This is a genomic window from Kitasatospora sp. NPDC088742 (assembly GCF_055584905.1).
In genome coordinates this window covers 1-95,183 of record NZ_JBVJLD010000029.1, presented here as the reverse complement: position 1 = coordinate 95,183, position 95,183 = coordinate 1, and the positions used below count along the sequence as shown (strand labels likewise).

At 73.3% G+C, this 95,183-nt stretch carries 90 protein-coding genes, 5 tRNA genes and 1 pseudogene; 47 read left to right on the top strand and 49 right to left on the bottom strand.

From position 1 onward, the window contains the following. Positions 1–2 precede the first annotated feature (2 nt). A pseudogene (locus ACZ6ZR_RS22790) lies at positions 3–782 on the top strand (ADP-ribosylglycohydrolase family protein); the annotation flags it as partial. Positions 783–1,150: 368 nt separating this feature from the next. Then, complete coding sequence (locus ACZ6ZR_RS22785; protein WP_465645029.1) at positions 1,151–1,801, top strand: MOSC domain-containing protein; 651 nt, start codon at positions 1,151–1,153, stop codon at positions 1,799–1,801. Between the two features lie 20 nt (positions 1,802–1,821). Here the strand turns inward: ACZ6ZR_RS22785 and ACZ6ZR_RS22780 are convergent, their stop codons facing one another. Continuing rightward, positions 1,822–2,541: a GNAT family N-acetyltransferase gene (locus tag ACZ6ZR_RS22780; RefSeq protein WP_465645027.1), complete on the bottom strand. Its 720-nt coding sequence runs from the start codon at positions 2,539–2,541 to the stop codon at positions 1,822–1,824. Between the two features lie 648 nt (positions 2,542–3,189). Between ACZ6ZR_RS22780 and ACZ6ZR_RS22775 the strand changes: the two genes are divergently transcribed. Both ACZ6ZR_RS22775 and ACZ6ZR_RS22770 read left to right on the top strand, forming a co-directional pair. Beyond that, positions 3,190–4,134, top strand: coding sequence for a proteasome assembly chaperone family protein (locus tag ACZ6ZR_RS22775; RefSeq protein ID WP_465645025.1), 945 nt, complete (start codon positions 3,190–3,192; stop codon positions 4,132–4,134). 4 nt (positions 4,135–4,138) lie between these two features. After that, positions 4,139–5,029: an SGNH/GDSL hydrolase family protein gene (locus ACZ6ZR_RS22770; protein WP_465645023.1), complete on the top strand. Its 891-nt coding sequence runs from the start codon at positions 4,139–4,141 to the stop codon at positions 5,027–5,029. A gap of 84 nt (positions 5,030–5,113) precedes the next feature. Here ACZ6ZR_RS22770 and nirD read toward each other — a convergent pair whose 3' ends face one another. The 4 genes from nirD to ACZ6ZR_RS22750 all read right to left on the bottom strand — a co-directional run bounded on the left by nirD (position 5,114) and on the right by ACZ6ZR_RS22750 (position 9,639). Beyond that, positions 5,114–5,461: a nitrite reductase small subunit NirD gene (gene nirD, locus ACZ6ZR_RS22765; protein WP_465645021.1), complete on the bottom strand. Its 348-nt coding sequence runs from the start codon at positions 5,459–5,461 to the stop codon at positions 5,114–5,116. After that, the gene (nirB, locus tag ACZ6ZR_RS22760) at positions 5,458–8,055 is read right to left on the bottom strand and encodes a nitrite reductase large subunit NirB (RefSeq protein ID WP_465645019.1); all 2,598 of its coding nucleotides are present in this window, start codon (positions 8,053–8,055) and stop codon (positions 5,458–5,460) included. The genes nirD and nirB overlap by 4 nt, the downstream gene beginning before the upstream one ends. Before the next feature lie 151 nt (positions 8,056–8,206). Further along, positions 8,207–8,587 (bottom strand): hypothetical protein, encoded by a 381-nt coding sequence (locus tag ACZ6ZR_RS22755; RefSeq protein WP_465645017.1) that lies wholly within the window; start codon positions 8,585–8,587, stop codon positions 8,207–8,209. Between the two features lie 80 nt (positions 8,588–8,667). After that, entirely contained in the window at positions 8,668–9,639 is a 972-nt protein-coding gene (locus ACZ6ZR_RS22750) for a GlxA family transcriptional regulator (RefSeq protein ID WP_465645015.1), read from the bottom strand. A 120-nt stretch (positions 9,640–9,759) separates the two neighbouring features. Between ACZ6ZR_RS22750 and ACZ6ZR_RS22745 the strand changes: the two genes are divergently transcribed. The 8 genes from ACZ6ZR_RS22745 to ACZ6ZR_RS22710 all read left to right on the top strand — a co-directional run bounded on the left by ACZ6ZR_RS22745 (position 9,760) and on the right by ACZ6ZR_RS22710 (position 17,798). Next, positions 9,760–10,698, top strand: coding sequence for an NADP-dependent oxidoreductase (locus ACZ6ZR_RS22745; RefSeq protein WP_465645013.1), 939 nt, complete (start codon positions 9,760–9,762; stop codon positions 10,696–10,698). 10 nt (positions 10,699–10,708) lie between these two features. Beyond that, the gene (locus ACZ6ZR_RS22740; RefSeq protein ID WP_465645011.1) at positions 10,709–11,335 is read left to right on the top strand and encodes a hypothetical protein; all 627 of its coding nucleotides are present in this window, start codon (positions 10,709–10,711) and stop codon (positions 11,333–11,335) included. Between the two features lie 34 nt (positions 11,336–11,369). Further along, complete coding sequence (locus ACZ6ZR_RS22735) at positions 11,370–12,086, top strand: alpha/beta fold hydrolase (RefSeq protein WP_465645009.1); 717 nt, start codon at positions 11,370–11,372, stop codon at positions 12,084–12,086. A gap of 67 nt (positions 12,087–12,153) precedes the next feature. Then, complete coding sequence (locus ACZ6ZR_RS22730) at positions 12,154–12,909, top strand: sirohydrochlorin chelatase (RefSeq protein ID WP_465645007.1); 756 nt, start codon at positions 12,154–12,156, stop codon at positions 12,907–12,909. Between the two features lie 97 nt (positions 12,910–13,006). Continuing rightward, on the top strand, positions 13,007–14,287 hold the full coding sequence (locus tag ACZ6ZR_RS22725; RefSeq protein WP_465645006.1) for a deoxyguanosinetriphosphate triphosphohydrolase: 1,281 nt from the start codon (positions 13,007–13,009) through the stop codon (positions 14,285–14,287). A 9-nt stretch (positions 14,288–14,296) separates the two neighbouring features. Beyond that, positions 14,297–16,210 carry a DNA primase gene (dnaG, locus tag ACZ6ZR_RS22720; RefSeq protein WP_465645004.1) on the top strand — a complete coding sequence of 638 codons (1,914 nt, stop codon included), beginning with the start codon at positions 14,297–14,299 and terminating at the stop codon, positions 16,208–16,210. A 39-nt stretch (positions 16,211–16,249) separates the two neighbouring features. Further along, positions 16,250–17,344: an RNA polymerase sigma factor gene (locus tag ACZ6ZR_RS22715; RefSeq protein WP_465645059.1), complete on the top strand. Its 1,095-nt coding sequence runs from the start codon at positions 16,250–16,252 to the stop codon at positions 17,342–17,344. A gap of 100 nt (positions 17,345–17,444) precedes the next feature. Continuing rightward, positions 17,445–17,798: a nuclear transport factor 2 family protein gene (locus ACZ6ZR_RS22710; protein ID WP_465645002.1), complete on the top strand. Its 354-nt coding sequence runs from the start codon at positions 17,445–17,447 to the stop codon at positions 17,796–17,798. Here the strand turns inward: ACZ6ZR_RS22710 and ACZ6ZR_RS22705 are convergent. Then, positions 17,753–18,724, bottom strand: coding sequence for a glycoside hydrolase family 16 protein (locus ACZ6ZR_RS22705; protein WP_465645000.1), 972 nt, complete (start codon positions 18,722–18,724; stop codon positions 17,753–17,755). The genes ACZ6ZR_RS22710 and ACZ6ZR_RS22705 overlap by 46 nt on opposite strands. A 234-nt stretch (positions 18,725–18,958) precedes the next feature. Here ACZ6ZR_RS22705 and ACZ6ZR_RS22700 point away from each other — a divergent pair, with 234 nt between their 5' ends. Both ACZ6ZR_RS22700 and ACZ6ZR_RS22695 read left to right on the top strand, forming a co-directional pair. Continuing rightward, a complete protein-coding gene (locus tag ACZ6ZR_RS22700) occupies positions 18,959–19,414 on the top strand; it encodes a hypothetical protein (protein ID WP_465644998.1) in 456 nt (151 codons plus the stop codon). A 31-nt stretch (positions 19,415–19,445) separates the two neighbouring features. Then, complete coding sequence (locus ACZ6ZR_RS22695; protein ID WP_465644996.1) at positions 19,446–21,596, top strand: bifunctional polysaccharide deacetylase/glycosyltransferase family 2 protein; 2,151 nt, start codon at positions 19,446–19,448, stop codon at positions 21,594–21,596. 48 nt (positions 21,597–21,644) lie between these two features. Here ACZ6ZR_RS22695 and ACZ6ZR_RS22690 read toward each other — a convergent pair whose 3' ends face one another. Together ACZ6ZR_RS22690 and ACZ6ZR_RS22685 are read right to left on the bottom strand one after the other, a co-directional pair. Beyond that, positions 21,645–23,081, bottom strand: a complete 1,437-nt coding sequence (locus ACZ6ZR_RS22690; protein WP_465644994.1) for an FGGY family carbohydrate kinase — start codon at positions 23,079–23,081, stop codon at positions 21,645–21,647. A 147-nt stretch (positions 23,082–23,228) separates the two neighbouring features. After that, positions 23,229–23,528 (bottom strand): hypothetical protein, encoded by a 300-nt coding sequence (locus tag ACZ6ZR_RS22685; protein WP_345287736.1) that lies wholly within the window; start codon positions 23,526–23,528, stop codon positions 23,229–23,231. A 253-nt stretch (positions 23,529–23,781) separates the two neighbouring features. Here ACZ6ZR_RS22685 and ACZ6ZR_RS22680 point away from each other — a divergent pair. After that, a tRNA-Asn gene (locus ACZ6ZR_RS22680) sits at positions 23,782–23,854 on the top strand. A gap of 39 nt (positions 23,855–23,893) precedes the next feature. Beyond that, a tRNA-Asn gene (locus ACZ6ZR_RS22675) sits at positions 23,894–23,966 on the top strand. A 98-nt stretch (positions 23,967–24,064) separates the two neighbouring features. On the opposite strand, the gene ACZ6ZR_RS22670 is transcribed toward ACZ6ZR_RS22675, so the two are convergent. Both ACZ6ZR_RS22670 and ACZ6ZR_RS22665 read right to left on the bottom strand, forming a co-directional pair. Next, on the bottom strand, positions 24,065–24,859 hold the full coding sequence (locus ACZ6ZR_RS22670; RefSeq protein WP_465644991.1) for a trypsin-like serine peptidase: 795 nt from the start codon (positions 24,857–24,859) through the stop codon (positions 24,065–24,067). A 119-nt stretch (positions 24,860–24,978) separates the two neighbouring features. Next, positions 24,979–25,839, bottom strand: coding sequence for a trypsin-like serine peptidase (locus ACZ6ZR_RS22665; RefSeq protein WP_465644989.1), 861 nt, complete (start codon positions 25,837–25,839; stop codon positions 24,979–24,981). A gap of 222 nt (positions 25,840–26,061) precedes the next feature. On the opposite strand from ACZ6ZR_RS22665, the gene ACZ6ZR_RS22660 reads away from it, so the two are divergent. From ACZ6ZR_RS22660 to ACZ6ZR_RS22635, 6 genes are all read left to right on the top strand, one after another. Continuing rightward, a tRNA-Ile gene (locus ACZ6ZR_RS22660) sits at positions 26,062–26,135 on the top strand. A 188-nt stretch (positions 26,136–26,323) separates the two neighbouring features. Further along, positions 26,324–26,956 carry a hypothetical protein gene (locus ACZ6ZR_RS22655; RefSeq protein WP_465644987.1) on the top strand — a complete coding sequence of 211 codons (633 nt, stop codon included), beginning with the start codon at positions 26,324–26,326 and terminating at the stop codon, positions 26,954–26,956. Positions 26,957–27,033: 77 nt separating this feature from the next. Next, positions 27,034–27,109: transfer RNA gene (locus ACZ6ZR_RS22650), tRNA-Ser, on the top strand. Next, positions 27,109–29,376 carry a hypothetical protein gene (locus tag ACZ6ZR_RS22645; protein WP_465644986.1) on the top strand — a complete coding sequence of 756 codons (2,268 nt, stop codon included), beginning with the start codon at positions 27,109–27,111 and terminating at the stop codon, positions 29,374–29,376. The genes ACZ6ZR_RS22650 and ACZ6ZR_RS22645 overlap by 1 nt, the downstream gene beginning before the upstream one ends. 32 nt (positions 29,377–29,408) lie before the next feature. After that, entirely contained in the window at positions 29,409–30,290 is an 882-nt protein-coding gene (locus tag ACZ6ZR_RS22640; RefSeq protein WP_465644984.1) for a 1-aminocyclopropane-1-carboxylate deaminase/D-cysteine desulfhydrase, read from the top strand. An 85-nt stretch (positions 30,291–30,375) separates the two neighbouring features. Next, a complete protein-coding gene (locus ACZ6ZR_RS22635; RefSeq protein WP_465644982.1) occupies positions 30,376–30,957 on the top strand; it encodes a Uma2 family endonuclease in 582 nt (193 codons plus the stop codon). Positions 30,958–30,972: 15 nt separating this feature from the next. Here ACZ6ZR_RS22635 and ACZ6ZR_RS22630 read toward each other — a convergent pair whose 3' ends face one another. Continuing rightward, on the bottom strand, positions 30,973–32,481 hold the full coding sequence (locus ACZ6ZR_RS22630; RefSeq protein WP_465644980.1) for an LCP family protein: 1,509 nt from the start codon (positions 32,479–32,481) through the stop codon (positions 30,973–30,975). A 208-nt stretch (positions 32,482–32,689) separates the two neighbouring features. Next, positions 32,690–33,151, bottom strand: coding sequence for a MarR family winged helix-turn-helix transcriptional regulator (locus ACZ6ZR_RS22625; RefSeq protein WP_465644978.1), 462 nt, complete (start codon positions 33,149–33,151; stop codon positions 32,690–32,692). Positions 33,152–33,244: 93 nt separating this feature from the next. On the opposite strand from ACZ6ZR_RS22625, the gene ACZ6ZR_RS22620 reads away from it, so the two are divergent. Continuing rightward, positions 33,245–34,282 (top strand): NADP-dependent oxidoreductase, encoded by a 1,038-nt coding sequence (locus ACZ6ZR_RS22620; protein WP_465644976.1) that lies wholly within the window; start codon positions 33,245–33,247, stop codon positions 34,280–34,282. Positions 34,283–34,686: 404 nt separating this feature from the next. Then, the gene (locus ACZ6ZR_RS22615; RefSeq protein WP_465644974.1) at positions 34,687–35,181 is read left to right on the top strand and encodes a DUF3145 domain-containing protein; all 495 of its coding nucleotides are present in this window, start codon (positions 34,687–34,689) and stop codon (positions 35,179–35,181) included. A 111-nt stretch (positions 35,182–35,292) separates the two neighbouring features. Here ACZ6ZR_RS22615 and ACZ6ZR_RS22610 read toward each other — a convergent pair whose 3' ends face one another. The 5 genes from ACZ6ZR_RS22610 to ACZ6ZR_RS22590 form a co-directional block, all read right to left on the bottom strand. After that, positions 35,293–36,558: a beta-ketoacyl-[acyl-carrier-protein] synthase family protein gene (locus tag ACZ6ZR_RS22610; protein WP_465644972.1), complete on the bottom strand. Its 1,266-nt coding sequence runs from the start codon at positions 36,556–36,558 to the stop codon at positions 35,293–35,295. A 114-nt stretch (positions 36,559–36,672) separates the two neighbouring features. Continuing rightward, positions 36,673–36,921: an acyl carrier protein gene (locus tag ACZ6ZR_RS22605; protein WP_465644970.1), complete on the bottom strand. Its 249-nt coding sequence runs from the start codon at positions 36,919–36,921 to the stop codon at positions 36,673–36,675. 82 nt (positions 36,922–37,003) lie between these two features. Continuing rightward, complete coding sequence (locus tag ACZ6ZR_RS22600) at positions 37,004–38,035, bottom strand: beta-ketoacyl-ACP synthase III (RefSeq protein ID WP_465644968.1); 1,032 nt, start codon at positions 38,033–38,035, stop codon at positions 37,004–37,006. Next, complete coding sequence (locus ACZ6ZR_RS22595) at positions 38,032–38,970, bottom strand: ACP S-malonyltransferase (RefSeq protein ID WP_465644966.1); 939 nt, start codon at positions 38,968–38,970, stop codon at positions 38,032–38,034. The genes ACZ6ZR_RS22600 and ACZ6ZR_RS22595 overlap by 4 nt, the downstream gene beginning before the upstream one ends. A 90-nt stretch (positions 38,971–39,060) precedes the next feature. Further along, the gene (locus ACZ6ZR_RS22590) at positions 39,061–40,257 is read right to left on the bottom strand and encodes a PucR family transcriptional regulator (protein WP_465645058.1); all 1,197 of its coding nucleotides are present in this window, start codon (positions 40,255–40,257) and stop codon (positions 39,061–39,063) included. 179 nt (positions 40,258–40,436) lie between these two features. On the opposite strand from ACZ6ZR_RS22590, the gene ACZ6ZR_RS22585 reads away from it, so the two are divergent. Genes ACZ6ZR_RS22585 through ACZ6ZR_RS22575 form a run of 3 tightly spaced genes read left to right on the top strand, consistent with a single transcriptional unit; the run spans position 40,437 to position 43,149 of the window. Then, positions 40,437–41,216 carry a pirin family protein gene (locus ACZ6ZR_RS22585; RefSeq protein WP_465644964.1) on the top strand — a complete coding sequence of 260 codons (780 nt, stop codon included), beginning with the start codon at positions 40,437–40,439 and terminating at the stop codon, positions 41,214–41,216. Between the two features lie 59 nt (positions 41,217–41,275). Continuing rightward, positions 41,276–42,493: a sensor histidine kinase gene (locus ACZ6ZR_RS22580; RefSeq protein ID WP_465644962.1), complete on the top strand. Its 1,218-nt coding sequence runs from the start codon at positions 41,276–41,278 to the stop codon at positions 42,491–42,493. Continuing rightward, entirely contained in the window at positions 42,490–43,149 is a 660-nt protein-coding gene (locus ACZ6ZR_RS22575) for a response regulator transcription factor (protein ID WP_465644960.1), read from the top strand. The genes ACZ6ZR_RS22580 and ACZ6ZR_RS22575 overlap by 4 nt, the downstream gene beginning before the upstream one ends. A gap of 7 nt (positions 43,150–43,156) precedes the next feature. On the opposite strand, the gene ACZ6ZR_RS22570 is transcribed toward ACZ6ZR_RS22575, so the two are convergent. After that, the gene (locus ACZ6ZR_RS22570; protein WP_465644958.1) at positions 43,157–43,660 is read right to left on the bottom strand and encodes a hypothetical protein; all 504 of its coding nucleotides are present in this window, start codon (positions 43,658–43,660) and stop codon (positions 43,157–43,159) included. After that, positions 43,657–44,484 carry a serine hydrolase domain-containing protein gene (locus tag ACZ6ZR_RS22565; protein ID WP_465644956.1) on the bottom strand — a complete coding sequence of 276 codons (828 nt, stop codon included), beginning with the start codon at positions 44,482–44,484 and terminating at the stop codon, positions 43,657–43,659. Before ACZ6ZR_RS22565 ends, ACZ6ZR_RS22570 begins: the two co-directional genes overlap by 4 nt. A 107-nt stretch (positions 44,485–44,591) precedes the next feature. On the opposite strand from ACZ6ZR_RS22565, the gene ACZ6ZR_RS22560 reads away from it, so the two are divergent. The 3 genes from ACZ6ZR_RS22560 (at position 44,592) to ACZ6ZR_RS22550 (ending at position 46,697) form a co-directional block, all read left to right on the top strand. Continuing rightward, positions 44,592–45,098: a MerR family transcriptional regulator gene (locus ACZ6ZR_RS22560; protein WP_465644954.1), complete on the top strand. Its 507-nt coding sequence runs from the start codon at positions 44,592–44,594 to the stop codon at positions 45,096–45,098. Next, complete coding sequence (locus ACZ6ZR_RS22555; RefSeq protein ID WP_465644952.1) at positions 45,044–46,060, top strand: aldo/keto reductase; 1,017 nt, start codon at positions 45,044–45,046, stop codon at positions 46,058–46,060. Before ACZ6ZR_RS22560 ends, ACZ6ZR_RS22555 begins: the two co-directional genes overlap by 55 nt. A gap of 64 nt (positions 46,061–46,124) precedes the next feature. Next, positions 46,125–46,697: a dihydrofolate reductase family protein gene (locus tag ACZ6ZR_RS22550; RefSeq protein ID WP_465644950.1), complete on the top strand. Its 573-nt coding sequence runs from the start codon at positions 46,125–46,127 to the stop codon at positions 46,695–46,697. Between the two features lie 14 nt (positions 46,698–46,711). Here ACZ6ZR_RS22550 and ACZ6ZR_RS22545 read toward each other — a convergent pair whose 3' ends face one another. Together ACZ6ZR_RS22545 and ACZ6ZR_RS22540 are read right to left on the bottom strand one after the other, a co-directional pair. Next, entirely contained in the window at positions 46,712–47,329 is a 618-nt protein-coding gene (locus tag ACZ6ZR_RS22545; protein WP_465644948.1) for an RICIN domain-containing protein, read from the bottom strand. Between the two features lie 266 nt (positions 47,330–47,595). Then, on the bottom strand, positions 47,596–48,786 hold the full coding sequence (locus tag ACZ6ZR_RS22540) for a type III PLP-dependent enzyme (protein WP_465644946.1): 1,191 nt from the start codon (positions 48,784–48,786) through the stop codon (positions 47,596–47,598). Between the two features lie 351 nt (positions 48,787–49,137). Between ACZ6ZR_RS22540 and ACZ6ZR_RS22535 the strand changes: the two genes are divergently transcribed. Next, positions 49,138–50,034: a DUF4232 domain-containing protein gene (locus ACZ6ZR_RS22535; RefSeq protein WP_465644944.1), complete on the top strand. Its 897-nt coding sequence runs from the start codon at positions 49,138–49,140 to the stop codon at positions 50,032–50,034. Positions 50,035–50,049: 15 nt separating this feature from the next. Here the strand turns inward: ACZ6ZR_RS22535 and ACZ6ZR_RS22530 are convergent, their stop codons facing one another. From ACZ6ZR_RS22530 to ACZ6ZR_RS22500, 7 genes are all read right to left on the bottom strand, one after another. Continuing rightward, on the bottom strand, positions 50,050–50,961 hold the full coding sequence (locus ACZ6ZR_RS22530; RefSeq protein ID WP_465644941.1) for a DJ-1/PfpI family protein: 912 nt from the start codon (positions 50,959–50,961) through the stop codon (positions 50,050–50,052). A 217-nt stretch (positions 50,962–51,178) separates the two neighbouring features. After that, positions 51,179–51,613 carry an RICIN domain-containing protein gene (locus ACZ6ZR_RS22525; RefSeq protein WP_465644939.1) on the bottom strand — a complete coding sequence of 145 codons (435 nt, stop codon included), beginning with the start codon at positions 51,611–51,613 and terminating at the stop codon, positions 51,179–51,181. Positions 51,614–51,689: 76 nt separating this feature from the next. Then, positions 51,690–52,862, bottom strand: a complete 1,173-nt coding sequence (locus ACZ6ZR_RS22520) for an alpha/beta hydrolase (RefSeq protein WP_465644937.1) — start codon at positions 52,860–52,862, stop codon at positions 51,690–51,692. A gap of 160 nt (positions 52,863–53,022) precedes the next feature. Beyond that, complete coding sequence (locus ACZ6ZR_RS22515; protein ID WP_465644935.1) at positions 53,023–53,385, bottom strand: MmcQ/YjbR family DNA-binding protein; 363 nt, start codon at positions 53,383–53,385, stop codon at positions 53,023–53,025. Between the two features lie 70 nt (positions 53,386–53,455). Beyond that, positions 53,456–54,670 carry an acyltransferase family protein gene (locus tag ACZ6ZR_RS22510; protein ID WP_465644933.1) on the bottom strand — a complete coding sequence of 405 codons (1,215 nt, stop codon included), beginning with the start codon at positions 54,668–54,670 and terminating at the stop codon, positions 53,456–53,458. A 55-nt stretch (positions 54,671–54,725) separates the two neighbouring features. Beyond that, entirely contained in the window at positions 54,726–55,892 is a 1,167-nt protein-coding gene (locus ACZ6ZR_RS22505; protein WP_465644931.1) for an alpha/beta hydrolase, read from the bottom strand. Between the two features lie 203 nt (positions 55,893–56,095). Continuing rightward, positions 56,096–56,737, bottom strand: coding sequence for an NAD(P)-dependent oxidoreductase (locus ACZ6ZR_RS22500; protein WP_465644929.1), 642 nt, complete (start codon positions 56,735–56,737; stop codon positions 56,096–56,098). Between the two features lie 99 nt (positions 56,738–56,836). On the opposite strand from ACZ6ZR_RS22500, the gene ACZ6ZR_RS22495 reads away from it, so the two are divergent. Then, positions 56,837–57,181 carry a winged helix-turn-helix transcriptional regulator gene (locus ACZ6ZR_RS22495; protein WP_465644927.1) on the top strand — a complete coding sequence of 115 codons (345 nt, stop codon included), beginning with the start codon at positions 56,837–56,839 and terminating at the stop codon, positions 57,179–57,181. Here ACZ6ZR_RS22495 and ACZ6ZR_RS22490 read toward each other — a convergent pair. Both ACZ6ZR_RS22490 and ACZ6ZR_RS22485 read right to left on the bottom strand, forming a co-directional pair. Next, positions 57,175–57,849 carry a response regulator gene (locus tag ACZ6ZR_RS22490; protein WP_465644925.1) on the bottom strand — a complete coding sequence of 225 codons (675 nt, stop codon included), beginning with the start codon at positions 57,847–57,849 and terminating at the stop codon, positions 57,175–57,177. The genes ACZ6ZR_RS22495 and ACZ6ZR_RS22490 overlap by 7 nt on opposite strands. Continuing rightward, complete coding sequence (locus ACZ6ZR_RS22485) at positions 57,846–58,766, bottom strand: sensor histidine kinase (RefSeq protein WP_465644923.1); 921 nt, start codon at positions 58,764–58,766, stop codon at positions 57,846–57,848. Before ACZ6ZR_RS22485 ends, ACZ6ZR_RS22490 begins: the two co-directional genes overlap by 4 nt. A gap of 40 nt (positions 58,767–58,806) precedes the next feature. Here ACZ6ZR_RS22485 and ACZ6ZR_RS22480 point away from each other — a divergent pair, with 40 nt between their 5' ends. Next, positions 58,807–58,938, top strand: a complete 132-nt coding sequence (locus ACZ6ZR_RS22480) for a hypothetical protein (RefSeq protein ID WP_465644921.1) — start codon at positions 58,807–58,809, stop codon at positions 58,936–58,938. Between the two features lie 305 nt (positions 58,939–59,243). On the opposite strand, the gene ACZ6ZR_RS22475 is transcribed toward ACZ6ZR_RS22480, so the two are convergent. Genes ACZ6ZR_RS22475 through ACZ6ZR_RS22450 form a run of 6 tightly spaced genes read right to left on the bottom strand, consistent with a single transcriptional unit; the run spans position 59,244 to position 66,740 of the window. Then, complete coding sequence (locus ACZ6ZR_RS22475) at positions 59,244–61,985, bottom strand: TIR-like protein FxsC (protein ID WP_465644919.1); 2,742 nt, start codon at positions 61,983–61,985, stop codon at positions 59,244–59,246. A 35-nt stretch (positions 61,986–62,020) separates the two neighbouring features. Beyond that, positions 62,021–62,992, bottom strand: coding sequence for an AAA family ATPase (locus tag ACZ6ZR_RS22470; RefSeq protein WP_465644917.1), 972 nt, complete (start codon positions 62,990–62,992; stop codon positions 62,021–62,023). After that, on the bottom strand, positions 62,989–65,235 hold the full coding sequence (locus tag ACZ6ZR_RS22465) for a VMAP-C domain-containing protein (RefSeq protein ID WP_465644915.1): 2,247 nt from the start codon (positions 65,233–65,235) through the stop codon (positions 62,989–62,991). The genes ACZ6ZR_RS22470 and ACZ6ZR_RS22465 overlap by 4 nt, the downstream gene beginning before the upstream one ends. A 6-nt stretch (positions 65,236–65,241) precedes the next feature. Beyond that, complete coding sequence (locus tag ACZ6ZR_RS22460) at positions 65,242–65,658, bottom strand: CU044_2847 family protein (protein WP_465644913.1); 417 nt, start codon at positions 65,656–65,658, stop codon at positions 65,242–65,244. Positions 65,659–65,713: 55 nt separating this feature from the next. Continuing rightward, positions 65,714–65,914 carry a DUF397 domain-containing protein gene (locus ACZ6ZR_RS22455; RefSeq protein WP_465644911.1) on the bottom strand — a complete coding sequence of 67 codons (201 nt, stop codon included), beginning with the start codon at positions 65,912–65,914 and terminating at the stop codon, positions 65,714–65,716. Next, complete coding sequence (locus tag ACZ6ZR_RS22450; RefSeq protein ID WP_465644909.1) at positions 65,904–66,740, bottom strand: helix-turn-helix domain-containing protein; 837 nt, start codon at positions 66,738–66,740, stop codon at positions 65,904–65,906. The genes ACZ6ZR_RS22455 and ACZ6ZR_RS22450 overlap by 11 nt, the downstream gene beginning before the upstream one ends. A gap of 93 nt (positions 66,741–66,833) precedes the next feature. On the opposite strand from ACZ6ZR_RS22450, the gene ACZ6ZR_RS22445 reads away from it, so the two are divergent. Together ACZ6ZR_RS22445 and ACZ6ZR_RS22440 are read left to right on the top strand one after the other, a co-directional pair. Then, a complete protein-coding gene (locus tag ACZ6ZR_RS22445) occupies positions 66,834–67,031 on the top strand; it encodes a hypothetical protein (protein WP_465644907.1) in 198 nt (65 codons plus the stop codon). After that, on the top strand, positions 67,028–67,321 hold the full coding sequence (locus ACZ6ZR_RS22440; protein WP_465644905.1) for a hypothetical protein: 294 nt from the start codon (positions 67,028–67,030) through the stop codon (positions 67,319–67,321). The genes ACZ6ZR_RS22445 and ACZ6ZR_RS22440 overlap by 4 nt, the downstream gene beginning before the upstream one ends. A 7-nt stretch (positions 67,322–67,328) precedes the next feature. Here ACZ6ZR_RS22440 and ACZ6ZR_RS22435 read toward each other — a convergent pair whose 3' ends face one another. Next, positions 67,329–67,760 (bottom strand): nucleoside deaminase, encoded by a 432-nt coding sequence (locus ACZ6ZR_RS22435; protein WP_465644903.1) that lies wholly within the window; start codon positions 67,758–67,760, stop codon positions 67,329–67,331. A 14-nt stretch (positions 67,761–67,774) separates the two neighbouring features. Beyond that, complete coding sequence (locus ACZ6ZR_RS22430) at positions 67,775–68,572, bottom strand: LLM class flavin-dependent oxidoreductase (protein WP_465644901.1); 798 nt, start codon at positions 68,570–68,572, stop codon at positions 67,775–67,777. A 94-nt stretch (positions 68,573–68,666) separates the two neighbouring features. Between ACZ6ZR_RS22430 and ACZ6ZR_RS22425 the strand changes: the two genes are divergently transcribed. After that, a complete protein-coding gene (locus tag ACZ6ZR_RS22425) occupies positions 68,667–69,131 on the top strand; it encodes an Lrp/AsnC family transcriptional regulator (protein ID WP_465644899.1) in 465 nt (154 codons plus the stop codon). A 219-nt stretch (positions 69,132–69,350) separates the two neighbouring features. On the opposite strand, the gene ACZ6ZR_RS22420 is transcribed toward ACZ6ZR_RS22425, so the two are convergent. Beyond that, the gene (locus ACZ6ZR_RS22420; protein WP_465644897.1) at positions 69,351–70,019 is read right to left on the bottom strand and encodes a TetR/AcrR family transcriptional regulator; all 669 of its coding nucleotides are present in this window, start codon (positions 70,017–70,019) and stop codon (positions 69,351–69,353) included. Between the two features lie 232 nt (positions 70,020–70,251). On the opposite strand from ACZ6ZR_RS22420, the gene ACZ6ZR_RS22415 reads away from it, so the two are divergent. Further along, entirely contained in the window at positions 70,252–71,868 is a 1,617-nt protein-coding gene (locus tag ACZ6ZR_RS22415; protein WP_465644895.1) for an MFS transporter, read from the top strand. 91 nt (positions 71,869–71,959) lie between these two features. Here ACZ6ZR_RS22415 and ACZ6ZR_RS22410 read toward each other — a convergent pair whose 3' ends face one another. Together ACZ6ZR_RS22410 and aceE are read right to left on the bottom strand one after the other, a co-directional pair. Continuing rightward, a complete protein-coding gene (locus ACZ6ZR_RS22410) occupies positions 71,960–73,411 on the bottom strand; it encodes an outer membrane protein assembly factor BamB family protein (protein ID WP_465644893.1) in 1,452 nt (483 codons plus the stop codon). A gap of 149 nt (positions 73,412–73,560) precedes the next feature. Further along, a complete protein-coding gene (gene aceE, locus ACZ6ZR_RS22405; protein ID WP_465644891.1) occupies positions 73,561–76,311 on the bottom strand; it encodes a pyruvate dehydrogenase (acetyl-transferring), homodimeric type in 2,751 nt (916 codons plus the stop codon). A gap of 529 nt (positions 76,312–76,840) precedes the next feature. Between aceE and ACZ6ZR_RS22400 the strand changes: the two genes are divergently transcribed. From ACZ6ZR_RS22400 to ACZ6ZR_RS22380, 5 genes are all read left to right on the top strand, one after another. Continuing rightward, the gene (locus ACZ6ZR_RS22400) at positions 76,841–77,278 is read left to right on the top strand and encodes a DUF3052 domain-containing protein (protein ID WP_465644889.1); all 438 of its coding nucleotides are present in this window, start codon (positions 76,841–76,843) and stop codon (positions 77,276–77,278) included. A gap of 238 nt (positions 77,279–77,516) precedes the next feature. Further along, a complete protein-coding gene (locus ACZ6ZR_RS22395) occupies positions 77,517–77,975 on the top strand; it encodes a peroxiredoxin (protein ID WP_465644887.1) in 459 nt (152 codons plus the stop codon). Between the two features lie 142 nt (positions 77,976–78,117). Continuing rightward, the gene (locus ACZ6ZR_RS22390) at positions 78,118–78,693 is read left to right on the top strand and encodes a TerD family protein (RefSeq protein ID WP_465644885.1); all 576 of its coding nucleotides are present in this window, start codon (positions 78,118–78,120) and stop codon (positions 78,691–78,693) included. Positions 78,694–78,947: 254 nt separating this feature from the next. After that, positions 78,948–79,523, top strand: a complete 576-nt coding sequence (locus ACZ6ZR_RS22385; RefSeq protein ID WP_465644883.1) for a TerD family protein — start codon at positions 78,948–78,950, stop codon at positions 79,521–79,523. 45 nt (positions 79,524–79,568) lie between these two features. After that, positions 79,569–80,651 (top strand): DUF475 domain-containing protein, encoded by a 1,083-nt coding sequence (locus tag ACZ6ZR_RS22380; protein WP_465644881.1) that lies wholly within the window; start codon positions 79,569–79,571, stop codon positions 80,649–80,651. 73 nt (positions 80,652–80,724) lie between these two features. Here the strand turns inward: ACZ6ZR_RS22380 and ACZ6ZR_RS22375 are convergent, their stop codons facing one another. Further along, positions 80,725–81,801, bottom strand: a complete 1,077-nt coding sequence (locus ACZ6ZR_RS22375; RefSeq protein ID WP_465644879.1) for a DUF2637 domain-containing protein — start codon at positions 81,799–81,801, stop codon at positions 80,725–80,727. A gap of 223 nt (positions 81,802–82,024) precedes the next feature. Between ACZ6ZR_RS22375 and ACZ6ZR_RS22370 the strand changes: the two genes are divergently transcribed. Then, complete coding sequence (locus ACZ6ZR_RS22370; protein ID WP_465644877.1) at positions 82,025–82,765, top strand: TerD family protein; 741 nt, start codon at positions 82,025–82,027, stop codon at positions 82,763–82,765. Positions 82,766–82,801: 36 nt separating this feature from the next. Here the strand turns inward: ACZ6ZR_RS22370 and ACZ6ZR_RS22365 are convergent, their stop codons facing one another. Then, complete coding sequence (locus ACZ6ZR_RS22365) at positions 82,802–83,572, bottom strand: TerD family protein (protein ID WP_465644875.1); 771 nt, start codon at positions 83,570–83,572, stop codon at positions 82,802–82,804. Positions 83,573–83,908: 336 nt separating this feature from the next. Here ACZ6ZR_RS22365 and ACZ6ZR_RS22360 point away from each other — a divergent pair, with 336 nt between their 5' ends. From ACZ6ZR_RS22360 to ACZ6ZR_RS22350, 3 genes are read left to right on the top strand one after another with little or no spacing between them, the layout of a single operon-like run. Next, complete coding sequence (locus tag ACZ6ZR_RS22360) at positions 83,909–85,081, top strand: HpcH/HpaI aldolase/citrate lyase family protein (RefSeq protein ID WP_465644873.1); 1,173 nt, start codon at positions 83,909–83,911, stop codon at positions 85,079–85,081. A 41-nt stretch (positions 85,082–85,122) separates the two neighbouring features. Beyond that, complete coding sequence (locus ACZ6ZR_RS22355; protein ID WP_465644871.1) at positions 85,123–87,621, top strand: phosphoribosyltransferase; 2,499 nt, start codon at positions 85,123–85,125, stop codon at positions 87,619–87,621. 11 nt (positions 87,622–87,632) lie between these two features. Further along, a complete protein-coding gene (locus ACZ6ZR_RS22350) occupies positions 87,633–88,541 on the top strand; it encodes an HAD family hydrolase (protein WP_465644869.1) in 909 nt (302 codons plus the stop codon). A gap of 27 nt (positions 88,542–88,568) precedes the next feature. Here the strand turns inward: ACZ6ZR_RS22350 and ACZ6ZR_RS22345 are convergent, their stop codons facing one another. From ACZ6ZR_RS22345 to ACZ6ZR_RS22320, 6 genes are all read right to left on the bottom strand, one after another. Continuing rightward, on the bottom strand, positions 88,569–88,787 hold the full coding sequence (locus ACZ6ZR_RS22345) for a zinc ribbon domain-containing protein (protein ID WP_396292648.1): 219 nt from the start codon (positions 88,785–88,787) through the stop codon (positions 88,569–88,571). Positions 88,788–88,853: 66 nt separating this feature from the next. Then, positions 88,854–91,430 carry a class IV lanthionine synthetase LanL gene (gene lanL / locus ACZ6ZR_RS22340; protein WP_465644867.1) on the bottom strand — a complete coding sequence of 859 codons (2,577 nt, stop codon included), beginning with the start codon at positions 91,428–91,430 and terminating at the stop codon, positions 88,854–88,856. Positions 91,431–91,432: 2 nt separating this feature from the next. Beyond that, positions 91,433–91,600: an SflA family class IV lanthipeptide gene (locus tag ACZ6ZR_RS22335; protein WP_465644865.1), complete on the bottom strand. Its 168-nt coding sequence runs from the start codon at positions 91,598–91,600 to the stop codon at positions 91,433–91,435. A 198-nt stretch (positions 91,601–91,798) separates the two neighbouring features. Continuing rightward, a complete protein-coding gene (locus tag ACZ6ZR_RS22330; protein WP_465644863.1) occupies positions 91,799–92,662 on the bottom strand; it encodes a PIG-L family deacetylase in 864 nt (287 codons plus the stop codon). A gap of 138 nt (positions 92,663–92,800) precedes the next feature. Beyond that, positions 92,801–93,274 (bottom strand): DUF4442 domain-containing protein, encoded by a 474-nt coding sequence (locus tag ACZ6ZR_RS22325; protein WP_465644861.1) that lies wholly within the window; start codon positions 93,272–93,274, stop codon positions 92,801–92,803. Positions 93,275–93,336: 62 nt separating this feature from the next. Further along, on the bottom strand, positions 93,337–94,578 hold the full coding sequence (locus ACZ6ZR_RS22320; protein WP_465644859.1) for a hypothetical protein: 1,242 nt from the start codon (positions 94,576–94,578) through the stop codon (positions 93,337–93,339). A 172-nt stretch (positions 94,579–94,750) separates the two neighbouring features. Between ACZ6ZR_RS22320 and ACZ6ZR_RS22315 the strand changes: the two genes are divergently transcribed. Continuing rightward, positions 94,751–94,822, top strand: a tRNA-Val gene (locus ACZ6ZR_RS22315). Positions 94,823–95,183: the final 361 nt, after the last annotated feature.

Sequence of the window (95,183 nt, the reverse complement as noted above, 5' to 3'; positions counted from 1 at the left end):
ACCTGACCCGACGTCAACTCCCGCCCGGCCCCTGGCCGTGGACGGACGACACCGAGATGGCCTGCTCGGTGCACGCGGCCCTGAGCGAGCGGGGTGAGGTCGACACCTTCGACCTCACCCACGCCTTCGCCCACCGCCACGACTTCGACCGCGGCTACGGGCCTGCCGCCAACCGCCTGCTCCGCCTCGTCCGCGAGGGCGGTGACGCCCGGCGGTTGGCCGCCGCGCTCTTCGACGGCCAGGGCTCGTACGGCAACGGCGCCGCGATGCGGGTGGCCCCGCTGGGCGCCGCGTACGCGGAGGATCCGGCGCGGGCGGTGGAGCCCGCCGCCGCTACGGCCGTGATCACCCACACCCACCCGCAGGCCGTGGCCGGGGCGGTGGCCGTCGCGGTGGCGGCCGCGTACGCCGTGCGGGCCCGGACCGAGCCGACCACGCCGGAGGGTCTGCTCGGCGACGTGCTGGCGCTCACCCCGGACGGGGCGGTGCGGCGCGGGATCGCCGAGGCCGTGACGCTGCTGGGGGAGGCCGACCACCGGACGGCCGCCCGGCTGCTCGGCAACGGCAGGCTGGTGAGCGCCGCCGACACCGTCCCGTTCGCCCTCTGGGCCGCCGCCCGCAACCTCGGTGACTACCCGGCAGCCCTCTGGGAGACCGTCTCGGCCGGTGGGGACGTGGACACCACCGCCGCCATCGTCGGCGGCGTGGTGGCCGCGCACACCGGGGCGGCGGGCATCCCGGCCGCCTGGCTGGCCGCCGCCGAGCCCCTGCCGGACTGGGCCACCCCCGAGCCGGGCGGCGTGGCCGGCCCGCGCGGGCGGGCGATGCTGCGGCCGGAGCCGGTCGCCTTCCCGGAGCTGGAGTGGACGGCGGAGGACTGGCGGCGCGTCAGGTCCCGCGAGCAGCGGCCCGGTGACTGGTACCGCTACACCCGGGACGGCGTGCTGCACCTGGTGAGGGAGGGGGACGCTCTCTTCGCCGTGCTGGTGCGGCCGGTGCGCGGCGGTGGCTTCCGGCCGGTGGCGGCGATGGTGGAGACGGACCCGGGCCGGGCCGTCCTCAGGGACCCGGCCGGGGTGCTGGCCGGGGTGCTGCCGGCGCTCTGAAACGGGGGTGCGGGCGCGCGGGAGGGGGTCGTACGCTGCGCCACATGGCTCATCTACGCTCCCTCAACCTCGCCCGCCCGCGCCCCAACCCGGCCAAGCCGGAGGCGGGCAGCACCGGAATCGACAAGCGCCCCACCGGCCTCGCGGTGCTGGTCACCGCCCCCGGTGAGGGCGGCTCCGGCCTGTCCGGGGACGCGATCTTCGACACCGCCCACCACGGCGGCGCCGTCCAGGCCGTCTACGCCTACGCCGGGGAGACCCTGGACGCCTGGGCCGCCGAGCTCGGCCGGGAGCTCCCCGACGGCTGCTTCGGCGAGAACCTGACCACCAGCGGACTGGAGGTCGACGGCGCCCTGATCGGCGAGCGCTGGCGGGTCGGCGAGCGGCTGCTGCTGGAGGTGACGGTGCCCCGGATCCCCTGCTCCACCTTCGCCGACTGGCTGGAGGAGCAGGGCTGGGTGAAGCGCTTCACCCAGCGCGCGCTGCCCGGGGCCTACCTGCGGGTGCTGGAGCCCGGCGAGATCCGGGCCGGGGACGCCGTCACGGTGGAGCACCGCCCGGCGCACGACCTGACCGTGGCCGAGACCTTCCGCGCGCTGACCACCGAACCGGCGCTGCTGCCCCGGCTGGTGGGCGTCGAGGAGCTCCCCGCCAAGACCCGCGACCGGGTCCGCGCCCGGCTCGCGGGGCGCTGACCCCGCGAGCCGACGGGCCGTCAGGCCGAGAGCAGCGTCGTGCCGGCGCCGAGGCACTCCTGCGGGAGTGCCCGGTCCGGCGCGCTCGGCGAGGTGGCGGCGGCGATCCGGAGCTCGATGATGTCCCGCACGGCGGGCCACTCCTCGTCCAGGATCGAGTAGAAGGCGGTCGAGCGGACCACGCCGTCCAGGCCGCGCGAGTGGGCGCGCCGCACGCCCTCGCAGGTGGCGCCGAGGCGTTCGATCGCTGTGCGCGAGCGCAGGTTCCGGGCGTCCGCCCGGAGCGAGATCCGCTGCACGCTCCAGTGTTCGAAGGCGTGACGGAGCATCAGCAGCTTGGCCTCGGTGTTGATCCCGGTGCCCTGCGCCTTGGCGGACAGCCAGGTGGCACCGATCTCGGCGGCGTCCGGCACGGCGTGCAGCGGATCGCCGACCGGCACGCCCGGGGTGGGCGGCCAGACCACCGGGCCCTGCCAGTAGTCGAGCTCCTGGAAGCGGGTCGAGCCCACCACCCGGTTGTCCGCCACCGCGACGGTCGCGAACGGCACCGAGCGGCCCGCCGCCTGGTCGGCCAGGGCGCGCGCGATGTACTCCCGGGCGGCTTCGAGGCCGTGCGGGACGGGTGTGAAGGCGTAGGTCGTACGGTCCTCGGCGCCGGCCTCGGCAAGGGCCGCGGCGTGGTGCTCGGCGAGGGGCTCCAGCCGCACGGTGCGGCCGATGAGGGTGACGGGTACGGGCACGGAACCTTCGGTCCTTCGGCTGTCGTAGGAGCCCGGGCACCGTGGTGCGGCACTCGGGCGGGACGTTTCGCCCCGGAAAGCCGGGCCCGTCGGTCACTTCTGCGTAGCCGGGAACGCCGGCGGTCGTGAGTGCAGGGGTGGCGACGGCCCGTGTCCGGGCAGCGCGGTGCCGGAACGGACTCGGATCAACGGACCGGTCCGGCGGGGATGAGCGAGGGGACAGTGTGCGTCCGCGAGATGGCCGAAAGAGTTGAGAGTGCGCGAAGAGAAACAGGCGGCCAAGTGAAGGCAAGGTGCAGTGGGGGTGTCTGCCCGCAGCGTATCCGGGCCGGACCGACGGCGTGACAGACGACCGTGGCGACGACGCGGCGATGCGAGGCAGCGAGAGGACGATACCCGCCCGGAGGCAATGCGTCACTTCACGGCGCGTCATCCGTGGCGCGTGCTGTCAGGTCGCCCGCCGTACTCCATCCGACGGGCCGTCCGGCACGCCCCCCACCTGCGGTTTCCTGCCGGGATGCGATGATTCTGGCGCGTTCGCCCAGCACGGGGGCCGGGGGGTCGGCAGAGTGGGAATGCCGGGGCTGCCGGGTGTGCTGGACTGAGCGGGTAGACGGATACGACGACACGAACGGGGTTGGGTGCGCGGTGCGGGATCCCAAGGAGCTGTACACGCTGGAGCAGCAGGGCGTGGACGCGCTGGCCGCCGCCGGTGCCGCCATCGGCCCGGACGGTGTCGGGCTGGTGCTGCTGTACCACTTCGAGGGCTTCATGGACGCCGGTGAGGCCGGCGGCCAGGTGGTCACCCACCTGCTGGAGCAGGGCTCCCCGCAGGTGGTCGCCCGCTTCGACCACGACCGCCTGGTGGACTACCGGGCGCGCCGCCCCGCGATGACCTTCGACCGCGAGAAGTGGACCGACTACGACCCGCCGGAGCTGCTGCTCCAGCTGGTCCACGACTCCGTCGGCACCCCCTTCCTGCTGTTCACCGGCCCGGAGCCGGACACCGAGTGGGAGCTCTTCGCCGCTGCCGTCCGGGAGTTGGCGGTCCGCTTCGAGGTGCGCCTGGCGGTCGACTTCCACGGCATCCCGATGGGCGTGCCGCACACCCGCCCGGTCGGCCTCACCCCGCACGGGAACAGGCTGGACCTGGCCGCCGGGTACCCCAAGTGGTTCGACCAGGCCCAGGTCCCGGGCAGCGCCCAGGCGCTGGTGGAGTACCGGCTGGCCGAGTCCGGGCAGGAGGTGCTCGGCTTCGCGGTGCACGTGCCGCACTACGTGGCCCGCTCGCCCTACCCGGCGGCGGCCGTGCTGATCCTGGAGGCGGTGCAGTCCGCCACCGGCCTGGTGCTCCCCGGCACCGAGCTGCGGGACCGGGTCGGTGAGGTCTACGCCGACATCGAGGAGCAGCTCTCCCAGGGGGACGGCGAACTCGCCGCGGCCATCCGGGGGATGGAGAGCCAGTACGACGCGGTGGCCGGGGCGGAGGGCCGGGACAGCCTGCTCGCCGAGGCGGCCGAGCTGCCCTCGGCGGACGAACTCGGCCGCCGGTTCGAGGAGTTCCTCGCCGAGCACGAGCGCGGCGGGGAGTAGCGGCTTGCGGCGCAGCCGGCCCGGGGCACTGGCGGCCCCCGTACTGCTCGTCCCGGTCCTGCTCACCGGATGCACGGCGGGCGGGGCCGGCGCCTCCTCGGCCGAGGGCACCCCGGCCGCCCCGGTGGGGCGGTACGTGGCGATGGGGGACTCGTACACCTCGGGCCTGGGCGTGCCGCCGCAGGGCGGTGACCCGGCCGGGTGCTTCCGCTCCGGGGTCAACTACCCGGCGCTGGTGGCGAAGGAGCTGGGGGCGGCCGAGTTCGCCGACGTCAGCTGCAGCTCGGCCCGGACACCGGACCTGACGGCCCCGCAGAAGGTGAAGGGCGGGGTCAACCCGGCGCAGTTCGACGCGCTCTCGCCCGGGACGCGGCTGGTCACCCTGGGGATCGGGGCCAACGACGCCGGGTTCATGGAGGTGCTGACCCGCTGCGGCCTGGCCAGCTTCACCGGCCGGGGCTGCCGGGCCGAGTTCACCGCCAAGGGCGGGGCGGACGAGGTCTCCGGGCGGATCGCGGCGGCCGGCGAGAAGGTCGGCACGGCACTGGCCGAGCTGAAGCGGCGGGCGCCGCAGGCCCGGGTGCTGGTGGTCGGGTACCCGGAGCTGTTCCCGGCCGATCCGGCCCGCTGCGCGCAGACCCTGCCCGGGGTGACGGCCGCCGACGTGGCGTACCTCACCGAGAAGCAGCGGGAGCTGGCGGGCGAGCTGCGCCGCCGCACCGAGGCGGGCGGGGCCGCCTACGTCCCCACCACGGCCCCGGGGCGCGACATGTGCGCGGGGCCGGCGGCCCGCTGGGTGGAGCCGCTGGATCCGGCCGACGGGCTCTCTCCGCTCCACCCGAACGCGGCGGGCGAGCGGGGCATGGCCGACGCGGTGCTCGCCGCCGTGCGCTGAGCCCGCGCGAGGCTTCGGTGAGCAAGAGAGCCGGTGGCCGCAGATCAGGGCTGTGACTGCGGCCACCGGGGTCTTGACGGCGGGTCAGGCGACCCGGGTGGGGTGGACGGTGACGGTGACGGTGTCGTCGTCCAGGCACTCGCCGGTGGCGAGGTCGAAGCGCTGCTTGAGGAGCGGCGAGGCGACGTAGACCCTGCCCTCCGGGGTGGAGCCCAGCAGGCCTCGGGAGAGCACGTAGGCGCCGGTGAACGGGTCCCGGTTGGCCAGGGCGTAGACCCGGCCCTGACGGTCCGTGAAGACGGCGGCCTGGCTGCCGTCGGGGAGCAGGACGGCGACGCCGCGGCCGGCGGTGAGGGCGGCCCGGTCGCAGACCGGGAACCAGCCGTCGGGGGTCTGCAGTTCGACCCGGGCGGTGGCGAGGGCGGTGGTCATCGGACCTCCAGCAGGTCGGCGGAGAGCTTGGCGAGCAGCTGCTCCGGGGTGGCGAGGATCTCCAGGTCGGGCTTGACCTGGTCGCGCTCGGCGGTGAACCGGACGCTCGGGTCGGGCACACCGGGGGCGTTCACGAAGGAGACGAAGCGGGAGAGCCGCTCCGGGTCGGCCAGGGTGGCGGCCCACTCGTCCTGGTAGTCGGCGACGTGATGGGCCATCAGCGCCTCCAGGTCGGCCGCGATGCCGAGCGAGTCGTGCACCACCACGTCGCGGACGTGGTCGAGGCCGCCCTCGATCCGGTCCAGCCAGGTGGAGGTGCGCTCCAGCCGGTCGGCGGTGCGGATGTAGAACATCAGGAAGCGGTCGACGTAGCGGATCAGGGTCTCGTCGTCGAGGTCCTGGGCCAGCAGGTCGGCGTGCCGGGGGATCGCGCCGCCGTTGCCGCCGACGTAGAGGTTCCACCCGTTGGCGGTGGCGATCACGCCGAAGTCCTTGGCCTGTGCCTCGGCGCACTCGCGGGCGCAGCCGGAGACCCCGGACTTGAACTTGTGCGGGGAGCGCAGGCCCCGGTAGCGCAGCTCCAGCTGGATCGCCATGCCGACCGAGTCCTGCACGCCGTAGCGGCACCAGGTGGAGCCCACGCAGGACTTCACGGTGCGCAGGGACTTCCCGTACGCGTGGCCGGACTCGAAGCCGGCCGCCACCAGGCGGTGCCAGATCTCGGGGAGCTGGTCCACCCGGGCGCCGAACATGTCGATCCGCTGACCGCCGGTGATCTTGGTGTAGAGCCCGAAGTCCCGGGCCACCTCGCCGATCACGATCAGCTTCTCGGGGGTGATCTCGCCGCCGGGGACGCGCGGGACGATCGAGTAGGAGCCGTTCTTCTGGAGGTTGGCCAGGAAGTGGTCGTTGGTGTCCTGGAGGGCGGCCTGCTCGCCGTCCAGCACGTAGCCGGAGGCGGCCAGCTCGGGGGCCAGGGTGGCGATGATGGAGGCCACCGTGGGCTTGCAGACCTCGCAGCCCTCGGCGTCCGTCAGGCGGCCGTGCTCGGCCAGCAGCTGACGGTGGGTCGGGATCCGCTTGACCCGGACGATCTCGTACAGCTCGGCGCGGGTGTGGGCGAAGCAGGGGCACAGGCCCTTGTCGACCACCACGCCGGCGGCCTCCAGCTCGTCGTTGAGCAGGTTGCCGAGCAGCTTGACGCAGGAGCCGCAGCCGGTGCCCGCCTTGGTGCACTTCTTCACCTCGGGGACGGTGGTGCACTGGTGGTCCGTCACCGCGGCCCGGACGGTGCCCTTGGTGACGTTGTGACAGCTGCAGACCACCGCGTCGTCGGGCAGTGCGGAGCTGCCGAGCGAGACCGCGGCGCCCGCGCCGGCCGGGAGGACCAGCGACTCGGCCGGGACGGGCAGCGGGTTGCCGGTGCCGGCCAGCGGGCGGAGCGAGGAGTAGGCCTCGGCGTCGCCGACCAGGATGCCGCCGAGCAGGGCGCCCTCGGAGGTGACCACCAGCTTCTTGTAGATGCCGGAGCGGGCGTCGGAGTAGACCACGTCCAGCGCGCCGGGGGTGGTGCCGAAGGCGTCGCCGAAGCTGGCCACGTCCACCCCGAGCAGCTTGAGCTTGGTGGAGAGGTCGGCGCCGGTGAACTCCTTCGCGGCCTGCCCGGCCAGCTGGTGCGCCACGCTGGTGGCCATCTCGTAGCCGGGGGCGACCAGGCCGTAGACCCGGCCGTCCACCGCGAGGGCGCACTCGCCGATCGCGTAGACCCGCTCGTCGGAGGTGCGGCAGAGGGCGTCCACCGCGATGCCGCCGCGCTCACCGACCGTCAGGCCGCAGTCCCTGGCCAGCTGGTCGCGGGGGCGGATGCCGGCCGAGAAGACCACCAGGTCGGTGGCGATCGACGAGCCGTCGGTGAAGGTCATCCCGTTGGCGGCGCCGTCGGCGGACAGGATGGCGCTGGTGCCGACGCCGGTGTGCACGACGACGCCCATGTCCTCGACGGTGCGGCGCAGTGCCTCGCCGCCGCCCTCGTCCACCTGGACGGGCATCAGGCGCGGGGCGAACTCCACCACGTGGGTCTCCAGGCCCAGGCCCTTGAGCGCCCCGGCCGCCTCCAGGCCGAGCAGCCCGCCGCCGACCACCGCGCCGACCTTGGCGCCGGCCGCGTAGGCCTCGATGGCGTGCAGGTCCTCGATGGTGCGGTAGACGAAGCAGCCCTCGGAGTCCTTGCCCTCCACCGGCGGGACGAAGGGGTAGGAGCCGGTGGCCAGCACCAGGGTGTCGTAGGCGACGGTGTGCCCGGCGGCGGTGGTGACGGTCCGTCCGGCGCGGTCGACCGCGGTGACGGGGGAGTCCAGGTGGACCTCGAAGCCGTGGGTGTCGAGGAAGCCGGGCTCGCCGAGCAGGAGGTCCTCCGGGGTCTTCCCGGAGAAGTACGAGGTGAGGGCGACGCGGTCGTAGGCGTGCCGGGGCTCCTCGGCGAGCACGACGACCCGGAAGCGGTCGGCGGCGCCGTTGTCGGCCAGGGCTTCCAGGAAGCGGTGGCCGACCATGCCGTATCCGACCAGGACGACGGTCGGCTTGGTGGTGGTCATCGGTGGGTCCCTCCGTGGTTCGTGCCCTGCGAGCTCTGGGTCCGAGCTTGATTCGCGGGTGTTTCCCGGTGGGAGCAGCGCTGTTTCACGGCCGGAACTTCGGTCTCAGCGGCGGTGGAGGGGCGGTGTGAGCCCCGGCCGGTGGCCGGGGTCAGCGAGTCCGGGACGGCAGGCCCAGTGCGTCGAAGAGCTGAAGCGCCTCGAAGCGCCAGAACGGCGGCACGTCGAACCGCAGCGGCGCGGGCTGCCCGGGGAACTGCAGCACGAAGGTGGGGGAGAGCAGCCCGGCCCGGGCCTCCAGCAGGACGGCCCGGGCCTGCCCGCGGGGGACCAGTTGGACGGCCGCCCCCGGGATGCGGCTGAGGGCCCCGGCCCGGTGGAGCAGCAGGTGGTGCTCGGTGAGCGCCAGGAAGTGCGAGCCGCGCATCAGCGGGGCGCTGACCAGCAGGCCCGGCCCCTGCCGGGCGTAGGTGCCGGCCTCCAACTCCTCGCCCGGAAGGGCCTCCAGGACCCGCTCGCGGAGCTCCGCCATGAGCCGCATGTTGTACTCGGTCTGAGACCGCATCCGTTCCCGCCCCCCGTCACCGGCCCCTGGGCGGGGCCCGCAGCAGGCTACTGCGTGGCCGCCGGGGTCCGGAAGGCGTGGCGGTAGGCGAGGGGGGCGACGCCGATGGTGGCGGCCAGGTGTTGGCGGAGGGAGACGGCGGTGCCGAAGCCGGCCAGGTGGGCGACCTGGTCGACCGGGAGTCCGGTGGTCTCCAGCAGGCGGCGGGCGTGGTCCACCCGCTGCTGGATCAGCCACTGGCCCGGCGGCAGGCCGGTCTCGTCCTTGAAGCGGCGGCAGAAGGTGCGCACGCTCATCCGGGCGTGCGCGGCCAACTCGGCCAGCGGGAGCGGCCGGTCGAGGTGGGCCAGGGCCCAGACCCTGGTCGCGGCCGTGGTGGCGGCCTCCGGTTCGGGCATCGGCCGCTCGATGTACTGGGCCTGCCCGCCCTCCCGCCAGGGCGGCACCACGCAGAGCCGGGCCACCCGGTTGGCCACCTCGCTGCCGTGGTCGCGCCGGATCAGGTGGAGGCAGAGGTCGATCCCGGCCGCCGAACCGGCGGCGGTGAGCACCTGCCCGCCGTCCACGAAGAGCACGTTGGCGTCCACCCGCACCTGGGGGAAGGCCCGCTGGAATTCGTCGGCCTCGTTCCAGTGGGTGGTCGCGGGGAGGTCGTCCAGCAGCCCGGCGGCGGCCAGCACGTAGGCGGCGGTGCAGATCGACACGATCCGTGCCCCGGGCCGCAGCAGCTTCAGTGCCTGCGCCAACTCCCGTGGCAGCCAGTCCTGTTCGGCAGGGCTCTCGCAGGGGGTGAAGGGCGGGATGACCAGGGTGTCAGCGGTCCGGATCGCCTCGGCGCCGTGCGGCACCCCCACCGTGAAGTCGGCATCGGTGCGCACCGGCCCGCCGTCCAGCGAGCAGGTCACCACCTCGTAGAGCGGGGTGCCGTCGGGGGCCGCGGCCACGCCGAAGATGCGGTTGGGGATGGAGAGTTCGAAGGGGTAGACGCCGTCCAGGGCGAGGGTGACCACACGGTGCATGGCGAGATCCTTTCAGATATCGGCAATCTTGCCACTCGTCCGGCGCGGCCGGCTGCGGGATCTTGGTGTCAGGCGGCCGGACGGTCCGCCGAACACCCCTTCCGAGCAGGAGAGATGACGATGCGTGCGATCAGCCAGGACGAGTTCGGCGGCCCCGAGGTGCTCAAGCTGGTGGCGGCCGAGCGGCCGGAGCCCGGTGTGGCGGAGGTGCTGGTGCGGGTGCGGGCCACCTCGGTCAACCCGACCGACATCTGGCACCGGAGCAGCGGCGGGCTGGGCGGCCGGATCGTGCCGCTGGGCTGGGACGTCTCCGGCGTGGTCGAGGCGGTCGGCATCGGCGTCACCACGCTGGCCGTCGGCGACGAGGTCTTCGGGATGCCGCGCCACCCCGCCCCGGCCGGGACGTACGCCGAGTACGTCACCGCCCCCGCCCGCCACCTGGTGCGCAAGCCGGACGCGCTGACGCACGTTCAGGCGGCGGCCGTGCCGCTGGTCGGCATGACGGCCTGGCAGGCGCTGGTGGACACCGCCGCCGTGGAGCCCGGGCAGCGGGTGCTGGTGCACGCGGCGGCGGGCGGGGTCGGCCACCTCGCGGTGCAGATCGCCAAGGCCCGCGGCGCGTACGTGATCGGCACCGCCCGGGCCGCCAAGCACGAGTTCCTGCGCGGCCTCGGCGCGGACGAGGTGGTGGACTACACCGCCGTCGACTTCGAGACGGTGGTGGAGCCGGTGGACGTGGTGGTCGACCCGGTCGGCGGCGAGTACGGGCCGCGCTCGCTCAAGGTGCTGCGGCCGGGCGGCATCCTGGTCTCGCTGGCCTCCCCGGCCGAGCAGTACCTGGCCGAGCAGGCCGCCGCGCTCGGCCTGCGGGCCGGCTTCATGGCCGTCGAGGCGGACCAGGCCGGACTGCGGGAGCTGGCCGCGCTGGCCGGGGCGGGGCTGCTGCGGCCCTCGGTGAGCGCTGAACTCCCGCTGGAGCGCGTCGCGGAGGCGCACGAGCTCAGCCAGAGCGGGCGGACCTCCGGCAAGATCGTCCTGACCGTCGGCGCCCGGCCGTAGCCTGCACGGCATGACGACGACGCTCGACGGACTGGACGACATCCCCTGGGCGGGCCTGCGGGTGCCCGGCCCGGGCTTCGACGCCGGGAACATCCCGGCCGCCCTCCGGGCGATGGCCGCGGGGGAGGAGGGCAGCACGGACATCTGGGGCGCCGCGCTGGACGTCGCGCACGAGTACTTCGGCGGCCGCGGCGACCGGTACTCCGAGGCGGCCGAGTACGTCGTCCCGTTCCTCACCGCGCTCTGCGCCCCGTCCACGGGTTCGTCCGCCGGTTTGTTCACCGCCGAAGCCGCCGCCGAGGCGGCCGACCTGCTCCGGGAGATCGCCCTGGCGGAGCCCGACGAGTCGGAGGCGGCGGCGGGGAACGCCGGGATGCTGGAGCGCGTCAGGGCCGCCCTGCTGGCGGGGCGCCCGGCGTACTACGCGCTGCTCGACCACCCCGAGCCGGCGGTGCGGCGGGCCGGCCTGGAGCTGGTCTACGCCGTCGACTGCGGAGCACCGCACCACGCCGCCGCGCTCGAACGGGCCTGGCGGACCGAGACCGACGAGGAGACCCGCGGGACGCTGCGGCACCACCGCGAAGCCCTCGCGGCGGAGGCCGACGACCCGATGTTCGGCGCGAACGCGCCGCTCTAGACCGACCCGACCCCTCATCAGGAGTGTTCTCCGCATGACCACCTACGTCCTCGTCCCCGGTGCCTGGCACGGTGCCTGGACCTTCGAGCCGCTGGCCCGCGCGCTGCGCGCGGCCGGGCACCACGCCTACCCCGTCACCCTCACCGGTGTCGGCAGCCGCCGTCACCTGCTCAACGCCTCGGTCAACCTGGACACCCACATCGCCGACGTGGCCAACCTGATCGAGGAGGAGCAGCTGGAGGAGGTGGTGCTGGTCGGCCACAGCTACGGCGGCATGGTGATCACCGGCGCGGCCGACCAGGTGCCGGAGCGGATCTCCGGCCTGGTGTACCTCGACGGGCTGCTCCCCGCCGACGGGGACTCCTGCTGGTCCCTGGTCACCGACAACGAGCGCGAGTGGTACCTCGGCGGCGTCGGCGCCGACGGGCTGACCAGCGCCCCGCTCCCGTTCTTCGACCCCCGCGCCACCCCGCACCCGCTCGCCTCCCTGCTCCAGGCCGTCCGCCTGGAAGGGGACCTGGACCGCTTCCGGACCCGCGACTACGTCTACGCCACCGGCTGGCCCACCCCGTCCCCGTTCGCCCCCACCTACGAGCGCCTCACCGCCGACCCGCAGTGGCGCACCCACGCGGTCGACTCGGGCCACAACCTGATGCGGGACGCTCCGGACGCCCTGCTGGAGATCCTGCTGACGGCGGGTCAGGGCGGCGCCCTTGGGCCGGTGGGTCACGGCCGGGGCGGCGCGCTGTGAGCTCCGGTTAACGACGGGTTGATCCGGGAGGGCCCGGGGTGAAACAGGTGCCGGGCAGGCTGGGCCCATGACGACGACCTCCACCACCGGCCCGGCCGCCGTCCGGGTGCTGCACGCCGCCCGCCGCCCGGCCCTGGTGCTGGCGGCCCACGGCTCGCGGGATCCGGAGACGCTGGCCGAGATCCACCGGCTGGCCGCGCTGCTGCGTGCCCGCCGGCCCGAACTCGACGTCCGACCGGCCCACTTGGGACTGAACGCGCCGCTGCTGCCCGAGGTGCTCGACCGGCTGCGCGGGCCGGCCGTCCTGGTGCCGCTGCTGCTCAGCCGGGGGTACCACGTCAAGGTGGACCTGCCCGCGCTGCTGGCGTCCGCGCCGCAGGTGACCGGGGTGGTGACGGCTCCGCTGGGGCCGGACGCGCGGCTCACGGAGGTGCTCGACGCCCGGCTGCGGGAGGCCGGCTGGGGCCCGGAGGGGGACGCGGTGGTGCTCGCCTCGGCCGGTTCCCGGGATCCGGACGCCGCCACCGACACCGAGGCCCAGGCGGCCCTGCTCGCCGCCCGGCTCGGTGTCCCGGTCCGGGTCGGCACCGTCGCCGCGGGCGGCCCGAGCGTGACCGAGGCGGTCGCCCGCCTCACCGCCGAGGGACACCAACGGATCGCGGTCGCCTCGTACTTCACCGCCCCGGGCGACTTCGCCCGCCTCGCCGCGGCAGCGGCCCCGTGGATCACCTCGGCCCCGCTGGGCGCCCACCCGGGCATGGCCGAGCTGGTGCTGGCGCGGTACCAGTCGGTGGTCCGGGCCGCGGTGGCCGTCGGACGGTGAGGACCGCCCGGCGCCGGGCGGCGTCCGCCCGTCGTTCGGTGCGCGTTCTTGTGTGGTGCTGAGGGAATGTCGGCTGTCCGGCGTACGGTACTTCCATATGGACGACACCGCGTACGACCCCGCAGCCGAAGCCCGTTGGGTGCCCGAGCCGGACAAGCGGCCGGGCCGGACGGCGTTCCAGCGAGACCGGGCGCGGGTGCTGCACTCCGCAGCGCTGCGCCGGCTGGCCGGCACCACCCAGGTGGTGGCCCCGATGCGCAGTGACTTCCCGCGGACCAGGCTCACCCACTCGCTCGAATGTGCCCAGGTGGGGCGGGAGTTGGGCGCGGCCCTCGGGTGCGACCCGGATCTGGTGGAGACGGGCTGCCTGGCCCACGACATCGGCCACCCGCCGTTCGGCCACACCGGCGAGGAGGCGCTCGACCAGGCCGCCCGCAGCTGCGGCGGCTTCGAGGGGAACGCGCAGTCGCTCCGCATCCTGACCCGCCTGGAGCCCAAGCGCTTCGCCCCGCTCGGTGAGCCCGTCTCCGTGCTGGCCCCCCGCCCGGGCCACGGCGTCGGCCTCAACCTCACCCGGGCCGCGCTGGACGCCGCCACCAAGTACCCCTGGCCGCACGGCGCCCACCCCACCGACCCGGGCTCCACCAAGTTCGGCGTCTACGCCGACGACCTCCCGGTCTTCCGCTGGCTGCGCACCGGTGCGCCCGAGCTGCGCAAGTGCTTCGAGGCCACCGTGATGGACTGGTCCGACGACGTGGCGTACTCCACCCACGACGTGGAGGACGGCATCCAGGCCGGGCACGTCGACCCGGCCGCGCTGCGCTCCGCCGAGGAGCGGTCCGAGCTGTTCAAGATCGCCGACCGGTACGCCGAGGCGGAGCCCGAGGAGTTCGGCGCCGCGCTGGACAGGCTGCTGGCCGAGGAGTGGTGGCCGCGCGGCTACGACGGTTCGGCCCGGGCCAGGGCCGGGCTCAAGGACCTCACCAGCCAGCTGATCGGCCGGTTCTGCCTGGCCGCCGAGCAGGCCACCCGGGCCCGCTACGGCCCGGGCCGGCTCACCCGCTACGCCGCCGAGCTGGTGGTCCCTCAGGAGGTCCGGGTCGAGGTCGCGGTGCTCAAGGCCGTCGCCGTCCGGTACGTGATGCAGCGTGACGAGCAGGCCCAGCTCCGCGCCCGCCAGCGGATCGTGATCGCCGAGCTGGCCGACACCCTGGCCCGCACCGCCCCGTACGGGCTGGACCCGGTCTTCGCCGCCCTGTACGAGGAGGCCGAGGACGACCGGGCCGCCCTGCGCGCGGTGATCGACCAGATCGCCACCCTCACCGACGCCTCGGCCCTCGCCCTGCACTCCCGCCTGGCCGAGTCGAAGGCGACGTAGACTTCCGGGGTGGCAGGCCGGATCAGGGATGAAGACGTACAGCGGGTGCGCGAGGCGCTGCCCATCGACGCGGTCGTCAACGACTACGTCCAGCTGACCAACGGGGGCGGCAGCCAGCTCAAGGGCGTCTGCCCGTTCCACGACGAGAAGTCCGCCTCCTTCTACGTACACCCGGGCAAGGGCGTGTTCCACTGCTTCGGCTGTGGCGAGAGCGGCGACACGATCACCTTCCTGATGAAGATCGAGCACTTCTCGTTCGCCGAGGCCGTCGAGCGGATGGCCGCCCAGGCCGGGATCACACTGCGGTACGAGGAGGGCGGCTACTCGCCCCGCCAGCAGCAGGGCGAGCGCACCCGCCTGGTCGAGGCGCACAAGGTGGCCGCCGCCTGGTACCAGGAGCAACTGGAGTCGCCGGAGGCCGAGATCGGCCGCAGTTTCCTGGCCGAGCGCGGCTTCGACGCCGAGGCCGCCAAGCACTTCGGGGTCGGCTACGCCCCGGTCGGCTGGGAGCACCTGGTCCGCTACCTGCGCGGCAAGGGCTTCTCCGACAAGGAGATCCTGCTCGGCGGCCTGGCCTCGCAGGGCCAGCGCGGCGGCCTGATCGACCGCTTCCGGGGCCGGCTGGTCTGGCCGATCCGGGACAGCGGCGGCGAGGTGATCGGCTTCGGCGCCCGGCGGCTGCGCGAGGACGACAACGGGCCGAAGTACCTGAACACCCCCGAGACGCCGATCTACAAGAAGTCCAACGTGCTCTACGGCATCGACCTGGCGAAGAAGGAGATCGCCAAGTCCGGCCGGGCGGTGGTGGTTGAGGGCTACACCGATGTGATGGCCTGTCACCTGGCGGGCGTCACCTCGGCGGTGGCCACCTGCGGCACCGCGTTCGCCGAGGACCACATCAAGATCATCCGCCGGCTGCTGATGGACACCTCCACCTACCGGGGGGAGACGGTCTTCACCTTCGACGGCGACGCCGCCGGCCAGAAGGCCGCGCTGCGGGCCTTCGAGGACGACCAGAAGTTCGCCGCCCGCACCTCGATCGCCATCACCCCGGGCGGCATGGACCCGTGCGAACTCCGCCTGGCCAAGGGCGACGAGGCGGTCCGCGAGCTGATCGACAATCCGGTGCCGCTCTTCGAGTTCGCGCTCCGCTCGGCCGTCGACCGGCACCGGGTGGACAGCCCCGAGGGGCGGGCCGCGGCGCTGGAGGAGGCCTCGGCGATCATCACCAAGATCAAGGACCGCTCGATCCAGCACGAGTACGCCGTCCGGCTGGCCGGCATGCTGGGCATCCTCGACGAGCAGTTCGTGATCCGGCGGATCTCCCAACTCGCCCGCTGGCAGCGGGAGAACCAGCAGAACGGGAACCGCCAGCTGCGCCGCCCCGGCACCCCGGCCGCCGCATCCGTCCCGGACCGGCCGGCCCGCCCCGCCTACCGCTTGGACCCGCGCGACCCGGCCCAGTTCGTGGAGCGCGAGCTGCTCAAGCTCGCCCTCCAGCACCCGGACCTGGTCAGCCCGGCCTTCGACAACTACGGCGACGACGAGTTCACCACCCCGCCGTACACCGCCGTCCGGCAGGCCATCAGGGTCGCCGGCGGCGCGGCCTACGGGGCCACCCTGTCGGACTTCACCGCGGTCGTCCGGGAGGCCTGTCCCGACGACCAAGTGCGCTCCCTGGTCACCGAGTTGACGGTGGAGCCGATCCGCACCCGGCGGGCCGCCGACACCATCTACGCGGGGGAGTTCCTGGTCAAGCTCCGCCTCCAGGCGGTGGACCGCCGGATCACTGAGGTTCGCAGCCACCTCCAGCGGCTCGACCGCCGCGGCACCCCGGAGGAGCTCAACGCCGTGCAGAGCGAGCTGTTCGCCCTCCAGCAGTACAAGGACCGGCTGAAGACCCTCGGCGCCGCCGGCCTCTGACGGCACCCGGGGCACTGCGGAGTGACCTGAGTCACAGTCATCCGAATCCCCGGGCGCCGACCTGGGTATCCCAACCCTTGTGGCACGGCCTCCCCCACGGCCGTGCACCGCCGAGGGAGGACGCCCGTGGAGCTCTCCGCTGCGCAACCGGCCGTCGAGGTGGCGGAGTTCGCCGAAGTGGCGGATGCCAGGCCCGTGCCCGCCGCCGCGCTGGACGAGGCCGCCGGGCCGGCCGCCGACCTGCTGCGGCAGTACCTGCGCGAGATCGGCCGGATCCGGCTGCTCACCGCCGTCGAGGAGGTCGAGCTGGCCCGCCAGATCGAGGCCGGCCTCTTCGCCGAACAGGCGCTGCAGCAGGGCGGGTTGGACGAGCGGCTGACCGTCGAGCTGGCCGTCCTGGTACGGCTCGGCCGCCGCGCCAAGCGCCGCCTGATCGAGGCCAACCTCCGCCTGGTGGTCTCGGTCGCCAAGCGGTACGTCGGCCGGGGCCTCACCCTGCTCGACCTGGTCCAGGAGGGGAACCTCGGGCTGATCCGCGCAGTCGAGAAGTTCGACTACGCGCGCGGCTACAAGTTCTCCACCTACGCCACCTGGTGGATCCGGCAGGCGATGAGCCGGGCGCTGGCCGACCAGGCCCGCACCATCCGGGTGCCTGTGCACGTGGTCGAGCTGATCAACCGGGTGATCAGGGTGCAGCGCACCATGCTCCAGGAGCGCGGTACGGTGCCCAGCGCGGCCGAGGTGGGCGCGGCGCTGGAGCTGACCGAGGCCCGGGTGCTGGAGATCCTGCGGCTGGCCCAGGAGCCGGTCTCGCTGCACACCCCCGTCGGCGAGGAGGACGAGGTGGCCCTCGGCGACCTGATCGAGGACGCCGACGCCGCCTCACCCGTCGAGACCGCCGCCTTCCTCCTGCTGCGCCAGCACCTCGTCGCCGTCCTGGACACCCTCGGCGAGCGCGAGCGCCAGGTCGTCCGGCTCCGCTACGGCCTGGACGACGGGCACCCCCGCACCCTGGAGGAGATCGGCCACCTCTTCGGCGTCACCCGCGAGCGCATCCGCCAGATCGAGGCCAAGACCCTCAGCCGGCTGCGCGCCCACGCCTTCACCGCCCAGCTCCGCGCCTACCTGGACTGAGCCTTACCCCGGAGGTGATCGCGCGGAGCGCCGGACGCCGGACAGAATGACGGCAACGCCGCACCAGCCCGGTCGCGGCACCGAGGCAGGGAGACCCGCCATGCCGTCAACTTCCTTCCCCGGCACCCGAGTCGTGGCCGAGGAGCTGCTGCGCCGGATCGGCGCGGGCGACCCCGAGCGGATCGCGGAGCTCTACGCCGAGCGCGGCGACTGGAAGCTCTCGTGGCCCGCCGCCGAGCACGGCCGACCCGCCAGGCCGTGGATCCGGCGCCGCGCCACCGGCCGCCCCTACCGGGCCCGCTCCGCCCTGCACCTCACCGTGGAGGCGGGTCTGATCATCCGTCACCACGTCTACGAGGACAGCCTCGCGGTGGCCGCCGCGTTCGAGGGCGAACTGCCCGGGCAGCCTCAGGACTTGGGCAGGGTGTCCACGAAGTCGGTGCCGGCGGCGTAGAAGCCGTCCACGGTCTTCTGGACGTCCGCGTAGGAGACGGCCGCGGCGTCCTTGTAGTAGAACCAGTTGACCTTCAGGTCCCAGGCGCGCTGTCCGCCGAGCGAGGGCAGCAGGTCGACGAACCAGTTGCTGAAGTGGACGTTCATCTTCTCGCGCGGCACGTAGTTCCCGGTGCTGGTGAACAGCTCCTTGCCGTCCATGGAGTACGTGGCCTTCCCGTTCACGGCGGTGACCATCATGAGGTGCCAGCCCTCGAGCCGCTGCTTGTGCGGCTTGGTGACGCGGTCCACCGGGTCGGCCTTGAACCAGCTGGTGGTGTCGAGCTGAGGGCCCGGGTTGCCCCAGCCGCCGTTCGGCATGTACTCGAAGTCGAGCTCGCTGTAGTTCGGAGAGTCGTCGGAGGAGGAGATCGGGAAGTAGGACTGGACGACGTGGTCACCGTTCTTGCCGGCGGCCGGCTTGTCGCTCAGGTAGATCCTGGCGGCGAAGGTGCCGTTGAAGAGCTTGGCGGTGGTGGTCTGGACCTCGACCTGCTTGGTGCCCTTCGCGGTGCCGTCGGTGGTGGCCCGCAGCTGGAGGGTCCGGCCGCCCTGGGCGGTGGTGTCGGCGGGGAAGCTCGCGCCGGCCTCCGACCAGGTGTCCTTGACCCCCGGGCCGCCCTCGCCGGTGCGGACCTCCCAGCCGTGCGCGGTGAGCGCGGGATCGGCGGGGCCGGTGTAGCGGAAGCTGTCGAAGAGGGTTCCCGGAGGGCCGGTCGGGGTCGGCGTGGCAGCGGCCGAGGAGCCGCCCTTCGCCGTCGTGGCGGGGCCGCCGCCGGAGGCACCGGAGACCGGACCGCCGGAGCAGGCGGCGAGCGTGCCCAGCAGGACCGGCAGGGCGAGGAGACTCCACCCGCGGTGACGGCGGGGGCGGCGGGGCTGACTCACGCGGGCTCCTCGGGGCGTACCGATCGCACGCGCGTGCCGATCGGGTGGGAGGCCACATCCTAACGGGGTACGAAGGGCCCGCTCGAACACGTCGGCGGGCATTGCGATCCGGTTACAGCCCCCTCTCGGAACAGGTCAAATCGCCCCATCGCGGCCAATTCGCTCTGAGGGTTGCACTAGCGTTCGCCTTAGGCTCCGGTGGTCTACGTACCCTGCACTGAAAGGCGTGGCAAGGTGCGCCCAGTCGTCACCCCCGTCGAAGGCGAATCAATCCGGCCGTCGCAGCCCGACGTACCCTCGTCGAACCTCGAAGAGGTCGACCCCGCACCGGTGTTCGTCTCCCAGTCGGGTCGGCGAGGCCGGTTGCTGCGCGGTCTCGGCTGGCCCGTCTCGGTGGTCGGCGCGATCCTCGCGGTCGTCATGGCCGGCACCATGGTCGGCATCCAGGCCGACGCCCCGGCGATGGGGATACCCGCTCAGCCGGCGGCTCAGCCGGTCGAACCCGTGACGACGCCCACCCCCGCGCCGTCACCCACCCCGTCGCCGAAGCCGTCGACGTCGACCTCCAAGGCGCCCTCGCGCCCCGCGACCCCCGCGGGCAAGCAGACGGCGAAGCCGACCGGAACGACCGGCACCACCGGTGCACCGCACGGCGTCACGCCGTCCGCCCGGTCGACGAAGCACCCCTGAACCGCAGCACCGCCCATCTCCAGGAGCACCATTGTCCCGCCACCAGCGCCGCCGGCAGTCTTCGCGCAGGCCGCGCCGACTGGCCGCGCCACCACTGCGCTTCTTCATGCCGCTCTCCCTGCTGGCATGCCTGCTCGCGCTGCTCGTGCTGCGCGGCCTGGCCACCAACGAGGTGTTCCACGACGCCCGGGTCGCCGACTCGGCCGACAAGGAGACCGTGCCGGAGGAGCTGCTCAAGGGCGGCCCGGTCATCGACGCGCGCGGTGAGCACAACGACGACCCGGTGAGCTACCGCATCCCGGACCGCACCGTGGTGCTGAGCTTCGACGACGGCCCGGACGAGGAGTGGACCCCGAAGGTCCTGGACGTGCTGGAGTCCCGTGGCGTGCGTGCGGACTTCTTCGTGACCGGCGGCATGACGGCCCGTCATCCGGAGCTGATCCGCCGGATCGTGGACGAGGGGCACGAGATCGGGCTGCACAGCTTCACCCACCCGGACTTCGCCTTCCAGTCGCACGCCCGGATCACCTGGGAGATGGCCCAGACCCAGCTGGCCCTGGCCGGGGCGGCGGGGGTGCACAGCTCGCTGTTCCGCCCGCCGTACTCGTCCAACTCGGCGGCACTCGACGACTGGACCTACCCGGTGATCAAGTACCTGGGCGCCCGGGGCTACGTCACCGCCTTCATCGACCACGACACCGACGACTGGAAGCGGCCGGGGGTGGACGCCATCGTCAAGGAGGCGATGCCCACGACGCCCGGCGCCGGCGAGCTGATCCTGCTGCACGACTCCGGCGGTGACCGCTCCCAGACCGTCGAGGCGCTCGGCATCCTGATCGACAAGCTGAAGGCCGACGGCTACCGCTTCACCACCATCTCCGAGGCGCTCGGCGCGTCCAGCGCCACCACGCCGGTGACCGGCTTCCGGCTGTGGGCGGGCAAGGGCTACGTCTGGGCCACCCAGCTGGCCGTGCACACCCTGCCGACGCTCATCGCGCTGCTCGCCGTGGTCGGCTTCCTGAACTTCGGCCGGTTCGCCCTGATGCTGGTGCTGGCCCCGATCCACGCCCGCCGTTCCAAGCGGCAGGACCTCTGGGGCGAGCCCGTCACCCGCCCGGTCACCGTCCTGGTGCCCGCGTACAACGAGCGCGAGTGCATCGCCCACACCCTCAACTCGCTGGCCGCGAGCGACTACCCGATCGAGGTCATCGTCATCGACGACGGCTCCTCGGACGGCACCGCGGACATCGTGGAGGAGATGGCGATGCCGTTCGTCCGCCTGATCCGCAAGGTCAACGGCGGCAAGCCCAGCGCGCTGAACGCCGGCATCGCGGCCGCCTCGCACGACATCGTCGTGATGATGGACGGCGACACCGTCTTCGAGCCCTCCACGGTGCGCGAGTTGGTCCAGCCCTTCGCGGACCCCTCGATCGGCGCGGTCTCGGGCAACGCCAAGGTCGGCAACCGGGACACCCTGATCGGCTCCTGGCAGCACATCGAGTACGTCCTCGGCCACAACCTGGACCGCCGGATGTACGACATGCTCGGCATCATCCCGACCATCCCCGGCGCGGTCGGCGCCTTCCGCAAGGAGGCCCTGGACGCGGTCGGCGGGATGAGCGACGACACCCTCGCCGAGGACACCGACATCACCATGGCGGTGCTGTGCGAGGGCTGGCGGGTGGTCTACGCCGAGCGCGCCCGCGCCTGGACCGAGGCCCCCGCGAGCATCCAGCAGCTCTGGTCCCAGCGGTACCGGTGGAGCTACGGCTCGATGCAGGCGATGTGGAAGCACCGCCGAGCCGTCACCGCCAAGGGGCCGGCCGGGCGGTTCGGCCGCCGGGGCCTGCCGCTGGTCGTGATGTTCGGCGTGGTCGCCCCGCTGCTGGCGCCACTGGTCGACATCTTCCTGATCTACGGCGTGCTGTTCGCGGACGCGGCGACGACCATCACCAGCTTCGCCGGCTTCCTGGGCATCCAGGCCGTGCTCTCCTGGTACGCCTTCAAGCTCGACCGCGAGAAGCCCTGGCACCTGATCAGCCTGCCGACCCAGCAGCTGGTGTACCGGCAGCTGATGTACATCGTCCTGCTGCAGTCGGCGATCACCGCGGTGACCGGCGGCCGCCTGCGCTGGCAGAAGCTCCGCCGCACCGGCGAGGTCTCCGCCCCGGTGGAGGCCTGACAGCGGGTCGACGGCGGTGCGGTCGCCGCCGACGGCCCTGACGGCCGCTCAGTCCTCGGCCAGCTCCGGGTGGATCTGGTCGCGGATGGTGCGGTACTGCTGGCGGACCGCGTTGCCGACGGCGAGGTCGTGCTCGTGGTCGGCGACCAGTGTGACGGCGTCGGGAAGCTCCCACTCCGGCGGCTCGGAGGTGCCGGCCAGGGCCCAGGCGGCCTGGCGGGCGGCGCCCCGGGCGGCGTGGTCACCGGCGGCCGGTATCACCACGGGCAGGCCGAAGAGCAGCGGTGCGATCTCCTTGACGGCGGGGAGGCGGCCGACCGCGCCGAGCAGGAAGATCCGGCGCAGCTCCACCCCGTGCCCGCGCAGCACGTCCAGGGCGTCGGCCACGTTGCAGAGCATGCCCTCGACGGCCGCCCGGGCCAGATGCTGCGGGGCCATCGACTCGGCCCGCAGGCCGGTCAGGGTGCCGGCCGCGGCGGGGAGCTTCGGGGTGCGCTCGCCGTCCAGGTAGGGCAGCAGGACCAGCCCGTAGGAGCCGGCGGTGGACCGCAGGGCCAGCTCGCTCAGGCCGGTGAGGTCGGTGCCGAGCAGGCCGGCGGTGGAGCGCAGCACCTGGGCCGCGTTCAGGGTGCCGACCATCGGCAGGTGGCGGCCGGTGGCGTCGGCGAAGGAGGAGACCGCGCCCGTGACGTCCACCACGGCCTGGTCGTGCACCGCGAAGATGGTCCCGTTGCCGCCGAGCGAGACCACGGCGTCGCCGGGCTGGAGGCCGAGGCCGAGCGCGGCGGCCATGTTGTCGCCGGTGCCGGCCGAGATCAGCAGGCCCTCGGGGGTGTGCCCGGCGGGCTCGGCCGGGCCCAACACGTCCGGCACGCGCAGCTGGTGACCGAGCGCCAGCTCGATCAGGTCCTGCCGGTACTCGCCGCTGACGGGGGACCAGTAGCCGGTGCCGGAGGCGTCGCCCCGGTCGGTGGTGCGGCGCTTGGGGTGGCCGAGCAGCTGCCAGACCAGCCAGTCGTGCGGCAGCAGCACCTCGGCGATCCGCTTGGCCGAGGCCGGCTCGTGCTCGGCCAGCCAGCGCAGCTTGGCCACCGTGTAGGTCGGCGCCGGGACGGAGCCGATCGCCCGCACCCAGGCCTCGGGGCCGCCGAGCGCGTCGATCAGCTGCGCGGCGGCCCCGGCGGACCGGGGGTCGTTCCAGAGCAGCGCCGGCCGCACCAGCACGCCGCCCGCGTCCAGGCCGATCAGGCCGTGCTGCTGGGCGGAGACGCCGATCGCCCGGACGCCCTCCAGCAGGCCGCCGGTGGCCGCCTCGCCGAGCGAGTGCAGCCAGAGCTGGGGATCGATCTCGGTGGCCCGGGGGTCGCTGCCCTCGGGCGTCGGGTGCGGCGCCTTGCCGTCGCGCAGCACGGCGCCGGTCTCGGCGTCGCACGCGACGATCCGGGTGCGAGTGGTGGAGCTGTCGATGCCCGCGACGATGGCCATGTCGAGATCATGCCTCAGCCCGGCAGCCTTACACCGCCGCCCACCCGAAGTGTTGCCCGTTCGGCACGCGGAGCGGACTCCTCCGGGACCGCCGGTGATGCGGGCGGTGCGGCCGGTGCGTGCCGGGCCGTGCGTGTCGGACGGGCTCTAGGGGCGGTAGGTGCCCCAGCTGTCGTCCTGCCCCGCCGCACGGCTGCCGCTCAGGTACGGAACCCGGTCGGTGATCGCGTTCGGCAGGTGGTCGCCGACCCGGCCGGCGACGGCGCCGGCGGCCTTCCCGGCCACCGCTCCGGCCTGCTGCCGGGCCTTGCCCGCCACGTCCTGCACCTTGGGGTTCTGCGCGACCTGCCGGGCCGCTCCCGCCAGCTGCTCGTACCGCTCCCGGCCGGCCTTCGAACCGAGGACGTAACCGACCCCTACTCCCACCACGAACGTCAGCTTCCACATGACCGGTCTCCACCCTTCCTTGCGGACCCTGCCGCGTTGCCCTACCCGCCCCGCCCCGCGGCGAACCGTGGGACCAGCATCCCCGCAGGCCCCCGCCCCTGCCCACCGGGCACGCCGAACGGACGGCGATCGGAGCCCCGCGTACCTCCCCGGGGAAAGCGATTGGCGGACCACCCCCCTGAGTGCGCTAATGTATGACCCGCAGCCGACGCCGCGGACCGGAAGATCCTTCCGGAGCGAGGCGGGAGCTCGGTCCCCCATAGCTCAATTGGCAGAGCAGCCGACTGTTAATCGGCAGGTTATTGGTTCGAGTCCAATTGGGGGAGCCCGGAAGGGTCGTCAGGCCGTTCCGTACCCAACTGCAGTCCCCCATAGCTCAATTGGCAGAGCAGCCGACTGTTAATCGGCAGGTTATTGGTTCGAGTCCAATTGGGGGAGCTTCACCGGTAGTCACGGTGAGATGCGCAGAGCGAGGGCCCTTCGGACATCCGAGGGGCCTTCGTGTTTCCCGGGTCCGGCGCGGGCCGTAGCCCGGCTCAGGCCGCGCTGGTCGCCCGCCGGTAGAGCTCGGACACCCGGTGGTCGAAGGTGATGCTGTACGAGGTCCGCTCGGTGGCCCCGCCCTCCTGGTAGCCGCCGACCACGCCGACCACCTCCCCGGCCTCGGTGAGCCAGGGGCTGCCGCTGGTGCCGTCGGTGTAGCCGTGGCAGTCGAAGCTCTCCTGGGTGGGGCTCTGCTCGCCGGTCCGGTTGCTGCAGGTGATCGGCTCCTCGGCGTCCATCGGGTAGCCGGTGACGGTGACCGCCAGCCCGAAGCCCCGGTCGGTGCCGAGCGGGAAGCCGCCGAGCACGTCCTCGATCCGCCGGCCGCCGACCTCGCCGACGGTGAGGAACGCCACGTCGTACTCCGGGTCGGCCTGCTCCGACCAGGCCGGCGCCAGCGTCACCTGCTCCACCGGCCAACTGCCGTGCGGCAGCGCCCCGTTGCGGAAGCCGGGGGCGAACACCAGATCGTCCCGGCGGCCGAAGAGCGGGCTCTCAACGCAGTGCGCGGCCGTCACCAGCAGGCTCCGGGACGGGCTGCTCACCACGCTGGCGGTGCAGCCCCGGTCACCGTCCGGGCCGCCGGCGAACAGGGTGCCGATCCGGTCCGCCGAGGCGCCCGCCGGGGCGGCGTGGGCGGACGGGGCGCCGTCGTGGCCGCCCGGGGCGGCGGCGCCCGGGACGCAGCCGACGGCCAGCATCGAGGTCAGGACGGCCGTGGCGGTCGCCGTGAGGCGCGCTGCGCGACCGGTGGCGGAGGCCGGGGCAGGTCGGCGTACACGCGCCATCGGGGTCCGTCCTCGGCTGCCGGTGATCCACGGGGGTCGTGAAGATCGACTGCTGCCAGGTCTACCAGCCGGGCCCGCCGCCGCGCCAGCCCCGTCCGTGGGCGGGCGGCCGGCGGGCCTCAGCCCGTCGCGCGGGCGTACAGCGCCTGCACCCGGTCCCCGAAGTAGCTGCTGTACGAGGTGTCCGGGGTGTCCCCGCCCTCCTGGTAGCCGCCGATCACGCCGACCACCGTGCCCGTCCGGGTCTGCGGGTCGAAGTCGGTGACCCAGGGGCTGCCGCTGGTGCCACCGGTGTAGTCGGGGCAGTCGATCCGCAGCTGGGTCGCGCTCTGCTGGGCGGTCTGGTTGGCGCAGGTGATCGGCACCTCGCCGCTGCTCGGGTAGCCGGTCACCTTGACCGGCAGCACGTAGCCCCGGTTGGTCCCCAACTTGTTCGCACCGAGCACCTGTTGGACCTGCTGGCCGTTCTGCGGCAGCACCACCGCGAAGGCCACGTCCACGTCCGGGTCGGCGCTGTCCGCCCAGGCCTGGTCCACCGTGATCGAGGCCAGCTGCCAGACCCCGCTCGGGGTGTCGCCCTCCCGGTAGCCCGGTACGAAGACCAGGTCGCCGCGCTGGCCGACCCTGGGGTCGTAGACGCAGTGCGCGGCGGTCGCGATCAGGTTCAGCCCGGCGCTGTCCACCACGCTGGCGGTGCAGAAGTGGTCGCCGTCCGAGTTGTGGGTGAACACCGCGCCGACCAGGGCGTTGAGGGGGGAGGGCTTGGCCGTCCGCGTGGTGCCGGCGTGCTTGGCGATGGCGGCCTTGATCCGGTCCTTGGACCAGCCGTGCGCGGCCGCCGCCGAACTCGCCTGAGCCGCCGTCAGCGGACTCCGACTCGCACTGCCGGACGCCGCTGACGGCCCGCCGCCCGCCGTGCTCCCGCAGCCGACCGCCACCAGCCCCAACGCCACCACCCCGGCCACCCACGCGCCGCGCACCCGCCACCACCGCCCTCGGACCTGGCCGATCACCGGCCTCCAGTCTTCGCGGACGCCGCACCCCCTGCCACGCCGGATCACCCGGACGGGGTCTCGTGCACCCGCACACCCGGATGCACCCCCGGCGAGCACCGCGCCGAAGTGACCGGCTATGCTGCGGATGACGGCCCTGACGGGCCGTCTGCTGCTGCCCCGCCACCACGGCGAACGGCACGGCGAACCGGGGCGGTAGCTCAGCCGGTTAGAGCAGGGGACTCATAATCCCTTGGTCGTGGGTTCGAGTCCCACCCGCCCCACTCACCTCTCCGCGCCCCGTGACCACACCGGAACCCCTCGCGCGAGGCAGCCTCCCAGAACTCTAGGCCCAGCCCACCCCCACCGGGCCCCACCCGGCCCGAATTTCACCCGATCGGTCGCGATGCCCCGTACCCCCGGGGGCTCGGCGGAGATGCGGGGAGTCCAACCGCCTTGGAACATCGCACCCATGAGCGACAGTCAGCCGAATCCGGGGCCCGGGGACTCCCCGACGGGCCAGCCCGGTCAGCCGCAGCCCGGTCAGCCCGGTCAGCCGCAGCCAGGAGCCCAGTGGGGCCCGCCGCCTCCACCGCAGACGCAGCAGTACGGGCAGCAGCAGCCGTACGCCCAGCCCGCCCAGCCGTACGGGGCGCCCCCGCCCCCGCCGTACGGCTACCAGCAGGCTCCACCGGGCTATCCGCCGCCGAAGAAGCGCCGCAAGTGGCCCTGGGTGGTGCTGGGTGTGGTCATCCTGCTCTGCGGTGGCTGTGTCGCCGTGGTGGCGATGGTGGGCAACGAGATCGACAAGGAGGTCAACAAGACCGTCAAGGTGACGTACGAGGTCACCGGCGATGCCAAGGGCTCCACCATCACCTACTCGACCTGGAACGACAGCAACCTCTCCAGCAACACGGAGAGCGCGGCGAACCTGCCGTGGCGCAAGGAGGTCGACACCAAGGGCTTCGTCAAGGGCGGTTCGCTGACCGTCACCACGGGCGCCGGCGGTGGCTCGGCCACCTGCTCCGTCACCGTGGACGGCGAGACCCCGAAGACTGCCACGGCCAACGGCCCCTTCGCCTCGGCGGTCTGCACCGGGTTCTGAGGGTGACGGCCGGCGGTTCGGCGGGATCGAAAAGGCGTTGTCCGGGCGCCGGGGTGCTGCGTAGCGTTGCGGGCCAGCGACGTGTAGCTCAGCAGTCAGAGCGCCGGACTTGAGATCCGGAGGGCGCGGGGGCGGGACCCGCCACGTCGGCCATGGACAAGAACGCTGATCAGCAGCGCCTCACGGGCACCGTCACCGTCTCCGCCGGCTACGCGCACGGGCAGTTGGCCCGGGCCTTCGTCACCGCGCTCTCGCACCCGGACGCCGCTACCCGCGAGCGGGCCGAGGGCCGTCTGGACCGCTGGCGTGCCACGCTGGCCGGGATGAAGGACGGCAGCCTGCGGATCGGCAGCCGTACGCCGGTGGCCGGGCTGCCGGCCTGGGTCACGCCCGAGGTGCTGCGCGGTGGGTTCGCCACCGGCCGGGCCGCCGCCGAGGGGCCGCTCCAGCCGTACGAGGTGGCGGCCTGCCGGGTGGCGGGCATTCCGTCGGACCGCGCCGAACTGTTCGCGCACTCGCTCACCGAGGCCGGGCTGGTCCGGCTCTGGGAGTTGCTGGACGGCGGCCGCTACCGGGTGACCGTGCCGGAGGAGGCCGCGCTGCTCACGGTGGCCTGGCTGGTCCGGGCCGGGGAGCAGCGGGCGGCGGTCCAACTGGTGGGCGTGCTGGCCCCGTTCGCGCACCGGCTGCGGTTCACCCCGCCGGCCGGGGAGGTGTCGGGAGCCGAGCCGGACGCCGTCCACCTGCGGACGGTGTCCGACGCGGTGGCGGCGCTGGTCGGCCGCGGCCCGAACCGGGCGGTGGAGACCCAGCGGGAGGCGCTGACGGTCTGGCTGCCGCTCTCCGACGAGCTGCTCTCGCACTGGCTGGAGGCGACCGGGCCGAGCGGCGTGCTCGCCGGCGACCCGGGGCCCGAGTGGCAGGCGCGCGGGGCCGAACTCCTGCTCCGCTACCGGACCTTGGCCGCCGCACACCCGCTCTGCGGGAAGCACCGGAACCCGCGCGAGAACCTCGGTGCCCTCCGCACCGCGCTCGAAATCAGCGTCGGCGGTGAGGAGTTGCCGCCGCGTCAGGCCGGGCTGCTGCGACTCGCGGTCACCTCGATGGTGGCGTGCCGGGGCCTGCCCGGCTCGGAGCGGCACCGCGAGCTGCGCCGGATCCAGACCGGCCAGGCCGCGCTGCCCTCGCACCACCAGCTCGCCGGGCTGCTGGCCGGGCGGCTCGCCGCGCTGCCGCAGGAGGAGGGGCTGGCCGGTCCGGAGGCGGTGCTGACCGCCGCGGCGGAGGGCGAGGCGGACGGCGTCCCGGCCGGTACGGCCCTGCCGGAGGTGCTGCGCCGGCCGGTGCTGGCCGCCACCAGCGCACCCGTGGAGACCCTGGTCGAGCGCGGCCTGGTGCCCTCGGCGGAGGTACTGGCCGAGCTGGCACCGCAGTTGGCCGCCGCGGCCGAGGCCACCGCCTACCCGGACCGCACCCTCGGCGCGCTGGCCGCCGCCCACCACCGGGCCTTCGCCGGACGGCGCTCGCTGCTGCTGCTCGACCACCAGCACCAGGTGCGGGCCGGTGAACTCCCCTGGGTCCAGGCGGTCGGGCCGCACCGCACGGCGGGGGAGGGCGCGGCCGAACTCGCCACGCTGCGGCGCCTGGCGGCCCTGGCGGTCACCACGTTCCCGGGCACCATCCTGCCGAACCCGCTGGTGAGCGAGCTGGCCGCACTGGCCCGGCGGGCCGCCCCGGGCACTCCGTTCGTGGAGGAGCTCGCGGCGGACATCTTCATGGGGACCTTCACCCCGAAGTACCTGGAGGCCGCCAGGATCGCCGGCGGGCTGCTCCAAGGCACGCTCTACGAGCGGTACTTCGGCATCGACTACGCCGCCGTGCGCGCCCTGCCCGAGCAGGAGCGCGGACACCGCCGCACCGTCGTCTCGGCCGGCTTCTCCAAGCTCTGCGCCACCCGGGCCGGCAAGGAGGGCCGGGCGGGCGGGTCGGTGGCCGCCAACGGCACGGTGATCGAGCAGGCCCAGATCCTCACCACCCACAACCTGGCCACGCTGGCGGGCCCGCTCTCCGTGACCCCGGGCGAGGCCTGGGACGTGCTGGCCTGGCGCGCGTACGTCACCGCCCGTCAGCTGGTCGCCCTGGCCGAGCGCCAGCCGCGCCCGCTGGCCACGGTGAAGAACGCCGCCTTCGCCTGGCGGCAGCTGGTCTTCCACCTCTCCCTCTGCACCCCGCAGGCCCGGGACGCCGTGATCGACCGGATCACGGCCGACCATCCGGCCCGGCTCGCACCGGCGGTGGCCGGCCTGGTGCTGACCGCCGCCGGCGGACGGTTCGGCGAGGACGGCACGGCGGAGCGCGGGCGCGCCCGGCGGCTGCTCGGCTGGACGGTCGGGCCGCACTGGCTGCTGAACCGCCCCTGAACCGCCCCTGACCAGCCGCGTACGCTGGGCGGATGCTGCTGCCCGCCGACCTGCCGACCCCGCTCCAGGTGCTGGACGACCCGGACTTCGCCCGGGCCGGGGTCGAGCTGCGGCTCAAGCGTGACGACCTGGCGCACCCGACCGTGCCGGGCAACAAGTGGCGCAAGCTCGCGCCGAACCTGGCGCATGCGGTGGAGACCGGCGCGCACGGGCTGCTGACGTACGGCGGGGCGTACTCCACCCACCTGCGGGCGGTGGCCGCCGCGGCGCGGGCGCTCGGGCTGGCGAGCATCGGCGTGGTGCGCGGCGAGGAGCTGGAACGGGCGCCGCGGAACTGGTCGTTGCGGGCGGCGGAGGCGGACGGGATGGAGCTGCGCTTCGTCTCCCGCGCCGACTACCGCCGCCTGCTGACCGACCGTCAGTCCCCGGGCGACGGCTGGCTGGTGCTGCCCGAGGGGGGCTCCAACGCGCTCGCGGTGCGGGGCGCCGCCGCGATCCCGGGCGAGCTCACCGACCTCGGGCCGGCCGACCTCCTCGTCTGCCCGGTCGGCACCGGCGGCACCCTCGCGGGCATCGCGGCCGGCCTGCCGGACGGCGCCCGCGCCCTCGGCGTCGCCGTTCTGCGCGGCGAGGGCTACCTGGAGGACGAAGTCCGCACCCTCCACCAGGCCGCCTACGGAAGGCAGTTCACCAACTGGAGCATCGACCACACCCACCACGGCGGCGGCTACGGCCGCGTCCCGGCCGAACTCGCTTCCTTCGCGGATGAGTTCGAGCAGCGACACGGCCTGCGCCCCGAGCTCCGCTACGTGGCCAAGACCCTCCGGGCCGTCCACCGCCGCGCCACCACCGGCCGCTTCCCACGGGGCACCCGCGTCACCGTCGTGGTCACCGGCTTCCCTGACCCGGTATGAACAACCGCGCCCGCCGGATTGCCTCGGAGAAGCGCGACTACCGTCGGAGGCAGCATCATCCGCTCGGCCTCGGAGGAGGCAGGACATGACCGCGATCTCGGACCGCCCGCGGCTGCTGCCTGAGGAGTTCGAGGAGGTGGCCCGCATGGTCGCCCGGACGACGGAGGGCGTGCGGCTGGAGCTGATCGACGGAAAGCTGAGGGCCAAGCCGGTGCCTGACGGGGACCACGGCCGGATCATCCAGTGGCTCATGCGGATCTGCCTGCAGAGCAGGCCGGATCCCTGGCTGCACGACCAGGGTCTGAAGATCCAGGGCTGTCGAGCGGGCCACGCCGGGCCGGACGGCGCACTCGCCTCGGCCGACGCGTTCACCGGCCAGGGCGAGTGGGCGGACGCCGGCGACGTGCTGATGACCGTCGAGGTGACCTCCTACGACTCCGACACCGACCAGCGGGGCCGGGTGGAGAAGCCCCGGGCGTACGCCGAGACCCGCATTCCGGTCTACCTGCTGATCGACCGTGACTCCTGCCAGGTCACCGTGCACAGCCGCCCCGACGGCAGCCGCTACACCCAGCTCGGCGTGGTCCCGTTCGGTACCGAGGTGGAGCTGCCCGCTCCCGTGGGGATCGTGCTGGACACCGAGCCGCTGAAGGCCTGGGTGCGCTGAGCCCCCGACGGACCGTCAGCCGCCGTCGCCGTAGGTGAGGTTGGAGCAGAGGTCGGCGTCGGCGGTGCGGGTGTTGTCGGTGATGCCGGAGGGGATGCCGGTGGGGGTGGCCGTGGGGGAGGCGGTGGCCGACGGGGTGGTGGTGGGGTCGGGGGCCTGGTCGCGGCCGAGGGTGAGGGTGAGGGTTTCGAGGGACGGGTCGGGGCGGAGTTCGGCGTCGGGGTAGAGCTGGGCGAGGCGTTCGGCCTCGGTGAGGCTGACCGGGGTCGCGGGGTAGCCGATGACCGTGGTGCGGCGGGAGGTGGTGGGGGTGGGGCCGATGGTGAGGGTGGTCCAGCCGGCGGCCTTGAGGTCGGCTTCGGCCTTGGTGGCGGCCTCGGGGGAGTGGCTGGCGTTGATGATCGTCAGCGGGGTGGAGACGGCCGGGACGGACGGCGTGGGGCTGGCGGCGGCGGTGGGGGCGTAGCCGGTGGAGCGGCCGTCGAGGGTGTGGTCCTGGCGCAGGAGGTCGAAGAGGCGCCCGGTGTCGGGCTGGACCAGGGCGACCCGGTCGCCCTTGTACTCCCAGGGGACGGTGACGAACTCTATGTCGGAGAGCTTGATGTCGCGCAGCGACTGCGCGAAGTCGACCAGCTTCATCGGGGTGCCGAGGCCGGGGTCGACGGTCAGGGAGCGGCTGGCGGCGTCGGCCAGCGGGAGCAGGGTGGTGAGGTTGAAGCCCTGGTCCTGGACCTTCTTGATGAGGGAGGAGAGGAAGGCCTGCTGCCGCTTGATCCGGCCGATGTCGGAGCCGTCGCCGAAGCCGTGCCGGGCCCGGACGTAGTCGAGGGCGAGCTGGCCGGAGACGGTCTGGCGGCCCTTGGCGAGCTTTATGCCGTAGGAGTTGACCGCGTTCGGCACGCAGACGTCGACCCCGTTCACCGCCTGGGTCATCGCGGCGAAGCCCTTGAAGTCCACCACGATGGTGTGGTCGACCCGCAGGCCGGTGAGCGCCTCGACGGTGTTCTGGCTGCAGGCCGGGTTGCCCCTCTCCGAACCACCCACGGTGAAGGCCGAGTTGAACATCTGGTTGGTGCGCTTGGTGGTCCACTTGCCATCGGGGAGCAGGCACGGCGGGACGGTGACCAGGGTGTCGCGCGGTATGGAGACCGCGACGGCGTGCCGCCGGTCGCCGTAGACGTGCAGCAGCATCGCGGTGTCGGAGTGGCCGACGCCCTCGTCGCCGCCGCCGAGGTCGCCGTTGCCGTCGTTGCGGGTGTCGGAGCCGAGCAGCAGGACGTTGACCGGGACGCCGCCGCCGACCTCGGCGGGGGTGGCGACGGGAGGCCGGCTGGTGGCGATGCCGGCCGCGTCGAAGGTGGTGATGTTGTCGTCGAGGCGCTGGTAGAACCAGGCGCCGGTGCCCACCACTCCGAGTACCATCACGGCGGCCGTGGCTCCGGCGACCCGGGCCAGTCGGGCCCGGCGGGAGCGGGGTGCCCGGTGGGCGGGGGCAGGGGCGGGCCTGGTCTGGGCGTCGGTCATGGTTGGCTCAGGCGCTCTCTGCTGCGGCCGCTCGGCGGGGGAACCGTCGGGATGGTCGGTGGTCTCTCACCGGATAGACGGTCTGGCGAGGCGGTCGGTTACACGGAGAGCGCAATCTAACAAGGATGATTCGTGCAGGAGCAATCGCCCCCCCTGGTGGAGAGGGGGCGTCGCTCCTGGTCAGGGCGGCCCGGGCGGCCGCGTCGGGTCAGGCCTGGTCGACGTCGGCGTGCGCCAGCATCCGCCGGAGCAGGTCGCGCAGCTGGGTGCGCTCCTCCTCGTCCAGGGCGGCCAGCGGCTCCCGGGCGAAGTTGAGCGACTCGCGCAGTTCCTCGGTGGCGACGTCGCCGGACTCGGTGGAGGCGACCAGCTTGACCCGGCGGTCCTGCGGGTCGGCCTCGCGGGTGACGAAGCCGCGGCCCTCCAGGCGGTCCACGATGCCGGTGATGTTGGACGGCTCGCAGCTGAGGGTCTGGGCGATGTGGCGCATCGGCATCGGCCCGCGCCGCAGGAGCGCGAGCACCTTGGCCTGTGCGCCGGTCAGCGAACGGGCGGCGGCTGCCTCCTCGTACTCGCGGTGGAAGACCGCGACCAGCCCGGCCATGAGGTCCACGACCTCGCGGGTGATCGCGTCGGCGGGCGGCGGAGTGCCGTGAGTGGGCTCGGTCATGGCTACGAGTCTACCTGAACATTTGACAACATGAACCTTTCATGCCCACGATTGCTTTACCTAGTCAACCTTTCAGCCTCGAGGAGCAGCAGCATGGCAGAGCAGGCCGCGACCACCACCGTGCCCGCCACCGGCCGCGAGTGGCACCTGGCATCCCGTCCCGACGGCTGGCCGGTGCCCTCCGACTTCGCACTGGTCGAGGCGCCGGTCCGGCAGCCCGCCGAGGGCGAGATCCTGGTCCGCAACGCCTACCTGTCGGTCGACCCGTACATGCGCGGCCGGATGAACGACGTGAAGTCCTACATCCCGGCCTTCCAGATCGGCCAGGCCCTGGACGGCGGCGCGGTCGGCCACGTGGTCGCCTCCAACGCCGAGGGCTTCGAGGTCGGCGACGCGGTGCTGCACGGGCTGGGCTGGCGCGAGTACGCGACCGTCGACGCCCGGCACACCGTGAAGGTGGACGCCGCGCTGGCCCCGCTCTCCTACTACCTGGGCGTGCTCGGCATGCCGGGCATGACCGCGTACGCGGGCCTGCTGGAGGTGGCCTCGTTCAAGCCGGGCGACACCGTCTTCGTCTCCGGCGCGGCCGGCGCGGTCGGCTCGCTGGTCGGCCAGATCGCCAAGCTGAAGGGTGCCAAGCGGGTCATCGGCTCGGCCGGCTCGGCCGCCAAGGTGGCCACCCTGCTGGACGGCTACGGCTTCGACGCCGCTTTCAACTACAAGGAGGGCCCGGTCCGCGAGCAGCTCGCCGCCGCCGCCCCGGACGGCATCGACGTGTACTTCGACAACGTCGGCGGCGACCACCTGGAGGCCGCGATCGGTGCGCTCAACCTGCACGGCCGGGTCACCCTGTGCGGCGCCATCGCGCAGTACAACGACACCTCCGCCCCGGCCGGGCCGCGCAACCTCGCGCTGGCGATCGGCAAGCGGCTGCGGCTGCAGGGCATGCTGGTGCGCGACCACGACTCGCTCCAGCCCCGCTTCCTGGCCGAGGTGGCCGGCTGGCTCAACGACGGCGCCCTGAAGTACGACGAGACCGTGGTGGACGGCGTGGAGAACACCGCCGAGGCCTTCCTCGGCCTGCTGCGCGGCGACAACACCGGCAAGATGGTCGTCCGCCTGGAGCACTGAACCACGGCAGAGCGCACGGCAGTTGTGAGTCGCCCCCGAACCGCCCCCGACCCGCGCCAGGGTCGGGGGCGGTTCGGTTACGGGCGCGTCCCGGGCGGCGCACCCCCGCCGATCCGACGGACCGTCAACTGCGGGGGTGTCAGCGGCGCTACGGTGGAGGCTTCTTGGATGGGGCCGTTCGGGGGAGAGATCCCGGCCGGGGGTAGACCTCGGTGCGGATCGGGCTAGCATTGGGTTGAAAGCTGTCCGTTTTGCTCAACTTAATTACCTATATGTCGAATAAGGTGAGCACGGCGGGGGCAGTACGACCGAGACAGTTACGCATCAGACCAGAGCAGCGCAGACCGGCGACGGGCACGAGGTAGCTGGGGAAGGCGACCCTCGTCCACAGCCTGGAGGTCCCGGTGACGACACGTGGAGTCCTGTACGTCCACTCCGCGCCCCGCGCGCTGTGCCCGCACGTCGAGTGGGCGGTGTCGGGTGTGCTCGGGGTGCGGATCGGTCTCGACTGGATCCGCCAGCCCGCCGCGCCCGGCCACTGGCGGGCCGAGCTCTCCTGGCAGGGGGAGCCCGGCGTCGCCTCGAAGCTGGCATCCGCCCTGCGGGGCTGGCAGTTGCTCCGCTACGAGGTCACCAGTGAGCCCTGCTCCACCGCCGAGGGCGAGCGGTACAGCTCCACTCCGACGCTCGGCATCTTCCACGCCGTGACCGGCATCCACGGCGACATCCTGATCCCGGAGGACCGGCTGCGCGCCGTGCTGCTGCGGGCCAAGAGCGAGGGCACCGACCTGGAGGCCGAGCTCGCGCGGCTCCTCGGCAAGCCCTGGGACGACGAGTTGGAGCCCTTCCGCTACGCGGGCGAGGGCGCCCCGGTCCGCTGGCTCCACCAGGTGGTCTGAGCAGCTGCGGGCCCGCACGCCCCTACGAACGCGCCCGCACGCGAAGAGGACCCGCACGCGGAAAAGGCCCGCCCCGGAACCGCAGTCCCGGGGCGGGCCGCTGACGATCCGTCAGACGGAGCGGAAGGCCAGCACCACGTTGTGGCCGCCGAAGCCGAAGGAGTTGTTCAGCGCGGCGATCCGGCCCTCGGGGAGGGCGCGGGGCTCGCCGCGGACGATGTCGGCCTCGATGTCGTCGTCGAGGTTGTCGACGTTGACGGTCGGCGGGGCCAGGCGGTGGTACAGGGCCAGCACGGTGGCGACGGTCTCGATGCCGCCGGCGCCGCCGAGCAGGTGGCCGGTCATCGACTTGGTGGCGGAGATGGCCACGTGGTCGAGGTGCTCGCCGAGCTCCTTGCGGAGCGCCTTGATCTCGGCGGTGTCGCCCTGCGGGGTCGAGGTGGCGTGCGCGTTGACGTGCACGACCTCGGCCTTGTCCAGCTCGTTGTGCTCGAACAGGTCGGCGATGGCGCGGGCCACGCCGGCGCCGGTCGGCTCCGGCTGGGCGATGTGGTGGGCGTCCGAGGAGAGGCCCTGGCCGACGGCCTCGCAGTAGACCCGGGCGCCGCGGCGGGCGGCGTGCTCGGCCGACTCCAGCACGACCACGCCGGCGCCCTCGCCGAGCACGAAGCCGTCCCGGCCCTTGTCGTACGGGCGGGAGGCGTGCTGCGGGGCGTCGTTGTTCTTGGACATCGCCATCATGTTGGCGAAGGCGACGATCGGCAGCGGGTGGATCGCCGCCTCGGTGCCGCCGGCCACCACGACGTCGGCGCGGCCGTTGCGGATCATCTCGATCGCGTAGCCGATCGCCTCGGCGCCGGAGGCGCAGGCGGAGACGGGGGTGTGCACACCCGCGCGGGCGCCGACCTCCAGGCCGACGTTGGCCGCCGGGGAGTTGGGCATCAGCATCGGCACGGTGTGCGGGGAGACCTTGCGGACGCCCTGCTGCTTCAGCACGTCGTACTGGTCGAGCAGGGTGGTGACGCCGCCGATGCCGGAGGCGATCACCGCGCCCAGGCGCTCGGGCGCGAGCTCGGAGCCCTCGGCGGTGGCGGAGGTGGTGAAGCCGGCGTCGGCCCACGCCTCGCGGGCCGCGATCAGCGCGAACTGCGCCGAGCGGTCCAGCTTGCGGGCCAGCGGCCGGGGGAGGATCTCGCCCGGCTCGATCGCGGTGCGTGCGGCGATCCGGACCGGCAGCTCGGCGGCCCACTCCTCGGTCAGCGCGGCCACGCCGGAGCGGCCGGAGGTGAGGCCCTCCCAGAACGAGGCGGCGTCGCCGCCCAGCGGCGTGAAGGCGCCGATACCCGTGACGACCACGGTGCGGTTTTCAGCGGTCACTGGTTCTTCTTCTCTCACGTGTGGCAGGTGGCGGCGTTGCCGGGGGGTGGGGTGACCGGGCGGCCGGGGTGGGAACCCCGGCCGCCCGGGCGGTCAGCTGACGCTGACGGGCAATCAGGCGGCGGCGTTGGCGAGGATGTAGTCCACCGCGTCGCCGACGGTCTTCAGGTTCTTGACCTCGTCGTCCGGGATCTTGACGTCGAAGCGCTCCTCGGCGGCCACGACGACCTCGACCATGGAGAGCGAGTCGACGTCCAGGTCATCGGTGAAGGACTTGTCGACCTCGACGTCCTCGGCCGGGATGCCGGCGATCTCGTTGACGATCTCGGCGAGACCGGACAGGACCTCTTCCTTGGTAGCCATTCTGGCTGCTCCTCTTCGGTGTTGAACACGACCGCCCGGCGGGCCGTCGCACGATTTCTGATGGCGGGTCGGACGACCGCGCCTAGGGGAGGGTAACGACTGCGGCGGCGTACACGAGACCCGCCCCGAAGCCGATGATCAGCGCGAGGTCGCCGCTACGGGCCTCCCCGCTCTCCAGCATCCGCTCCATCGCCAGCGGGATGGAGGCCGCCGAGGTGTTGCCGGTCTCGGCGATGTCGCGGGCCACCGGGACGCTCTCGGGGAGCTTCAGGGCCTTGATCATCGCGTCGGTGATCCGCATGTTGGCCTGGTGCGGGATGAACGCGCCGAGCTGGTCGGCGGTGATCCCGGCGGCGTCCAGCGCCTGCTGGGCCACCTTGGCCATCTCCCAGACGGCCCAGCGGAAGACGGTCTGGCCCTCCATCCGCAGGGCGGGCCACTTGATCTCCTCACCCGCGCCGTTGACGGCGTCCTCCTTGGCGAAGGCGGTGTCCCAGGCCTGGGTCTGCGAGATGACGTCCTTCTGCGAACCGTCCGAACCCCAGATCACCTTGCCGATGCCGGGGGTCTCGGACGGGCCGACGATCGCGGCGCCCGCGCCGTCGCCGAAGATGAAGGCGGTCGAGCGGTCCGAGGTGTCGGTCAGGTCGCTGAGCCGCTCCACGCCGATCACCAGCACGTACTCGGCGCTGCCGCCGCGCACCATGCCGTCGGCCAGGCTCAGGCCGTAGCCGAAGCCGGCGCAGGCGGCCGAGATGTCGAAGGCCGGGGCGGTGCCGCAGCCGAGCCGCTCGGCGATCTCGGTGGCGATGGCCGGGGTCTGCTTGAGGTGCGAGACGGTGGCCACGATCACGCCGCCGATCTGCTCCGGGGCGATCCCGGCCTGGGCGATCGCCTTGCCGGCGGCCTGCACCGACATCTCGGCGACGGTCTCCTCCGGGCCGGCCCAGCGGCGCTCGGTGATGCCGCTGCGGCTGCGGATCCACTCGTCCGAGGACTCGATCCAGTTGAGGACCTCGGCGTTCGGGATGACCCGGACGGGGCGGTAGCCGCCGACGCCGTGGATGCGGGAGTACGCCGCACCGGTGGCCGGGCGGATCTGAGGGGTCGTCATGCGTCCAGCTCCTGCCCGCCGTGTTCCTCGACCAGCGCGCGCGCCTTGTCGAGGTCGGCCGGAGTCTTGAGGGCAAGCGTCGCGACACCCTTGACGTTGCGCTTGACCAGGTTGGTGAGGGTGCCGGCCGGGGAGAGCTCGATGACGGCGGTGGCACCGAGCTGGCGGAGGGTCTCCATGCAGAGGTCCCAGCGGACCGGGTTGGACACCTGCGAGACCAGCCGGGCGAGCACCTCGGTGCCGTCCTGCACGACCTCGCCGTCCTTGTTGGACACGTACGCGACCGCCGGGTCGGCGGCGGTCAGGGTGGGGGCCAGCTTGGACAGCCGCTCCACGCCCGGGGCCATGTGCTCGGTGTGGAAGGCACCGGCCACCTTGAGCGGGATCACCCGGGAGCCGGCCGGCGGGTCGGCCCTCAGGGCCTCCAGCTGGTCCAGCGTGCCGGCCGCGACCAGCTGGCCGCCGCCGTTGTTGTTGGCCGCGGTCAGGCCGAACGAGGCCAGCTTCTCGGCGACCAGCTCGGCGTCGCCGCCGAGCAGCGCGGTCATGCCGGTCGGGGTCGCGGCGGCGGCCTCGGCCATCGCCAGGCTGCGCTCGCGGACGAAGACCAGCGCCTCGTCGGGGCTCAGCACCCCGGCCAGCGCGGCCGCGGTGATCTCGCCGACGCTGTGCCCGGCCACGGCCGCGTACGGGCCGCCCGTGACGGCGCCGAACAGCTCGGTGGCGGTGAGCAGGCCCGCGGCCACCAGCAGCGGCTGGGCCACGGCGGTGTCCTTGATCTCCTCCTCGGAGCCCTCGGTCCCGTAGCGGACCAGGTCGAGCCCGGCCACGTCGGACCAGGCCCGCAACCGGTCGGCGGCGCCGTCCAGTTCGAGCCAGGGGGTGAGGAATCCGGGGGTCTGGGCACCCTGCCCAGGGGCGACGATTACGAGCACGGTTCAACCCTCTCTCGCCAGGCACCCGGGGACGGGTAGGCGACGGTAACGAATAAAAGGACGCCGGATTGTGGGGTCCCTACAGCGGCGTCAATCCTGTTCGGCTGCCGAGCCGAGTCGGCCCAGGGCAAGCGCGATCCGCAGGGTGAAGGCCGATCGCACGTCCGAGGGAGCATAGCCGGTGACATCGGTCACACGACGGAGCCGGTAGCGCACGGTGTTCGGGTGAACGAAGAGCATCCGGGCGGCGCCCTCCAGGGAGGAGGCCTGCTCCAGGTAGACGCTCAGCGTCTCCAGCAGCGCCGAGCCGGCCTCGTCCAGCGGTGTGTAGATCTCCTCCACCAGCTGGCGGCGGGCCGCCTGGTCCCCCGCGAGCGCTCGCTCGGGCAGCAGGTCGTCGGCCAGCACCGGACGGGGGGCGTCCGGCCAGGCCGCGCAGGCCTTCAGGCCCGCCGCCGCGGCGTGCGCGGAGCGGGTCGCCGAGAGCAGGTCGCCGACGGTCGGGCCGACCACCACCGGGCCGGGCGCGAACTGGCCGATCAGAGCCCGGGCGGCGTGCACCGGCTCCTTGTCGCCGCCGACCACCACCACCAGCCGCTTGCCCAACACCCCGGTCAGCACCTGGAGTTTGGCGTACCTGGCGGCCCGTCGGATCGCCTCCACCACCAACTCGCTGTCCCCGTCCGGGGCCGAGCCCATCACCACCCGGACCTGGCTCGGCTGGCCCCAGCCGAGCGCCGCCGCCCGGGACAGCACGCCCTCGTCCGCGTCCCCGGAGAGCAGGGAGTTGACCACCAGGGCCTCCAGCCGGGCGTCCCAGGCGCCACGCGCCTCGGCCGCCTGGGCGTACACCTGGGCGGTGGCGAAGGCGATCTCGCGGGCGTAGACCAGCACAGACTCGCGCATCCCGGCCTCGTCGCCCGGGGCGGCCACCTCCTCGATCGCCTCCTCCATCACCTCGATGGTGGTGCGGATCAGCTCCACGGTCTGACGGAGCGTGATGGCCCTGGTCAGCTCGCGCGGGGCGGTGCCGAACACGTCGGTGGAGATCGCCTGCGGGGCGTCCGGGTGCCGGTACCACTCGGTGAAGGCGGCGATGCCGGCCTGGGCCACCAGGCCGATCCAGGACCGGTGCTCCGGCGGCATCCGCCGGTACCAGCCGAGTTGGTCGTCCATCCGCGCGATGGCGGCGGTGGCCAGCTTGCCGGAGGACTTCTCCAGCCGCTTGAGGGTGGCGGCCCGCAGCTCGGCCCGCTCGGTGGCGAGCTTGCGCTCCTGAGCGGTCAGCCGCCCGCCCCGGCGCGGTCTCGGCTGCTCGGGCTGGTCGGTAGAGGGGGCTGGCTTCTTGTCGGAACTCGCTGAGGCGGATGGCACAGGGACAAGACTGCCTCACCTTCGGGGCGGCTCGTACCCGCCCCCGCCGGATCGACGCGGTGGCCCCGGTCACACCGGCTACCGTGGGCCGGGTGACCGACGCCGCATCCTCTCGTCCCCGGGCCGACCACCGCCGCGCGGCCGAGCGCTACGCCTCCGAGCCCGAGCCGGGGATCTCCACCAGGCACGCCTTCTCCTTCTCCGGGCACTACGACCCGAAGAACGTCTCCTTCGGCGCGCTGCTCGCCGTCAACGAGGAGCTGATCGAGCCGGGGGCGGGCTACGAGGAGCACAAGCACCGCGACACCGAGATCGTCACCTGGGTCCTGGACGGCGCACTCGCCCACCGCGACGGCCACGGGCACGCGGGGGTGGTGCGCCCGGGGGCGGTCCAGGTGCAGAGCGCGGGCTCCGGCATCACCCACACCGAACGCAACGTCGGCGGCGCCGAGGCTCCCGTCCGCTTCGTCCAGATGTGGCTGCAGCCCGACACCTTCGACGCCGCCCCCTCCTACGGCCTCGCCCGGGTGACCCCCTCGGTCACCGGGTTGACGCTCCTCGCCTCCGGCCTCCCACGGGACGCCTCTTCCGGCACCCCGCGCCTGCTCCGCTCCGACGCCGCCCTCTGGCTGGTCACCGCCGGCCCGTGGGAGCCGCTCCCCGAACTCCCCGAAGCCCCGTACCGCTACGCCCACCTGACGAAGGGTGCGCTCGGCTACCGCACCGTCCCCGGCCCCCAGGGCGGCGGCCGGACGATGGCGCCGGGCGACAGCGTCCGCGCCACCGGCGACGCCTTCGCCGACCCCACGGCGGGGGAGGACGGCGCGGAGCTGCTGCTCTGGGAGATGCACTCACCGGTCCGCTACGGCTGAGCCGACGCTCCCCCGATCGGGGGAGGTCGCCCACGGAGGACCCGGAGATACTGGCGCCCATGATCAAGGGAATCGGGCCGCTGCTGCGCGGCTCCACGTACGCGGGTGCACTGCTGGCGGCACTGGCCGCAGGGCTGAGCACCGTGCCGTTGATGTTCGCGTTGATACCGGGACTGGCTTGGAAGTCGGCTCCGGAGGCCGTGCTCTGGGGGATGACCCTGGTGCTGTGGGCGGCGTTGGTCGCCGTCGGCGGTGTGGTGCCGGGGGTGCGGCGGGTGCTGGCCTCGGTGGCGCGGCGGGTGCTGGGAGCGGCGGTGCAACCGCCGGTCAAGTCGGGTGCCAGGGGCGGGCGTTGGCGCACCCCGCTGTGGCTGCTGCTGCTCGTGGCGCTGGGCTGGGTGGTGGCCCTGATCGGTGGGCTGCTGCTGCTCATGGGGGTCGCGCTGCCCGGGGCCTGGCTCGGCGGTGAGGCCGAGATCGACCTCTACGGCTGGGCGCCGCCGGTGAGCGGCTGGTGGACCTGGCCGGCCGGGGTGCTCTGCCTGCTGCTCGCGGCCGGGCTCTGCACGCTGGTGACGGGGGCTCTGCGGTGGTCCGCGCCAGGGCTGTTGGGCCCCTCGGCGGCGGAGCAGCTGGCCGCCTCGGCGGAGCGGGAGCGGGCACTGGCCGAACGCAACCGCCTGGCCCAGGAGTTGCACGACTCGATCGGACACACGCTGACCGCGGCCACCATCCAGGCGGCGGTGGCGGGCGAGGTGCTGGACGCCGATCCGGCGGCGGCGCGGGCCGCGCTGCGCTCCATCGAGGAGTCGGCCCGAGCGGCCTTGGAGGACCTGGACCACGTCCTCGGGGTGCTGCGCGAGGAGGAAGCGGGCACCGCGCCCGTCCGCACCCTGGCCGATCTGCCGGAGCTGCTGGAGCGGCTGCGGCACGCGGGCGTCGAGGTGGTGCCGGAGCTGTCCGGGGACTTCGAACGGCTGCCCGGCGCGCTCTCCCGGGCGGCGTACCGGATCGTCCAGGAGGGCCTGACCAACGCGCTGCGGCACGGTTCGGGCGGACCGGTCGAGCTCCGGGTGGCGATCGGGACGGAGGGGCTGGCGATCGGTGTGGTGAACCTCACCGGCGGCACCGGCCACGGCGGCTTCCCGCCCTCCGGGCACGGGCTGCGCGGCCTGGCCGAGCGGGTGCGGCTGCTCCACGGCGAGCTGGAGGCCGGCCCGGACGGGCCCCGGCGGTGGCGGCTGACGGTCAGTCTGCCCGGGCGGGTCCCGGCGTGAGCGAGGCGATCTCGCTGCTGATCGCGGACGACGACGAGGTGACCCGGGGAGGCCTGCGCACGCTGCTCTCCGCGCAGCCCGGGCTGACCGTCACCGGCGAGGCGGCGGACGGCGTCGAGGCGGTGGAGCGGGCCCGGGGGCTGCGGCCGGACGTGGTGCTGATGGACGTCCGGATGCCGCGCCGCAACGGCATCGAGGCGACCAGGGAACTGCTCGCCCACCCCGACCCGCCGAAGGTCGTGGTGATCACCACCTTCGAGAACGACGGCTACGTGACCGCCGCGCTCAGCGCCGGGGCCAGCGGCTTCGTGCTCAAGCGGCGCCCGGTCCGGGAGATCGCCGAAGCGGTCCGGGTGGCGGCGGCGGGCGAGGCGATCCTGTTCCCCGCCGCCCTGCGCCGGATGGTCGCCCCGCGCCCGCTGGCCTCGGCCGAGGCGCTGCCGCGGGCCGCCCTGACGGTCCGTGAGGAGGAGGTGCTCCGGGAGATGGCCACCGGCCTGTCCAACCCGGAGATCGCCGAGGCGCTCCGGGTCAGCCAGGAGACGGTGAAGACCCACGTCGGCAACGTGCTCACCAAGCTCGGCGCGCAGAACCGCACCCACGCGGTGGTGATCGCCTACGAGTCCGGCCTGGTCGTCCCGGGCACCCCGGGCTGACGCCCGGTCAGCAGGCCTTCCGGGCGGCCCGGTCGAAGTCCTCCCGGGACACCGCCCCCTTGGTCGTCAGCACCTGCCCGGGCCGCAGGGCCGCGATCCGGGCGGCGTCGAAGGTGAGCGTGGCGTTGTAGTCGTAGGACTCGTCCGGATCGCTGAAGCCGAGCCGGTAGACCCGGCCGGGGTCCAGGGACTGCGGGCCGTGGGTGGTGGCGGCCCAGTCGGCGGGTGGGGCGAACAGCGGGAAGTCCGCCGCCTTCGGCCGGGGGACGGTCGACTTCCAGACCAGCCACCGGTCGTCCGGCCAGTAGTGCTCGGTCGCGACCGCCGCCGGCTCCATGGAGAACAGCATCGGGTGCCGGACCCGGCCGTGGTCGTCGCAGCTGCGCAGCAGGGCCAGCGGGGCGCCCCGGGCGTCCGGCTCCACCCCGACGAGGGGAAGGTCCCCCGGGGTGCAGCCGGTCAGCACCGCCAGGCCGGCGCCGCCGAGCAGGGCGGCCCGGGCCCGAATCACGCGGCCTCGGCCAGCACCGCGTCGGAGAGCGACGGCCAGACCTCGGCCGCCCAGGGGCCGAAGTCGCGGTCGGTGAGGGCGACGCAGGCCAGGCCGGCCGTCGGGTCGACCCAGAGGAAGGTGCCGGACTGGCCGAAGTGGCCGAAGGTGGCGGGGGAGTTGGTGGTGCCGGTCCAGTGCGGGGACTTGTCGGAGCGGATCTCGAAGCCGAGGCCCCAGTCGTTGGGGCGGCGGTGGCCGAAGCCGGGGAGGACGCCGCTCAGGCCGGGGAAGGCGATCTCGCGGGTGGCGGCGGCCACGGTGGAGGGGTCGAGCAGGCGGGGGGCCTGGAGCTCGGCCGCGAACCGGGCCAGGTCGGCCGCGGTGGAGAGGCCGCCGGCGCCGGCCGGGGCGCGGTGGGCGGTGTTGACCAGGGTGGAGACCATGCCGAGCGGGGCGAAGACCGCCTCGGCGGCGTAGTCGGCGAAGGCGATGCCGGAGGCCTTGGCCAGGGTGTCGGCCAGCACGTCGAAGCCCGCGTTGGAGTAGAGGCGGCGGTCCCCGGGCGGGGCCATCACCCGGTGCTCGTCGAAGGCCAGCCCGGAGGTGTGGGCCAGCAGGTGACGGACGGTGGAGCCCTCGGGGCCGGCCGGGTCGTCCAGCTCGAAGACGCCCTCCTCGACCGCGACCAGCGCCGTGTAGGCGGTCAGCAGCTTGGTGACCGAGGCCAGCGGGAAGAGGTGCTGCTGCGGACCGGCCGTCCCGAGCACCGTCCCGTCGGCCCGTACCACCGCGGCCGCCGCGTTCGGCACCGGCCAGTCCTCGATCATCCGCAAGCTCTCCATGCCCCGAACTCTAACGACTCGCCGGGGCGGGCCGGGGGCGTGGTGCTTGCCTAGAGTGCACTCCAAGTCAGTAGCTTCGTGAGCGTCACTTCCACAGGGGGCACCGCGTGACGACGATCCAGACAGTCCTGAAGCGCTGCGAGGCCCGCACGCAGCGGACCACCGAGGCCGACCCGACGCCCCGGCACGGCATCGGCGAGGTGGCCGAGGCCACCGGGCTGACCGCGCACACGCTGCGCTGGTACGAGCGGATCGGCCTGCTGGACCCGGTCGACCGCTCGCACTCCGGGCAGCGCCGCTACAGCGACCAGGACCTGCGCCGGCTGGAGTTCCTCAACCGGCTGCGGCTGACCGGGATGCCGGTGGCGGACATGCTCCGCTACGTGGAGCTGCTCCGCGCGGGCGACCACACGCAGGCCGGCCGCCGGGAGCTGCTGGTGGAGCACCGCGAGGACATCCGGCGCCAACTCAGCGACCTGCACGCCACCCTGGCGGTCCTCGACCACAAGATCGAGCTCTACACGGACGCCCTCGAAGACGAACAGACCAGGAGTCAGCAGTGCAGCAGCAGCACCTCCTTCCCACCGTCCCCCTCGGTCGCGGCGGCCGGCTGATCGGCGCCCAGGGCCTCGGCTGCATGGGGATGTCCGAGTTCTACGGCCCGACCGACACGGCCGAGGCCCTGGCCACCCTGGACGCCGCGCTGGAGGCGGGCGTCACCCTCTTCGACACCGCCGACATCTACGGCTCGGGCGCGAACGAGGAGCTGATCGGCCCGTTCGTCCGGGCCAACCGCGACCGCGTCGTGCTGGCCACCAAGTTCGCCATCGAGCGCCGTGCCGAGGACCCGCGGTACCGGGCCGTGCGCAACGACCCGGAGTACATCCGCTCCGCCGTGGACGCCTCGCTCAAGCGCCTGGGCGTGGACGTGATCGACCTCTACTACATGCACCGCCGCGACCCCGCGGTGCCGCTGGCCGAGTCGGTCGGTGCCATGGCCGAGCTCGTCCAGGCGGGCAAGGTACGGGAGTTGGGCCTGTCCGAGGTGACCGGGGCGGAGCTGCGGGAGGCGTACGCGGTGCACCCGATCGCCGCGCTGCAGTCCGAGTGGTCGGTCTTCTCCCGGGACGTGGAGCGCACCGCCGTGCCGGCCGCCGCCGAACTGGGCGTCACCTTCGTGCCCTACTCGCCGCTCGGCCGGGGCTTCCTGACCGGCTCCTTCGCGGCCGCCGAGCAGCTCAGCGAGGGCGACTACCGGCGCTACCACCCGCAGTTCAGCGGCCCCAACGCGGCGGCCAACGCGCAGCTGGTGGAGCCGATCAGCGCGATCGCCGCCGAGCGCGGCCTGACCCCGGCCCAGGTCGCGCTGGCCTGGGTGCACCAGCGGGCCCAGGTGCACGGCCTGACCGTGGTGCCGATCCCGGGCACCCGCAAGCGCAGCCGGCTGGCCGAGAACACCGCGGCCGCCACGGTGGAGCTGACCGAGGCCGAGCTGGCCCTGCTGGAGCCGATCGCGGGGAAGGTCACCGGCGACCGCTACGCCGACATGAGCTCCACCTCGGCGGCGCGCGAGTGACGCTTGTCGGTCACCACGGCTAGCCTGAGGGCATCCTGATCATCCGTCAGACACCGAGGTCCAGATGCGCACCCTGATCACCACCGCCTTCGTCTCGCTCGACGGCGTCGTCGAGGCCCCCGGCGGCGAGCCGGGCTACCGGAACTCCGGCTGGACCTTCAAGGACGTCGAGTTCCTGCCCGAGGCCTACGAGATCAAGGGGCGCGAGCAGGAGGAGGCCGCCGCACTGCTGCTCGGCCGGGTCAGCTACCAGGCGTTCAGCCCGGTCTGGCCCGGCATGGCGGAGTTCGCCGGCTACAAGGCGATGCCCAAGTACGTGGTCTCCACCACGCTCGGCGAGGACGACCTGGTCGACACCTGGGGCGAGACCACCATCCTGCGCTCGCTCGACGAGGTGGCCGCCCTCAAGGAGACCGAGGGCGGCCCGATCATCGTCCACGGCAGCGCCTCGCTCAACCGGGCGCTCTCCGACGCCGGCCTGATCGACCGCTACCACCTGCTGGTCTTCCCGCTGCTGCTCGGCGCCGGGAAGCGGCTGTTCAGCGAGGCCGACAAGGACGCGCAGAAGCTGAAGCTGGTGGAGTACGCGGCCTACGCCAACGGCATCCAGAAGCAGGTCTTCGACGTCGTCCGCTAGCGGCCGTCTCCGGGTCAGGCGTTGACGACCCGCCACCACTGCTGCGACTGGAAGTTCTTCTGCCACAGCTGGGCCTGGGCGCCGTTGCCGGAGACGTTGGTGTCCCGGTCCAGCACGGTGTTGTAGTTGTTGTTGTACCGCCAGTTGTAGAGCGCGAGGTCGTTGGCCCGTCCGAACCACTTCTGCTGCGTGGTGCCGTTGCACTGCCAGAGCTGGACCCGGGTCCCGTTGTTGCCGTTCCCGTTGGTGTCCGCGTCCAGGCACATCCCCCGGAAGCGCACGCTCTCGAGGCTGTAGTTGTCCCAGGAGATCCACTCCTGCTGGGTGCTCCCGTTGCACCCCCAGACCTGCACCTTGGTCCCGTTGCCGCCGTTGTTGGCGTCGGCGTCCAGGCACTGACCAGTCGTCACCGAGTAGAGGCTGTTGATCCGGACGTAGTAGCCGGTCGCGGCCAGCCCCGGGCCGGCCACCCGCTGCGCACCGCCCTGGGCGGCGGAGGCGGCCTGCCCCAGGGTGAGCCTGGTGGAGGGCGCGGCCGCCTTCGCGGTGGCGACGCCGGGGGCCGCGACCGCACACAGCGCGGCCGTGAGCGAGGCGGCGGACAGGGCGAGGAGAGTCTTGCGTGCACGCATGGAAATCCCCTGAACGCGGAGCGGGGAGGGCCGGTCCGGCCGTCCTTGTGCCGCTGCGCAACGGGGCCAGCCTGCCGAACGGCGTGCCGCCCGCGCCACGGGAGGCCGCCAATCCCGTTGCGGAGATAGAACCCCATGCGGATACGCAACTTCCGGCCGGTCGTATGCGTCGGGCCCTTGGGTCGCAACGGCCGGGGCAGGTGGGAGCCGAGGGGCCCCGCCCCCCACGGCGGGGCCCCTCGGCCGTTGGCGGGCCCGGGTCGGGCTCAGGTGCCGGTGCCCACGAAGGCGACCGGCAGCGGGGCGAAGCCGTTGAAGCCCCGGGTGCTGTAGCTGGGGGCGTAGGCGCCGCAGGAGTGGATCCAGACCGGGTCGCCGGAGGCCAGCGCGGCCGGTACGGAGACCAGGCCGTCCCGGTGGGCGTAGGCGTCGTCGCTGTCGCAGGTCGGGCCGGCCACCACGGCGGGCAGGTGCGGGCCCTCGGCGTGGCCGGGGAACTCCAGGCGGTACTGCAGCTGGTCCATCTCGTAGAGGCCGTTGAACTTGCCGCAGCTGAGGTAGAGCCAGGCCTGCCGCTCGCCGTCGAGCTGCTGACGGACCGACAGCCGGGCCACCTCGGCCCGGATCGCGCCGTGGTCGGCCACCAGGTGGCGGCCGGGCTCCAGACGGAAGCCGAGCGGGGCGGCGGCGGCCTCGGTGAGCTGCTGCATGCCCTCCCGGATCACCGTGAACATCTTGTCCAGCGGCGGGTCCAGCCGCTCGCCCCGGCGGTCCAGGTAGCCGAGCGCGGGCAGGCCGCCGCCCAGGTTCACGTGGTCGGGGTGGATGCCCCGGCGGCCGAGCGCCCGCAGCACCTCGGCCAGCGCGTCGAAGGCGTCGCGCCAGGCCCCGGCGGTCATCTGCTGCGAGCCCACGTGCACCGACAGCCCGGACGGGACCAGCCCGGAGGCCCGGGCCACCGCCATCACCTCGACGGCGTCCGCCGCGGAGCAGCCGAACTTCTGGCTGAGACCCCAGAGCGCCCCCGCCCCGTCGGTGGCCAGCCGGCAGAACACCCGGGCCCCGGGCGCGTGCCGGGCGATCGCGGTGACGTCGGCCAGGCTGTCGGTGGCGAAGTCGCGCACGCCCAGCGCGTACGCCTCGGCGATGGCGCGGTCGGACTTCACGGTGTTGCCGAAGTGCACCCGCTCCACCGGCACCCCGGTCCGCAGCGCCTGGGCGATCTCGCCCGGGCCGGCCGCGTCGAAGCCCGCGCCGCGCCCGGCCAGGGTGGCCAGCACCTCGTCCACCGGGCAGGCCTTGAGCGCGAACCGGACGTCCACGCCCGGCAGTTCGCGCTTCAGCGCGTCGTACTGGCCGGCTATCCCGGCCAGGTCGTAGAGCAGCACGTCCTGCTCGGCGGCGGCCAGCGCGGCCAGCAGTGCCGGGCTCGGCCGGGCCGTCTGATGTCTCGTCATGTGCCTTCCCCCAGGCCCGGTCACGGTCCGATCGGCGCGTGGCCGCGGTTGCCACGTACTCCGGCGCGCGGCGGTGTCCCGGCGAGCTCGCAAGCCGGGACCTTCGGGGCACCTGGCCCGTGATCCCAAAATGGACTAGACCAACTTGCCGTGTCAACCTGTGCCCGGGCCGGCGGCCGGCTACCCGAAGGTAGTGCCCGAACAGGCAACTCTCCCTGCCCTCTTGGCAGTCCGGGGCCGGTCGGCGGTGGTGGCGGCCTTCCGGGCGGTACGGCTTGTTGTGGCGGAACCGTTGCGATCGCTGTGGGGGCGGTCACTGCGCGGGGCGGTGGCGTCTGCTTCGATCGGGGGATGCACCGTTCGCGCGCGATCTTCCCGGTGGCCCTGGCCCTGGCCGGGCTCCTCCCGCTGGCCGCCTGCGGTTCGCGGGCGGCCACCTCGCCCGGCGGCCCCGCGCTGCCGCCGGCCGACGGCGCCGAGTGCGCGGTCGCCGCGAGCGGCCGGGCCACCCCGAGCCCCACCGCCACCGCCCGGGACGGCGTGCGGATCATCGCCGCCGACCCCACCTGCGTCGAGTTCGAGGTCGCCAACCCCGAGGCCGAGGCGTACGTCTACACCGTCACCATCGACCTCGGCGCCCCGACGGCGGACAACTCCACCCGCACCCTGCCGTACGTCGGCGGCGGGCGGACGGTCCACGAGGCCGTGCGGCGGTTCGACTCCCCGGTCGGGGACCGGGCGGGGAGCGCTGCCCGGCTCCGGGCCCCCAAGGTGCTCCTGGTGCGCAGCGTCCCGGTGGCCGAGGCCCCGCCCGCCCCCGGGATCTGCCCGCCCTCCGGGCTGAGGCTGACGGCCGATCAGGGCAGCGCCGCGATGGGCCTGCGGGCGGTCGGCCTGCTGCTGGAGAACTGCGGAACGGCGCCGCTGCGGCTGAACGGCTTCCCGGCGGCGGAGCCGCTCGGCCTCGACCACCGCCCCGTCGACGGGGTCTCGGTGCTGCACGGCGGCTCCGCCATCGCCGGCGGCACCGGCGCCGAGGACACCGCCCGGGAGTTCGACCTCCGCCCCGGCGAGTCCGCCCACTCCGTGATCACCTGGCGCAACACCACCGGCACCGAGGGCGCCCCAGTCCTCGCCCCCTACCTCCGTGTCCGCCCCGTCCCGGGCGCGGCCCCCGTCATGGTCACCCCGGAACTCGACCTCGGCACCACCGGCCGCCTGGGCGTCGGCGCCTGGGTGAAGGCCTGACGAGGTGACGGGGCGTCACCGGCGCGGCACCGGCGAGCCGGAGCGCTCGGGGTCCCGGCCGGCAGCGGTGCCCGGCCCGCCGAGGGTGCCGACGATGCCGATGGTGCCGTCGGGCAGGGTACGGACCGAGCGGACCCCGGGCAGCAGGTTGAGCAGCAGGCACGGCGTGGCGATCAGGGCCGCGGCGGCCAGCAGTGTGGTGCCGGTCCCGAACAGCTCGGCGGCCGGGCCGGCGGCGGCGTAGCCTGCCGGCATCGCGATGAACGAGATCGTCCAGTCCAGTGAACTGACCCGGGCCAGCAGTTCCTCGGGGAAGAGCTGCTGCTGGACGGTGGCCAGCACCTCGTTGACCAGGGCCGTCATGACGAAGGTCACCGCGACACCGACGGCGATCACCGGGACCGGGGCCGGGCCGGCGAGCAGGGCCAGCGGGCCGATGCCGAACAGGGCGGTCAGGTTGGTGGTGACCAGCGGGCGGCGCGGGCGGTACCGCAGTGCCGCCAACCCCGCCGCGGCCGACCAGTGCGTGGTCGCCGTCCGGCCTTCGAGCAGCCCGGCGGCGGCCAGCAGGTGGGCGCCCGTGCACAGCGCCACCACCCGCCGGGCCGACGGCGCGACCCGGGCGACCCACGCCACCACGTCCCGGTCCACCCGTGCCACCTCGCCCTCGGGCCCGGCCTCGACCGCCCCGGGCACCAGCAGCGTGTCCACCCCGTCCACCACCTCGGCGAAGGCCCGGTCCGCTACCAGCCGGACCCCCGCCGAGGTGACCACCTCCCCGCGCGCCGCCCCCGCCAACTCGACCCGGTACCCGGCCGCGCCCGCGGACTCGCGCTCAGCCAACGCGAACACCTCGGCCGGGCCGGTCACGTCGAGGAGATCGACACCGGGAAAGACGGCGATGACGACACGGCGGCTGCTGGACATGCCCCCATCCTGACCCCGCCGCCGAGCGGCCACAACGACGATCCCCCGTCACATCCGGACACGCCCCCGCCGTCGTCAGCCGCTCACCGGCGGTTCGGGATCCGCGTCCTGACGGGGCGTCACGGCGACTGGGGGGACCAGCAGTGGGAGCAGGCCGAAGAGCGTCATCCCGGCGTTGCCGAGGGGTGCCGGGGGCAAGACGGATCTTGACGGGGCGTCAGGCCGGGTCGAGGTGCCACCACTGGGCGGGGTCGTCCCGGTCCTCCCACTGGCGGGCGGTGCCGTCGGGGCCGATCTCCAGGGTGCGGCCGCTGATCAGCGCGACCAGGTTGAAGGTGTCGGGGGCGTCCACGTGGCGCTCCAGCAGCCAGTCCTGGGCGCCGAAGCCGTTCGGGGTCCAGAGCTGGACCGGGACGCCGTCCTCGGTGCGTGCCCCGGCCACGTCCAGCCGGCGTCCGCTGCCCTCACTGGTGAGGTGGTAGAGCCCGCCGCCCGGGTGCACGGCGGAGATCCGCCAGAGCTGGCCGGGCGAGCCGTCCGGCTCGGCCACGCACAACTTGGCGCCGCTGCGCCGCCGTTCGTCGGCCACCGTCAGCAGCCGGCCGTCCGCCGCGCTGCGCAGGTGGTGGAGGCCCTCCCGAATCACCGTCATGGCCCCACCGTACGGCGGAGGTCCGTCAGCGGCGGTGGCTCGGGCGGCCGGGTCCGCGAGGTGAGGCCCGGGCCGCTCAGTTGGCGTCGCGGGGGACGGCCGGGCGGACGTCGCCGTAGTGGCCGAGGCCGAGCTCGGCGAAGTTGCGCAGGCTGGCCGTGTCGGGGGAGAGGTAGCCGGCGTGCCCGGCCGCCCCGGCGGAGGAGATCACCACGGAGCCGAAGGCGGGGGAGGTCGGGTCGGCGCCGTGGCCGAGGCCGCCGACCTCCAGGTAGGGCACGTTGCCGATCCAGTCGCTGGGGTTGCGGGTGGCCCAGACCCGGACGCCGGTGCCGAGCGCCGACGCGTCCGACACCCCCATCCCGGGGCTGCCGAAGACCACCATGTCGGTGCCGTTGTGGATGGCCGGCGCGGCCGTGCCGCAGACCACCGAACCGTAGGAGTGGCAGAACAGCGCCGGCGGCGCGTCCGTCCTGTTGGTCACCGCGAGGCCGTCCAGCAGCCGCTCCAGCCGGGGCGCGGCGGCCTCGGCGAGCCGGGAGGTGACGGCGTCCGGCCCCAGGCCGACCGGGCTGACGTACCCCGTCCAGGCGATCACCGCCGTGCGGGTGCCGGAGGCGCGCCGCTTCTCCTCCTCGTACAGCGCCCGGGCCATCCCGGCCGGCGAGCGCAGCGGCTCCGCCGCCTGGTCGAAGTGGCCGAGGTCCGACTCCGAACCGGGTACCAGCACCGAGACCCGCTGGGCGCTCTCCAGGTCCCCGTACACCTCGCTGACCAGGCCGCGGCCGCGCGGGTCGAAGGCCAGGATCTGCCGGCCGCGCTCCAGCAGGTGGTCGCTGTCGTTGGCCCGGGCCTCGGCCAGCGCGCGGGCGCCGGCGGTCAGCTCCGGGTCGGCGGCCTGGGTCCGGGCGCGGTCGCGCTCGGCCTCGACGGCCAGCCGGTTGGCCCGGTAGCGAAGGGCGGGCGGGACGCCGTCCAGGTTCCCGACCACCAGCGGGTGCTCGGTGACCAGCCGGTCGGTCTCGGCGGCGGACAGGGAGGCGAAGAAGGTGGCCACGTCGCGCGGGGCGGCGCTCGCCGGATCCGGCAGCACCCGGCCCAGCGAACGGTCGGCCACCCACTGGGCGCTGCCGGTCGGAGGCGTGGTGATCGCGATCTGCTCGCTGCCCGCCGCCGCCTGGGCGGCTGCCGCGCCGGTGTCCGCGAGCACCGCGACGGTGGCGAACAGGCCCATCGCGGCACGCTTCATCCGGCGCCTTCGCTGCACCTCACGGGGGGTGCGCTCATGCGGGGTGCGCTGCGGCAACTGGTCACCATCCTCGGGCTCGTGGTGATACCACCGCCGGCTCTTCGTCAGCCAGCGTAGGTGCTCCGACCGGACACCGTGCCCGGCTAAACTGTGGGATGGCTCACAGGGTTCCCCCGGTTCCGCCACCCGCGTCGAACTCCCTGACCAGCCGCTTCGGTGCGACGCTCCGCCAGGCCTCCGCCATCAGCTCGCGCAGCTCCCCGCCGTCCACCCCGGCCAGCCGCACCAGCACCCACCCGTGCCGCCCCACGTACGGCGCCGAGGAGAACACCTCCGGCTCGGCCGCCAGCAGCTCCGTCTGGTCCTCCTTCGAGGCCTTCACCGTGACTTCCCCCGACCCCGGCGTCCCCATCGCGAAGATCTTCTCCCCGACCCTGAGCGTCACCGTGGTCTCCCACGTCACCCGCTCGCCCGCCTCGGGCAGGGCCAGCCCCATCTCGCGGAACTGATCGAACGTCACCATCCCGCCACCCTAAGGCTTTCGCGCACCGGCACCCGGCGTGTCGGCGGTCGGCGTCCCGGCCGACGGGGCGTCAGAGGGCGCCGAGGGCCTGGACGGCGAAGAGGGCGGCGGCGGTGGTGAGGGCGGCCTTCCACGGGCGGGGCAGGCGCCAGGGGGCGTCGAAGCGGCGGGCGTACCTGGCGATGCCGGCCAGGACCACGGCGAAGACCGGGAGCCAGGCGAGCCGGGCGAGCACCCAGGCGAGCGAGTCGGGGGCGGTGGTGAGGCCGGGGACGGTGGTGTCGAGGGCGGAGGCGAGGGCGCCGACGGAGAACATCGCGGTCTGGTGCCAGCAGAAGATGGTCATCGCCGAGAGGTTCACCGCCACCACCGGAAGCCAGAGCAGCGGCCGCCGCAGGGCCTGCCCGATCCGCTCGCGCAGCAGCATCGCCGCGCCGCACTGCGCCGAGGCCAGCGCCAGCACCAGCAGGGACGGCGGGTGCGAGTTGGTGCGGGCCGCGCCGGGGACGCCGACCATGCTGGCCGGGTAGTGGAAGACGGTCAGCAGGACGGCGAACAGGGCGGCGCCGCCCAGCGCGAGCAGCCAGGCGCCCGCCCGCCGGATGTGCCCCTGCGCCCAGGAGACGCCGAGCTGGTAGCCGAACAGCCAGCCGGGAAGCAAGTTCAGCAGGGAGAGCCAGGAGGGCACCGAGTCCGCCCACGGCCCGTACCGCAGCACGTCCACCACGGCGACGGAGGCGAGCAGCGGGGCGGCGGCCCAGCCGCGGAGCCGGCGGCCGAGCCGCAGGCAGAGCGGGGTGAGCGCGGTGAGCGCCAGGTAGATGCCGATGTACCAGAGCGGCTGGACCACCAGCACGGTGCCGGTCCGGACCGTCCCCTGCGGCACCCCGAGCGCGCCGAGCAGCGGCGCCAGCAGCGCCCAGACCGCCGCCACCCCCAGCACCGGCCGCAGCAGCCGCACCGCCCGCTGCCGGAACCAGTCCGCGGTGGAGGCCCCGCGCTCCGCGGCCCGCGCCAATGACTTCGCCGAGGAGTACCCGCCGACCAGGAAGAAGACGCCGAGCATCTGGAGCACCCAGCTGAGCGGGGCGAAGAAGCCGAGCGTGGAGAGCGGGCTCTCGTTGTGCAGCACGCCGTCCGGCGTGGTGGTGAAGCCGCCGAGCATCCAGTGGCCGAGCGGTACGGCGAGCAGCGCGACAGCGCGCAGCCCGTCCAGGGCGCGGTCGCGGGTGGCGGGGGTCTTGGCGTCCACGGCGGCGGCGGAGCGCCGGATTCGGGTGAGCACGGGGGAGCCTCTCTGAGGGTCTGAGGGTCTGAGGGTCTGGGGGGCTGAGGGGGAGTCAGCTGGTGGCGGCGGCCGAGCAGGCCGGGCCGTCGGCGGCGCAGTCGACGCGGGCGTCCTCGCCCAGCGCGATGGCGGTGGTGTTGGCGAGGGAGGTGGTGCCGGGCACCAGGTAGCCGCTGTGGCCGTGCGAGCCGGTGGAGCTCACCAGCCGTGCGCCGTAAGCGGGTTCATCCGGGTCGGCGCCGTGGCCGAGGCCGAAGAGGGAGACGTTCGGGACCTTGTCGATCCAGTCCTCGGCGTTGCGCTTGACCACCCAGAGCGGCACCCGCAGCGCGTCCGCCCCGGTCACGTCCATCCCGGGCGAGCCGAGCGCGACCACGCCGCGCACCTGCTCCGGCTTCGGGTCGGCGAGCCCGCAGACCGCCGTGCCGTAGCTGTGGCAGACCAGGGTGACCGGCCCGGTCACCGGCGTCAGCCCGTCCAGGAAGGCCGAGAGGCGGGCGGCGCCGGCCTCCGCCAGGCGGGAGGTCGCCGCGTCCAGGCCGACTTTGACGGGGGTGGTGTAGCCGGTCCAGGCGATCACCGCGAGCCGCTCGCCGGAGGCGGCGCGCAGCGCTTCGGCCGCGCCGCCCGGGGTGCCGTAGTGGGCCGAGGCCCGGTCGCCGGTCATCAGGTCGATGTCGGAGCCCGGCACCACCACGACGGTGTGCCCCGCCTGCCCTGCCTGCCCCAACTCGCCGAACACCTCGGCGTACTGGCCCCGCCCGCGCGGGTCGAAGGCCAGGATCTGCCGCCCGCCCAACTCCGCGTACCGGGCGGCCCGCGCGGCGGCCGCCTTCCGGTCCCGCTCCGGCAGCGCCGGGTCGGCGGCCCGGGCCAGCTCGTGCCGCCGCTCCTCCTGGAGCGCGAGCGAGTTGGCGAGGTAGCGCAGCCGGTACGGGGCGCCATCCAGGTTCCCCACCACCAGCGGGTGGCGCACCGCCAGCGCCCGCTGCTGTGCCTGCGGCTGCCCGGCGAAGAACTCCGCCACCTCGGCGGCCGTGGCGCGGCCCGGCTCCGGCAGCCGCACCCCGAGCGTGGTGTCGGCCACCCACGCGGCCGCCCCGGGCGGCGGGCCGGTGACCGCCCGCTGCCCGTCCGCCGCCGCCCAGCCGCCGGCCCCGCCGACCGCCAGGACCGTCAGCAGCCCTGCGGCCAGTGCCCGCCTCAGTCGCGCCTTCATCTCGCTCCGCCTCTCCTCGCGCCGCTCTTGACGGAGAGGAAGGTACGAAGCCGATGCCTGACGGGACGTCACCCCGCAGCGCCAACCCCGTGCTCATACCGGGGTACTACGGGGACCAAGGGGGAGCACGCTCCCGGTACGACGGAGCCCGCCCCGAACCGTGGTCCGGGGCGGGCTCCAACATCCTTCTCTTCAGGGGGAGTTCAGTGCGAGACCGCCCACTGCACCCGGTGGTGCCGGGGTGCCTCGATCTCGTCCAGCAGCGCCACCGCCAGGTCCGCGTGCGAGATCCGCCCCCGTCCCACCACCGAGCCCACCGCACCCTGGTACTCCCCGGTGGCCTCCGCCCCCGCGTCGAGGTCCATCGGCGGGACCACCATCAGCCAGTCGAGCTCGGGCCCGGCGGCGGTCAGTAGCTCGAACTCCGCGACGTGCCCCTGCGAGAACACCCGGTACTCCTCGGGGAACTGCGGGTCGTCCATCACCCGCACCCCCGGCGAGAACTCCAGGGTGGTGGCGATGCCCAGCGTCAGCAGCCGCCCCACCCCCGCCCGTCCGAGCCCCTCGGCCATCGCCCGGGCGGCCGCCGTGAAGTACTCCTCGGCGGGCAGGTCCAGCCGCACCGAGGCGTTCACCGCCGCGTCGTGCCCCGCCGCGACCGCCGCCACCGACCCGGCGTCCGTGGCGTCCCCGCGCACCACCGTCACCGCGTCCTGACCGCCCAGCGCCGGGTACTTCGCCGGATCCCGCACCACCGCCGTCACCGTGTGCCCGCGCCGCACCGCCTCCGCCACGGCGGCGCCGCCCACGCGCCCGCCGGCCCCGAACACCACGATCTTCCCCATCGGATTCCTCCCTCGAAGGGCCCGTCCGGGCCCGCTGCGGGACGACCGTACGAGGAGGGACCCCGGTTACTTCAACGGAACCGGCCCTATGGTGTGGGTATGACCACGCCCCTGGAAGCCGACATGTTCGACCCGGACTGCGGCCGCCGGATGCCCATCCGGGTCGGCGACAAGTGGAGCGGCATGGTGCTGCGCTGCCTGGCCGAAGGACCCCGCCGGTTCGGCGAGTTGAAGGTGCCGCTCGGCGTCACCCCGAAGGTGCTCACGGAGACGCTCCGCGCCATGGAGCGCGACGGCTGGGTCAGCCGGACCGCGTACGAGGAGAACCCGCCCAGGGTCGAGTACGCCCTCACCGGTCTGGGGCGCTCGCTGCTCGGCCAGTTGGACATCGCCTGCACCTGGGCGCGCGATCACCTCGACCAGCTGCCCCCGAAGTCCTACTGACCCGGGGTCACCAGGCCGGACTCGTACGCCAGCACCACCGCCTGGGCGCGGTCGCGCAGGTCCAGCTTGGCCAGGATGCGGCCGATGTGGGTCTTCACGGTCTGCTCGGCGACCACCAGCCGTTCGGCGATCTCCTGGTTGGACAGGCCCCGGGCGATCAGCTCCAGCACCTCGGTCTCGCGCGGGGTCAGCCCGTTCAGCTGGAGCTTGCGGTCCCGGCGCGGGGTGGGCTTGTTCCGCGCGAAGTCCTCGATCAGACGGCGCGTCACCGAGGGCGCCAGCAGCGCCTCCCCGGCCGCCACCACCCGGACGGCGGCGATCAGGTCGGCCGGCGGGGCGTCCTTGAGCAGGAAGCCGGAGGCCCCGGCCCGCAGCGCCTCGTAGACGTAGTCGTCCACGTCGAAGGTGGTCAGCATCAGCACCTTCGGCCGGTGGACGACGCCCGGCGGAGGATCCAGCAGGCGGCGGGCCGCCTCCAGGCCGTCCATCTCCGGCATCCGGACGTCCATCAGCACCACGTCCGGATGGGTCCGCCCGCTGACCTCCAGCGCCTGCCGGCCGTCGGGCGCGTCGCCGACCACGTCGATGTCGCTCTGCGCGTTGAGCAGCGCGGCGAACCCGGCCCGGACCATCGCCTGGTCGTCGACGATGATTACGCGGATGGTCATCGGGGGCTCTCTCCGGTGCTGTTGACGGGCAGTTCGGCGGCGACCCGGAAACCGCCCGAGGCGGTCGGTCCGGTCTCCAACCTGCCCGACAGTAGCCGGACCCGCTCACGCATTCCCACCAGCCCGTGCCCGGTGCCCTCGCCGCTCTCCACCCCCGGCGTCCCGCCCGGCCCGTTCTCCACCGTCACCAGCAGGGTCCGGCCCTCCAACGCGACCACCACCTCCGCCACCGCGCCGGGCGCGTGCCGCACCACGTTGGCCAGCGCCTCCTGCACGATCCGGTACGCCGACAGACTGACGCCCTGCGGCAGTTCGCCGAGCTCCCCGTCGTCGTCCCCGCCTCGCAGCGAGGCCCGCACCCCCGCCTGACGGACCGTCTCCACCAGCCGGTCCAACTGCTCCACCCCCGGCTGCGGCGCCCGGTCCGGCGCCCCGCCGTCACTGCGCAGCACCCCGAGCAGCCGCCGCATCTCAGCCAGCGAACCGCGCGCCGCCGCCGCGATGGTCCCGAACTCCTCCACCGCCTCCGGCGGCAGCCCGCTCAACCGGTACGGCGCGGAGTCCGCCTGCACGGTGATCACCGACATGTGGTGGGCGACGACGTCGTGCAACTCCCGTGCGATCCTGGCCCGTTCCTCCAGCAGGGTGGAGCGCTCCCGCTCCGCCTCGCTGATCCGCTCCTGCTCCGCGAGCTTCTGCTGCGCCTCCCCGCGGCCCCGGACCGTCCAGCCCAGCAGCAGCACCGCACCCGAGATCGCCACCGTGATCACCGCGGTCTGCCCGGCCCGGGGCTGGTGCAGGTCACTGGCCACCACACTGGCCGCCACGGTCACCAACCACACCGCCAGCAGCGTCCGCCCACGCTCGCGCAACGCCAACGCCGCCATCAGGAACACGTACCCGAGCAACGTAGGCACCGGCCACGGCCAGGCCCCGGCACTCTCCGGCGTCCACGCGGTGGCCAACGCCCCCAGCACCACCCCGGCCGACATCACCCACCACGCCGCCAACGGCCTGGTTACCGCCACCACCAACGGCACCGACTGCGTCAACGCCAACGCCCCGGCCACCGCCACCGGCAGCCCGTAGTCATTCGCCAACACGACCGTGCCGGTCGACAACAACGTGACCGCCGCCGCCACCGCCAACAGGTAAGGCAACGCCCGCACCCACGCCCGCTGCGCCCCCGCAAGCAGCGGCACATGCCCCTCGGCAGGCGCCAACAACGCCCGCCCGAGATCGCCGAGCTGATCGCCGGCCCACTGGACGGCCTCGTTCACCGGAGGAGGAACCTGCATCTTCACCCCAGCCACCCTAGGCGCCCACCGCGCGGACGGGCTCGTACCCAGGTCCGGTCTTCGGCGTAGTACCGGGGTATGACGCGCGGTTCCGCGCTACGGGAGGTCCCGGCCGGTCCTCGGCCGCCGCTCCGTGCCCGGCACGTCGACGTCGAGGGCCCCGAAGCCGCGGTCCGCCTCCCTCATGGCCGAGCGCACCGCCTCGTCGAACCCGGTTTCGCCGTCCACCACCACCACGCCCACCCACGGTGCTCTCGTGTGGGTGAACCGGTCCAGGATTCCCTGGCGGTTGAAGTCCTGGAGGGCCCGACGGTCCACCAGGACGACGGCGGGGGCGGTCGGCGGCGAGCCGGAGTCGAACACCTCCAGCTCCTCCTCGACGCCGTGTGCGCTCGGTGCGAACCCGAGCTCCTGCGCGATCCTCGCCGCGTGTTCCGCCACGCTGTGCGGGGAGCTGGACGGGAACGGGACCCAGTCCAGCCGCCGCGGGCCGTAGTGCCGCGGGTCGGTGCCGTCCGGCCGTTCGTCCGCACGGTACGCGATGACGGAGATCCGCATCGGGTGGACGCGCGGTGCGGTGAAGGCGTTGGGCTGGGCGGTGAAGTCCAGGGCCGGCCCGCCGCCCTCGACCACCGTGTCCTGCGCCACCTCGACGATCCGCTGGGCCAGCCGGTGCACGGCCAGTTCGTAGGAGCTCCGGAGGTGGCTGAGCCTGATGAGCCCGTACAGTCCTTCGGCGGCGTAGTCCTCGCCGAACGTGCTGTGACGGTGCGGGAGTTGGCGTGCCACCTCGGGGATCTGGCGGTTGTGCGTCGGGACCCAGAGCGCCGGCACGATGCCACTGGCGGGTTCCGGGCCCCGGAGGGAGTGGACGGGGCGCTGGGCGAAGGTGTGCCACTCCTGGCCGCAGCCGGTGCTGGCGAAGTAGCGGGGCGAGTAGAGCGGCACGAAGACCCGGCACTCGGCGAGCTCCTGGGAGACCGCTCGTTGCCACCGGTCGTCCAGGTGAGTGCCCCGGTCCATGAAGCCGACCGGCCGGCCGGCCGGGAGAGCGGTCCAGGAGAGGACGGATTCGCTGAGGTCCTCGAAGAACTTGGTGATCCAGCGGTCCGGATCGCCGGAGCCACCGGGCTGCGGAGTGCGTGCGTAACTGAGGAAGAAGTAGGCGCCCCGGCCGGCCTCCGGCCGGGGGCGGGCGGTGGCCGTTGCGGCGGACCGCCGTCGCGGGGTGGCCGGCCGGGAGGGCCGTGGCTCGGCCGGTCCGTCGGCGACGGCCTGGGGCGCGTCGGGCTCCAGACGGCTCAGCAGGCGGCCGGTGGCGACCGCGAATTCGCCCCGGCCCGCCGGGCCGGGGCCGTCGGAGGCCAGCCGGGCCGGGAAGCCGGGCCCGGCGTCGGCCAGCCGCTCCAACCTGCCGGAGACCGCCCGCCGCAGAGCGCGCAGCTCGGTGGCGGGCACCAGCTCGGCGAGTTGTTCCTTGACCTCCGCGACGAGGTCGAACTGCCGGTGCTGGAGCGGCTGTTCCGAAGCCTCGGCCGGAGGCGCCACCGGACGGAGCAGCCCGCCCAGCAGTACCTCGGCCAGCTCCACGCTGCCTGGTCGCGGCCGGCCGGCGGACGTCGGGGCGGCGAGTCCGACCAGCCGCATCGCGGGCACGCTCAGCGGCGCCAGGTGCGCGATGTACGCCGCCAGCCGTCGGGCGCCCGGCGAGGCCGCGCGCAGGAAGTCCTCCAACTCCTGATCCGCCGTCAGCGGCCGGCGTCGGGCGGCGGCAGCGGTCTCGGGCACCGGCCACTCCTCCCAGAGCGTCAGTCGCGCGGTGCCCCCGCTGGCGACCAGCCCGGCCCAGGGCTGGAGCGACGCGGGGGAGAGCTCCAGGACGGGGACCGGCACCCGGCCCCCGGCCCGGAGCCCCTCGGACGCCCAGGACGGCATCTGCCAGCGGGAGTTGGGGACTCCGGCGGCGGAGCCGGACACCGGGTACGGGTCGCCGGCCACCCCCGAGCCGGGCCACATCCGGCTGGGTAGGGTGTGCAACAGGGCGGTCGGACCCCGGCGGCCCCAGCCGTCCAGCACTGCCCGCATCCGGCCGTCCCGCCAGGCGGCGCCGGCGCCGTCGGTGACCACCAGGACCAGGGTCCGGCCGGTGGTGTCGGTGACGGCGGCGGGGGAGCGGGCCGGCCCGGCCGCGTCGAACGGGCGGGCCCGCAGACGGACCGGGCCGGGGCCCCGGTTGCGCAGGCCGACCACGGTGATCTGCCGGAACCCGCCCAACCTGCCGAGCAGCGCGTCCAGTTCGGCTACCAGCCTGCGCCAGATCAGCATCGGCACACCGTCGTCCACCACCAGGACGCAGCGTAGCCAGGGCTCCCGGCCCGGCCGGAGCACCAGCTCCGGAATGCCGGTCTCGGCCCAGCGGGTCGCGGTCGCGGACTCGTCCAGCTCTCCACCGCCCGGTACGGTCCGGCGGCGGTTCAGCGGGCGCAGTGCCCGTGCCAGGTCACGGGCGTCCGGCAGGGCCCGGGGCTCGGGCAGCCCGGTCTCCCTGGTCCCGCCGGGCCCGGTGCCGGGAGCGGTCCCCGTGTAGAGCCGGCGGGCCGGGTGCTCGGCACCCTCCGGCCCGGCCGTGCCCTCGGGGGCGGGATCGGTGCCCGCCGCCGCCCCGCCGCCGTCCGGCCCGGCGGCCCGGTCCCCGGGCAGGGGGTGGCGGGTCAGCGGGAGGGCGAGGTCCGGCGGCAGGGTGCGGGCCAGCCAGAGCACGTCCAGCAGTTCGTGCAGGTCCAGGTCGGCCCCGGAGGCGCGGAGCACCTCGCGGGCCCGGTCCAGTGCCGAGCTCATGTCCCTCCCTTCTCCTCGGGCGGCGCCCCGGCGGATCAGACCGTGCCGCCCAGGTTGTGCAGGACCGCCTCCAGCAGCCGGTGCGCGTCCAGGTCCACCCCGCCCTTGCGGAGGAAGACCGCGTTCAGCAGCTGATCGGTCGCCAACTCCCGTTGGGTGCGCCGCTCCAGGAACTCGGCCAGCACGTCCTCCGCCCCGGCCAGCGCCCCGGCACCCAGGTGGGCCTCGACGATCTCCTGCAGCGCGGCCGCGTCGGGGTCGGGCAGTTCGAGCCGGAGGCAGCGGCGCAGGAAGGCGGGCGGGAAGTCCCGCTCGCCGTTGCTGGTGATCACCACGACCGGGAACTCGGTGCAGTGCACCAGACCCCGGGTCACCGGCACCGTCTCCCGGCCCGGGTCGGCGGTCAGCACCCGGACCACGGACTGCTCCTCGGGGAGCCGGGCCAGCTCCGGGATCTCGAAGCTGCCCTCCTCGAAGACCGTCAGCAGGTCGTTCGGCAGGTCGACGTCGCCCTTGTCCAGCTCGTCCACCAGGAGCACCCGGGGCCGCCCGGCCGCGACCAGCGCGGTACCGACCGGCCCGAGCCGCAGGAACGCGCCGATGTCCGGCTCGGGCCGGTCCCGGCCGGTCTCCCGGGCCAGGGTGGCCTCCCGCAGGCGGCCGATCGCGTCGTACCGGTAGAGCGCGTCGGGCAGGTTGGAGCGGCTGTTGACCGGCCAGTGCAGCACCTGACCCAGGCTCAGTTCGTGGGCCAGGGCGTGTGCCAGCGAAGTCTTCCCGGTGCCGGGGCGGCCGGTCACCAGCAGCGGACGGCGCAGCTGCAGCGCGGCGTTGACCACGTCCACGTGCACGGGGTCGATCCGGTAGGGGCGGTGCCCACCGCCCGCTGCGGCTGGTCCGCCGAGCCGGCGCCAGGGCGGCACCGGTGGCAGGTCGGGGGTGCGCGGGCGCCCGTCCCCGCGGAAGATCCGCCAGGCGTCGGCCGGTTCGGGCGGTGCGGCGTTCACGGTCTCTCCTCCGGGTCGGTCAAGGCGAGGGTCTGCGGCAGCGGCCTGGTCGGGTCCTCGCGGGCCAGTACCGGACGCAGCGGGAAGCGCTCCGCGTAGCCGAAGGCACCGGCCCGGTAGCTGCGGACCCGTTCGGGGAGCGAGTGCTCGGGGCCGCCGGGGTCGATCGGCGCGAAGTGCCCGGCCTGCAGCACGCCGTCGGCGGCGCGGTCCCAGATCACCACCGGTACCCCCATCCGCAGGCACTTCACCGCGAGCTGCACCCGGCGCTCCGGGTCCGGTCCGCCCAGCACCACGCAGGTGGCCGCCCGGTGGCTGAGCAGCGCGCTGGCCACCTGCCGGGGCTCCTGGTGGTCGCCGTCCAGGTGCAGCGGTGGGCTGACCGTCCGCCAGCGCCACCGGAACGCGAGGGCCTTGGCCCGCTCCCGGCTGCGGACCGGGTCCAGGTCGAGCGCGAGCCGGACCACCACCGGGTGGACGGTGCCGAGCGGGCGCGGCTCGTCCCCGTCGGCCAGCTCCTCCGGGTAGGCGGTGTCCCACTCCTCGACCGCCAGCCCGAGCTCCTCCTTGTCCAGGACGAACTCGACGGTGGGATAGGGGTCCTCGCCCTCGTCCTCCCACCCCGCCATCACCGCGCGGAGGTCCCGGGCCACCTCCTCCGGGGTGCCCGGCCGCCCGCCCGGGCCGTCCACCGGGCGCAGCTCCCCGTCCCCGAGGTCCACCCAGAGCGCGCAGCGGAACCGTCCGGCACCGGAGCGCTGGTACCTGGTCAGCCGGACCACCAGCCGGGACGAGCCGTTCTCGGTGCTCGCCCCCGCCCCGGCGCCCGCCCAGTCCTCGGCGTCCGCCCGGTAGTCGCGCAGTGCTTCCAGGGAGACGTGGAGACGGTCGGCGGCGTTCTCGTCCCAGGCCCGGAGCCGGCGCGCCAGGGCGGTCCCGCCTCCGGTGCGGAGCGCGGCGGCCACGTACTCCACGAAGCGCAGCAGTTGGGGCACCCGGCGCGGGCCCCGCCCCCGTTCCGTGGTCGACCGTGCTGGCCGGTACTCCTCCAAGTGCCGCACCAGGGACGCCGTCCTGCTGCCGGAGCCCTCCGGAACGGGGCCGCCCAGCAGGGCCGGCGGGAGGTCCACCCGGGGCAGCGCGGCGGCCAGCAGCGCGGTCAGGGACGGCAGTCCGGGTGCGGGTGGTTCGAGGGCCTGTTCCAGCATGGCCACCAGCCGGCCGTACTGCTCCGGCGAGAGCAGTCCGGGCACCGCCAGCTCCTGCCCGAGGTCCAGCAACCGGGATGCCTGGTCGGGGTGGTGGAGGCGGCGGTACTCGGCCAGGGCGGCCAGCGCACGGGGCTCGGCGAGCAGCAGGGCCGCCATCCGCTCCACGGACGGGGCGGTGCCGGCCGGGCCCCGGCCCAGGTGGAAGAGCTCGGCCAGGTGCGCGGCGCTGTCGGCCCGCTCGGTGGTGCCAGGGAACAACTCGCCGATGAGGTCGGAGAGTTCCGGGAGTCCGTCCTGGAGCGCGGTCGCGGGCTCCGGGTGTCCGGGCAGCAGCAGCGCGACCGCCCGGGCGGGGCCGAGGGCCCGTTCCAGCTCGGACCTGACGGTCTGCCAGGAGAGCACCAGGCTCCGGTCGCCGAAGCCACCGGTCCCGCGCAACTGCCCCGCCACCAGACCGACCACGGCCTGGTCCGCCGCCGACCACAGCGGACCGCCGCTGTACCCGGGGCCGATGGCCGGGCCGGACGCGGCCGCGTCCACGTAGCTGCGGTCCGGTTCGCAGACCTGGACGGTGGTCGAGGTCGCCGAGACCGCCTGGCCGGTGCCGTACCAGGCACGCAGCTGCTGACCCACCGTCATCGCGGCCCAGGGCTGCGGGAGGGCGTCCGGGGACGGCTCCCCGTCCAGCCGGAGGACGGCCAGGTCGCCCAGCCACTCCACGGCGCTCTCGGGGGCGGGGCCCCCGTCGGCCGACCGTGGAGCGAGCCAGGCCTCGACGCGGGCATGGCCGGGCGGTGCGGCGGATGCGGAACCCGCCGGGAACGCCACGTCCAGCCGGGCGTCCGGGGCCGGGTCCGAGGCCTCGAACAGCCTCCGGCCCAGCGCGGCGTTCACCACGTGGGCGCAGGTCAGCACGTACCGGCCGTGCAGGTACACCCCACCGCCCACCGGCTGTCCGTCGGGGCCGATCACCGACACGAACGCCGCGCGGATCCCCGTCTCGGCCGCGTCGGACCCGTCGAACCACCCCACCCCGGGTCAGCCGGCCGCGCCGGGCTCCGCGGCGGCAGCGCGCGGCGCGAGCTGCCAGGTGGCCGAGACCGTCAGGCTGGCCTCGGCGCTGCCGCCCACCACGCCCAGCTTCAGGTCCGCCCCCAGCTGCACCCCGAACTCCACCGACACCTCGTGCGGCCGGCTCGGCACCGAGGACACGGTGTCGTGCACCTGCTGCAGCAACGGCACCAGGGGACTCAACGCCGTCCGCAGCGCCCCCTCCCCGAGCGCGGTCAGCCGCTCGCCCAACTCCTCCGCCCGCCGCCCCACCGGCTCCCCGCCCCCCAGCCCGGGCGGCAGGTTGGCAGGGGCCGGACCCGCGGGCGCGGTGGCCTGGACCGGGAAGGTCCGCAGCAGTACGGCTGAACCATCGTCAAAGGTGAACTCGAGATAGTCGGACACGCAGACGATTGTGCCGATGCCACCCCACCGCCGGAGCGGATTCCACCGAACTGGCTCAGCCGAAGTGACCGGCCTTCACGGCCCGGACGAAGGCGTCGAAGGCAGCGGCAGGAAACAGGAGCGCGGGCCCGCCGGGGTCCTTGGAGTCGCGGACGGGCACGAGCCCGGGGACGTGGTCGGACACCTCGATGCACTCGCCGCCCTGGCCGCTGTACGAACTCTTCCGCCAGGAAAGCCGATCCGAGTTAGCGCGCATGTTCCAAGTCCTCTCGTGCAGCGCGGATGAGGGCCAGTGAGTCCGTCCGCGACAGTGCCTCGACCTGGAGCCGAGCATAGAGCCGCTCCCACTTGGCAACGGTGGATTTCTCCCGTTCCAGGTATCCGCGTTGGAACGTCTCGGTATAGCCGAGTACGGTGCGATCCGGCATCGTCAGCAGCCACAGCGTGTCGCTGAGCGGGCGCCGTTCCGCGAGACTGTGCGGCGCGATCTGGAGGACCAGGTCGGGGCGCTCGGCGAGCCGTTCCAGGTGGGCGAGCTGCTCGGCCATCACGGACGGACCTCCGATCGGGCGATGGAGGCAACTCTCGTCCAGGACGGCGTAGACGAGCGGGCCGTCCTTCCTCGTGAGCAGGGTCTGCCGAGCCAGCAGGAAGGCGATCCGTTCCTCCGCCTGTTCGCGCGTGACGTCACCCCAGCCCACCGGAGCGAGACCATAGGCATGTGCGTACCCCGCGGTCTGGAGCAGCCCGGGGATGACGCCGAGTTCGAAGACGCGGATCTCCGCGGCCTTGGACTCCTCCCGGGCATACTCCGGGAAGCCCTCGATCAGCATCGAGTGCTGGAGCTGCCACCACATCAACTCCAGTGTCCCGCCCGTCTCCAACACCTCGTCCGCCTTCGGGGCGAACCACGGTGGGGGCTGGCGCTCGGCGCGTTCGATGTAGGACACGTACGAGTCGGAGCAGTTGAGCTTGCGCCCGAGGTCGGCCTGGGAGAGGCCCCTCGCCTTCCGGCTGCGCCGGAGCTGCATGCCGAACGCCGCCAGCGGCGACACCGACGGATCCAGGTCGCGGAGATTCATCAACAGCCCCCACTGTCCAGTTGAAATCCCTTCCGAGCCTAGCCAGCCGACCGCCATCGTGGAGGCCGAACGACGACACAGAGGAGTCATTCAGTGACCGAAAGCTGCAAGGCCGTCCTCCGTCCGGAGGTCGGCGAACTGGTGACCGACACCAGGTCGGGGCGCGTGGGGGAGTACCGGGACACCCTCGGGAGGGCCGCCTACCTCCGGCCGGTGGGCGGCGGGTGCGAGTGGGAGACCGACCCGGCGTGTCTGGTGGCGCTCTCGGACAGCGAAGGGAACGCCAGTTGAACCACCGTCAGCAGCGCGAACGCGAGGCCCGCGAGGCGGCGCTCGCCGAGGTGGCCCTGGCCGCGGCCCGGAAGACCGAGGCCAAGAAGCAACTCACCCAACTAGACGGCGAGTTACGTCTCGCGGCCCGCGCCGCCTACGCCGCCGGGGCCTTCTGGTACGAGATCGGCGAACAGGCCGGCGTCTCCACCGAGACCGCCCGCTTCTTCCGCTACGACCAGCTGAACGGCGTCCTCCGCGAACCCGCCGACCCCATGCCGCCCCGCGTCTTCCGGGAACGCGGCGACTGACGCCCGCTCAGCGGGGGTAGTACGGTGCGACCGCCGCCCGGACCTCCTCCCAGAGGGCGGGCCCGTCCTGCGGGACGGGCCGGCGGCCGCTGCCCGGGCGGATGGTGAGGAGTTGCTCGCCGGAGAGGGCGAAGACGACCCGGCGCAGGCCGGCCACCTGGATCGCCGTCGCGCACATCCCGCACGGCTCGCAGCTGGTGTACATCGTCGTCTCCGCCGCCGCCTCCGGCGTCAACTCCCGTGCGGCCCAACGGGCCAGCTTCAGTTCGGGGTGGGCGGTGATGTCCCGGTCGGTCAGCGTGGTGTTCCGCTCCTCGGCCAGCACCACCCCCTCCCCGGAGGCCAGCAGCGAGCCGAACGGCGGGTTCCCGCCGGCCCCGGCCTCGTCGGCGAGGGCGATGGCGCGGCGCAGCAGGGGGAGGTCCTCAGGGGTGGTCATCACGAAGGCTCCGTTCAGGAGAGGGAGGTGGCCATGGCGGCCAGGGCCTGCCAGGCGGCGTCGGGGCGGCGGGTCTCCTCCGGATCGCCGCCGTAGGGATCGAGGACCACCGACTCGCAGCCCAGGGAGCGCAGTTCGGCGAGGTCGTCGAGGATCTGGCCGAGCGCCCCGGTCCCGGCGGGCCGTTCGAGCGCGTCCACCGGGGCCTCGGTGATCCGCAGGGTGATCCGGGGTGCGAAGGCGGGTGCGGAGTCGAGGGCGGCCAGCCGTCCGGCGGCGTCCCGCAGCCAGGGCATGGTGGACCGCAGCGGGTGCCAGGCGTCGCCGTACCGCACGGCCCGCCGCATCCCCGCATCGCTGTTGCCGCCGACCCACAGCGGGAACGTCCGCTCACCGGACCGCAGTTCGCGCAGCAGCTCGTCCGTCAGCCGCCCCCGCCGCTCGAACGGGACGCCGAGCGCCTCGAACTCCTGCCGGGCCCAGCCCACCCCCACGCCCAGCACCAGCCGTCCGCCGCTCAGGTCGTCCAGGTTGGCGGCCATCCGGGCGGTGAGTAGCGGGTGGCGGTACGGGGCGATCAGGACGGTGGTGCCCAGCCGCACCCGGTTGGTCAGTCCGGCCAGCCAGGAGAGGGTGGTGAAGGGTTCGTAGAAGGGGGCGGGGTAGCGCTCGGCCACGTCCGGGGTGATGGCCACGTGGTCGGAGATCATCAGCAGGTCGAAGCCCAGGTCCTCGACGGTCCGGGCCCAGGCGCGCAGCATGCCCGGGTCGGTGCCCGGGCCGAAGTTGGGGACGTTCACGCCGATCTTCACGCCGTCAAAACTACGCAATCCCGAGGGCCCGTCAGAAGACCTTCCTCCCGGCATGATCACCGATCGGCCGTGGAATCCCCGGTAGATTGGCCGGATGACCGAGAGTCTCGACCCGACCGACTGGGCGATCCTCGCCGAGCTCCAGCGGGACGGCCGGATCGCCTTCACCGAGCTGGCCCGGCGGGTGAACCTGAGCGCCTCGGCGGCCACCGAGCGGGTGCGGCGGCTGGAGTCGGCCGGGGTGGTCACCGGCTACCGGGCCGAGGTGGACCTGGCGCGGGCGGGGTACCCGGTGCCCGCCGTCGTCCGGCTCAAGTACCCGGGGCCGGGGAGCCGGCACGAGCCGCTGCGCCGCCTGCTGGCGGAGCGCCCGGAGATCCTGGAGTGCCTGCGCACCACCGGCGACGACTGCTACGTCCTCAAGATCGCGGCCACCTCGATGGCCCACCTGGAGGAGCTGGTGGACGAGCTGGCCCAACTCGGCAGCACCACCACCAACCTGGTGCTCAGTCACCCCCTCCCGCTCCGCGGCCCGGCGGCGCCGCGCCGCGAGGGCTGACCGGCGTCGGGGCGGCCGTTGGTCGAGTACGAGCGGCCGCGTCGGGACCGGGCGGGGCGGATGGCCACGGCCCGGCTGTGCACCCACGGGCCGGGGGAGTTGGCACCGGCGGCGTGAGGGGGCACGTACCCGCGCGCACCGGGGGAAGGCAGCACCAGCCCGCGCGGGCCGGGAGAAGGGGCGCACGACGGGGGTGACGCGCCGTCAGAATCGGGGGAGTCAGCGCCAGTCGCCGGCCAGGGCCGGGCCGAGCTGGTCGAAGTGGGACTCGATGACGGCGATCATGCCCTCCGGGCCCGGCCCGGACCCGCCGCCGCTCCAGGCCAGGTGGGCACTGCGCAGCACCCCGCCGAAGACCGCGGCGAGCACCCGCGGCCGCAGGTCCACCGCCGGGTCGAGGCCCTCGCGGGCGGCGATCAGCTGGGCCACCAGCCGTTCCTGGTCGGTGATCCGGCGCAGGTGGGCGGCGAGCAGGGTCGGGGTCTCCTCGATCAGCTGGATGAGTTCGAGGGCGGCCGTGATGCCCCGGTCGTCCTCGGTGGTGGCCAGGTCGCGCCAGGTCAGGACGATCGAACTGCGCAGCGCCTGAAGGGGGTTCTCCTCGGCGGGGCGGGCCCGCAGGGTCGCGATGAAGTGGTCCTCGGCGTCGGCCAGGATGGCGAGCGCGACCTCCTCCTTGTTGGCGAAGTACCGGAAGAAGGTGCGCTGGGAGACGTCCACGGCGGTGGCGATCTCGTCGACGGTGGTGCGGGCGTAGCCGTGGTCGAGGAAGAGCCGGTGGGCGGCGGAGACCAGGGCGTCCCTGGTCCGCTGCTTCTTCCGCTCCCGCAGGCCGAGGACTCGGCAGCCGTCCGTGGCGGTGGCGGGAGAGGTGGGCTGCACGGCCATGCGGCGGGGCCTCCGGGGCTGGTGGATCGGTGCTGACAACGATAGCGCGCTGACAAATGGCAGCTCCCTGCACAAGACAGACATCAGCACAAGACAGTGTTTGCCGAATGTCAGGGACTGACATAATCTCGCACGGCGGTGACGCCCGCCAGGCCGGACGACTCGTGGGGACGGGTGGGCCGGGGCGTCACCGCCATACCGCACCGAGCACCGACCGGAGGGTTCGTCAGACATGAGCCAGTCCCTGACCAAGAGCGCCGAGGCGGCCGGTCCGTCCCGGCCGAGCAGCGTGCCGGGAGGCGGCGGCCTCGCCCGTTTCCAGGGCCACCCCTGGCTGACCCTCCTCACCGTCGCGGTCGGCGTGATGATGGTGGCCCTCGACGGCACCGTGGTGGCGATCGCCAACCCGGCCATCCAGACCGACCTGGGCGCCTCGCCCGCCGACATCCAGTGGGTGACCAGCGGCTACCTGCTGGCGCTCGCGGTCTTCCTGATCACCGCCGGCAAGATCGGTGACCGCTTCGGCCACAAGGGCACCTTCCTGGTCGGCGCGGCCGGCTTCGCGCTCACCTCGGCCGCCATCGGCTTCGCCACCAACATCCAACTGGTCATCGCCTTCCGGGTGTTGCAGGGCCTGTTCGGCGCCCTGCTCCAGCCGGCCGCGCTCGGTCTGCTCCGCGGCGCCTTCCCGGCCGAGAAGCTCAACATGGCCATCGGCATCTGGGCCGGCGTCATCGGCGCCTCCACCGCGGCCGGCCCGATCGTCGGCGGCCTGCTGGTCGAGCACGTCAGCTGGCAGTCGGTGTTCTGGATCAACGTGCCGGTCGGCATCGCGGCGGTCCTGCTCGGTCTCGTCATCCTGCGCGACGTCCGCTCCGAGAACGCGGTGAAGTCCTTCGACCTGCCCGGCATCGCCCTGCTCTCGGCGGCCATGTTCGCCCTGGTCTGGGGCATCATCAAGGCCCCGAGCTGGGGCTGGGGGGACGCCTCCACCCTGCTCTTCCTCGGCGGCGCGGTGCTCGCCCTGGTGCTCTTCGCGTTCTGGCAGACCAAGGCCAAGGAGCCGCTGATCCCGCTCAGCCTGTTCCGCTCGGTGCCGCTCTCGGCCGGCGTGCTGCTGATGGTCCTGATGGCCTTCGCCTTCTTCGGCGCCATCTTCTTCGTGACCTTCTACCTCCAGAACGTGCACGGGATGGCCCCGGTCGACGCCGGCGTCCACCTGCTGCCGATGACCGGCATGATGATCGTCGGCGCCCCGGCGGCCGGCGCCGCGATCGGCAAGGTCGGCCCGCGGATCCCGATCGTGGTCGGCATGACGCTCACCACCGTGGCCATGTACGGGATGTCCACCCTCACCACCGACTCGGGCACCGGCGTGATGTCGCTCTGGTTCGTGCTGATGGGCCTGGGCATCAGCCCGGTCATGGTCGGCGCCACCGAGGTCATCGTCGGCAACGCCCCGCTGGAGCTCTCCGGCGTCGCGGGCGGGCTCCAGCAGGCCGCCATGCAGGTCGGCGGCAGCCTCGGCACCGCCGTGTTCGGCGCGTTGATGGCCGCCGAGGTGACCGACGTGCTGCCGGGCAACTGGGCGAAGGCCGGCCTGCCGCCGGTCGGCCCCGAGCAGCAGGCCGGGCTCGACCAGGCGGCCCAGCTCGGCTTCGCCCCGCCGGCCCCGCCCGGCACCCCGGACCAGGTGGTCCAGGGCATGGCCACGGCCGTCCACGAGTCCTTCGTCAGCGGCATGTCGCTGGCCTTCGCCGCCGCCGCGGCGGTCGCCTTCGCGGCCGCCCTGCTCGGCCTGCTCACCAAGCGCGGCGCCAACGACGCCGGCCCGGCCGTGCACATCTGACCCCGGGTCAGCACGACGACGGGAGGGGGTGCCGCAGCTCGCGGCACCCCCTCCCGTCACGTCGGTCTCCCGCGCACGGTCACCCGGGCGGTCAGCGCGCCACGCCGTGCAGCACCGGCCGGTACTGGTCGGGCCCGTACCCGAGCAGGTAGCGCCCGGGGGCCGGGGCGAGCCACGCGGTGGCACCGCCCACCGAGGTCAGCACCTGCCGCGAGCGGGTCTCGCCGCTCGGCGGGTCGATCCGCAGCAGCTGGGCGTCGTAGCCGTAGTCGGTCAGCGCCACGACGCCCTCCGGTCCGACGGTCAGGCCGTAGACCTCGTCGCCCGCGTCGGCCAGCCACCGCAGGCCGCCGTCGCCCAGCGAGAAGGCGGCCACGGCCTCCGAACTGCTTCCGGTCTTCACGGCGGCGATCAGCTGACCGTCCGTCACCACGGCGCGCGGCACGGGGGCGGAGGCCACCTCGTTGTCCGGCGCCACGGCGAGGGTGTACCCGGGGCCGGAGGCCGGGACCGGCCTGCCCGGGGCGCCCTGCTCGGAGAAGCCGAGCACGCCCTGCAGGCCGCGGGTGTCCTGCTCCGCGACCCGCAGGACCGGCGGCCGGGCGGAGAGCACGTCCAGGGCGTCCAGGGCGGTCTCGGTGCCCAGGTCGCTCTTCCACAGCTGCTTCCCGTCGGCCGTGCCCAGCTGCCGGACGGCGGCCCGGCCCTGCCGGTAGGTGGTGGCGCAGTACTCGACCAGGACGGCCCTGCCCCCGGCGGCGGCCACCGCCTGGTTCTCGCAGCCCTGGCCGGCCGGGCTCCGCCACAGCTCGCCGCCGTCCGTCAGGCGCAGCGCCCGCAGCTGCCCCTTCTCGACGGCCAGCGCGGTGCCCGCGGTGACGGCGGCCAGCTGGCGCCGGCCCCTGGCATCGACCGGGGCACCGAGTTTGACGCCCTGCTCGCCCCAGGTCCAGCGGCCGGCCGTCAGGTCCACCGCGCGGAGCGTGTCGCAGGTGCCGAGCGAGCGGCTGGTGGTGACCAGGGCGGTGGTCTCGGCCGGGTCCGAGGCGGCCGAGCAGACCGTCTCCCGGCCCGGCAGTGGCAGGCGCCAGAGCTCCTCGCCGTCGGTGGCCCGGTAGGCCCGCAGTTCGTCCTCGCGCACCCGGACCGCGGTGTCGCCCTGCTGCCAGAACGCGACCGCCTTGGCGGTCGACTTCTCGTAGACGGTCCAGGCCGACCGGGCCTCCGGGCTGCCGGGCGGTGGTGCCTTCAGGAAGACACCGGCGATGAAGTACGCCGCCACCGCCGAGACCAGGCCGCAGCCCAGGGCGAGCAGCCAGCCCTTCGGGACGTCCCCGTCCAGTCCCCGCGACGAGGTCACGCAGAGCGCGACGACGGCCAGCACGAGCGACAGCCAGCCCAGCCCGTAGACCCAGCCCACCCCGTCGCTGAGCTCCGGGGCGGCCAGGCCGCGGCTGAAGTAGGTGGCGGCCATCGCGGCGAACCCGCCGGTCACGCCGGCGAGGTAGAGCGTGACGTCGTGCGCGGAAACGTATCTGGGCAAGCTGGTCCCCCGTGCGTGCGTGCGAAATCCAGCGCACTTTACCGGGGCGCCCGGGCGGCCCCTGACGGACCGTCGCGGAACCCGAAGGGCCGGACACCCCGTCAGGAGTGCCCGGCCCTTCGTCACTTCAGCTCAGCTCAGCGGAGCGGTCAGGCGTCGCCGCCCGCGTGGCCCGGGTCGGCCGCCGCCACGTCGAGCAGCTGGTAGCGGTCGATCGCGTCCTTGAGGGCGGAGCGGTCGATCTTGCCCTGCTTGGCCAGCTCGGTCAGCACGCCCAGCACGATCGACTCGGCGTCGATGTGGAAGAAGCGGCGGGCCGCACCACGGGTGTCGGCGAAGCCGAAGCCGTCGGCACCCAGCGACTGGTAGTCGCCCGGCACCCAGCGCGAGATCTGGTCCGGCACCGCGCGCATCCAGTCGGAGACGGCGACGAACGGGCCCTCGGCGCCCTGGAGCTTCCGCGTCACGTACGGGACGCGCTGCGGCTCCTCCGGGTGCAGCAGGTTGAACTCCTCGGTCTCCACCGCGTCGCGGCGCAGCTCGTTCCAGGAGGTCGCCGACCACACCGAGGCCTTGACGTTCCACTGCTCGGCCAGGATCCGCTGGGCCTCCAGGGCCCACGGCACGGCCACGCCGGAGGCGAGGATCTGCGCCGGGATCTGGCCGGCGTCACCCTCGTTGAGCTTGTAGATGCCCTTGAGGATGCCGTCGACGTCGACGCCCTCCGGCTCGGCCGGCATCTTGATCGGCTCGTTGTAGACGGTGACGTAGTAGAACACGTCCTCGCCGTGCGGGTGCTCGGCCGTGGTGCCGTACATCCGCTTGATGCCGTCCTGCATGATGTGCGCGATCTCGTACCCGTAGGCCGGGTCGTAGGCCACCACGGCGGGGTTGGTCGAGGCCAGCAGGTGCGAGTGGCCGTCCGCGTGCTGGAGGCCCTCACCGGTCAGCGTGGTGCGGCCCGCGGTGGCGCCGATCACGAAGCCGCGGGACAGCTGGTCGGCCATCTGCCAGAACTGGTCACCCGTGCGCTGGAACCCGAACATCGAGTAGAAGACGTAGACCGGGATCAGCGGCTCGCCGTGCGTCGCGTAGGACGAACCGGCGGCGATCAGCGAGGCGGTGCAGCCGGCCTCGGAGATGCCGTCGTGCAGCATCTGGCCGGTCTTCGACTCCTTGTAGGCGAGGAGCAGCTCGCGGTCGACCGCCTCGTAGGTCTGGCCGAGCGGGTTGTAGATCTTCGCCGACGGGAAGAGCGAGTCCATGCCGAAGGTGCGGTACTCGTCGGGGGCGATCGGCACGAAGCGGTTGCCGATGCCCTTGTCCCGCATCAGGTCCTTCAGGACCCGGACGAAGGCCATCGTGGTCGCGATGGTCTGGTTGCCCGAGCCCTTCTTGACCGCCTTGTAGGCGTCGTCGCCCGGGAGCTCCAGCTTGCGCGGCCGCACCTTGCGGGTCGGCATGTAGCCGCCCAGCTCGTTGCGGCGGTCGTGCATGTACTGGATCTCTTCGGAGTCCTTGCCCGGGTGGTAGTAGGGCGGGTAGCCCTCGTCGAGCTGCTTGTCCGTGACCGGGATGTGCAGGCGGTCGCGGAAGCGCTTGAGGTCCTCGACCGTCAGCTTCTTCATCTGGTGGGTCGCGTTGCGGCCCTCGAAGTTCGGACCGAGGGTCCAGCCCTTGACGGTCTGGGCCAGGATCACGGTCGGCTGGCCCTTGTGCTCGCGGGCCGCCTTGTACGCCGCGTAGACCTTGGCGTGGTCGTGACCGCCGCGACCCAGGTGCTGGATCTGCTGGTCGGTCATGCTCTCGACCATCTTGCGCAGCCGCAGGTCACCGCCGAAGAAGTTCTCGCGGATGTACGCGCCGGTCTCGGTCGCGTAGGTCTGGAACTGGCCGTCCACCGTGGTGTTCAGCTTGTTGACCAGCACGCCGTCGCGGTCCTGCGCCAGCAGCGGGTCCCAGCTGCGGTCCCAGACCAGCTTGATGACGTTCCAGCCGGCGCCGCGGAACTGCGACTCCAGCTCCTGGATGATCTTGCCGTTGCCGCGGACCGGGCCGTCCAGGCGCTGCAGGTTGCAGTTGACCACGAAGGTCAGGTTGTCCAGGCCCTCGCGGGCCGCCAGCGAGAGCTGGCCGAGCGACTCGGGCTCGTCCATCTCGCCGTCGCCGAGGAAGGCGTAGACGTGCGAGGACGAGGTGTCCTTGATGCCGCGGTGCTCCAGGTAGCGGTTCATCCGGGCCTGGTAGATCGCACCGAGCGGGCCGAGGCCCATCGAGACGGTGGGGAACTCCCAGAAGTCCGGCATCAGCCGCGGGTGCGGGTAGCTGGAGAGGCCGTAGGGGGCCTTGGACTTCTCCTGGCGGAAGGAGTCCAGCTGACGCTCGGTCAGTCGGTCCAGCAGGAAGGCGCGGGCGTAGATGCCGGGGGAGGCGTGACCCTGGAAGAAGATCTGGTCGCCGGACTCGCCCTCGGCGTCCTTGCCACGGAAGAAGTAGTTGAAGCCGACGTCGTAGAGCGACGCGGAGGAGGCGAAGGTGGCGATGTGGCCACCGACCCCGATGCCCGGGCGCTGGGCCCGGGAGACCATCACCGCCGCGTTCCAGCGGGTCGCGTTGAGGACCTTGCGCTCGATCTCCTCGTTGCCGGGGAAGAACGGCTCGTCCTTGGTGGCGATGGTGTTGACGTAGTCCGTGCTGCGCATCTCGGGCACGGCGACACGCTTCTCGCGGGCGCGCTCGATCAGACGGAGCATCAGGTAGCGGGCGCGCTCGCGTCCCCGCTCGTCGATGGCCGCGTCAAGGGACTCGAGCCATTCCGAGGTCTCCTCGGGGTCGAAGTCCGGGACCTGACTCGGAAGGCCGCCAATGATGATCGGGTTGCGATCTGATCCGGAAGCCACGCTGTTCCTTCACTGTCGGTCGAAACTGAGGTGTGTCGCGCCGCCTCCATCGTGTACCGCGTCTCGGAGATCCGTCATATCTACCGATGGGTAACCGTTCCGCCTGGTCAGCGGGCCGGCCGGATGGCTCGCGAGGCTTCCTTGCCCCTGGTGCGCGCCATCGAGTGGTACGAAGAGGTGGTCCGACCTTGTCCTGAAATCTCTTCCAGGCACCCGGTCGACCGATGGCGGACGTCCGGGGTGAGGGCCAACAGGAGACTTTACGCCCGCACGGGTGCGTACCCCGAATGACGTTCGTATCTCGGTCATCTTCACGGTTCTCGCGCCTGTCGCCCCCGCAGCATCCTCGACCCCTGTAGAAAAGGGCAAATCGGTGTGATTCCTGACACTCTCACCGGGCGTGTTCCGCTCGTAGGCGTCAACCTTTGGGTGGGATGGGCGAGCGGGTACTTGCGCTAACCGCCACTCCCGTGTGGACTACGGCCAAGCCTCGGCATGGATGCCGAGCCGAATACTGGAGGTTATTCCCGTGAGCGCGACCGCGGACCCCGCGGACAAGTCCAACCCGGCGCAGCGACTCGGCTTCGAAGAGGGCCAGATCGTCCAGGAGCTCGGGTACGACGAAGACACTGACCAGGATCTCCGTGAGGGTATCGAGGAGATCACCGGTACGGAGCTCGTCGACGAGGACTACGACGATGTCGCCGACGGCATCCTGCTGTGGCACCGCGAGGAGGACGGCGATCTGACCGACTCCCTCGTGGACGCCCTCGAGTACCTCGCGGAGGGCGGCCTGATCTGGCTGCTCACCCCCAAGACGGGCCGCGACGGCTACGTGAAGCCGGACGAGATCGCCGATGCGGCGAAGACTGCCGGCCTCTCGCAGACCAGCTCGGTGGCGATCGCCAAGGACTGGGCGGGCACCCGCCTGGCCACCCCGAAGGCGGCCAAGCAGGGCAAGCGCTGATCCGGGAAGCACCCTTTGACGGGCCCCGCTGGAGGAAGCTCCAGCGGGGCCCGTCCGTTTCCCGCACCGGCTTGTGGCGGCCGTCCAGCTCCGTGTTCACCCAGGGCGAAATCGGGGTGGGTTCGGCGAACTCGGCTCACTCGTACGGCGGAACCGGCCCGATCGGATGCGAGGATGCCGGTTGTGGCCGCCCCGGTCGGTGCGGCGGCAGTGACTTTCGATCCAGAGGGAGGGCCGGATGGCCATCGAGGTAGGCACCCAGGCTCCGGACTTCGAGCTGAAGAACCAGCACGGCGAGCTCGTGAAGCTCTCCGACTTCCGCGGCGAGAAGAACGTGGTCCTGGTCTTCTACCCGTTCGCGTTCACCGGTGTCTGCACCGGCGAGGTCTGCGCGATCCAGAAGGAGCTGCCGCGTCTGCAGAACGACGCCGTGCAGGTGCTCGCGGTCTCCAACGACTCGCCGTTCACGCTCCGGGTCTTCGGCGAGCAGGAGAGCCTGGAGTACCCGCTGCTCTCCGACTTCTGGCCGCACGGCGCGGTCTCCCGCGCCTACGGCGTCTTCGACGAGGAGAAGGGCTGCGCGGTGCGCGGCACCTTCGTCATCGACAAGGAGGGCGTGGTCCGCTGGTCGGTCGTCAACGGCCTCCCGGACGCCCGTGACGAGCAGGCGTACCTGGCCGCCGTGGACGCGCTCTGACGGTCCGCCAGCGCTGAGGGAACGGCCCGGTCCGACGGAATGTCGGCCGGGCCGGGCCCGTCACTGCCCGACGAGGGGAACCCGGCACTACGATCGGGCCGTTGGGAAGAGTGAAACACCATCAGCGCATTTGGAGGACCTCGTGGGTGTCAGCCTCAGCAAGGGCGGCAACGTCTCGCTCACCAAGGAGGCGCCCGGTCTGACCGCCGTCATCATCGGCCTCGGCTGGGACGTCCGCACCACCACCGGCACGGACTTCGACCTCGACGCCAGCGCGCTGCTGCTGAACGACCAGGGCAAGGTCGGCTCGGACGGCAACTTCGTCTTCTTCAACAACCTCAAGAGCGCCGACGGTTCGGTCGAGCACACCGGTGACAACACCACCGGCGAGGGCGAGGGCGACGACGAGCAGATCAAGGTCAACCTGGCCGCCGTCCCGGCCGACGTGCTGCGGATCAACTTCCCGGTCTCGATCTACGACGCCGAGAACCGCCAGCAGAACTTCGGCCAGGTCCGCAACGCCTTCATCCGCGTGGTGAACCAGGCCGGCGGCGCCGAGATCGCCCGCTACGACCTCTCGGAGGACGCCTCCACCGAGACGGCCATGGTCTTCGGCGAGCTCTACCGCAACGGCGCCGAGTGGAAGTTCCGCGCCGTCGGCCAGGGCTACGCCTCGGGCCTGCGCGGCATCGCCCAGGACTTCGGCGTCAACGTCTGACCTTCGGGGTCCCTGTGTGGTCCCCCGCCAGGGTGAATAGGCTAACGGCCGGGGTCGGCCGGAGCGCGTGCGCTCCGCTCGGCCCCGGCCTTCGCCGTTGTGGGCGGCGGGGGCTGACGAGAGTTCAGCAAGTTCAGCGGGCCGTCAGGGCCCGGAACGGGCCGCGGGGGCGTACATCTGGGGGGTTCACGACCCCTGAGGTGGGGCGCCGGCCGTGGCAGTAGCCCCGGTGACGGGGGACTGGGAGGAAGTACATGAGTGTCTCGCTCGCCAAGGGCGGCAACGTCTCGCTGACCAAGGCGGCGCCGAACCTGACGCAGGTCCACATCGGCCTGGGCTGGGACGCGCGCTCGACCACGGGTGCCGCCTTCGACCTGGACGCCAGCGCGCTGCTCTGCGCCGGCGGCCGGGTGCCGGACGACAACCACTTCGTCTTCTACAACAACCTGCGCAGCCCCGACGGCTCGGTCGAGCACCAGGGCGACAACCTGACCGGCGACGGTGACGGTGACGACGAGGTCGTGGTGGTCAACCTGGAGCTGGTGCCCGCCACCATCGACAAGGTCGTCTTCGCGGTCTCGATCTACGACGCCGAGACCCGGCTGCAGAACTTCGGCCAGGTCTCCAACGCCTACATCCGGGTGGTGAACACCGCGGACGGTCAGGAGATCGCCCGCTACGACCTCTCCGAGGACGCCTCCACCGAGACGGCGATGATCTTCGGTGAGCTCTACCGCTACCAGGGCGAGTGGAAGTTCCGCGCCGTCGGCCAGGGGTACGCCTCCGGCCTGCGGGGCATCGCGCTGGACTTCGGCGTCAACGTCCAGTAGCCCGGTAGCCCGCACCCAACCCGTTTCGAAAGGCAGTCAACTTCCGTGGTCCTCCGTACATTCGGCTGGTCGTTCGGCATCACCGCCGTCGGCCTCCTCGCCGCCGGTCTGCTCTGGGGGTGGGAGGGCTTCGGCGTCGTGCTGATCCTCTCGATCCTGGAGATCTCCCTCTCCTTCGACAACGCGGTGGTCAACGCCACCGTGTTGAAGCGGATGAACCCGTACTGGCAGAAGATCTTCCTGACCGTCGGCATCCTGATCGCGGTCTTCGGCATGCGGCTGGTCTTCCCGCTGCTGGTGGTCGGCCTGACCGCCCACCTCGGGCCGATGACCGTGATCGACCTGGCGCTCAACGAGGGCAAGACCTACGACGGTCACACCTACGGCCAGTACCTGGAGCTGGCCAACCCGGCGATCGCCGCCTTCGGTGGCATCTTCCTGCTGATGATCTTCCTCGACTTCATCCTGGAGGAGAAGGACTTCAACTGGCTGGGCTGGCTGGAGCGCCCGCTGGAGAAGATCGGCAAGCTGGACGCCTTCTCCACGCTGATCGCGCTGGTCACCATCGCGGTGGCGGCCAACCTGTTCGCCGGCGACAAGGCCGAGACGGTGCTGCTGGCCGGCATCCTGGGCCTCGCCACCTACCTGGCCGTCAACGGGCTCTCCAGCGTCTTCGAGCACCGCCTGGAGGAGGACGCCGAGGCCGAGGAGGAGGCGGAGAAGTCCGGCAAGTCGATCATCCAGGTCGGCGGCCGGGCCGCGTTCTTCCTCTTCCTCTACCTCGAGGTCCTCGACGCCTCGTTCTCCTTCGACGGCGTGGTCGGTGCCTTCGCCATCACCCAGAACATCTTCATGATCATGCTGGGCCTGGGCATCGGCGCGATGTACATCCGCTCGCTCACCGTCTACCTGGTCCGCAAGGGCACCCTGGACGACTACGTCTACCTGGAGCACGGCGCGCACTACGCGATCGGCGTGCTGGCGGTGATCCTGCTGGTCGGGATCGAGTACCACATCCCGGAGATCGTCACCGGCCTGATCGGCGTCGCGTTCATCGCCGCCGCGTTCGCCTCCTCGGTGTACCGGAACAAGAAGGAGGCGGAGCTCGAGGGCGCCTCGTCCTCCTGATCCTCCGTCACCACGCGGAAGGCCCCCGGTCCGTACGGACCGGGGGCCTTCCGCGTGCTGTGCGGGTGCGGCCTCAGCCGAGGCGCTGCTCGATCGCCCGGAGCTTGCGCTCCAGGGTGTCGAAGGTGTCCAGCTTCGGCATCGACAGGGTGTCGTCCTCGACGGTCAGGTCGACGGCGGAGGAGGACTCCACGGCCGCGCGCGGGCGGCGGCCCGGGTTCAGCGCGGCCGGCTCCAGTGCGGAGGGGCCGACCTTCGCCATGGGGTCACCGTCTAGCGCAGGCTCCGTAGCGGCCTGGCCGTCGCCGGACCCCGAGGTGAGCGCGGCCACCTGGCGGCCGCCCCGGCCGCGGCCCAGCACGCCGCCGGAGGAGCGCGAGATCGCCTTCAGCTCGGCGCGCTCGCGCCGGTCCGCGCTCCGGGCGCGCAGCTTGGCGTCCAGCTTGGCCTGGCGCTCCTCGCGCACCTCGTCGACCGCCTCGTCCAGGCTGCGGACGTTCTCCAGCAGCATCAACGACCAGGCGGCGTAGGTCTCGCGGGGGGCGCGCATCCAGCGCACGATGCGGATCTGCGGCAGCGGGCGGGGCACCAGGCCCTGCTCGCGCAGGGCGGCCTTGCGGGTCTGCTTCAGCGCGCGGTCGAACAGGATCGCGGCCGAGATCGACATGCCGGAGAAGAACTCGGGGGCGCCGTCGTGGCCGCCGCCGCGCGGCGCGTGCACCCAGTTGAACCAGGCCGAGGCGATGGCGAAGACCCAGACCAGCAGGCGGGAGCCGAGCGCGGCGTCACCGTGGCTGGCCTCGCGGACGGCGAGCACCGAGCAGAACATCGCGGCGCCGTCGAGACCGAACGGCACCAGGTACTCCCAGCCGCCGGAGAGGCCGAGGTTCTCCTTGCCGAAGCCGACCAGGCCGTGGAAGGACAGGGCCGCGGCAACACCCGCGCAGCAGAACAGCAGGACGTAGGAGGAGATCCCGTAGACCATCTCCTTGCGGCGCCGCCGCTCCTCGCTGCGCTCCCAGGAGTCGGACGCTTCGTCGGTCTTGACGGTGTTGTTCTTGAACCGCAGCGCTGCGACCAGCAGCGCGGTGAACAGCAGGGCCGCGCCGCCGACTACGGCCCAGACCAGTTGTATGGAGGAGAGGTTCATCGGGGGCGTGGGCCTCGGCTTCCGCAGGTCGGGTCAGCCGTCAGGGTACGGAGGGGTACGGACGGCAGGTACACGTGTGCGGGGGAACGATACCGTGCCCAGAAGTCGTGCATGGTACGGGAGGTGACTATCCGTCGGCGACAGTGACACGCGGGGTCTTCCGCCCCCGATCGGGGTACTGGTCCGGTAGGTTTGGCTGGCCGCTTGGGGGAGGGACACACGGATGGTCTCGTTCTGGGATTACCTGCGCAAGGATCGGACCGGCTTCGACACCGGGAACCAGTACAAGATCACCCTGACCAAGGCGCAGCCGCAGCACGCCCTCACCGGCCCTGCCGCCACCACCGGTTACCTGTACGTCAACCTGCACTGGACCGCCCGGACGGCGGAGGCCGGCGGCGGTTCGGGCTCCACCCTGCGGCGGCTGCTCAACCCGAGCATCCTGCGCCCGATGGAGCCGGACAGCTACGCCCGCCCGCAGGTGAACGTCGACCTCGACCTGGCCTGCATGTACGAACTCGCCGACGGGACGCGGGGGGTGGTGCAGCCGCTCGGCAAGCTCTTCGGCGACCTGCAGAAGCCGCCGTACATCAAGCTCAGCGGGGATGACGTCTACGGGGCGCCGTCCGGCGAGACGATGTACGTCAACCTGGAGAAGAAGGACCAGTTCCGGCGGCTGCTGATCTTCGTCTACATCTACGACGACACCCCGGCCTTCGACCGGACGCACGCCACCGTGACCATCGTGCCGCAGACCGGGCCCCGGCTGGAGATCAGCCTGGACGAGCGGGCGGCGGCGGCCCGTTCGTGCGCGGTGGTGCTGATCGAGAACACCGGGGACGGGCAGTTGACGGTCCGTCGGGAGGTCCGGTACGTGCACGGGTTCCAGTCGGACCTGGACCGGCTGTACGGGTTCGGGATGCAGTGGCAGCGCGGCTACAAGGCGGACACCCCGCAGGGGTGAGGCCCTGCTACTGCCGGGGGTGGCTCTGCCCGATTCTCAGCGGGGCTGAAACTGCGGCCCCTGCGGCGGGAGCGCGAACGGCGGCGGGTAGCCGTAGTCCGGGCGGTAGGACGGCGGCGGGGGCGGGACCTGGGGCTGCTGCTGGGATTGCCGAGGCTGCTGGGGTGCGGCCGGGATCAGGGTGTAGGTGCCCGGCTCCGGGGTGGTGGCCGGGGTGTCCAGGGTGTGCACGGTCGGCGGCACCGCGGGGGCGTGGGTGGCCGACCCGTCCTCGACGGTGATGCCGTAGTCGGTGGCCAGCCCGACCAGGCCGCTGGCGTAGCCCTGGCCGATCGCGCGGAACTTCCAGCCGCCGCCGCGCCGGTAGAGCTCGGCGGCCACCAGGGCGGTGACCTCCTCGACGTCGTCGAGCACGAACTCGGCGATCGGCGGGGTGCCGGACGGCGCCTCGATGTCGTGCAGCTGGATCCGGAGGTCGTCGAGGGCCGAGACCGGGCCGCCCTCGGCGGAGCCGGCCAGGACCACCCGGTGGACGTCCGCCGGGAGTTGGGCCAGCTCGACCTCGACCGTGTCGGCGACCTCCGCCCCGCTGCTCTGCTTGCGCAGGTGGCGGACCAGGCCGCTGGGGTGCCGGGGCTGGTTGTAGAAGACGAAGTCGGCGTCGGTGCGGACCAGTCCGTCCGCGCCGAGCAGCAGCGCCGAGGCGTCCACGTCGGGCGCGCCCGGACCGGTGGTCCAGCGGAGCACCGCACGGACCCCGGCGGTAGCCAGCGAGATGTTGGCCCCCTTGGCCATCAGGTGCGTCATGACGGACCATCCTGCCGCTTCCCGACCGTTCCGGACAACGCGGCTGTCAACCCGGGGCCGATCCGGTGCGGGGGCGAGATGTGACGCGGACGGTAATCTTCCGAGAATTCGACGTTTCAGGTGGTCGGGAAGATCGGAATCACCCGTACCATGGGCCGCCTACGGCACGCCGACCCACCGTCGCATCGGCGCCCCGCCTCCCTCGCCCTCTCTCACCGTCCCCGCCCGCCTTCGCCCGCGTGCGGCCCCGAGCCGCCCGGCGAACCATCGGGACGGCCCGTCCGTCTATCCAGAGAAGCCCACGCCACCGACCCCAGCGCCCCACGGGAGAGCACCATGCGCCACTTCGGCCATCTCGCCGCAGCCGACCGCGGCCGGCTCTTCCTGGAACAGCCCGGGGAGTTCCACCGGGACAGCCCCACCGAGCTGCTCTCCACCGCGCTCGGGGCCACCCTCTACAGCCCCGCCACCCGCTCCACGCTGGCGGCGGACGTGCGAAAGCAGGCGGCCAAGGGCGTGGTCTCGATGGTGCTCTGCCTGGAGGACGCGATAGCCGACCACGAGGTGGTCGCCGCGGAGGCCAACCTCGTCACCCAGCTGGCCCAGCTGCACGCCGACGGCGGGGCCGGGCTGCCGCTGCTCTTCGTCCGGGTCCGCACCCCCGAGCAGGTCACCGACCTCACCGCGCGTCTCGGCCCGGCCGCCGCGCTGGTCTCCGGGTACGTGCTGCCCAAGTTCACCGAGGAGAGCGGCGGGCCCTTCCTGGAGGCCCTGGCGGCCGCCTCGGAGAGCTCCGGCCAGCGGCTGTTCGCGATGCCGGTGCTGGAGTCCCCGGAGCTGGCCCACCTGGAGAGCCGCCGGGACCAGCTGTTCGGCATCGCCCGGCTGCTGGAGAAGCACCGCGAGCGGGTGCTGGCCGTCCGACTCGGCGTCACCGACCTCTGCTCGGCCTACGGGCTGCGCCGCTCGCCCGACCTGACCGCCTACGACGTGGCCCTGGTGGCCGGGGTGATCGGGGACGTGGTGAACGTGCTCGGCCGCGCCGACGGCACCGGGTACACCGTCACCGGCCCGGTCTGGGAGTACTTCCCGGTGCAGGAGCGGATGTTCAAGCCGCAGCTGCGCCGCACCCCCTTCGTGGAGGCCCAGCCGCCGGCCGAGGGGCTGCGCCAGCGGATCATCGAGCACGACCTGGACGGGCTGCTCCGCGAGATCGAACTCGACCGCGCCAACGGCCTGTTGGGCAAGACCTGCATCCACCCCAGCCACGTCCCGGCGGTGCACGCGCTCTCGGTGGTCACCCACGAGGAGTACTCCGACGCGCAGGACATCCTCCAGCAGAGCCGGGGCGGGGGCGGGGTGCTGCGCTCGGCGTACACCAACAAGATGAACGAGGCCAAGCCGCACCGGGCCTGGGCCGAGCGGGTGCTGCTGCGGGCCGAGGTGTTCGGGGTGGCCCGGCCGGAGGTCAGCTTCGCCGAGCTGCTCGGCGCGAGCCTCTGCCCCTGAGTCCTTCGATCGACGGTACGTGCACAACGGAAGCAGGAGTCTTGGCAGTTCAGCAGGGAAACCAGGGAACGACGGACGTGTGGTCCGGTGAGTGGGTCACCGAGCGGCTCGGGCTACGGCTCACCGGCTCGCCCGAACTGCCAGGGCTGATCGGGCTGGCGCTCCGGGAGAACCCCAAGCGGGCCCACCTGCTGGTCTCCCGGGTGCTCGGCAAGCACGTGCCGCAGCGGCCCGCCGTGGTGCACGGCGCCGGGCTCGAACTCGCCGCCCGGGTACGGGAGTTGCTGGGCGAGGCGGAGGCCGCCCGGGCGGTGGTGCTCGGCTACGCGGAGACCGCGACGGCGCTCGGCCACAGCGTGGCCGACGGTCTGGGCGTCCCGTACCTGCACTCCACCCGGCGGCCGGTGGCGGGCATCGCCCCGGCCGGCGGCTTCGAGGAGGAGCACTCGCACGCCACCTCCCACCTGCTGCTCCCGGCCGACCCTGACTTCCTCAGCGGCGACGGCCCGCTGGTCCTGGTGGACGACGAGTTCTCCACCGGCCGCACCGTGCTCAACACCGTCCGCGCCCTGCACGCCAGGCACCCGCGCAGCCACTACGTGGTGGTCGCGCTGGTGGACCTGCGCACCGAGGGGGACCGGGCCGTCCTGGCCGCCGCCGCGGCCGAACTGGGCGCCCGGCTGGACGTGGTGGCCACCGCCTCGGGCGGCGTCGAGCTGCCGGACGACGTGCTGGAGCGGGCCGCGGAGCTGATCGCGGCCGCTGCTCCGGCCGCGCCGCTGGAGGGCGCTCCGGCTCCGCTGTCCCGGGTGTCGCTGCCCTGGCCGGCCGGGCTGCCGGAGGGCGGGCGGCACGGCTTCACCGCCGCCCATGCCGCGCAACTGTCCTCCACCCTGCCGGAGTTGGCCGCCGCGCTGGCCCCGGCCCTGGAGGGGGCAGGGCGGGTGCTGGTGCTCGGCTTCGAGGAGCTGATGTACGCGCCGCTGCGGATCGCCGGGGCGTTGGACGAGCTGCTGGACGCCGAGGTCCGGTTCTCCACCACCACCCGCTCCCCGGTGCTGGCCGTGGACCACCCCGGCTACGCGATCCGCACCCGGCTCGCCTTCCCCGCCCACGACGACCCGGCCGACGGCCCCGGCGAGCGCTACGCCTACAACGTGGCGCCGGCCGCGGACGGTTCGGGCCGCTTCGACGCCGTCGTGCTGGTGGTGGACGAGCCCGCCGACACCGCCGAGCTGCACCAGGGTCTGCTGCGCCAACTCCGCCTGGTCACCGACCGGGTGGTCCTGGCCGTCCTGCCTCTCACCGTTCCGTCCGAAGGCACTCCCATGCACCTGCCCGCCCCGCTGCACGGCCCCGGCTTCTCCTCCTACCCGGCCTCGGACGTCCGCTGGCTGCTCAAGGACCTCTCCGAGGTCGCCCTGGAGGCCCCGACCGAGGAGCGCGAGGAGGCGGTGCAGTCCGGCGGCGCGCACTACGCCGAGTCGCTGCCGGTCGAGTACCAGCCCAGCGCCGAGTACCAGGAGCTCTACCGGCAGGCGCTGGCCGCCTCGGTGGACCGGATGGCGCTGGCCGTCGGCACCGTGGCCGAGCTGCTGCGGGCCGAACGGCTCGGTGACGGGCGGGAGTTGGTCTTCGCCTCGCTGGCCAGGGCCGGTACCCCGGTGGGCATCCTTCTGCGCCGCTGGTTCGCCGCCTCGCACGGCCTGGACACCCCGCACTACGCGGTCTCGATCGTCCGGGGCAAGGGCATCGATCGGACCGCCCTGCGCTACCTGGCCGCCCACCACGACCCGGCCCGGGTGGTCTTCGTGGACGGCTGGACGGGCAAGGGCGCGATCACCCGTGAACTGGCCGCCGCGGTCGAGGGATCCGGCTTCAACCCCGAGCTCGCGGTGCTCGCCGACCCGGGCCGCTGCGTGCGCACCTACGGCACCCGGGACGACTTCCTGATCCCGTCCGCCTGCCTCAACTCCACGGTGTCCGGCCTGATTTCGCGCACCGTGCTGCGGGACGACCTGATCGGCCCGGACGACTTCCACGGCGCCAAGTACTACCGCGAGCTGGCCGGCGCCGACGTCTCGGCCGAGTTCGTGGACGCGGTGGCCGCCCGCTTCGACGCCGTCCGGGCCGCCGCCGAGGCGGCCGCCCTGGACCTGCTCTCCGGGCCCGGCGCGGCGGACCGCACGCCGGACTGGGCCGGCTGGGCCGGGATGGAGCGGATCAGCGCCGAGTACGGCATCGGCAGCGTCAACCTGGTCAAGCCCGGCGTCGGCGAGACCACCCGGGTCCTGCTGCGCCGGGTGCCCTGGCGCATCCTGGCCCGCAAGGGCGCCGGGGCCGACCTGGAGCACGTCCGCCTGCTGGCGGAGCAGCGGGGCGTCCCCGTCGAGGAGGTGGACGACCTGCCGTACTCCTGCGTGGGCCTGATCCACCCCCGGTACACTCGAGGCGCGACCGGCGCCGACGGAACTGCGGTAGCGGCAGGGGCAGTACAGGAAGAAGCAGTACAGGCCGGGGCAGGGGCCGCGGCACGATGACTGGAGCACTGATGAACCGTCCGTTCCTGGTCGCCAGCGACCTGGACCGCACCCTGATCTACTCCAACCGGGCCCTGGCCCTGGACGTGCCCGACCGGCTCGCTCCCCGGCTGCTCTCGGTGGAGGTGCACGACGGCAAGGCGCTCTCCTTCATGACCGAGCAGGCCGCCGAACTGCTGGTCGCCCTGGTGCGGGAGGCGGTCTTCGTGCCCGCCACCACCCGTACCCGGGCCCAGTACGAGCGGGTCAACCTGCCCGGCCCGACGCCCGGTTGGGTCCCCCCGTACGCGATCTGCGCCAACGGCGGGCAGCTGCTGGTGGGCGGGGTGCCCGACAAGGACTGGCAGGCCGAGGTGAAGTCACGTCTGGTGGAGGGGAGTTCACCGCTGGAGGAGGTCGTCGAGCACCTCGCGCTGGCGGCCGACCCGGAGTGGACCCACAAGCGGCGGGTGGCCGACGGCCTGTTCGCCTACCTGGTGGTCGAGCGGGCCCAGCTCCCGGAGGGCTGGCTGGCCGAGCTGACCGGCTGGTGCGCCGAGCGCGGCTGGTCGGTTTCGCTCCAGGGCCGCAAGGTCTACGCGGTGCCGACCCCGCTGAGCAAGAGCGGCGCCCTGGCGGAGGTCGAGCGCCGGGTCGGCGCGGCCACCGTGCTCTCGGCCGGTGACTCGCTGCTCGACGCCGACCTGCTGCTGGCCGCCGAGCACGCCTGGCGGCCCGGCCACGGCGAACTGGCCGACAGCGGCTGGACCGCGCCGGGCGTCACGGCGCTCACCCAGGTCGGCGTGGCGGCGGGCGAGGAGATCGTCCGTCAGTTCCTGGCCAAGGTGCGGGCCGGTGCCGGTGCCGGTGCCGGTGCCGGTGCCGGTGCCGGGGCTGGTACCGGTGCCGGGGCCGGCTCCGAGGCGCAGGCGCTGGCCTGAGCCCCGGGGACCGTCGGTAGTCCTGGGTCAGCCGCAGCAGCCGCCCCCGCAGCAGCCTCCGCCACCGCCGGCGGACTGCTGCGGGGCGCCGCCGCCCGCGGCGCCGGTGACGGCTACGGCGGAGAGCAGCTTCACGGTGTCCTGGTGGCCCTGGGGGCAGACCGCCGGGTCACCGGCCTGGGCCATCGGGCGGCTGAGTTCGAAGGTGTCGCCGCAGGAGCGGCAGCGGAAGTCGTAACGAGGCATGGCGGCAGCGTACCCACTCGGCGGCTCCGGCCGTGCCCTCGCCCGCTCCTGCTCTCGCTCCCGCCTTCAACCGGCCAGGGGGAGACCGAGGCGGGAGCCGCCGCGCTCGTGCAGCCGGCGGAGGAAGGCGAGCACCCCGGCCGAGCCGCCGGCCCAGGTCGCGCTCGGCCGGGTGAGCCCGGCGTCCGGGAAGAGCGGGCGTTCCGGGGTGCCGCCGCTTCGGCTCAGCATGATCGCGGCGACGGTCTCGGCGCCCTCCCAGTACTCCTGCTCGTGCGACGCCGTGGCGACGTCCACCAGCAGCTCGCCCACTCCGGCCAGCCCGCAGCACTGGTTGACCAGCGGCATGCGCGGCGCGAGGTCGACGCAGACGCGGGCGGCCTGCTGAGCGAGTGTCAGGTGGGCGGGCTCGCCGAGGCGCTCGGCGGCCCGGACCAGCACCGCCCCGATCCCGGCCAGGCCCCGGCACCAGGAGCCGTAGCGGCGGGTCGCACCGGGGGCGGTCGCCGCCGCGATGACGCCGGGCGTGACGGCGGCCAGTTCCGCGCAGGCGTGGCGGGCACGGTGGACTGCCTCGGGGGCGCCGGTCGCGTGCGCGTACTCCAGGAGGAAGAGCGTGACGCCCGCGTCGCCGTGGGCCAGGCCCTGGTGCAGCGCGGCGTCCCCGGGGCGGTCCGCGCCCGGTGGCGTCAGCCGGGCCTCGTCGGCGGCGAGCATCCGCGCGCAGGCTGTGGCCACGGCCAGGTGGCCGGCGGCGGGGGAGAGGCCGGCGAGCAGGAGGTGGGCGAGGCCGATACCGGCAACGCCCTCGATCAGATCGGCCTCCGGCGGCCCGCCGTCCAGGCCCCGGGCGGGTAGGGCCTTCGCGTGCTCCTCCGACCCGTCCCCGTGGGTCGTCGCGGCTGTCCCGGTCGGTGCGGTCGGTGCGGTCGTCCCGACTGTCCGTGCCATCCCGGCCGCCCCCGCCCGTCGCGCCTCGGCGAGGAAGAGCTCGACGCCGGTCCGGCCGGAGTAGAAGGACGGCGACAGCTCCCGCCGCGCGGCCTGACGCGCCGTCCACCCGGCCAGGGCGCCCACGGCCTCGCGCACGCCGGGCCGGTGCAGGTGCCGGAGCAGTTCCAGCCCCAGACCCGAACTCCCGCCGTAGACGTCGACCGGGGTCGGGACGCTCGCGCGGGCGGAGAGCACCGGGTCGGCGATCCGCAGGGCCTCCGCGGCGCAGTAGGCGGCGGTGTGCTCGACGATCTCCTCCAGCAGGCCGCCCTCGACCTGCCGCCGCTGCGCAGCTGTTGGCGTCCGCAACGGACCCGGCCCGTTCCGCAGCTTCCTGGCTCCTGCGGCCCGTTCCGCCGGCTCGGGGCTCGTCAACTCGCCGATCACCGACCGGATCCAGCGGTGCTCCTCGCCGGGCAGTGCCCAGGCCAGGGCGTCGAGCGTCCGCTCCCGGTTGACGGCGGGGTCGGGGTCTACGAGCACCGGGTCCAGTCCGGTGGCGGCGAATCCGAGGGTCATGCCCAGGGAGTAGTGGTCGTCGGCCGGTCCCGCGCTCCGGCGTCCGGGGGCGGTGTAGCCCGGGGTGCCGCCGTCCGGGCCCGTGCCGTCCCGGGTGCTGATCCCGAAGTCGACCAGGTGGCACCGGCCTTCGGCGTCGAGCACCACGTTGTCCGGCTTGAGGTCGCGGACCACCACGCCCCGGCGGTGCACCCCGTCCAGGATCCTCAGCAGCTCGCCCCCCAACTGCGCGACCCCGCGCGTGGGCCGGGGGCCGTGGCGCAGGACCTCGCGCCGCAGGTCCCGTTCACCGCAACTGCCGCTCACCAGGTACTCGTCGGTGCGGTGCCGGAAGTAGTCGAGCGCGCGGGGCACGCCCGCCACGCCGTCGAGGGCGGTGAGCACCGCGTGCTCGTTCCGCAGCCGGTCCCGGGCGTCAGCGCCGGACTCCTCCTCGCCGACGAACGCCCGCGCCTGCTTGACCACCACCGCCTGCCCGGTGGCCAGGTCCTCCGCGCGGTAGACGTTGCCCTGCGGCTTGCGCGCGATCCCGGCGGTGACCCGGTACCGTTCACCGCCGAACTCATGGGCTCCGCCCGGGTGTTCACGCTTCCCGGCCCGCCGCTCGAAGGGGTCTTCGGCCCAGGGCGGGCAGCGGTACGTCCCGGTGGCCAGCCCGTCGAAGACCCGGCCGTCGGGGCCGGTCATGACCGACTCCAGCCGGCCGTTGCGGCCGGTGCGGTACTCGCCGGTGAAGGGGCCGTAGCGGTAGTAGACGGGTGCGTGCGGGGCGACCCGCCGGTCGCTGACGATCTGCGGGCCCTCGCGGTCGCGCAGCAGGGCGACGAGTTCGTCGGCCAGGTCGAGAACGGTGCCGGGCGCCGGGTAGACGGTGACCGCCTTGCCGACCGAACCGGCGCTCCGTACACCGGAGTTCAGCGCGCGCAGGGTCTCCTGGTCCTTGGCCCACTTGGCGTGGCAGACGTGCCGCAGTAGCACCGGCAGGATCAGCCCGGTGACGGCGTCGAGGTCGCCGGGCCGGGCCGAGACGTGCAGTTTCCAGCCGTGGTCCACCGCCGGCATCCGCCGGTCCGTCAGATACGACCAGGTGTCGTCCGAGGACCTGCGGCGGCCGGCGGTGGACCCGGCCACGATCAGGAGTTCCAGTCGCAGGCGACGCGGGTGGTGGCGGTCACCCACGGCTCCGCGAGGCAGGCGGTGGCCTCGTGGTCGCTGCGGTCGTCGTCCTCGAAGGTGAGGAACTCGTCGTCGACCGACAGCGGGCCCGCGTCGCGGACTTCGGTGATCACGGCAGTGGACATGACGCCTCCAGGTCTTGTCGCGCGTCCGGCGACGGCGCTGGTCGCGCCCGTCGCGGCGGCCGGCCGGGTGGGGCCGGCTCCTGATCCACGAAGGTAGGTACGAACGCTGCACCTGACAAGGGGTCAGGTCACAACTGCCTCACGGGAACGTCACGTTGATGGAGGAACGGTGTGGTCCGCCGGCGGCCGTGCTCCGTTTCAGCGCAAGCCGGCGAAGAGGTCGTCCTCGGGAAGAGGCGCCCCGGTGGTGTCCTTCACGCGGACGAAGGTCTCGATGCCCATCAGCTCGGTGAACCTCTCCTTCCCCATCTTGAGGAAGAAGATGTTCTCGCCCTGACTGGCGTGCGCGGCCAGCGAGTCGTACTTCTGGCCGCCGTACTCCCGGGTGTCCACCCAGGTCTTGATCTCCTCGTCGGGCAGCCCGATCTCCGGCATCTCCGGCCCGTCCGCCTGTACGGCGCCCTCCTTCTCCGCCTCCTCCAGGGTCGGCTCCTCCCAGTCCGAGCCGAGCTCGCGCATGACCTCGCCGAACTTCTGCATGCCGGAGCGCGGCATGGTGGTCCAGTACACCTTCGCCGGGATCCCGGTCCGCTCCACCGCCGCCATGGTGATCCGGTGCGCCTGGATGTGGTCGGGGTGGCCGTAGAAGCCGTTCTCGTCGTACGTCACCACCACGTCCGGCTGGTACATCTCCATCAGCTCGGCGAGCCGCCCCGCGGCCTCCTCCACCGGCGTCCGCCAGAACGCGCCGGGCGCGTCGTTGTTCGGCCAGCCCATCATCCCGGAGTCGGCGTAGCGCAGCAGCTCCAGGTGACTGATGTTCAGCACCTCGCAGCTGGCCCGGAGTTCCTCCTCGCGGACGGCAGCCACGGCCGCCGGGTCGTGCCCGGGCTCGCCCGGCTTCACACCGCCGGGGCCGTCGCCGCAGCCGCCGTCGGTACAGGTCACGAGCACGGTGCGGATGCCCTCCGCCGCGTACCGCGCCAGCACACCACCCGTCCCGGTGGCCTCGTCGTCGGGGTGGGCGTGCACAGCCATCAGCGTCAACGGCCGGTTGGTCATGGGAATCGTCCTTCGGTCTGCGGTGCTCGGCACTCGATCACAAGATCTCTGGGTCCGAGTCTGCGCCATCCCACCGTCGGTCCGCCCGCATTATGGCGACGACGAGCGCGGTCCTCCAGGTCGGCTCGCCGGTCGGTCTCAGCCCTCGCGGCGCTTCTGGCGGACGTACACCTGCTTGCGCAGCCGGGCCACCACCGTGCCGTCGGCGGCCAGCACCTCGGTGTCGAACCAGACCAGCGCCTTCTTCCCCTCCGCCGTCAGCTCCTTGATCTCGGCGATCCGGTCCTCGGTGAGGACGAACTCGGCGAAGACGTCGCCGCGCCCCGGCGAGACGAAGTCGATGGTGGCGGCCGCGTCCCAGACCACGTACTCCCGGCCCAGGTTCTGCATCACCAGCAGCATCCAGAACGGGTCGGTCATCGCGAAGATCGAGCCGCCGAAGTGGGTGCCGACCCAGTTCCGGTTGAACCAGCGCAGCCGCAGGCGGACCTTGGCGGAGCGGAAGTCGTCGGAGACTGCCAGGACCCGGATGCCGGCGAACAGGAACGGCGGCCAGAAGTTGATGCCGCGTCGGAAGGTGGTGGCGGTGACGTTGCCGCGCTTACGTGCCATGGGGCGACTCTAGCAAGGAAGTTACTGGCCAGTAATGTGATGGCGGTCACTCCCTCGCCAGGCTACGCGTGGGTACCCCGGATCATCGCCACCACCCCGGCGGCGCTCTCCTTCACCCCGGCCAGCTCGGTCAGGAAATGCCAGTAGTCCGGGTGCCGGCCGGACTCCTCCAGCGCCGCCACCGCTCGGTCCAGCCGGGCCACCGCCGCGTCCAACGGCGCCGCGTGCCGCGGGTCCGGCGTCTGCCGCCCCGCCATCGCCAGCCGCTGCGCGTCCCGGATCGCGAACCGGGCCTGCTCGATCTCCCGGTGCGGGTCGTGCGCGACCTCCTTCAACTGCCGCACCCGCCCGTGCACCGCAGCGATCCGCCCGTCCGCCTCGTCCAGCACCGCCCGGACCGTACCGATCGCCCCCGTCGCGTCCGGCCAACGCTGCCCGTCCCGGGCCGTGGTCGCCTCGGTCAGCTTGGCCCGGGCGGTCCGGACCGCCTCGGCCGCCTGCTCCGGCACCTGCTGGAGGTCCTGCCAGCAGGCCGCACTGAACCCGCGCCGCAGCTCGCTCAGCGCCGGCGCGACCGTCTCGGCCTTGGTCTCCAACGCCTGGATCCTGGTCCGCAGACTTCCCACCCGCCGGTCGATCTCCCGCGCCTTCTCCGGCAGCTGCTCCGCCGCGATCCGCACCGCGTCGGCCCGCAGCCGCACGTCCTCGGCCCGCTGCAGCGTCGGCTCCACCCCGTGCCGGCCCGCGCCCTCGTTCAGCTTCGTCAACTCCGGTGCCAGCTGCGCGAGTCGGGCCGCCAGGTCATCCGCCTTCAGCCCCGCCGCCCGCACCTGCTCCAACGCGGTGGTCGCCCCCAGCAACGCCTGCTTCGCCTGCGCCACCGCCGGAGTCACCCGCATCAACCGGCTCTCGGCCTGATCGATCACGGGCTGCAGCCGAGCCATGAACGCCGTCAGCTCCCCCTTCACCCCGGTGAGCCGGCGCTCGGCCTCGCCGAGCCGCTGCCGCGCCTGCTCGGCCACGGCACCGTCCAGCTCCTCGTCGTCCAGGTCCTGCGCGTCGAGCGCCCCCAGATAGGCGACGGTGACCTCGTTCACTCGGGCCCCGAGCTGCTGGAAGTCCGCGACCGCCTGACGGGCCGTCTGCTCGCCCCCCGCGGCCTTCACCGTCTCCACCGCCAGCTCGGCCTCCCGCTGGGTGGAGTCCACCTCGTAGAACGCCTGCTGCGCGGCATCCCGAGCCGCCCTGGCAGCCTCCCGCCGGCCGTCACCCCGCCGCCACCAGCCGCCACCGGCCACGCTCACGCCACGCTCCCTGCTGCCCCGTCCACTGCACTCCGGCCCATTCTCGCCGATCACCCAACGATCCAGGCACCCCCTTTGGTCCCATACCCCGGAACACTGCGGCGGACCACGGCCCGGACCAGGTACTCTTGTCCCTCGTCGTGCGCTACCCCACAGTGGCACCACGCGGCGGGGGCGCATAGCTCAGCGGTAGAGCGCCGCCCTTACAAGGCGGATGTCGGCGGTTCGAAACCGTCTGCGCCCACCCTCAAGGCCCAGGTCAGGAGCTGTCTCCGGCCTGGGTCTTCTGCGTTCCGGCGGGTCCCGACGGGCGCTCCTGGGAGGGTGCTGCGCGGGAGCCCCTAAATTTCCCCTAACTGATCATGGAGTTGGGTAGGTGCGTCGACGCGGCCTGCCACCCACCCTTGCAGTTGCTCTTCGGGCCATGACTAGGGTGCGTATCTGGTTGTGATCAATCTGCGGGTTTTGCCTCGGCTGTCGCGTCTGATCCGGTAGACCTGTCGTGTGACACGAGTGCAACTGACTGACGCTGAGTGGGAGTTCATCGGGCCGTACCTGCCGATCGGTGAGTACGGCCCGTACCCCGAGCGGCTGCGCCTGCAGTT

Bases quoted from the DNA above. Each gene is read 5' to 3' on its own strand.
- ACZ6ZR_RS22690 (WP_465644994.1), bottom strand. From the start codon at position 23,081: ATGGCCATCGTCGCGGGCATCGACAGCTCCACCACTCGCACCCGGATC.
- ACZ6ZR_RS22730 (WP_465645007.1), top strand. From the start codon at position 12,154: ATGACGACGACCTCCACCACCGGCCCGGCCGCCGTCCGGGTGCTGCAC.
- nirB (WP_465645019.1), bottom strand. From the start codon at position 8,055: ATGACCACCACCAAGCCGACCGTCGTCCTGGTCGGATACGGCATGGTC.
- ACZ6ZR_RS22350 (WP_465644869.1), top strand. From the start codon at position 87,633: ATGAACCGTCCGTTCCTGGTCGCCAGCGACCTGGACCGCACCCTGATC.
- ACZ6ZR_RS22645 (WP_465644986.1), top strand. From the start codon at position 27,109: ATGGACAAGAACGCTGATCAGCAGCGCCTCACGGGCACCGTCACCGTC.
- ACZ6ZR_RS22370 (WP_465644877.1), top strand. From the start codon at position 82,025: ATGGTCTCGTTCTGGGATTACCTGCGCAAGGATCGGACCGGCTTCGAC.
- ACZ6ZR_RS22740 (WP_465645011.1), top strand. From the start codon at position 10,709: ATGACGACGACGCTCGACGGACTGGACGACATCCCCTGGGCGGGCCTG.
- ACZ6ZR_RS22435 (WP_465644903.1), bottom strand. From the start codon at position 67,760: ATGACCACCCCTGAGGACCTCCCCCTGCTGCGCCGCGCCATCGCCCTC.
- ACZ6ZR_RS22530 (WP_465644941.1), bottom strand. From the start codon at position 50,961: ATGTCCAGCAGCCGCCGTGTCGTCATCGCCGTCTTTCCCGGTGTCGAT.
- ACZ6ZR_RS22520 (WP_465644937.1), bottom strand. From the start codon at position 52,862: ATGAAGCGTGCCGCGATGGGCCTGTTCGCCACCGTCGCGGTGCTCGCG.
- ACZ6ZR_RS22365 (WP_465644875.1), bottom strand. From the start codon at position 83,572: ATGACGCACCTGATGGCCAAGGGGGCCAACATCTCGCTGGCTACCGCC.
- ACZ6ZR_RS22630 (WP_465644980.1), bottom strand. From the start codon at position 32,481: ATGACCGACGCCCAGACCAGGCCCGCCCCTGCCCCCGCCCACCGGGCA.
- ACZ6ZR_RS22525 (WP_465644939.1), bottom strand. From the start codon at position 51,613: ATGACGGTGATTCGGGAGGGCCTCCACCACCTGCGCAGCGCGGCGGAC.
- ACZ6ZR_RS22415 (WP_465644895.1), top strand. From the start codon at position 70,252: ATGAGCCAGTCCCTGACCAAGAGCGCCGAGGCGGCCGGTCCGTCCCGG.
- ACZ6ZR_RS22580 (WP_465644962.1), top strand. From the start codon at position 41,276: ATGATCAAGGGAATCGGGCCGCTGCTGCGCGGCTCCACGTACGCGGGT.
- ACZ6ZR_RS22535 (WP_465644944.1), top strand. From the start codon at position 49,138: ATGCACCGTTCGCGCGCGATCTTCCCGGTGGCCCTGGCCCTGGCCGGG.
- ACZ6ZR_RS22330 (WP_465644863.1), bottom strand. From the start codon at position 92,662: ATGACCAACCGGCCGTTGACGCTGATGGCTGTGCACGCCCACCCCGAC.
- ACZ6ZR_RS22545 (WP_465644948.1), bottom strand. From the start codon at position 47,329: ATGCGTGCACGCAAGACTCTCCTCGCCCTGTCCGCCGCCTCGCTCACG.
- ACZ6ZR_RS22325 (WP_465644861.1), bottom strand. From the start codon at position 93,274: ATGGCACGTAAGCGCGGCAACGTCACCGCCACCACCTTCCGACGCGGC.
- ACZ6ZR_RS22670 (WP_465644991.1), bottom strand. From the start codon at position 24,859: ATGGCGCGTGTACGCCGACCTGCCCCGGCCTCCGCCACCGGTCGCGCA.
- ACZ6ZR_RS22505 (WP_465644931.1), bottom strand. From the start codon at position 55,892: ATGAAGGCGCGACTGAGGCGGGCACTGGCCGCAGGGCTGCTGACGGTC.
- ACZ6ZR_RS22425 (WP_465644899.1), top strand. From the start codon at position 68,667: ATGACCGAGAGTCTCGACCCGACCGACTGGGCGATCCTCGCCGAGCTC.
- ACZ6ZR_RS22565 (WP_465644956.1), bottom strand. From the start codon at position 44,484: ATGGAGAGCTTGCGGATGATCGAGGACTGGCCGGTGCCGAACGCGGCG.
- ACZ6ZR_RS22345 (WP_396292648.1), bottom strand. From the start codon at position 88,787: ATGCCTCGTTACGACTTCCGCTGCCGCTCCTGCGGCGACACCTTCGAA.
- ACZ6ZR_RS22685 (WP_345287736.1), bottom strand. From the start codon at position 23,528: ATGTGGAAGCTGACGTTCGTGGTGGGAGTAGGGGTCGGTTACGTCCTC.
- ACZ6ZR_RS22455 (WP_465644911.1), bottom strand. From the start codon at position 65,914: ATGCGCGCTAACTCGGATCGGCTTTCCTGGCGGAAGAGTTCGTACAGC.
- ACZ6ZR_RS22750 (WP_465645015.1), bottom strand. From the start codon at position 9,639: ATGCACCGTGTGGTCACCCTCGCCCTGGACGGCGTCTACCCCTTCGAA.
- ACZ6ZR_RS22490 (WP_465644925.1), bottom strand. From the start codon at position 57,849: ATGACCATCCGCGTAATCATCGTCGACGACCAGGCGATGGTCCGGGCC.
- ACZ6ZR_RS22710 (WP_465645002.1), top strand. From the start codon at position 17,445: ATGCCGTCAACTTCCTTCCCCGGCACCCGAGTCGTGGCCGAGGAGCTG.
- ACZ6ZR_RS22550 (WP_465644950.1), top strand. From the start codon at position 46,125: ATGCGCACCCTGATCACCACCGCCTTCGTCTCGCTCGACGGCGTCGTC.
- ACZ6ZR_RS22745 (WP_465645013.1), top strand. From the start codon at position 9,760: ATGCGTGCGATCAGCCAGGACGAGTTCGGCGGCCCCGAGGTGCTCAAG.
- ACZ6ZR_RS22375 (WP_465644879.1), bottom strand. From the start codon at position 81,801: ATGAACCTCTCCTCCATACAACTGGTCTGGGCCGTAGTCGGCGGCGCG.
- ACZ6ZR_RS22515 (WP_465644935.1), bottom strand. From the start codon at position 53,385: ATGGTGACGTTCGATCAGTTCCGCGAGATGGGGCTGGCCCTGCCCGAG.
- ACZ6ZR_RS22450 (WP_465644909.1), bottom strand. From the start codon at position 66,740: ATGAATCTCCGCGACCTGGATCCGTCGGTGTCGCCGCTGGCGGCGTTC.
- ACZ6ZR_RS22625 (WP_465644978.1), bottom strand. From the start codon at position 33,151: ATGACCGAGCCCACTCACGGCACTCCGCCGCCCGCCGACGCGATCACC.
- ACZ6ZR_RS22605 (WP_465644970.1), bottom strand. From the start codon at position 36,921: ATGGCTACCAAGGAAGAGGTCCTGTCCGGTCTCGCCGAGATCGTCAAC.
- ACZ6ZR_RS22540 (WP_465644946.1), bottom strand. From the start codon at position 48,786: ATGACGAGACATCAGACGGCCCGGCCGAGCCCGGCACTGCTGGCCGCG.
- ACZ6ZR_RS22335 (WP_465644865.1), bottom strand. From the start codon at position 91,600: ATGTCCACTGCCGTGATCACCGAAGTCCGCGACGCGGGCCCGCTGTCG.
- ACZ6ZR_RS22500 (WP_465644929.1), bottom strand. From the start codon at position 56,737: ATGGGGAAGATCGTGGTGTTCGGGGCCGGCGGGCGCGTGGGCGGCGCC.
- ACZ6ZR_RS22360 (WP_465644873.1), top strand. From the start codon at position 83,909: ATGCGCCACTTCGGCCATCTCGCCGCAGCCGACCGCGGCCGGCTCTTC.
- ACZ6ZR_RS22640 (WP_465644984.1), top strand. From the start codon at position 29,409: ATGCTGCTGCCCGCCGACCTGCCGACCCCGCTCCAGGTGCTGGACGAC.
- ACZ6ZR_RS22495 (WP_465644927.1), top strand. From the start codon at position 56,837: ATGACCACGCCCCTGGAAGCCGACATGTTCGACCCGGACTGCGGCCGC.
- ACZ6ZR_RS22475 (WP_465644919.1), bottom strand. From the start codon at position 61,985: ATGAGCTCGGCACTGGACCGGGCCCGCGAGGTGCTCCGCGCCTCCGGG.
- ACZ6ZR_RS22755 (WP_465645017.1), bottom strand. From the start codon at position 8,587: ATGGCGGAGCTCCGCGAGCGGGTCCTGGAGGCCCTTCCGGGCGAGGAG.
- ACZ6ZR_RS22635 (WP_465644982.1), top strand. From the start codon at position 30,376: ATGACCGCGATCTCGGACCGCCCGCGGCTGCTGCCTGAGGAGTTCGAG.
- ACZ6ZR_RS22785 (WP_465645029.1), top strand. From the start codon at position 1,151: ATGGCTCATCTACGCTCCCTCAACCTCGCCCGCCCGCGCCCCAACCCG.
- nirD (WP_465645021.1), bottom strand. From the start codon at position 5,461: ATGACCACCGCCCTCGCCACCGCCCGGGTCGAACTGCAGACCCCCGAC.
- ACZ6ZR_RS22725 (WP_465645006.1), top strand. From the start codon at position 13,007: ATGGACGACACCGCGTACGACCCCGCAGCCGAAGCCCGTTGGGTGCCC.
- ACZ6ZR_RS22420 (WP_465644897.1), bottom strand. From the start codon at position 70,019: ATGGCCGTGCAGCCCACCTCTCCCGCCACCGCCACGGACGGCTGCCGA.
- ACZ6ZR_RS22655 (WP_465644987.1), top strand. From the start codon at position 26,324: ATGAGCGACAGTCAGCCGAATCCGGGGCCCGGGGACTCCCCGACGGGC.
- ACZ6ZR_RS22395 (WP_465644887.1), top strand. From the start codon at position 77,517: ATGGCCATCGAGGTAGGCACCCAGGCTCCGGACTTCGAGCTGAAGAAC.
- ACZ6ZR_RS22600 (WP_465644968.1), bottom strand. From the start codon at position 38,035: ATGACGACCCCTCAGATCCGCCCGGCCACCGGTGCGGCGTACTCCCGC.
- ACZ6ZR_RS22385 (WP_465644883.1), top strand. From the start codon at position 78,948: ATGAGTGTCTCGCTCGCCAAGGGCGGCAACGTCTCGCTGACCAAGGCG.
- ACZ6ZR_RS22620 (WP_465644976.1), top strand. From the start codon at position 33,245: ATGGCAGAGCAGGCCGCGACCACCACCGTGCCCGCCACCGGCCGCGAG.
- ACZ6ZR_RS22735 (WP_465645009.1), top strand. From the start codon at position 11,370: ATGACCACCTACGTCCTCGTCCCCGGTGCCTGGCACGGTGCCTGGACC.